The sequence below is a fragment of the Pseudoalteromonas sp. A601 genome, assembly GCF_002165575.1.
In the GTDB taxonomy this organism is placed as follows: Bacteria; Pseudomonadota; Gammaproteobacteria; order Enterobacterales; family Alteromonadaceae; genus Pseudoalteromonas.
The window spans coordinates 115343-230685 of sequence record NZ_MXQF01000005.1; the positions used below are offsets into that span (position 1 = coordinate 115343).

Consider the following 115343-nt stretch of genomic DNA (forward strand, 5'->3'; position numbering starts at 1 on the left):
TTTGCTTGCGCTAGAGCTTTAACTATTGCAAGCCCTAAACCTGCTCCGTCACTGTGTCGTTGCCGCGACTTATCAGGTCGATAAAAGCGGTCAAATAAATAAGGTAAATGCTCAGAAGGTATTCTCTCCCCTGTATTAATCACTGAAATGCATATTTTTTCAGCGGTGGTCATTTCACTGTTTACAGTGATTGATGAGCCTTTTGGAGCGTACCTAATTGCATTGGATAGTAAGTTTGATAATAATTGACGAAAGTGTAATTTGTCACAATAAAAACAAAGGTTTTGACCTTTTTTATTAAATGCAATCAATGAGTCTTCAGCCAAAGCGTCAAAATACTCAAATAACACTTCAATTTCATCATGGCTTTTTAGAGTGTTTTGAACTGGTTTAATTAGCCCGTTTTGAGTTTTGGCGAGCCAAAGCATATCACTAACCATTTTCGTTAATCGCTCGAGTTCTTCTAAGTTAGAAAATAATAATTCTTGATACTCTTCCAACTGCCTTTTTTTAGATAATCCAACCTGTGTTTGAGTAATTATATTCGTTAGTGGAGTTCGTAGTTCATGAGCAATATCACTAGAAAAATTTGATAAGCGAATAAATTCACCCTGGAGCCTGTCGAGCATTGAGTTAAACGACTGCACCATATTAACAAGCTCAATAGGCACTTTATTTTCATCGAGCCTTACATCCATTTTATTAGTTTGGATATCGTGTATTTTCTGACTTAAACCTCGTAAAGGGTTTAATCCTTGATGTACAGCAAACCAAGCCACCAATGAAATGAGTACCGCTGAGCCAAACATAATGGCCCAAAGGCTTTGTTGAAATTGATTGAGAAAGTGTAAATGAAAGCTCATGTCTATCGCTGTAGTAATTTTGTATTGCTGTTGCTCAGTACTTAAATTACTCACCAGAGCTCGGTAGGTGTGGGTATCATTTTGCCATGAGGTAATGTTGTTACGGTTAAAGCCAGTTGAAGCCTTAGCACTCATTACAAAATCACTAAAATCTCGTTCAGAGCTTTGAAAAATGAGATCTCCTTTTGCGGTATTTACCTGATAGTAAACACCGTGATGACCCGCTACAGCGTTAGATAATTCATTTTTAAATTTCAGGTTTGATTTATAGTGTTGTCTTAAAACTAATTCAATAGATTGATTAATAACATGCAGTTCACTACTATCTTGCTGGAAAAAATGATGTTTTATCGAACTATTTATTAAGGTGGCAACTAAAGTTAAGCACGCAATAACGGTTACAGCCACAAACAACACAACACGCATCGTAAGTGATAAAGGCCGTGACTTAATAGCCATCAGTTTCAACCTCTAATTTATAGCCCATACCGCGAACTGTATGAATTAATTTAATAGTAAAGTCATCATCAACTTTTGCTCTTAGCCTACGAATGGCAACATCAATCACATTGGTGTCGCTATCAAAATTCATATCCCATACTTGAGAAGCAATTAACGAACGTGGCAGTACTTCACCTTCGCGCCGTAACAATAGTTCAAGTAAGCTAAACTCTTTATTACTCAATAAAATACGCTTGCCTGCACGTTGTATTTTTCGCTTTGGAATATCCATTTCTAAATCAGCAACGATCAGTATATCGTCAACTGTTTGTACTGCACCACGGCGAATAAGAGTGCGTACTCTTGCTAAAACTTCAGCAAAAGCAAAAGGCTTTATTAAATAGTCATCAGCACCAAGTTCGAGCCCCTTTACTCTATCGTCTATGCTATCGCGAGCAGATAAAAATAGTACTGGGGTTTTGTTATCTGCTTCACGTAGCGACTGTAAAATTTTCCAACCGGATACGTCAGGTAACATGACATCAAGTATTATTACATCAAATAATTCGGTCATTGCTAGGTGATGACCGTCAAGACCATTGCGCGCCAAAGAAACCTGAAAACCAGCTTCACTTAGTCCCTGTTTTAAATAATCTCCCGTTTTTGCTTCATCTTCAACAACTAATAAGCGCATACAATTCCTTCATTAAAGTCCTAACAACTACCTCTGCAAATATTATGCAGTACCTGTCACTACAGCAACATGACACCAAGATTACAACTTTGTAATGTTCGCGTCATGTTGAAGACAGGTCTATTTTCTATACTCAATACATATTCTGCTATGAAGGAGTAAGGAAATGGGGTTTAAAAAGTCATCACAACAGGTTAGCACACCACGAAGACGATTTGTTCAAGGCTTAATTGCAGGAGGTGTACTTGCTGCTTTTCCGAGTGTATTACATGCTGCATCATCTTTAGTAGCAGGAACAATAACAGGCACTGTGCCCGAACTTAGCGGCGAAGTAATTGATCTGGTTATAGATGAATCGCCGGTTAACTTTACTGGCGTAGTACGTATGGCGACAACTATCAATGGATCTATACCCGCTCCTACCTTGCGCCTCAAAGAAGGCGATGACGTTACTATTAGAGTAACAAATAAGTTATCAGTACCGAGTTCAATTCATTGGCATGGCATTATTTTACCGTATCAAATGGATGGCGTACCAGGTATCAGCTTTAAAGGCATTATGCCGGGCGAAACCTTTGTTTATAAATTTAAACTGCAACAAAGCGGTACATATTGGTATCACTCACATAGTGGCTTTCAAGAAATGACAGGCATGTACGGTGCATTAATTATTGAACCGCGAGAAAACGATATTATTAGTGCAGATAACGAGCATGTTATTCAATTATCTGATTGGACTGATGATGACCCAATGGCGCTGTTCCGTAAATTAAAAGTACAGAGTGATGTATTTAATTTCAATCAACCCACTGTCCCAGAGTTTTTCGATGACGTTTCAAGCAGCAGTATTTCAAATGCTCTACAGCGCCGAAAAATGTGGAATCAGATGCGAATGAATCCTACAGATTTAGCTGATTTATCTGCATCAGCAATGACTTTTTTAATGAACGGTAGTACTCCAATGGCAAACTGGCGTGGATTATTTAAAGTCGGTGAAAAGCTTAGGTTAAGGTTTATTAATGGCTCTAGTAATAGCTTTTTTGACGTGCGTATCCCCGAGTTAAAACTAACGGTTGTACAAGCAGATGGGCAAAACGTTGAACCAGTGACAGTTGATGAATTTAGATTCGGCCCTGGTGAAACCTACGACGTAATTGTTGAGCCTAAAAATGATGCCTATACGATTTTTGCTCAAAGTATGGATCGCTCTGGTTACGCAAAAGGAACTTTATCAAGCTCGCCTAATATTGATGCGCCAGTACCTGCACTTGACCCTGTTGAATGGTTAACGATGACCGATATGATGGGCAATATGACCCACGGCGGTGAGCACTCTGCAATGGCTGGTATGGCAGGCATGTCAGGTATGAACTCTAAAGAAATGGATCATAGCGCTATGGGCCACGGTGCAATGGCGATGGATCATAGCAAACATGGTATGTCTGAAAACCCATTAGCGGTTGCCAGCTCTAAAGTGCGTCATGCAAAAACGGAGTATGGAGCTTCAGTTGATATGCGCGTTGATATGCCTAGAACAAATCTTGATGATCCTGGTATTGGTTTACGTAAAAATGGTCGTCGTGTTTTAACACTTGCAGATTTACACTCACTTGAAGGGATCACTAACCAGCAAGAGCCAGAAGCTGAAATTGAGCTGCATTTAACCGGAAACATGGAGCGTTATAGCTGGTCATTTGATGGCTTAGAATTTGGTAAAAGCACGCCAGTGCATATGAAGCATAACCAACGTTTAAGAGTTATTTTACAAAACGATACCATGATGACGCACCCTATGCATTTGCATGGTATGTGGAGTGATTTAGAAAACGAGCAAGGTGATGTGCAAGTGCGACGTCATACGATACCTGTTCAACCCGCACAAAGAATCAGCTTTTTAACCACCCCTCACGATGTAGGTCGCTGGGCTTGGCATTGCCATTTATTATTCCATATGGATGCCGGTATGTTTAGAGAGGTAGTCGTATCATGAAACAATTAAAACTATCTAAATCATTAGGTTTATTAATGTTAACAGGGGCTTCATTAATTAGTTTCCCTTTATTAGCGCAAAGTGAAATGGCACAAATGAATAGCGCTAAGATGCAACCACAAGGAGGAAGTGCACCTAAAGATGCAAGAGACCCCCATGCTTACTCTGCGGGAACAACTTTAACAGAAGGCCCATATGCGCTTGAGGGCAATGAGCGATTAACACTCGCTGATGAGCATCCATTTTACGCATTACTAGGCGATCGTCTTGAATATAACGAGCAAGCAAACGCAGGTGTATTTGACTTACAAGCATGGTACGGCACTACCTTTGATCGATTGGTAATTAAAACCGAGGGTGATTTCAGCGAAGGAAGTATTGAAGAAAACCAAACCGATATTTTATGGGGTCACGCCGTATCAGCATATTGGGATACTCAAGCAGGTGTTCGTCTTGATTACAATAAAGAAGGTGAAAATCGGCAATGGTTGGCTTTTGGCTTACAAGGTTTAGCCCCTTATTGGTTTGAACTTGATATGACAGCATACGTAGGTGAGCGAGGCAATACCGCATTTACGTTAGAGGCAGAGTACGAACTATTACTCACGCAAAAGCTAATTATACAACCGCGAGCCGAAATTACACTTTATGGCAAAAACGATAAACAAAACGAACTTGGAAGTGGCCTATCAAGCAGCGCGATTGGCTTTAGGGTTCGTTATGAATTTACACGCCAGTTTGCGCCCTATATTGGCGTTGAATGGAGCAATAAATTTGGCAATACCGCCGACTATGCCACATCAAGTGGACAAAGTAGCAACAACACCGCATTTGTTACGGGTATTAAATTTTGGTTTTAATCATTTTAAATAAGAGGTAATTATGAAGTTTTTTAATTCTGCAGTAGCTATTTTAGGTTTAGTACTTACATTTTCCGCATCAGCGCATATATCACTCAAGCAATCAACACCTGCGCAAGAAGCCATGTTAATGAAAAGCCCAGAGCAACTTTCGTTAACTTTTGGTGGTGAAGTAAGGCTAGCAAAAGTCATCATCAAAGATGAAAAAAATAAATCAATAAACTTTGATTTCAAACCAAGCTCTACCCCAAGCACAGACTTTAGTTGGTCATTGCCGAGCTTAGTCCAAGGCACTTACACGGTTAAATGGACAGCACTGGGTGGTGATGGACATAAAATGACCGACACGTTTAGATTTATGGTACACAAAAGTGAATCGCATAAGATGATGCAAGTACAATCTAATACCCACAGCAAACATAATCATTAAGTAGCAACATAATGCAATTAAGTGAATGGTCAGTACTCTTACTATTATTAAAACTAGCAAGCTATATCGCAATTTCAGGGCTTGCGGGCACTTTATTAATGCGCTTTATGTGTGGCAACAGCAATGTTGCAGGGCATCACTTAATTAGCTTTTATCAGTTCTTAAAACGTTGGCAAATTACGTGTGTAGTTACAGGTAGTATTGCTGCACTTTTACAAGTACCAATAGAAGCTGGAGCAATGGCTGAATCAGGCTTTATGGGAATGTTTGACCCCTTTATGCTTGAAATTGTTTGGCAATCAGTCATAGGTGACCAAGCAACGTTTAGAATACCAGCGCTTATTATTGCTCTAATTAGCGCATGTATGTGGAGTGTGGAATCAGATGATAACGTAGCAGGTTATAAAAACGTTGCCGTTATACTAATCATGCTTGGGTTTATCGCTTATAGCTTCACTTTTACTGGGCACAGTGCAAATGAAAATGGGTTAGTGAAAAGTATTTTAACCTTTCACCTTATTGCCATTGCGAGCTGGTTAGGGTCATTGTGGCCGCTTTACAAAAGCTGCACTTTACTACCTACCAGTGAAGTAAAGCGGTTAATGCATTACTTTGGTCAACTCGCTATTGTTATTGTATTTGTACTACTTATTTCGGGCTTAACTCTGCTCCTGCAGTACCTAGAGTCATTTTCTGCATTGTTTACATCAAATTATGGGCAACTAATTTTATTAAAGCTGTTACTCGTCAGCGCGATGCTGTTACTAGGTGCATGGCATAAGCTTTTTTTAGTCCCGCAAATCACTCAACAACACCATATAAGTATATTAAAACGCTCGATCACTGTTGAAATATTAATTGCCCTATTTGTACTTATTACAACAAGTGTATTTACAACACTTGTTGGTCCGCCTATTTAACGATTAATAAAAAAGGAAAATGTATGTTAATTAAATCCTCTAATTTAAAAATTTTATTGCTACTAATTTTTAGCGCTGTTAGTTCTTTTGCTGTGAACGCACACACCCATGAAGAGCACACAAAAAAAGGCTGGGTCTTTGTTAATGTTGATAGCGAAGCTGCAAAGGCAGTTAGCTTATTTCATGCATCCCTAAAACAAGGCGATGCCAAAGGTGCCCGTAAATTACTGGCCGACGATGTCGTCATTTTTGAAGGCGGAATTGTTGAGCGTTCTGCAGATGTATACGCGAACCATCATATGATAGCGGATATGAAATTCTTAAGTGCAGTTGATAGTGAACTGCTAGAGCATCAAGTTCACACAAATGGAGACATAGCTTACTCAATTTCAAGAAGTAAAACTCAAGGAAAGTATAAAGGGAAAGATATTAAGTCTACGGGAATGGAATCAATCACATTAAAAAACACCGATAAAGGTTGGAAAATCACTCATATTCACTGGTCTAATTAAGGAGTTAACAATGCGAGTAATCTACATTACCTCAGCGTTTTTTTTATCATTAACTATGTCATTTTCGGCAATGAGTATCGAAAAACAGCATAAAACATCAATAATCTATGAAAATTCAGAAAAACCTGAAATTGAGCTTACCGTTTATAAAAGTAAAAATTGTGGATGTTGTAATAAGTGGATTGCTCATTTGAGTGAAAACAATATTCAAACAAAAGCAATTAACGTTAATGACATGGGGTCGATTAAATCTCAGTATCAAATAAAACCTAATATGCGCTCATGCCATACAGCCGTGTCAGCCGATGGATTTGTATTTGAAGGTCATGTTCCCGTTAAACATATAAAACAGTTTTTATCTGGGCAACACGCTCCGCACATTACAGGCTTAAGTGTACCAGCCATGCCTATTGGCACTCCCGGAATGGAAATGGAGGGTATATTTCACAAATATAATATTGAACTACTCACTGACAACTCAAATGAAGAAACCTACAGATACATAAGTAAATCCAGCGAGCAATTTTAGCCTAACGGCATAATTCTTGAGTTAATTATTAAATACCCATTTTACACAACAGGAAACACTGATTTGTGAGCTTGATAGTGTAAAAATTACTCACATGTAAAAACAAAATACAAAACTTTTAAGGAGCAATACAATGTCACACTATTCAAAATTTTTTTTAATGATAGCAACATCCACAATAACCATGTTTGTATTGATGTATTTGAACACCTACCAACTTAGTCATGTTTATTTTAGTGAAACTCGTACTTATATGGCGCTTTATATGGGAGCCACGATGGCAGTGATAATGCTACTTTTCATGCTCAATATGTATAAAGATAAAAAGAAAAATATAACAGTACTCATTGCTAGTGTTGCCGTATTTGCAGGAAGTTTATTTTTAGTTCGCTCACAAGTGACTGTTGATGATAGCTCATGGATGTCGGCGATGATCCCACATCATTCAATTGCCATACTCACCAGTGACAGGGCAAAAATCAAAGATAAACGCGTTCAAAAGCTTGCTACAAATATAATTGAAGCCCAAGAGCGAGAAATAAAAGAAATGCAATGGCTCCTAAAAGATATAGAGCAAAACGGCATTGCACAAACCAATGCTCAAGCACAATTAAGAGCTGTTCCAGATTTCAATTCAAATAAATAAATAAACCGCATAACATAAGGAGTAAAGCATGAGTAAATCAGCCCAACTTTTTAGAATGGCAACAGATGAGCATATTTGTCCGTTTGGTTTAAAATCAAAAGACCTACTAGAGCGAGAGGGATATACAGTTGATGATCAGCTTTTAACTTCTCGAGAGCAAACAGATGAATTTAAAAAACAACACAGTGTAGAAACTACACCTCAAGCATTTATTGATAATAAACGTATAGGTGGCTACGACGATTTACGTGATTACTTTAATAAGCCACAAGCAGCCCAAGAAGGTACAACTTACACGCCCGTGATTGCGATTTTTTCGGTTAGTTTTTTGCTTAGTGTGGCATTTAGTTTTGCATCGGATAATAGCTTATTATCAATGCAAACCGCTGAACTGTTTGTAGCCCTAACAATGGCAGTGTTAGCAATACAAAAGCTTCAAGACTTATTTAGCTTTACTAATTCATTTATAACCTATGACTTAGTCGCTATGAAAGTAGTCAGGTACGCTTATGTTTACCCATTTTTAGAAGCATTTGTTGGCATTGGAATGATAGCCGGGTTACCAGCCTATATTATTGCCCCTATTTCATTATTCATAGGTGGGGTTGGTGCTGTTTCAGTGATAAAAGCAGTCTATATAGATAAACGAGAGTTAAAATGTGCGTGTGTAGGCGGTGACAGTAACGTACCACTAGGGTTTATCTCTCTAACAGAAAACTTATTTATGATAGCTGCCGGTATTTGGATGTTTGTTAGGTAAATAACAGCTTTAATTTAAAAATATGATGACGAGCTTATTTATAGCACGAACCAGATTCAGTAGTTGAGTCTGGTTCTGCCTGAACTTAAAATGCCATCAATTTGCTCTGGCTTCTCTAAGGTATCTTGAAGTTACAACGAGACTAAAGTTTTTTATCAATTGCATGATTTAAAAAAGCACTAGCCCTCTAATTTTATTAAATAGATCTAATCTAAATTTGATTCCAGAATTCTTTTGGCAATAAATTTTTAATCATCCTAGTGTTTAAGAATTTATAAATTTAATTAATAAATTTTGTGAAATTTTTCTAGTCCGCTTAGAGCGATAAGCGGTCGTTAGCAGTTACTTTTCAATTTCGTCAAAATATATATTGCCTGCATAGTCAAGAAAACGACCGAATCGCTCGTTTTTGTCCTGAAGTAAAAACCAGAACTACTGTATTTTGGTAGTGCTGGCAAATAGTTAAGAAGTTTGTTACAAGTGGGTAATTAAGATAAACGAGCGACGCTGTGGTAGAAGAACGTGCGATTCGCTCGCTATAAACATCCTATATGCTCTAGGAAATTATGAAATATCTAGTCAAACTTTATCTTGTTTTGCTCATGGTGGGCTGCACTTCAACTATTCAGCATGAATTACCTGGAGAAAAAATTTCAACTAGAAAGGCTGCAGATTTTAATGAAAAATCTGATGTTCCAAAGTGGGTCAGTAAGAATAAGAGCCTAATTGAATCACATTTATTTGTTTGCGAAACTTGTTTCGGTCACAAAGTGCAAGTGCATATAAATATTGATGATAATGGTTATCTAAAGTTTTCTAAAATCGTGCGTTCTACGGGCCAAAAAGAGCTAGAAAAAGAAGCGTTAAAAGCCATTAAATCTTCGGAACCGTTTGATATTTCGTACCTAAGTGAAGCAGACAAGAAAGTAGTACAAAATATAATATTTACCTTCGCCCCAGAAAAGAACACTTAACAAGTGACTAAGGTTATGAGTGTCCGCTTATGGCACTCTCCAGCCACTCGATAAAATAATAATTGATAAAGTGTTTTTCTCCGCCTGATGGCTCTTAGCTTATCCGACCTACTCTGGCACTAACTGAAAATACTCTTACTCTAAATTTAAAGTTAAGCTCTAATCAAAAAATATCAATTTTTGTGCCCTACTTTGCTTCAAATTGTAGTTATTATTCTCAATCTGTGACTCAAAATCAGCTTAAGTGATGGTACCCACAAACCCAAACCCGATATCTTATATTTCATAATTTATACGTTGATATTTGTCGAATTAAAATATTTTAACTAGCTTAAAGGCTGGCTGGTCAGTAACTTACATACATATAAAACTAAAAAGCACCCTGATTAACTCAGAGCGCTTTGCGTTTAGGACAAATAAACAAGGGTTATACAAATTTAATAAGGAGATGCTTAAGCATGACCTTCATGCTTGGGGTGTTACTTTTTCGATAATATTCGTAGTTATAGATACCTGTTATCATTCTAGTGCAAAAAAAACTTAGAGCGATAAACCAAGCGAAGTTTTCAGTGGATTGGAACTGTAAACACAATATAGCTGAGCCACTAAATGCGATAATCGAATAGGTAATTTCTATTCGATATTGGCTAAAAGCCTTTAAAATTTTGGACATTAAAAACCGTCATCAAAAGCATCAAAAGAATCATGTTCTATAGAGTCACCTATCGACTCTTCAATTTCATAAACAGTCATTACCCTGTCTGGCTGGCCCACCACATTGCCACCAACATCTACGATATTAGTACTGGCATTTGTGATAGGTAGTCCTGTTGTTGGATTAATAGCAATATCATTAGCGTCGTTTTTCATTTTTAAACCTTAATAATCATTAATTAATGCTTTCAAATTTAATGATTTCGTGATAAAAAACAAACTTGTTTGACTGCGCAGCTCAGCAACAAACAGTTTGAATAAGGCATTCACTTTTCTTCTATTTTCACTTAATTTTTTTAGTAAAAACCCTCTCCTCTTTATCTAAAAAGTTTATTAATAAGTTTAATTTGAAGGCGGCTTTTGTCTGCAAGACAGGTTTTTAGATCGCATTTTTCGGCACGAAAAACTGCAAAATAGCGCCTCAGAATGAGGCCAACAAGCGCGTAATGTGGTGTAGGCGAAGCCGTAGACACATGGAGAAAGCGCGAATGTACAGCTGGTCTGTACTGACCGCGATAGTGTTTCGCATCAGCGAAATTCGATTAAAATTTGGCACAAATTGATATCGAACCATAATTTTCGTCAGAAAATAAAAGCGAAGAAAAATGCGGATAATGGGGCACCCATCGCATTGTCTGAAGCGGCAGTATGGCGGTCAGTACAGAGCGTAGCTCGGTGCATTCGCGCTGGGTATAAAACGCTAGCGCGATAGCGCGTTGAGCCAGCTCGTTGCGGAGCAACACCAGAGCTGACGGGCGTTTTAGACCTATGGTTGAGTAGCGAAGCGACGAGGCCATCCGCTGAAAGCGGCTTTTGTTGCGATAATTATCGCGACAATCATTCCGTACATGCTGCCAGAGCATCTCGGAATGAAAAACGGCAATATAATTATAAAATGATGATAATTTTTGTGTTGCGGTGCTAGTTAATTTTAATAATTAACTCACCAAAAGGATTTTTGAATTGACTCAGCAACCATCAAAAGATTTAGAAACGAAAAACCCGCTTCATACTCACTACCCTCGCTATTTTGATATTAATATGCGGTATTATCTAGGCGAAAATAACCACCAAAAAGGGGTTAACAGAACCAAGGTCTCGGTGCTTATTGCAATTCGGTTTTCTATTGTTACACCAGGCATTGTGCGTTGGCTCTACGGCATTAATCATCGCCTCGCGTTGGAACACCTAAACAGGCTAGAAAAAGATGGTTTACTGCGTGTAGTAAAAACACACCGCAGTCCAGATGGTCGCGTCTATGTGCCTACCTATACTGCTGCCAAATTTGCCGAGGAGTTAATGGGCATCGACGTGTATTTTAGGAGTAATAAAAACCCTGCTCTGCAGTTCAACCAAAATAATGTAGCACACAACCTTATAAACGCATTTGTAATGTTGCGCGGTATACATAATTATCACAGTGATGAAACGTACGCCCCAATGTGGAGTGGATTCATTACCGAGCCTGAATTTAAACGTATTAATAACCTATCTGATGCACGAACTGTGGATGGTGCTGTGCGACTCCTAGATGGCTCTGTTGCAGCAGTTGAAATTGAGCATTCATTTAAAAATAAAACGGCACGACAGGTCATTTTACTAAAATATTTGGCCTCGTTAAAAAAAAACGATTACAGTAAGATTTTTTTATTCTCTCAATCGGTCAAAATTTTTGATGACATTAAACGACTCCACGAACAACTATTTGAGGAAATGCCGCAACGTTTTGACAAGAAGACACGAGCACCACTTCTCAGTGAGAGCGATGCTGAGCTGCTGCGTGCCTCAATAATATACCGAACTAAATTGTGCTCTGAAATTGAAAAAATGTTTTACTCGTAATGCAGTAGTATCAACATTGAGACATCATGATTATTTTATTTATTCAATTGTTTAGAGTAAAAAATCTTAGCTTCATCGTCACCAATGATTTTTGCATACGTTATACAGCGCCTTATATCTGCTTTTGCCAATCTAAAAGCGGGGTTTTCGTTTTGGTTTGATAGCTCATAATTTCCTAATCGATTGAGGTTTCCCCGAGCCCACACACCCTCAGCATGCGACCCCTTATTGACTTTAGGGCGACGAGATAGTCTTGGCCTAGCAAACTCTTCACTTTCACTAGAGCATTGAGTAAAATAGGAAAATTCAATGGCAGTAATACAGTTACCCATTTTTTTAGGCTTAAACGTTACGCGTACATCTGTGTGGGCATTAATTTTTTCAATAGCAGGTAACAGGATGCGGTTTTTAAAATCGCGCCATGCTCCATATGATTCAGATAAAAATAATTTTTGTTTCATCTCTGGCAACTGAAAATTCACAACTACCGCGCCCTGTCGTTTGTAATTTTTATAATTTCGCACCTCGTTTAGGAGTGCATACAACCGAAATGATGCTAGGCTGTTTAATTTTACTGTGTTATGAAAAAATAACCTTGTGAAATTTTTCTCTATATTAAAAATATACGGCTCGATTTCTTCTGAAAACTCAAGTGTAATGAAAGACCCTTGATTTTTCACCTTTTCGTATGAAGCGCTACTCACCCAAGGAATTGAAAGCGACTGCCCGCTATCGTCTAAAATGCTTACAGATTTATCTCTGAGTGACTCTGCGGCAGAACTCAGCTGCTCATAAACGCTGTACTTACTCAGGCCGAAACACTTGGCATATTCCGTTGGATAAATCAGAATTTTTCCTGGGTTAGACTTTTTGGAGTTTACTTTAGACAGCGCGAGATTTATTAATCGCTGCTCATTAATATCGAGCGAATAACCCGCATGTAACAGCTTATTGCCGAAAACAATTCTTGGAGAATTTTTACTACTCATTTCTCTACCTCATTTCTAGTTTATGCTGTTATGCTAACCGCGGCTCAACGAATAAAAGAAATTTCGGTAAGTTTTTTGGTAAAAAAAGTTTTATTTATTTACAGTGAAAATGGCCCCCTAAACCGTATAAATTGCCTACTCATTTCGTATAAAATGCCACAATAAACATATAAATTGCCCACCAAAACAGTAAATATTTTATTTAATTTCAATAAGATAACCCCCTCTAAAAGTATTAAAATAGAAAAAATAAAAATACAGGCACATTTGCAACTTTTATAAATTTATTAATTCATTTCTGACGGTTAAAAAATAAATTAATTATTTTTTTATTTTTTATTTTTTATTTTTTTACCCCGCCACTATCATTTGTAATAAAACTACTGAGTGAACTGACTTACTGAAATACGCAAAAGGGAGATAGACATAAATCTACCTCCCTTGTGCATTTGACCTATGGCCTTGCCAAACATGATTACAATGACCTCGCTTTTGAGGCATCGTAACGAAACCCTGTATTTGCGCAGGACCCCCTCCCAGGTTTGATACTCAGTAACTGAGTAAAATGCCCTATTAAACGCTATTGCAGTTAGGGCAACGAATCAGCAAATAATGATTCAGGCATATTTTGGGAGATATGATTAGGCTGTTATTTTGATTTTGAAAATAACCATTATGACCTCAGTTTCAATCGTTAATTTTTTCAATTAGACCCTAGGGATAAACATCATCCTCGAAGTCACACGGCAGCTCCACACGCTCTACTGGGTGGCTAATTAGGCTGTGCATGAGCTCATAAGCAAGTTTTCGCATAGCAAACTCATTTAGTGTTTTATTCGCTGTAATTTCAGGGCCAATAACCTCCCACAGCTCATCTAAATTCGCATTATCACTGCGTAATTCTAATAAGTTTATCTGGTGGTCATTAGCGGTGATTACTCGGCTAAATGAGTGTAATAAATTTAAAAAATCCAATGTTGATACGTATGTATGTTTCATTTTTTCACTATCCTTGTGTGTTTTGTTATCAAAATCGATAACGTATTAGTAAATAAAATCAGGCATGGGTATTTAAAACGGTTTACGAAAAATATTTTTAAAAAAGCGAACAAATGTTCGCTTAGGGGGTTATGCATTGTCGATAATATCGACCCAATCACTTTCTGTTGCTGCAAAAAATGTAGTTGGCGTTTGCATAAATATTTGCTGGAACTCTTCAGAGAACAGCTCACAAAACTGTGTTATTTGCTCTATGTAGATAAGTAAAAAAAGCGTCATGTCGTGCCCTTCTAAATACCTATTCTCAAAACTTGGATTTTTTTCCAACATACTATTTGAAATACTAATGCCAAGTATTTTTCCAACGCTATCTCTATGTAAATAGATGTAATTATTGAAATTTAACTCTAATGTTTGTTCATTAACTACATCTGCTAACAATAAAATTGTAGAGCAGTCATCCCACGGAGATCTACTGGCTCGAACGTATTGGCGAATAAATTGAGATTTAATATTTTTCATGATTTGTCCTCGTTAATTGTCCTGAAATTAACTAGGGCCATGCAATGGGTAAAAGTGAAGAATTGCGTTTTGTTGGTTTAATTTGCAAAAATAATAAAAATCATTAATGTTGGAATATCACTGTACAACCTTGAGGATGAATAATATGGCGGAATATATTTGGTTATTACCTGCGACCGTATTAACAATAGTTTTAGTCGTGGTTATTAAAAAGTCCAGAAAGTAAACCTATATTTTAAGTGCTTAGACAATTCAGCGTGAAGAGTAACTTGAGCCTACCTATCAGTAATAAGTATTGAACAATTAATAAACCAACTTCAATAATTTCCTGATAAATATACAAAACACATTACTTAATTCTCTATTTATCTAAAAAATTTTTTGTGTTTTTCTCTGAATTTTAATCAAGATGCAATCTAACTCCCCATTTAGCGGAGGGATTCAGAAAAATATCCAAAACATCCCTAAATTTTGAAAAATTTTGAAAATAGTTATCATAGTACTGTTAGTTTGATTAATTAAGCCTTCAAGCTAACCAATTCTTTTATTAATAACTTAAAGGTTTCTATGCAAATTATTTCTTCTAATAATAATGGACTGCAAATGCAAAAAGGATATGCGCTAGCGATAATAACCAATAAAGGTAAGATTATTCAGTCAGGTATGGTTGTTGAGTTAATGGTCTTTGAAGCAATGCTAGATCATATTATTAAAACCTTTTGTGCCAGGTTTACAAGTATTGATCCTAATTATTTTAAAGAACCTAAATAACTAAGCCCTTCAACTAAATAATATTGAATATGGCCTGTTGCAAGGGTAAACTTGCGTCAGGCCACTTCGTAATTACGTCAAAAGTCATAACCACTAACTAGCTCACCAGTATGTTTATGCAGACGCAACAAACGCTTCTTATCATTATGAAATTCCAGTAAAAGCTCAAAGTAGTCAGCATTTGAGGCACCTAATAGGTGCTCAAAAACATTATTGAGGCCACCTTTATCGCCGCTAAATGTATTTAGCTGTAAACTGATGCTTTTAAAAGTATCTTTAACTAGCTGGCGAATAGCTAAACGTTCGTCATTGGAAAGTTTTACAAGGTTTTTAGTAAGCGATAACCAGCGGTCTGTTACTTCATCACGAAAAGAGTGGTCAATTTTAGCAAGCTTGTTTTTACTGGTATCTATTTGGGTTTGAATGTCACGCGCTTGTGTTTCAAGGGCTGATATTTTATTAGCTATCGCCTGTGGTGGCGTGCCCTCAAGTATTAAAAGCGTTTCTGTAAGTGAGTTTATATCGTCATTAATTTTTTCAAGCTGCGCAACCAGTGCTGATTCTTCAGTATTAATTAATTCGCGGTCGCTGCCCCCTAGCAATATACGTTGCAGGTTTACTTTATCCTGGCAAAACTTAACAACAGCACTTTCAACCATTTCAATTTGCACTGTAGAACTCATTGTACAGTTATTATTGCGCCTAGCTTCAACACAACCATAGCGCTTATGGCTACTTTTTACTTCATCAATACACTTTTTACGATAAACAACATGCGAACCGACCGATTTACCACAACAACCACATTTAAATACACCAACGCCCGATAAAATCCCCACAAACTTTTGTGTGTGTTTCGTAGCACCTCGTTTAGATGAATCTGCGACTAAAAAATCAAACTCAACTTTACTCATTAATGGCGGGTAATAACCTTCAAGAACGTAATCAGCATCGCCTACTTTTACATTCAGCTCACCAATTAACGAACGGCGCTTTACCTCTTTATAAACATTAGCCCCAGTGTGGTGAACAGTACCCGCACCAAACTCTGCATTAATAAGCTCAGCTATTTTTATACCGCCGTGCCCTTTTTTAAATAATTCAAGCTTACGCAGCATAATAGCTTTATTGTGCGGATCGAAGTCGAATAACTTTTTATCATCATTCCACACTACCCAGCTAGGCGGCTTACCACACTTAACCCTAAAACCACGTTTGCCGGCTAACCAATCATCACATTGCTTAGTCAACGCAGAACGAACCCGCAGAGATTTAGTTTCACTTTCCTCATTGGCCCGTATCAACACCAGGATAATATAAACCAAATCCATCGGATTCTTTTTAATGGTTTCTTTATTATACTCTTTACGGTCAGCCGCCGTGATCACCGTAATATCAGCATTAATAATTTGTGCAATAATGCCCTGACTTTCAAGCGGCGCAGCACGAGAAATGCGGTCCAAACTTTCAAGCACTAAAATAGAACCCGCCGGTACCTTACCCTGCTCTACCGCCGCTAAAAATATACCCAAAGCGCCCCGGGTAATATTGGTTTTATGAAACGCACTTAACCCCATATCACGCATTGATAATGAGTCATCAAGCTCAAGCCCTTTTTCCTTAGCAACCTCTTTAGCAAAACTAAGCTGCCGATTTAAAGACTGCCCCTTAGCCTGTTCGATTGTAGAAAAGCGTATATAACTATAGAGTAATGGTTTTAAAGTAGTATGCTTATTCATGTTTTTGATTCACCTCTGTTGTTATATACAGTGTAAATCAATACAATATAAGTATCTACTATTATTATCCTTTTGCTGGCCGACAATCGCGGTAGACACCCATATTTTCCGTGTTTCTAACCGTACTAAACTAGCTATGGGCAAAGACGTGGTTGCGGTTGAACAAAAGCTCGAAAAAGTAGTACCTAAGGAATTTAAAGTAGACGTACATCACTGGCTAATATTACATGGGCGTTATACCTGTGTGGCACGAAAACCCAAATGTGGTAGCTGTATTATTGAAGACTTGTGTGAGTTTAAAGATAAAACAGAATAAAACCAATGGATGGGTTATGAAATCAAAACAAAATTATTTATTAATAATATTAATAGCTTTATCCGCACTATTTATTTGGCTAACTAAAAGCTTTATTGTTTTTAACGATGAAGTACAAGGTATTGCCTTTGCCGATTTGATAAGATCATTCACAGAGCTGAATATAATTAAAATTATGAGCTTTCCAGAGTTCTGGGCAACAAATAAGAATTACACTATGTTTGACGCCCTTAACTATATGTTCGAACCTATGACCGCTTTGTCGGGAGTAGCATCTTTTATTTTGATTTTAAGTTTTTCACATTTTGTTTCGCCTCTAAAGCCAGCTTCCATATCACTATCATTACTCTTAATTGGTTTTTTATATATTATAGTCGCATGGTCAGTGCTACTAGACGTACAAGAAACTAAAATGGTCGGTGCGTTCCTAAGTATTGGCGTGCAAGGTTTACTCATACATGCCATTATTATCCGAATCTAGGTTGGTTAAAAATGTCTCTATTAAAAATAATAATAATATTAAGCCTGATATTACTTCCTAGTATTGGCTATTGCAGTGAAATCGATTGGAGAGAAAAAACTATTGAGCATATTCGGCTCAATATAGTTTTATTTACAAATATTACCATTATTTGTCTCACACTTTTAGCCACCATGGTTTATTTTCGTGCGATGAAGACTAAAAATAAACTTATGTCAGCCCAAAGTTTAATGGATCCGCTTACAAATACACTAAATAGACGAGGCCTCCACCAGCGACTCGACTTACTATCAGACAAAGATGGTATATTACTTATCGCTGATATCGACAACTTTAAGTCTATTAATGATCGTTTTGGTCACAATACCGGTGATAAAGTATTGCTAAGAGTAGCTGACACATTGCACAAGCAAGTTCGTAGTCAAGATATCGTTTCACGTTATGGGGGGAGAAGAATTTTTTATTTTCTTTGCCCACCAGCACTGTGAAATAGCTAAAGAGATAACTGACCGATTAATTACGGCTATCGCAAATATGGACGTCAGCGATTTAGATCCTAACTTAAACCACGTCACTATAAGTATTGGGGTTGAGAAAGGAAATGTAGGAAAACATAACTTTGAATTTTTGTCTGAAAGTACTGATAAATATTTGTACCTAGCTAAAACCTCAGGAAAAAACAAAGCAATTTATGGGTTTACTGTAGCTAGCTCCTTTTAAGCTACACTCTCAAACCCTATTATTTGAAGTATATAATGTAAAATCGCTGAGCCATAAGACTAGTACCGAAGTCGTGATTAAAATTATAACTAATACTCTTAAGCCAAACGTGATAACTCATTTTCGGCTATAGAGTATAAGCGACTATTTTTTTCAGTACGTTTAATTTATTCAATGAGAGGACAATACGTCAATGCGTTTATTGCACACCATGTTACGAGTTGCGGATCTAGAAAGGTCAATTGCGTTTTACACGCAAGTATTAGGTATGAAGGAGCTGCGTCGTAATGACAATGAAGAATATCGCTATACTCTGGCTTTCGTTGGCTATGGTGACGAAAAAGATAGCACAGTATTAGAGCTAACTTATAACTGGGATACCAATAGCTATGATTTAGGTAATGCCTATGGTCACATTGCGATTGAATTTGATGATATTTACAAAGCATGCGAAGCAATAAAAGCTGCTGGTGGTAATGTAAGCCGAGAGCCTGGTCCTGTTAAAGGTGGCACAACCGAAATTGCATTTGTCAAAGACCCTGATGGTTATGCTATAGAGCTTATTCAAAAAAAAGATAATTCACTCTTTTAATTTGCTAAATGTAATTTATATTAACCCACATCATTTTATCAAGAAGCTTGCCTTGGCAGCTTCTTGAGTTTTAATTCACTCCATCACCCCACGCCGAGGCCTACACTTTACTGGTGTGAGAATTTAAAGGGTTAGTCAATTGCAAATGCCAACTTATTTAAACAGCAGCTCCCCTTCAACGCTATTAAACGTTAATTTCTTTAGTAATTTAAACCCTTCACTTTCAAAAAAAGTGTTGTGCTGATGACGGGTTACAAACACAGCTAGTCCAGAGGAAGCTGTATTACTTTGTACTAGATCATCTAAGCCTCGTAATAGATACCTTCCTAGCCCTTGTCCTTGAAAGTGAGGATCTACTGCAATAAAGGCTAAAAAGTAGTAGTTTCCTTGCTCTTTGAGCGCATTACGAATAGTTTGTTCTTTTTCTATTAATTGATTCGTTTGTAAATAGCCAGCACTAAGCATTAATTTTAATCGCCAGTGCCAATAACGCTGCGCTTGTAATTGACTATTAGATTCAAACACACATGCTACCGCTTTGAGCCTTTCATTACTGTATAAACCTATTAATGGCTGTTTTTCTTGCCAGAATGTATTTAATTCTTCACGGATCAACGCGCGTAATTTTTTTTCATAAGCGCCAAGGTTCTGTTCAGAGTAATTGAGTACTTGCTGCAATACTGGATCGTCATGATAGGCTTGATATATTAAGCTTGCTGCTACACTTATGTCTTCTGCTGCAATATATTGCACACTATAAGCGTTATTTTGCATTATGGTTGTCATAAGCACTCCTTATTATTGTTGATTGTTTGCGTATTACTATCTATAGGTATATTCCTATCCACAACAAAACGCAAATTCAGCGAGAGTTAAACTCACTCACCTCACCATAGGTTAACACTTCCTTAAAGGAGTATGATATGGATGCCACAAAGCATGATATTACCACCTTATTTAAACAACTTGGTCTACCAAGTCGTGATTCTGAAATAGATGCGTTTATTGAGCAAAATGGTGATTGGAGTGAAGTAATTGACGAGCTAGGCGTAGGACTTCGTCAATAACACCTATTTATTCTTGCGCACACTTTTATTGAGCGTAACTGAGTATATTGATATTATACCCGTACAGTACACTACAGTGCTGTGCATTATTTTTAAGAGTTTATAATTAATGAATTCCATCGTTATTGATGCTATCAAAGCCCTTCTTGAAGAAGGCAAAATCCCTACTGTTGCTTTAACTAAAAATAAATTATCTCAACCTGTACCCATGCCGATTATTATTGCAGCGGTAAGCCAGTATAAAAATAACCCTGATTCAATCCACAGTTTAATCAAACAGCCAAGTGCAGAACAAAGTAGCAACGCTCATGAAAGCCAACTTGATCGTATTGAAGCTAAACTTGATAAACTATTAGCGCTGCTAGATAAAAATTAATTGAGAAAATGTAATGTTTGTTGTTGATTTAACTTTTGACTGTTACCAAGACACCACCCTTGAAAACGCGGAGCAAGCAATTAACCGTTTAGTGAATGCGTTGCGTTTTAACGGTCAAATTATGGGGGAAGAATTCCCTACCGTTTTGAAAGATGGTTACTTTATTACTCGGGTAATGTGCCCGACTGATGACGCAATGCATCCATTAAATCACAGTCCTTTTGTCAAACACAGTATTGATAAATTACATGATGCCGGCTTGCTTGCACCAAAAGTTAAAGTAATAGGCCAAGATATTCACTCTAACGGCGCTGATGCATGCCATGAGCCTTCGTCATATATTTTATATACCACGTATGTTCACACCTGTAGCCCGCTTTATTGTGGAGATGATTTTTTACCTGTACCATTATTTAAAATCCCCGCTATAGCAAACGGCGATTATAAAACGTTAATTAAATGGCAAGAAGACTGGCAAGCATGCGATCAGATTCAAATTAATGGCGCAACGCGCTGTGAATTCCCTGCCTTAGATGAAATATCTAATCTTGATAGTGACCTTTCTCGTCGTGGTAAAGATATTGCTAAACGCATAAGGTTTTTAACCCAAAAGCCCGTTTACTATTATTTATACCGTGTAGGCGGTAAAGATAAAGCATCAGAGCTCGCTAGAAAGTGTCCGAGCTGCAACGGTGACTGGAAGTTGCCAGAGTCGTGGTTTGGCTTATTTGATTTTAGGTGTGAACCATGCGGATTAGTATCAAACATTTCGTGGGATTTTCAATAACATTGATATTGTACGCGGAGTAAACCTTACTTACTCCGCGAAATAATCGGTTACACCTTGAGTGCTTTTATAAACTCTTCAAGGTTAGGTGCAAGTACATGATGAGGTTTTTTACCCACATATTCTAAGCACACCTCACCACTTTCAACTAACACAGTAACCAATAAATCTTCTTGATCTGTCAGACCGATAAATACACTAGGCGGCTGCTTTAGTTTTTGTTTCATCAAAACATGCCCCGTTATATTCTGTTGCAGTAAGTCAAAATCATCCTCACTCCAAGTTTGTAATAACTCAATATTATGTTCATCAATTTTTGCAATAATTGAGCCTGCGTAAAATGCGCCGTAGTAACCATTGAGTGCTTCAGGGAACTCTAGGTTCAATGCAGCGGCTAAATCCTTCAACGACCCAATGGTTTCTCTGCGTGTTGCCTGCCATTGAATAAAACCATCATCATTGGGCGTACCTACTTCTGCTGGGCTTGGCCAGCTTTCGTCATGTTCAATCTGAGGCAAAACACTGGTTTGACTTAATGTATGCTGTGCAAAATTTTTATGGAGTTGTTCTAATTGGGTAACAATAGACATACTGCGAAACTCATTAGCTTTAGGTATAATACCCGTATTGTAACTACAAAAGACGCAACATGACAGATTACAGCAACTCCCCTGAACTAAAAGGTAGTGTACTTGGGCAATCAACTGAGTACGTTGACACTTACACGCCAAGTTTATTATTTCCTATCGCCCGTAAACTAAACCGTGATGATTTAAATATTGACGAAGCAAAGCTGCCTTTTAAAGGGCAAGATATTTGGACTGGTTATGAGTTATCATGGCTCAATAACAAGGGGAAGCCTATGGTTGCTGTGGCTACTTTCGCGTTTCCTTGTCAAACAAGTCATATTATTGAGTCTAAATCATTTAAACTGTATTTAAATAGTTTTAACCAAACTCGATTTGACAGTATCGAACAAGTAAGAACTGCTTTAGAAAATGATTTATCACATGCGGTAGCAATGCCAATTACCGTTACTCTTTACGGCGCAGATGATTTTAATTGCCTTCCTTGCACACCGCTACCTGGTGAGTGTATTGATGATCTAGATATTGAGATTAACGATTATGATCTAGACGCAAATACTCTTGAAAGCGAGTCTAAAGAGGTCGTTAGTGAAACCTTACACAGCCATCTACTTAAATCTAATTGCTTAATTACCTCACAACCTGATTGGGCGAGTATTATTATTCGATATACTGGTGAGAAAATTTGTAAAGAATCCTTATTACGATACTTAATTTCATTTCGTACTCACAATGAATTTCATGAACAGTGTGTTGAACGCATTTACTGTGACTTAACAGGTATTCTTAATATTACGGATCTTGAAGTATATGCGCGTTATACTCGTCGTGGTGGCCTTGATATCAACCCATATCGCTCTACCCACAACGATATTGTGCCATTTAGTGTCAAAATAAACCGCCAATAAAGGCGGTTTTCGACTACGCTTTATTTACTGACTCTCTGCGTTGGTATAGGCATGGCACATACATCTATGTAATTAGGCGTTGCAACAAACCATGCTTCACTGCGGTTCTTTCGTGCTTCAATTAGCGCTTTAAAAGTCGTTGAGTCTGTTCGCATAACTTTAAATTGGCTGCTATCGTGCTCAGCAATATCAGCCAATACTTGTATATCAGTGATTGGGTTAAAAGGTTCTTTATCGTTTGCTTGTCTATTGAGTCGATTAAAGTGCTGCATTCCTTCAAGAACACGACCAAAAACGGTAATGTTCCTATCTAAATAGCGCTGGCTGTTACCAATCGTTACATAGAACTCTGTTCCACCACTGTTAATATCATTACCCCGAGCCATGGCAAAAATACCGTTACAGTGCACTTGCCAAGTTTGGGTCTTGTTTTTATTTTGTGCCACGGCAAAACCATCTAGAAAACCTGTAATTGGAGCATAGCCATCCTGGTTATCAAGCTCGGTGATAGCCACAGGTGCTTTAGTTGTTAAATAAAACTCTGCGGGGAGTGTTTTACTCGCTTTCGTAATTATTTTTTTACCACTGGCATCCCCACCTTGAGCAACAAACCCTTCAACAAAACGATAAACATTGAGCCCTTTATAAAAACCCTGCTGCGCTAACAGTTTTATATTGCTTGTGTGTTTAGGTGCAAGATATGGATTAAGCTCTATATATGCAGAGCCTGTAGCTAGAGTTATTTTCAGTACATTATTCGGATCAACAGCTCGCCACTGAGAGTCGCCTGCGTGCTCTAAAATACTGCTCACTGTAGGCTTTTGAGCATGAGCTAGCGGCGATTGAGTCAATAGCGTTAATAGAATTGGGACTAACGATTTTTTAAACATAAAACAGCTTATTATAGGTAGTTATAGCGACAGATTATTGATTAATAGTTTTTTTATCAAGCCAATAATGTTCACTATTTAATGGCGCACTTAAGGGGAGAAGCGGGTTTTTTAATTCAATAATACGTCTATGCTTTAAATTAGCTTGAGCAATAGCATGCGCAAAATGGTGATAAAAGAGTTCATCGAATGAGCCATCGGCAATGGCAATCTCTAACCCATACTTTATTTTATCATGTAGCTTTATGTCGTCATTTGCGACAAAAAAGTAAACAGCGCTAGGGTAATGAATAGCGATATACTGATCGTTTACTAAATTTTTATCTCGCGGTTGTGTTACCTCAAATATTTCATAAGGTAATGCATCAAAACGCCCTGTTAACAGCATGTGCAATGGGTCTGCACCTTGTCCATAGGTTGTTGTTTTCAACTCGTTACTTTGAAAGATAGCAGCGTCTGGCCAATCTTCTCGTAAACCAAAAATAAAACGCTGTAACTCGCGCGAATGACGCACACCTCTAAATAACTCTTTATTATTAATATGAACTAAAGGAATACGATAGCCAAGTAGTCCTTTAACAATAGGGATCAATATAGCCTTTGCTTTTTTTTCAGATTCAGAATTTGTTACTTTCCATACAACGTCAATCCCCTTTTCAGTGCCCAATAAACGAATTGCCCGAGTTTGACTTGGAATATTATCAACAGGCTGCATATTAATTGTAATATCAGATTTACTGAGTGCTAATTGGAGTAACTCGATAGCATAAGGGTGCCCACCAGCACTATAACGTACTGTAACCTGCTGAGCTATTGCATTTGGTACTAGCATCAACATAAAACCAATTAGCATAAGTAATTGCATGTTTTACTTAATCATCCCAATCAAATTTATATAATATGTCGGCACTTCGAGTTAAGCCACTGGTAATTTCGATATATAACTGGGACAACAATTGATAGCGCACAGCAACTTCGCTGAGCGACTCAAAAACCCCGACACTGTATTTTACTTGGACACCTGGCGCAACATAACCTGAAATTTCCACTTTAGTGTCATCTCCGCTACCTTTAGAGCTGAGACTAACGTCTGATAAACCAAAGCTCTCACCCACTTTTGACACCACACCTTCACTTCGACTTACCCCTTGGGCTAATAATAGCTGCGTTAACATTGCATCGGTCGAGCTGTCGCCTTCGTCAAGCGGCTGACCGTTGAGTAGGTACGCTAGAGATTGGCCCTGATCCATTGCAGGCTCTGAAAAGACTTTTAATGAAGGCTGTTCTACGTTACCTGTTAAAGTAATGCCAGCAACCACATCGTTCGCGGTATTTTCAGGGTTACGAATTGCCTTTATATTTAAATAAGGTTTGTCTATCGGCCCACTAAAACCAACCTGCCCTGTGCTTATAATTAAGTCTTGGCCAAACGCGCGATAAGTACCTTCGCGTAAGTTTAGTTCACCCGTCGCTATCATTGGCGTTTGCTGATCCATCTTAATTGTTAAATCACCCGCAATTTTAGATTCGAGCCCAAACGAATCAATACGTACATCATTCTGCACAATTAATTTTAGGTTTATATCGTAATCAAAGGGAACGGCTGTTGATTGCTCTATTTGTTGATCAATGATGACTTCATCATCACTTACCTGCACAGCCCCCTCTGGTAACTCTTCGATTGTAATACGCCCATAAGGCACTACAACTTGGCCGACTAGTTTGAATACGTTGTCGGCAAGGTTAATGTCTAAATCCGGCGACACCTTAAACAGTACCCCTTGTTGCGCTTTAACATAAAACTGTTCACCATTTATGGCTAAATTAACTGCCGGCTTAGCCCCTCCCCAGTCAATATCACCACTTAGAGTTATATTGCCACCTTCAGTGTCATTGAGCTTTCCATCTAAAGTCGCTTTAGTTTTATCAAAGCCAATATTTATCCTTGAGTCAACGACGGATACCGGGAGCTGTTCACCTTGAAGATCAACTTCATCAATACTGACTTGCCCATTTAATAATGGCTCGGTTAACGAACCATTCAAAGCTATCTGGCCACTAATATCACCTTTAAGTTGCTCTAGCGTACCGATAAATGGTTGCAAATCGGCTAACAAGATTTTATCAATATTTATATTACCAGATAGCGTTTGGCTTGACGGTAAATCTTGCACCGAAATATCAGCATTAATGTCACCTAACAGACTCGAATTTAACGTTGCCTGCAGTTGGCCACTTTGTGAGTTAGCCTCCGCTTTTAGATTTAACGTTTCGATAGGCACTCGATATCTTATTTCTTCATCGATAAATATTGCAGCCAAATCTTGAGACTGCAATGATGCAGTTAACTTTTTCAGATTTGCTGACTGCCAATTGGCTGCAACTTGACCTGTTATGCCGCCTTTGGTGACTAGGTTTTCAGGTAATAAATGCTTAAGCTCTGCTAAATCTAAGTTATCAAGACTAGCAACTAAAGAGCCAATATCATTCGCTTGCGTGAGTTGATCAACACATAGTTTACTGCTTTGAGTCTGCCAACAGTGTTTATCAACAGAGAAGTTGCCATTTTCAGTATTAAATGTTGCTGCCACTTTGGGAGCAGCTGTTAGCTCTAAGGTATTGTCAGTCAATAACACATCGCTTAGCTGGCCTTGCCAGATTTTATTGACCATTGCACCTGCAATTTCAAATTCGGCTTTTCCTTCAAGTGCATCGAGTTCAAATTGCACGAGGTGATCTTTTTTATCCCCTGTAGCATTCACGCTAATACTATTAATTTGTTGCCCTGCAAGTTTTGCATTGCGTACTTTTATATTGGCGTTTGTTTGCCAATCGGCAGCATAATTAAAATCAGACTTTATCGATAACGCTGCAACAGCTATGTCGTCATAAGTTAAATCCTGCAAGGCTAAGTCTAAATTAACTACCGGCTCTAAACGTTCACCGCGAATGGAAAGGTGACCATCACCAGTCCCAGTAAAAGGCAGCTTTTTTTGTTCTGATTTATTTAAATACAACTTGCCATCAATATTCCATTGCTGCTCGATATGGCCCGCTAAAGACAACTTATTTTCGCCACTTGTTAGCTCAAGTGCTTTTATATTTGCATGTAAATTACTGTTTAAATCGAAGTCTGATATAAAGTTAAAGTTAACTTCATCAATAACCCCCGTTAATTGACTATCTTGCATAGATAATTGCCACTTGTTATTCGAAGCATTAAAAGAGCCAGCAAATTGACCTGAAATATCACTGGTGACACTATCTGTTAAATATTGCGCTTTAAGTTGATCTAACTGTCCAGAAAATTGGCTTTTTATACCATTTTCCCAGTTTGCTGATGCTTTTATCGTTGCGCGGCTTTCGTTTGCAGCTAAAGCGAGTCGTTCCACATTTATTTGTGTTAATCCACCATTTAACATTGCATTTAAGTTTACCTCAGGATAAGCGCCCAGTTGACTGTTCCCGGTCAGAGTTAACATATAGTCATCTGCGTTACCTTCGCCATTCAAAGCAACATTTGTCACTTTTACTGGGTTACTTTGAGCATCTAATTGCCATTGTTTTATATAGGCTTCAAGCGTAAAAGGAAAGTTTACAGTCTTCAGATCAGCTTGTAATTTGGCTGATAATGGGTAAAGGCCTTGAGTGCTCACATCGAGCTGTAAATCTGATAAATCACCACTGGCTATTAAAGTTAATTGATGATCAACACTAGCAACGTCAATTTTAGCATCTAAAGGGGTTTGCTCTTTGAGGTTAGCGTTCAGTTCAGTTGATAAATGCCATTGCTGGTAGTCAGCAGTGAGCGTTTCTAAAACCAGTTCACTGCTATCTATTGAAAATGCAGTACGGATGCTTTTTACTTCATGTTGTTGCTCAGCTTGAGTAATTCGAACCAAGTCTATTGCTACCTCTTCAATATTTGCAGCCATAGGTGAAGTAAACTCAATATCAGGTAATGGAGCCAGTGCAGTTAAAGGTTCTGCTGGAGGCTTCTCAACCTCTTTAACTAACACGTCAACCTGCTTAATACTTAAAGACCTGAGTGTAACTAAGGATTCTTCTGCTTTAGCACTTAACTGAAATTGCTGGACAGTCACATCGGCACTAGCATGTGACAAGCTAAAAGTATTAATAGCAACCCGTTTTACTGACAGCGCAATAGGTAGATTAATCTGCGAAGGCTGCTCAAGTACATCTTCATTTGACGCTACATCATCAGTTTCTTCAGTTTGGGCTTGATCCACGTTTTTAATATTTAAAGTAACTTTTTTAGCACTAAAATTTTCAACACACACCCCATCACAGTGCCACCAGTATAAATCAAGTTTTAATTGCTCTGCTGCGAAGTCTAAGCTTGGAGATCTATATGTTATATTGAACGTGTCGTTATATAAGAAGCGACCATTTTTGATATTAATAGAAAGTCCATCGACTAATTTATTCGCAGTGTAAGCGATTAATTGATTACCTGGCGCTGTAAATAGCAAACAAAACAATATCACTAGTAAGGTGCTAATAAAGATAGTTAGTAAAGCTGTAATTTTTTTCATTTTTAACATTAAATTTCAGGCCCTATAGTAATACTTAAACGCGTACTCTTACTTTCTTTTGTCAAACCCCACGCATGGTCAACTCTGACAGGGCCAACAGGTGTTAAATAACGAAAACCGAAGCCAGCACCTACTTCAACCCTATCTGAAAAATCATTCGTCGCTGTACCACTGTCAACAAACAAAGCTAGCCGCCAACTTTGCGCAAACTGATAGTTATACTCAACAGTACCTGAAAGTAAGTATTTTCCCCCGATTAAGCGCCCTTCATCATCCTTTGGAGAAATAGATTCGTAAGCAAAGCCTCGCACACTTTGATCGCCCCCTGCATAAAATCGAAGTGATAAAGGTACGTTATTTATATCATCAACGAGCATTGCACCCACATTTGCTTTTAAAAATACTAAATGCTTGTCCATATATGTACGTAGCCAAGCATTTTGCAGCTGCACGCGTACTATATTTGTTGTTGAAAACGCATCTTCTAAACCAAATTCAGCTGAGACTAGCCATTGCTCACCCCAATAAGGTGTAGTGCCACCTTTAGTGTCTTTTTTAGCATAACTAATGCCCGGCATTAACATTTTAGAACTTTGTTCATCATCCCCTAAACGATACGTTTCATAGTCACGACGGATAAATGCTGTACGCACCCAGTCGTTCTCCGTTAGCCATTGGCGCTGTAATTGTGCTGTAAATATTTTGCTATAAATATCATCAGTTAATTCATCTTCAAGTTTATAACCGACTGAATAACGCCATAAATCATCATTGGGGTCATCCACAGGAATGGTATAACCCAAAGAGATATCCTGCTGACGTTCGGAGACATTTAAGTTACTTTCAAGGTAGTGGCCATTTTCTGTGATCCAGGGCTTAGACCATTTGAACCTTACTTTCGGTCCTAAGTCAGTGTCAAACCCTCCCCCAACTTCAAAACTGTTTTCTGGTTTATGTAGTACATCTATGTTTATTGGTACTTGTTGATTTGCTCGATTGGCGATATCAGCATAAACTCTCACGCTATTAAAATAAGGGGTCGTAGATAATGACAAGTTATATTCAGAAACTGTTGTAGCTTGATATGGTTCGCCTTGTTTGAATTTAGCTAATGAACGAATGTATTTTTCTGCTGGACTTTCATTACCTAAAATTAGTTCACCAAATTGATACCTCGTACCAGTATCAAAGGTTAAAATGACTTCCGCGCTATTTAATTTTAGTGAAATAGCTAATTGATGAGCTTCCCATTTGACATCAAAATAACCTAGCTCCAATAATTGGCTTTCTATTTTCTTTCGCGCCGCATCATAATGACTGTGATTTAGAATATCACCTTGTTTTAAGTTTATTTTGTTAACAACATCCATCAATTGAGTGTCATTTTTTCCTGCTCCATGTACATTCACACGAATATCGGCAATACGAGTGACTGGACCTCGCTCAATAGTTGCAACCAACTCTTGTGACTGTGAAATATAATCTAATTTAATTTCAGGTTTATAATACCCTAATGCCTTTAGACTACTAGCTACTTGTTTTTTAGCATGACTGAGTACTGTACGCGTTACTTTTTCGCCTTCAAGTTGCTTTAAATATAGCTCTACATTTTTTTCAAGGTCACCACTTAGACCATTAATTTCATAACTTTTTACAATATTGGATGCAGCAACTAAATTGCTTGAAATAAAAAAGAATACGACTGCAATAAGCGTAAATATTCGACTAGGCAAGTAATTTCCTTACTAAAAACAAGTTAACTTTAATGAGATTAAATAATACCACAAGCCAGTGCCGTGACACAGCAACTCAAATGTGAAAATTAGTACGCTTAATTGCTTTATTTTGGTTACAATAGCGATAACGAATTTGAGATATTATTATAGAGTTTCTAAATGCAATTTCCTGATGACGACAATGGTCAATTACTAACTGAAATAGCTGATGCTGGTATTGATTTAGCACAAATGCACAAAATTGATTTCTACATTTTATTTGAACAAAAAATAGAAGCTGAAAAGTTTGCTAACATAATTAGTGAAGATGACTTAGCGCCAAGTACTGAGCTTGTACAATGTAAAGATACCGGTATCTGGGAAGTAGTTACACAAGTTCAAATGGTGCCAGATCACACCTTACTGGGTCAAACTGAGCAGTATTTAGAAAGCATCGCAAATGGTCATAATGGCTATGGTGATGGGTGGGGCTTAGAAAGCGAATAAGCTTTATACCCAAATATTTAAACCAGTTAAGTATTTAGCGACTTAACTGGTTAGCTTTTCTAAAATTCCCCTGATAGTCAAATAATTTATCGGCCACTTTCCAGCCATACTTTTTATTTTTTCGCGCAATAACAAAATCAGGTGCAGTTAAATTAAGTTCATCTGCAATTACATCATTGGCCGTTTTATACTCAATAGGTGCTCGCCCTTGTGAAGTACGTATGCCAAACTGTTTATTAAATATATAACGGGCTCCTGGATGAGAAAAATCAAATATTTCATCACAACTAGCGCCATCTTCATCAAAATAGGTTAATTTAATAATATCACTATTAGAATTCAGTGCCTGCACACTCAAACCGCTGCAACGCAATACTAAGGCATCTTTTAAATTTAACGCTGCGCGTAATTTGTCATCAGGATCTGCAAGAGTTGCATCACATGTTTGGCATAGTCTTGCGGCAATATCATTTTGTGCTCCGCACTGGTCACACTCTTTAAACCTAAAACGATAATCACATTGCTCAGAATCGTCATCTGATTCTATTAAACCTTGGCAACGCCGGCCAAAGTGTTCAATCACTTTACCTTGGCTATCCGTTTTACCCCAAAAGATGTTAGCAAATCCGCAGCCGGGGCAAAGTACCTGAACTGGCTCATTATCACTTTGTGACTTTTTATTACCTACTTCTGGGTAAAATAGATCAAAGCCATTTCCTGCATAGTCAATCACTAAACAATCGTCTTTACCTTCACTGAGCCGTAGCCCACGACCGACAATTTGCTGATAGAGGCTGACAGACTCTGTGGGCCTTAAAATAGCAATAAAATCAACATGGGGTGCATCAAATCCAGTAGTTAATACTGATACATTAATTAAAAATTTTAGTTGTTTTCTTTTAAATGCGGCAATAAATCTATCTCTTTGTTCAGCGCTAGTTTCACCTGTAATTAAGGCTCTGTGCTCAGCAGGAAAATAGCTTAAAATTTCCTGCGCATGACGTACAGTTGCAGCGAATATCATCACCCCTTTACGCTTGTTACTTAGAGTTAAAATATCATTACAAATAGACTTCGTCGCTCGTGTATTAGCGCTAAGTAAATTATTTAAATCGTCTTGGTTATAACGCCCAAATGAGTCACTCGTTAACGAAGAAAAATCATAATGACTTAATGCAGCATCCACTTCTTTTGGTGGAGTCAGATACTGATTTTTAATCATATACCTTAACGGTAGTTCAAATATACATGCTTTAAATGGGCTTTCATTATTCCCTCTAACAAACCCATGATAATGCTTATGATATACCCAACCTATACCCAGCCTAAATGGCGTCGCTGTCAAACCTAATACTTTTAACTTTGGATTAAATGACTTCAGTGCAGCTATAACTTTTGCATACTGACTATTATCATCATCGCTAACACGGTGACATTCATCAATAATCACTAATGAATAGTGCTCATTTAATTTATCTAGGTTGCGTGATAAAGACTGAATACTGGCAAACGTCACTTGGTTAGCTAATGATTTTTGTTTCAAGCCTGCTGAAAATATACTCGCCTCAAGACCAAAGCTAGTATATTTTTCAGCATTCTGTTCAACTAGTTCTTTAACATGCGCTAACACCAAAATCTTTTGCTTTGCAATGCGCGCGAGTTCAGCGATAACCAAACTTTTACCTGCACCTGTTGGTAACACAATCAATGCAGCATCGTTGGTCTTTCTGAAGTGGGAAACTGTACGCGTTACAGCCTCTTGTTGATAAGGCCTTAATATATAACTCATCGATACTACTTAAACAAAAAAGCCAATGACTTGATCATTGGCATATTAACGGGCATATCGACTTTTATGCTAGATGCTTTGTGAGCTCTACACCTTGAAATGCTTTAGGGCGTTTACCACGTCCAGTCCACTCGACTATTTTTCCTTCAAACTCGATGCGGTACTTTGGCATAACTTTAGTACGCTTATCACCCGCTATATCTTGTAGATCATCTAACGTTAAGCCCTTTTCTTTTAATAAATCTAACACTTCCTGCTTAGCTTGCTGCTGCTGTGTATATTTAGCAATGGCATTTTCAATTAGAGATTGTGCTTTTTCTAAATCAGTTAAACTTGCACTTTTAATAAATGATCGTATTTCTTTCATTTTTTTCTCACTACGTTGATAAGTTTAAATTAGATAATAGATTCAAGTAAATTATAAGCGCATTTTTAAAATTAATCCAAGCCACTATTATATTATTTAATCAAGCCACACTTTCACTGACCTATTCAACATTAAAAGCTCTTGGATTAATGTAAATACACTATTATTTATTTGTTTCTTATTTGATATACTTTCTTCGCAAGTTTCAATTTTAATACGTAGATGATCAATTTTTACCACCATGATAGAGCCCTTAATTTTATGTAACAACGCTTCACATTTATTTAAGTCTTTATGTTCAGCGGCTATTACAAGGCCTGATAAATCAGCGTTTAGTGTATCGTAAAAAACGTTTGCCACAGAAATAGCATCTTGCTCGCTACCAAAAATCGTAATCCAATAAGATAAACTTGTTTCATCTTCGGTATTTAATGTGTTCTGCGTAGTTTTAGACATGTGCCCTACTCCTAATACTTCAACAACGGGTGTATCTTCAAAACTAACACCACGTTGCTGTAAAAATAATTTTTGTTCTGGATCGGGCTGGTATTCACCTTTCGAGAAATAGGTAGTTACGCCCTAACGCGCTTATGATTCCACATGTAACCTTTAACATTGCGTAAATATAAAAACATAAACCGCCCCCCAAATTTCGCTGACGCTGGCTTAAATCCAATAGCAACGCTGCAACTTCCTCATTTTCATCATACAGTTTTGGCGTATAGGTTCAGAAGCCTTTGCCACTTTTTTGCTATTGCCTCCTGTGTTTACAATAAGTGAAAATTCTACATTTGGCTTCTATTATTTTTTGGGGGATTACCATGGGGCGCGTCGTTCGAACTTCAAGGGATAAATTAAAAAAGGTTTCTTATTAAATCAAAACAAAGTAAATAAAAAAGCCCGCGCTCATTATCAATAAGCGCGGGCTTTTTTAGTTAAGCATAAAGTCTATTCTTGACTAACCGCTTTTCGGCCAGAAAATGCATGCATTAAGGTCATGCCATCTAATAAATCAAGCTCTCCACCGACTGGAATACCATGGGCTATACGTGATGCTTCCACTTTATAGCGATGACAAAGCTGGGCAATATAATGCGCGGTTGTTTCGCCTTCAACTGTTGGGTTGGTGGCTAAAATCACTTCATTAATGCCGCCTTGGCTTAATTTTTTTTCAAGAATATCAAGGCCAATTTCATTCGGGCCAATACCATCAATTGGTGATAAGTGCCCCATTAACACAAAGTATAAACCTTTATATTGCCCAGTCTGCTCAATGGCTAGTACATCAGTGGGTGATTCAACCACACATAAAATGCCGCTATCTTGACGTTTTGGGCTTAAACAGATTTCACATTGTGGTTGCTCAGAAAAAGTACGGCATGACTGACAATGCCCTACAGCACTCATCGCTTTGGTCAGTGCATTACCAAGTTGCGTACCACCCTTACGGTCGCGCTCAAGTAAATGAAACGCGATACGCTGTGCTGATTTTGGGCCTATGCCCGGCTGACAACGCAGTGCTTCAATGAGTTGGCTTAAACTTTGTGAAAGTTGCATCGATTACCTTAAAACGGCATTTTCATACCTGGTGGTAATTGCATACCGCCAGTTACTTTACCCATGCGCTCTTGCGTTTCGTCTGCTACACGGCGAACTGCGTCATTACACGCTGCGGCAAGTAAATCTTCAATCATGTCTTTGTCGTCTTCCATTAAGCTTTCATCAAGCTCAACGCGGCGTACATTGTGATTACCAAGCATGGTTACTTTTACCAGACCTGCGCCGGCTTCACCAACTACTTCCATAGTGGCGATTTCGTCTTGGGCTTTTTGCATGCGCTCTTGCATTTGCTGCGCTTGCTTCATCATGTTACCCATTCCACCTTTAAACATAATTCTCTCTCTTTGTGTAATCTTTAATTGTCATGAAGATAAGGGCTATTGTAACTAATTACAATGCCTGAATACTGTTTTCGTCAATAATTGCTGAAAATAGCTGCTGAAATTGCACTATATTTTCATCTGAGGTAATCACATCAATTGCTTGCTGGTGACGGCCTACATCAATTTTTTGCTGAATTAAATACGGTGAGTCAATAACCCCTTGAGCAAAATTAATACTGAGTGTGACGTTATGCTCATAAATACTTGAAAGTGCTGCATCGAGCTTTTGTCTTAGCATTGGTGTATCAAGGTGCTTTTGTGACTCATCCACGTCGATATGTAAATTGTTACCTTGTTTGGTAAAAATAGAATGCAACGCAAATTGGCGCATTCTACCACCTAGACCCATTCGCTTGATTAAATAAGCCCATTCATCTTGTTGATGAGCAAACCGGATTTCACTAATTGGGCTTTGAAAGTCATCAGGAACTGGAATGCTAGGCTCTTGTGTAACCACTTCAGGCTTTTTTTGTGGGTTAATTTGCTCAAGTAACTCAGGCGCTAAATTTTCAGTAATTGTTTGATGCTTTTCTTTAAAGTCTACTTTTTTTGTTACGACTTGATTATTTGAGCGCGTTTGGCTCCCCGTCTCTGGGAGCGCTGGCTTTTTTACGGTTTGGCCTGGGTCATCATTCGACCAAGGTGGCGCATCGATAGTCGCTGATTGCCGCTGTGCTGCCTGTTGTGGCTGTGACTCAGCCAATGGTGCTTGAGGTTCAGGTTTAGAGCTATTTTGCGCAGCATGCGTAACTGGTTGCTCAGTGGTTTGCGTACTTTTAATATTCGCACCAGACAACTTACCTGCGCCAGATATATTTCTATCACGTAGGATGCGCGCTATGGCTGATTGTGCTTGTGACTCTTGTTGTGCAATAGAGGTGTGCGGTTCACTATTTTGGCTATTAACGTCAGGTTCAACATGTGTTGTATGAGTATGCTCATTAAAGCCTTGATCTACAGCGCTGCTCATAATGTCATCAAACTGTGACGCTAAAGTCTGTTCAGCGTCGCTGTGCTGTTGATAGGCATCATCTTGACTTTGGGGTTGAACGTGTTCATCACTGTGGGTAACTTCAGTGTTTGGTGATGCCTCTGCTGCATCTACTTTTTTTACTGCTGATGCGTGTTCAACACCTTGTTCATTATTGCTGTGCTGCTCTACTTGATTGTCCGCTGTCGTTTTATTATCAGACTGCATTTGATCAGCTGAATTAATATCACGGCTTAATGACTGTACATCACTATTTGTATCGACACTTGGACTTTGCTGCACCGCTTTATTTTTATTAATAATATCGCGAAGTGCACTAGCTCGCCCCGCTTTGTTTTGTATTGGTTGCGTTGTGCTTGGTGGTGCTTGTGTAGACGTCATTCCTGCTGGCTCAAAGGCAAGTAGCCTTAGCATGATCATCTCAAAACCAAGACGTGGCTCAGGCGCCCATTGCAAATCTTTTTTACCGTTAAGTAATAACTGATAGTAAATTTGAATTTGTTGGCTGTCACTTGCTTGCGCTACTTGCTGGATAAACTCTGCATTATGTTCATCTAGCTTAGCTGCATCGGGCACTAACTGAGTTAACTGAATAAGGTGTGTTAAGCCAATTAAATCATCAAGGAGGGCATTATATTGTGGATTTTGACTCGCAATTTGCTCTATTTGGGTCATTAACAAGGCCCCATCTTGAGCTAGTAACGCAGCTAACAAATGTTGACTGTAATGGTTATCCATTAAGCCCAACATGTTTTGCACTGACTGGTATTGTATATTGCCGTTGGTTTGGGCAATAGCTTGATCGGTCAGGCTAAGCGCATCGCGCATACTGCCATCAGCGGCTTTAGCTATAATTTGTAATGCTTGAGTTTCAAAACTCAATTGCTCCTCGCCCAACACGTACTCAAGTTGTTGCAAGATTTCAGATTGCGACAATGCATTTAGGTTGAACTGTAAACAACGCGATAAAATAGTCACCGGTAATTTTTGTGGATCAGTGGTCGCAAGTAAAAACTTTACGTGTTCCGGTGGCTCTTCAAGGGTTTTTAATAACGCATTGAAGCTGTGCTTAGAAAGCATATGCACTTCATCGATAAGGTAAACCTTATAACGGCCGCGAGTTGGTGCGTATTGCACGTTATCAAGGATTTCACGGGTATCTTCGACCTTTGTTCGAGAAGCAGCATCTATTTCTAGCAGATCGATGTAGCGGCCAGATTCGATATCTTTACAGCTACTACACTGGCCACAAGGTTCAGACGAAATACCTTCGTCGCAATTCAAGCTTTTAGCGAATATACGTGCGATGGTGGTTTTACCCACTCCGCGAGTCCCAGTGAATAAATAAGCATGGTGCAGTCGGTTTTGTGTTAACGCATTAACAAGCGCTTGTTTCACATGTGACTGACCGACCAATTCGTGAAAGGTCTGAGGACGCCATTTTCTCGCTAGGACTTGGTAACTCATTTAATTATTCGCCTTCGAATTCAACCAATTTAAGGATGTTAATCCCCATTTTCTCAATGCGTTGCTCACCACCTAGTTCTGGTAACGAGACAACAAAGGCAGCATCAGTTGCATTGCCACCAAGCTTATTGACTAATTTTGCTGTTGCTTCAATCGTACCACCCGTAGCTAATAAGTCATCAACTAAAAGGACTTTATCGCCAGGTACTATCGCGTCTGTATGAAGCTCAAGCACATCTTCGCCATATTCAAGTTGGTAATCTTGAGAAATAACAGCGCGAGGTAATTTACCTGGCTTACGTACTGGAATAAACGGAATGCCTAATGCGTATGAAAGTGGTGCACCAAAAATAAAGCCGCGCGACTCTGTACCAATGATTTTAGTAAAACCTTGGTCTTTATAGGCGTCTATGAATTCGTTGATTGTAGCTTGGAATGCTGCAGGGTCAGCCATTAACGTAGTTACATCGCGAAACATAATGCCCGCTTTCGGGTAATCTGCAATAGTGGTAATGCTGTCTTTAATAATAGAAGGAGTAGTCATAATTTAAGCTGTTTGATTGTTTATATTACAAAGCCAGCAATTATAACACTAGAAATATGGATTGTCGGTAAGAAGTTAACTAATTAAAATATAAGGCCGCAATAGCAGCCCATAACTTATAAACAAATTAAGAAACTGTAGTTATCCAGCCCAAAATTGCGTTCAAGCAGCCAATCCCAACAAAAATTGCTAAAAATGCTAGGAAATACATTGCATTAAACGGGTCTTTAAAATCTTTATCTTCTGACATGGTACTACCTTTATTAAGCGCGACATTTTAAAGCGCACATAATAGTCCATGTAAAATAATCATTAAAGCCTTTAAGCTTGATTTTTTGTCACGATCACACCTTTTTTAGCCATCGCTTGTAATGTTTGATCAGCCCCAATACTAACTTGCTCATAACTAAACTGAGGTGCATGTTGAATAACCTGATGGCAAAGTTGATCAAACAAAATCGCTGGTGACGCTTCTATCAACGATAACAAAAGCGCAGTCATCGGGTTAGTTGTCAAAAAATGTACTTCATCGTCAAGGTCTCTATAAACAACAAAGTAATTTGGTTGGCTGGTTGGTGCTACCGGTTGGTGATCAACACTTATTTGTTGAACCGCAAATTGATAGCTTAAATTACGTGCTGTTTGGCTAAAATACAAAGGCGTTACAGCAAGTGCTGTGTCGATTAAAATCTCACAGTCATCTTGTTGGCAAATAGACACATCAAGCTCCACCCATTCATAATGCGCCAACTCAATCATGAAAACCGGATCTGTCGCTGTTTTTACATACCCATGACTGAGGTAGTTAATAAACTCCCCTGCTATATCTAAAAAGTATGGTGATGAACAATCATGTTCAACAAAAAAACGTCTTATCAACGTATTCCAATCAGACGTTGAATACAATGTTTTTAAAACTGGGAAACCAGATGAAATAAAACCTTCAATATTATTAAAAAATAAATCGCGATAAATAGCCATACGACGGTCTTCAATCCCTTCAGGGGCAGGCTGGTTTGAAGGTTGGCGAATATGCGCCATAAAGGTATTTTGAATGTCTTGAAAACTCATAATGTTAAGCTCGCTTTTGTTTATTTACACCGTGCTTAGCTTGCAACTGGTTTATAATATCAAGCTCTTTGACTAACACATCCATAGCCGGAATATTAAAGTCACGCTCTAATAGCGTAGGAAATACACCATGAATTTCATATGCTTTATCTAAAAGGTGCCAGACAGGATCTATAACATCAGCACCATGTGTATCTACAATCAAATCATCAGCCTCATTGTAATGCCCCGCCACATGACCATAGTCAACTCTCTCACAAGGTAATCCTTGTAAGAATTCAAGTGCGTCATAACCGTGGTTGACTGAGTTTACGTAAATATTATTTACATCAAGCAAAAGTTTGCAATCAGCTTGTTCTAAAACTTCGTTGGTAAACTCAAGTTCAGTTAATTCTTGGCCTGGCGCTGCATAATATGAAACGTTTTCAATCGTAATTTGTTGTTCAAGAATATCCTGTACTTGCTTAATTCTTGATACAACGTGCTTAACTGCCTGTTCAGTAAAGGGGATCGGCATTAAGTCATACATATGACCTGCGCCTGAGCAGTAACTTAGGTGTTCGCTATAACGCTTAATACCATGATCGATAAAAAAGTTTTTCAACGCTTTGACGAAATCAATATCAAGGGGCGCGGGTGAACCAAGCGAGAGTGATAAGCCATGGCATACAAAATGATGGTCGTTGGTTAATGACTTAAATTGCTTTTTAAAACGCCCTCCTAATTTAAGCCAGTTTTCAGGGGCAACTTCCATAAAATCAATTTGCTTTGGAACGTGAACAAGGAGCTCATCCAACATTTCTCGGCGTAAACCAAGCCCTACCATACCAAATTCATCTTTATTAGCTATTGCCATAGATACTCCCTAATTTAAAAAGGCCCGCAAAGGCCTTTTTAATAGAATTAACTTAATGCTATCGCAAAGTGATTAGTGGCTACCGCCACATTTACCTTCACCACATTTACCTTCTTTCTTAGTTTTTTTATCGCTTGATTTAGTATCACCACCGCATTTCCCTTCACCGCACTTACCTTCGGTTTTAGCTTTAGCATTTTTTGTTTTAGCATCGCCACCGCACTTTCCTTCACCACACTTACCTTCAGTTTTAGCTTTGGCGTTTTTTGTCTTTGCATCACCACCACATTTTCCTTCACCACACTTACCTTCCGTGGCATCCACTTGATAACCTGTAACAAGTTCTTGATACTCAAAAGGGTTTGCCTGTGCATCTGTTGATATTAAACTTGCACCAGTGATCACTACTGCACCTAATGTTAATGCGATTGAATTATTTTTTACTGTGTTCATAATCAGACTCTCTATTTTTACTCAACGGGTATACTTAATAGACCCTGCATAAAAGAATAACTTTCACAAAAGACAGAAATAATATTATTTTTATTGTACACATAAAGCTATTAGTGATTTATCAATTTAGGCGGACAAGGTAAACTACGCCACCAGTTTTACAAATAAAGTTACACCCAATGAGATTAGTATTAGCACCAATGGAAGGCGTAGTCGATTTTAAAATGCGCCAATTACTTACCGATATTGGTGGCTTTGATTTGTGCGTAACTGAATTTGTCAGAGTAATTGATGCTTGCTTACCTGATAAAGTATTTAATCGCTACTGCCCTGAATTGCAAAATAATGGCTTTACTCGAGCCGGCACACCTGTACGTATCCAATTATTAGGTCAAGTTGCTGAGGCACTTGCAGAAAATGCAGTTAAGGTCATTGAGCTGGGTTCTCATGGCGTAGACTTAAATTTTGGCTGCCCAGCAAAAACAGTAAACCGCAGCAAAGGCGGCGCAGTGCTTTTGAAAGATCCTGAGCACATGTATGAAATTATTAAAGCTGTACGTGAAGCTGTGCCAAAGGATCACCAAGTTAGTGCCAAGATTCGTTTAGGCTTTGATGATGACAGTAATAGCCAAGAAATTGTCGATGCTGTTGTTAGTGCAGGTGCAAACAGTATAGCTATTCATGCTCGCACCAAACGTGATGGCTACAACCCACCGGCTTATTGGGAAAAAATTCCTCCACTAATTGAAGGTAAAGCAATTGACGTTGTAGCCAATGGCGAAATATGGCAAATATCAGATGCATTGTTATGTCAACAAAGAAGTGGCTGTACTGATCTCATGCTTGGACGAGGTGCACTTTCACATCCTGATTTGGCAAAAAAGATTAAAGCACAGATTAATGGTGAGCAGTACCAAGGTTTACAATGGGAACACATTCTTTATCATATAATTCATTCATCGATGCATCATGACCCAACTAAAGATGAGAAATATTTTGCATCCCGTACCAAGCAGTGGCTCGGTTATTTGAAACGTGAGTATCAACAAGCACATGCTTTATTTGATGAGATTAGACGTTTAAAAACCAAAGAAGATGTCGCAGATGTACTAAAAAAATACGCAATCGCACCCTAAATTGATACATATCATATTTCGCTTCACTGAATTTATGGATAATACTTTCATTATTCAGTGAGGAAGGCCAACCATGTACCAATCTCAGCAAATTTTAGAACGTTTAAATAGTGAGCTTGCTTTAAAGCGTCAATCTCTATTGGCGGCTCTCGCACAATCAAATAACCTAGCCCATCATTCACTTCTACTTACTCTTGAAACAAGCAGTCCTGAACATTGGCTAGAATTAGCAGAGAAACAACTGGGCTCAGAATACAGTGAGCTTATACTTCGTTTAGAAAAATTAGAGGCAGCAATTTGTCAGATTGAGATAGGTCAGTATGGGTATTGCTGTGACTGTGAAGAAAAAATTGATGCACAGCGTCTTTTAGCAGATCCTGCTAATCAACGCTGTAGAAATTGTGAACCAGACTAACGCTAGTTAATCCACTTTCAATAAACTTGCAAAAGAAAAGCTAAACGCAGGATAAAAAACAATATCATGTACTAAATACTGTGCTGATTCTGATGATAAGTTTAACCTTTTTGATAAATTAACCTTTGCTTGTTGCAACGTCCATGCATGATAGTGAATTCCTATATCGGTTTCCATCATTGCCAACCAAAAGTACTTTTCATCATCGGACATACTTTGAAGAGCACGTGATGTAGACACAGGTAAATTATAATAACCTTGTGACCAGTCATACCCCGAGGCCATATCAAGCGGTTTACTCTCAAGCCACTGCTCTAACACTGACTGGCGATGTTCTTGCTGTAATGTCAATGTGAACGGTATATTATCGATGTTTGCTAACTCTTTTTGAATTTTAACCAGCCACTTTAAAGGAGCATCGGTTTTACCCGCAAAGTAATTGAGCTTACTTTGATACCAAGATGAGCCATTTGGTAAGCCATGCAAACCAACACTGCCTCTTGGTGTGTATTGCTGTAAATACGTATTAAAGCTATTTAAAGACTTAGTTAAGCCTTCAGATAAATCATCCCGACTTTTAAGCTCAGTCAAACGTAAGTGAAATTCTGCCAATTCTATTTTATTTAACTTAAGCTTGCTTTGTAAACCCAATGAGAGTTGTTCGGCTGTAAAATCAATCCAATCGGAAATTTGCTGCTGTGGCATACCACTCTTTAGCATATTCTCAACCACATTTACCTGAGACGGCCATGGAAAATAGCGCGCAGGAAAGCGCTCACTGATGCTTAAATAATCAGCTAATTGTTGTGTATTTTCATCCAACGTCAACGCTCTTAATGATTTATAAATAGTATGACGTTGTTCTAAATACTGCTCTGAAAAGGGTAGTTGAGCAAGCTTGATTGCTCTAACAGACATAGGTGTTTTATTCGGCTGTAGTAATACATTCTGTATTTTAATTTGCTGATCTATTTGCTCTATGCTCGAATATTTTAACTCGGGTTCACTACAACCCCAGAGTAATAAAACCAATATGCTAACTGCTAGATTTTTAATCATTTTTTATCCAAATGAAGCTTATAAATTGAGAAACTGTATAATTTTATATGTTTATATTAGGTATAAAAAAAGCCCCATAGGGGCTTTTTAAATTGAAAAGCGTTATAAATTAAATTTTAACACCGTTGCGAGCGGCTTTATCTTTAATATATGTAGACCAACCTTTAGCAAACTTACGTGTGCGTGGGTCATCCATAGCTTTTACAATTGCAGCATAAGCTTGCTTATACTTTTCTTGATAGTAATAGGCTTCTGCTAAATCTGTGTATATAGTTCCTTTTTTATCAGAACCTAATTCCAGAGCTTTGTTCAAACGAACAACGGCAGAACTATAATTTTGCGACTGAAGTAATAATGAACCTGCTTTACGGTAAAGTTCAGCGTCGTCATCAAACTTAGCGGCTTCTTCATAGAACTTAGCTGCTTTTTCAATATCTTTTGAGCGATGATAGTTACTGGCTACTGCGCTGACATTTTGTTTATTGCGCTTCACAATCTTATCATTCATAGACTTTTCAAGGATTTTTGCAGCCTTGAAAGGAATTTCATTCAAAGAATAGAAGTTAGATAAAACTTTATAATCAACTTCAGCTTCAAAATAACCATTTTTGTAAGCTACTTCCATTGTTGAAAGACCTTTTTTATAGTCTTCCGTTTGAAGGTAGTACTTACCTAAGCTTACCCACGCTTTTTTATCGTCAGGCCAGATACGTACAATTTCTTCGCCAACTTTAACCATATTTTTATAGTCTTTAAGTTCAAAATACGAACCTAACTTAAGTTGGTAAGGGCCTTTATTTGGCTCTTTTTGAAGTTTAATTGCTTTATCTGCCGGCTCAAAAACATCACGGAATTGTTCTAACTGGTAATTAGCTTGAGCAATACGGGTATAAACCGTTGCATCTTCTTCACCAGTAAAATCCATCCATCTAACGTAAGCTTCTTTAGCTTTTTTGAACTGCTCAGTACCAGCATACATATCACCTAATGTTTTTAAAGCTTGCTGTTGATCAGCAAAGTTTAGAACATCAGGGGCTACAGCTAATTCTAGGTGCTTAATCGCAGTTTTATACTGCTCTTTTTGACCATACATACTACCTAGGTAGCGATTAACTGTTGCCTTGTCAAAGTCATCTGAAGGGTCAAGCTCTTTAAGCATAGCAATTGCTTCATCAAGCTTATCTTCATTATACAAATCAAATGCTTTAACTACTTTTTTACCAGTGCGCTCACCCATGATTTTAGTTTTTGCTTTCTTACGCTCTTCAATCTTGGCGTAATCTGGCGCGGCTAAAACTGGTGCAGTAATCACCGCACCCGAGAGAGACATAAGTACCGCAAGTGCTGTTACTTTAGATAAATTTCTCATTACTTGCCTCCTTAGTTGCCTTGGTTAAGTTTAAAGTCTAGCTGAACTTGTAAACCAACTTGCTTTTGTGGTTTACCATCAATAATTTTAGGACGGTATTTCCACTTACGCAGTGCACGTTTAGCTTCTCTATCAAAAATACGTTTAGGGTCTGCGTCAATTACTTCAACGTCTGTAACCCCACCCAATTCATCAATTGAGAATGAAAGTTGTACCCAACCTTCTTTACCATCACGTGCCGCTTGTGTTGGATATTTTGGTTCAATTCGAACGATAGGTGTCGCATCACCATCACGTCCGAATGCACCTGGACCACTTAGGCCACCAGCCGAACTTCCCACATCGATACTACCCATATTAAATGACATAGCACCCGGATTAGGGTTGTTGTTTTCCGGCTGAGGCGGCTGCGGTTTAGGCGGCTGCTTTGGCGGTGGTGGAGGCGGAGGCGGAACACGCTTCCTCTCCTGCACCTTAGATTCAGGCGGATTCGTCATAATTTCGACTACGATTTGTTCTTTTTGCTCCGTGTTACGGTCAGCCCCACCAGAGATGAGGAAGGCCATGAAGTAGAACAAGCCGAAAGTAACTGCCCCACCTGCAATCAGTGAAAACAGAAAACGAATCATTACTGATCTCCAGCTATTGAAATTCTCAGGTTGTCACCCGTCGCTTTGATCTGGTCCATAACTTTAACCACAGTGCCATGTTTTGCATCTTTGTCAGCCTGCAAAATTACAACATCTGTAGGTTGTTCTGCTAATAAACTTTCGATCTTTGCTGAAACACGTTCAACATCAACTTGTTGTTTATCAATCCAGATCTCGCCGTTGTCACGAATAGCAATGAAAATGTTAGCATTTTTTTGCTTCGTAGCTTGGGCCGCTTTTGGTTTATTGACCTCGATACCAGCCTCTTTAACGAACGATGTAGTTACGATAAAGAAAATAAGCATGATAAATACGATGTCAAGCATCGGCGTCATATCTACCGCTGCTTCTTCTTCTTCACGAAAACGTTGTTTACGTGCCATATTTAATTCTCTCTCTAGTGATGAGGCATGCTATCTATAAGTTTGGCTTTCACCATTCTCGCTCTTGCCTCAAGGCGTGAGCTAAAGAAAACTCCAGATAGTGCCGCAACCATTCCAGCCATTGTTGGGATTGTTGCCATTGAAATACCAGATGCCATTAAACGTGCGTTACCAGTACCTTGGGTAGCCATGGTTTCGAAAACCGATATCATACCCGTTACTGTACCCAGTAAGCCGATTAAAGGACAAATAGCTACTAATGTTTTAATCAACAACATACGCTGATCTAATTTTTCAGACGCTTCAGAAATCCATGCTTCACGGATTCTGTGTGCGTACCAAGACGTAGTGTCTTGGCGGGCATCCCACTTTCCTACAATTTCCTTCGTCATACGAGGAAACTCAGAAAGTAAGAACCAATAGCGCTCAATCATTAAAACCCACATAAGAAAGAGTGCTATCGCGACCACGTATAATACCTGGCCGCCTGTGCCAACAAAATCCCTGATAGATTCCCAGATCTCCATCAGGACTAGCATTAGGCTTTCTCCTTCTCCGCGTGAGTAGCAACGATACCCGCGCTTTGCTCATCAAGGATGTGTAATACCGACTTACTGCGACCCGCTACAACAGCGTGAAGAAGGATAAGTGGTAATGCAGCAATTAGACCTAGCGCAGTAGTTACAAGTGCTAGAGAGATGTTACCTGCCATGATCTTCGGATCACCTGTACCGAACAATGTGATTGTTTGGAACGTTAAGATCATACCGATTACCGTACCTAGTAGACCAAGTAGTGGCGCGATTGCAGCAAGGATTTTGATGATGTTGATACCAGCTTCAATGCGAGGCGTTTCACGAAGAATCGCTTCATCAAGCTTAAGCTCAAGGTTTTCAACGTCTTGGTTTTTGTTCTCTTGATACACTTTAAGGATACGACCCAGTGGGTTGTTACCGTTTGGTGTAGACACATTTTTAAGTTGGCTCTTAATTTTGCTCGTAGTGATAGTTAAATCAACAAAACGAACTAAGAAGATTAATAGACCAAATGCTAATAAAGCAGTGATGATATAACCAACTACGTCACCTTGATGGTAATATTCCATCAGTGACTTCTTCTGTGTATTGATACGTAAGATAGCACCACGTGTAGGATCCACGTATACGCCTGCATAGCTATCAGCAGATGTAGCAGCTAAATCATCAATACCTGCAAGGATGAAACCGTCTGGTTGCTTACCTAAAGGTTGAATAGACTTAGTCTCAGGTGAATAGATTAGGTAACCGTCGTCTGTAACTAAGTTAAAGTTACCGATACGCGTTACTTTCTTCACAGAAGAGTTACCGTCAAGACCTGCAACTTCAGTTTCAAATGTAGAAACTTTCGCTGACTCAGTCATTTCAGTTTGTAGTGCAATCCAAAGCTCTTCTAGTTCACGAACTGTAGGAAGCTCTTTAGCTGCTGCTAGTGAACGTAAGATTTCAGCACGACCTGGCTTTTCAGCAGATACAAGTGATGCTTCGATAGAACCGATTGCATCTTGAGCTGCACGACGTACAACACCAAACATCTCACCTAACGTACCTTGAGCGTTTTGAAGAGCTTGCTCTTTTTCCGCTAAAGTATTTTCGTTTTGTGCATATTCTTTAGTTAGACGATCGCCACGTGCTTTTTCAGCCGATAACTGGCTTTTCGCTTTATTAAGTAACGCTTGCTTATCAGCACGAGCTGAAAGGAACTCTTGCTCACGTTGCTTATTGATTTTGCCTTCAGAGATACGCTCTTGCTTTACTTGCTCTAGGATTTTATCTAAAGCATCAGTATTTGCATGTGCATTTAACGCGGTACCTGCAGAAACAGACAGTACTGCTGCAACAGCAAAACCTTTAAATAGTTTCTTCATTATTGATTACTCCGCGCCAAAGATAGGTAGTTTAACAAGTTCTAATGTCGCTTGCTTACGCGCCATACGAATAACTTCTTTAACAGGTTTTAGGTACTCTTCACCTAATTCTTTCCACTGTTTAGTGTTGTTATCCCAAACCCACGCATGCTTTAAGTCGAAAGACTGTGCAACATAAGTGATACGACCTAGCTGGCCGAAATCAACATTGATGCTTTTACCATCGATTTCAAGCGTACCTTGAGAAGCCGCAACTAGTGAGCTGTAAGCAGCTTCAATAGTGTATGACTCTAGTACTTGACGGAATTTCTCTGAAGTTGTTACAGAAGAAGAAACCATTGTTTCACGTAATCTCTCAACACGCGCTAAACGAGTGTCAATGTTAAACGGAACGTCCGCTTTGATGAATTGCTCAAGCGTATCGATCATGCGATACATCAAAGGCACAACGTTTTGTTTAGTGTTGTCGATAGTCGCAATCTGGCGATCAAACGATTCGATTTGTGCATTTTGGTCTGCGACCAAACGTGCAACGTGATCGTTGTATACTTTCAAAAGCTCAGTTTCATCAACAATGCCACGGTACTCAGCGATAAGCTCTTGAGTTTGACCGTATACGTTGTCAATTTTAGTTTGAGACTTAACCGCAGCCGTTTGAATTTGTTGACCTGCTTTTTGCACGTCATTCAAAGGATCTGCAATCACATTGCTGCTTGCGAATGCAAAAGCGCCAACCAACGCAGTTGCTACAAGACTCTTTCTGATTTTAACAGACATAGTTCCCAACCAATTAAGTAATGTTACTTTTATAATTTAATTACCTCCCGAAGGAGACAACCCTGATATCTTTTAATAGATATCAACCCTCCAATAATGCTAAATGCAATGCACGCTGTCAACTTGATGTTTCGAATAAAACGTAAATAAATAACAAATAAGAATAGAAACTAAATTCAAAAAAACAGAGGGTTAACACAATAGTAACAATGCTGAATGGCAACTTTATGCAAACCCCACTAGTAGTAACGGTTTTATAAGTGAATTTTAAATAAAAAACATAAATGTAACATTTTGTGATGGGCTAGAAATGATGGAAAAAACTTCAAGAAAAATTTAGTCTAGAGTAATCATTCAGTAAAAAAGCGTATTTATTCAGCTAACATTATAAAAACTGGGATTGTTTCCCGTATAAAATTACACTTTTTACTTAAACGTGAATTGATATTTACAGTTTTTTTGAATGAGGATCGTTATTTACTAATTTAGCAAGTGAAATCACAGAGTCGACTCCAAGCTTTTCGAAAATTTTAGTCTTATACGTGCTGACAGTTTTATTGCTGATAAACAGTTTTTCGCCTATATCCTTATTAGAAAGTCCCTCAACCAGGTAACTCATTACTGTTAGCTCCCTATGCGTTAAAATTTGGTCAATGTCTTTCTCATTAATGAGTAAATCGTCTTGAGGAAAAAACGTAAACCCTCTCAGGATAAGCTCAACCGCAGAAGTTATATCTTCTAAACTCTCAGCTTTATTTATAAAGCCCTGCGCACCTAGTTTAGCTGCGGTTCTAATAATGTGTTTATCTTGTTTTGCAGAAAGAAACAGTACCTTTCCTTTGTATCCCTCGAGTAAAGCACGCTTAAAAAGGCTAAAACCATCAGATTCCTCAAGTTCAATATCAAGAATGAGAAGCTCACAGTGATAATTTTTTATATGATCTAGTGCTGACTTTTGATCTGCTACTGCATAGATGTCATTAACGAAAGGTGATTTGATCAATGCTGTTTTAATTGCAGCACAAACCATTGGGTGATCATCAACAATTAGTAGATCATTTGTTGTATTCATTCAGTAATAAACCTTTACTTAATATATTTTTATTATCTTAGCCTAGTGTAAACCAGATTAAGAATAGTTCCTTGTATTAATGAGCTTATGTTGATTGCTACACACTAAAATTGGATAGTAAATATTAGTACCTAAATAGCAATGAATAATAGTTATGAATTAAATGCTCAATACAACTATTCTAATCTCTTGGCTTATATGAGATTAATAGAATACCTAATTTATTTCGTTTGATACAGAAATAAACAATGTAGTAGAATTTTTTAGAAATAAGGTGTGGTAAAAATGAAAAAGTAGAATAAAAAAGGGGAAATTATGGTGAAACAGGAGCCTGTTTCACCAAGATGAACTTAGGTTCACATAATTAAAATTATGCTACTTCTACGTTCTCAGCTTCAGGGCCTTTTTGACCTTGCTTGATGCCGAAAGACACTTGTTGGCCTTCGCTTAGAGTGCGAAAACCTGAGCCTGTAATAGCGCTGAAATGTACGAATACGTCAGGACCATTTTCTTGTTCAATAAAACCAAAGCCTTTAGCTTCGTTGAAGAACTTAACTTTACCAGTAACCGTGTTTGACATACTAAATTTTCCTGTAAGTCAATAATTAAAATTCAGCCAGATTGGCTATATCCTCCCTGAGTGAATGCCCAAAAATCTTTGGGGTATAGTACAGGAAGAAGCAAAACCATTAACCGGTAACCTTACACGCCGCACAATAACCGTAAATTCTATACGCAAAAACTCAAAGCAAGATAAGGTTAACACAATAAAATCGTTTTAGCTCTATTAATTAAAAAATATTTTATAAGCCGTAAATTAAAAGGTAAAATACGGCTTAACTGATTAATTTTAAGACTAAAAAATGCACCTGTGATTTAAATTACAGTTAATTATTTTACTTGCCAGTCAATAACAGACTCAGCTTTAATTGGCACAACATGATCGCCGCCTAATGGGTAGCTTGCAGGAACTGTCCAAGGCTGTTTAATTAAAGTGACTGTGTCTGTATTTCTTGCTAGGCCATAAAAATCAGGTCCAAAGTGGCTAGCAAACCCTTCAAGTTTATCTAACGCACCCGCGTCCTCAAACGCCTCAGCATAAAGCTCAAGAGCTGCATGAGCTGTATAAGCACCAGCACACCCACATGCAGCCTCTTTTTTATTTTTATAATGCGGCGCAGAGTCTGTGCCTAAAAAGAATTTTTTACTACCACTAGTCGCCGCTTCAATTAATGCTTGTTGATGAGTATTACGCTTTAAAATTGGTAAGCAATAGTAATGAGGGCGAATACCTCCAACTAACATATGATTACGGTTGTATAGTAAATGATGAGCTGTAATGGTCGCAGCCACGTTATCAGACGCATTATTAACAAAATCCACCGCATCCTTTGTGGTGATATGCTCAAGCACAATTTTTAAATCCGGGAAGTCTTTTACAACATCTGTCATTATAGTGTCTAAAAACACTTTTTCCCGATCAAAAATATCAATCGATGAATCAGTTACTTCACCGTGAATAAGCAACAACATACCAACTTCTTGCATTGCCTCAAGTACTGGGTAAATATTCTTCATTGAAGTAACGCCAGAGTCGGAGTTCGTTGTTGCACCTGCTGGGTATACTTTAGCAGCAACTATTTTACCCGTTGCATGCGCTTTTTTTATCTCTTCAGGAGCGGTATTGTCTGTCAAATACAGTACCATTAATGGCTCAAAGTTACCTTGCGGACCTGCTGCCATAATACGATTGCGATACGCTAACGCAGAATCAGTGCACACTGCAGGTGGAACCAGGTTAGGCATGATGATCGCACGTCCCATATAACGGCTAATATCACGTACTGTATCAGGTAGCTGATCACCGTCACGCAAATGTACGTGCCAATCATCTGGACGAGTTAGGGTTAATGTAGGTGTATTTTGAATTTCTTGCTTTGACATTACTTTGTTCCACGGCTGAATTTAGTTGATCATAGGCATATGGCTAACCCGAGTAAAGTATTATCGCGACTAAAAATAGATATTTATAAGCAACTTTAGTGTGTATTAGTTTTTACAGTAACCAAAAGTAATTTTGACTTATTTCTTTGTACCTTGGTTAATATTAAGTTAACGTGGTAAATATGATTATGATGACGAAGCAGTTTCCTGACTAATTTCTATGTCAAATATAGTAGATATTCCCACTGCGCTTGAGCTTAAAACCGAGCAATTGAGTATTATTAACCAATTTTCATCCAGCTTATTACAGCTAGACAAACTTGATGAATTATTTGAATACGTTACAACTCAAGTAGTAAAGCGATTAGGTTTTGTCGATTGCGTTATCTATTTAGCCGACCATAGTCAAAACACTTTAAATGAAGTCGCCGCTATGGGCGTGTCAGCTATCGCCGCCGACTATTACATTGAACGCAATACAATACCGTTTAATCAAGGTATTACTGGCTATGTAGCAACAACTGGCCAAGCAGTTATTATTGGTGATGTCAGTGCTGATGTGCGTTATATTGCTGATGCCCGCCCCGCCATGTCAGAGCTATGCGTGCCACTTATTTATAAAAGCAAAGTACTAGGGGTTATTGACTGCGAACACCCAAAGCGTAATTATTTTACCGATGCACACCTAGAAATACTAACGACTGTCGCACATCTTTTGAGTGCAAAAATCAACCAAGTACGCACAGTAAATAATTTACAAAAAACCGTAAACCAGTTAAATGACGCGCAAAAGCTAGAAACCACCTTGTTACAAATAGCAAATTTAACTTATCAAGCAAGTGATTTGGATGCTTTTTTAGAGTCACTGCATAATATTATGACCAACTTACTGCGCACTGATAACTTTTTGGTCGGCTTATATGATAAACATGTCGATGTACTCGAAATTGTTTATATTATCGAAGAAGGCGTTCGTTCTAATGCGCATAAAAAGATTTCAAAGCAGCAATTAAAACATACGGCTTCTTATTACTTGCTCACGGCAGAACAATCTTTACTACTAAATAAAAAAGAATACCAACAATATATTGATGCTGGGCATTTTCAAATGGTGGGTAGGCCGTCTGAGTCTTGGTTAGGTGTGCCTTTTACTGTTAATGATCACACCACTGGAGTTATTGTGGTACAGAGCTACCAAGAGCAATATCATTACAGCGAACATGATAGAGATATATTAACCTATGTTAGTCGCCAAATTAGTATGGCAATAGACAGACAACTGTCGCGGCAAACGCTGGAATATAGAGCGCAACATGATGAACTTACCGGCTTGGCTAATCGCTCATTACTCATCGAAAAAATGCAACATGCCATTTTGCAACTCGCGCAAACGACAAAAAAAATCAGCCATTGTTTGCTTTATTTAGACTTTGATCGCTTTAAAAGTATTAATGACTCATTGGGTCATGAAGTGGGTGACCATTTCCTTGTTACTATTTGCAAGGCTATTCAAAAGACGATGCGTAGTACAGATACATTTGCTCGATTAGGAGGCGATGAGTTTGCTATATTTATGGAAAATATAAGTCATAAAAATCAAGTAAACGAAGCATTGAAAAGGATTGCGACAGCGCTTGATGTACCACTCAATATCGACGGTCATTTGTTACAAGCATCCACTAGTATTGGCGTTGCATTTACCCATAGCGATAAAGACAAGGCCTATAAATTATTGCAACATGCCGACGCAGCGATGTATGAGGCTAAATCATCTGGCCGAGGACAAGTTAAATTTTTCAATGGCACTATGCGTAAAAAGTTAAAAGCCCATGCTGATATTGAAAATGACTTGCAGCACGGTATCGAGCACGATGACTTTGAGCTTTACTACCAACCCATATTTTCAATACAAACAAGTAAAGTTATCGGTTTTGAGGCGCTTGTGCGTTGGCATCATCCTAACAAAGGGTTTGTGTCACCGAACGACTTTATTCCTGTAGCTGAGCATACAGGGCAAATAATAAACCTAGATCTACACTTGCTCAATCTTGCAGCGAAACAAATTGCCGCTTGGACTAAGCAAGGCAAACGCTTTTTACGCATCACCGTTAATGTTTCATCCAGGCACTTTGCCAGCCTTGATTTTGTATCGCAAATCCACAGTCTTTACAATAAATACCAGCTTCCATTAGGCTCCTTATGCCTCGAAATCACAGAGTCCGGTTTGATTGAAAACCTTGAGCTGGCTACTGAAATTATTGAAGGCCTAGCGCCTTTGAAAGTGAAATTATGTTTGGATGATTTTGGCACTGGCTATTCTGCTTTAGGTTATCTACACCAACTACCTATCCACGTCCTTAAAATAGACAAAAGCTTCATAGATAATTTACAAGATAGCGCCAACCCTTTAGTCGAGGCTATTTTATCGCTTGCAGGTTCCCTTGAACTGGATGTTGTTGCAGAAGGAATTGAAACTCAAGCACAGCTTTCAATTTTACAAAATACGAAATGTAATTTTGGCCAAGGCTTTTTAAAGTCAAAGCCGTTACCAGCAAATGAAGCTATCAGACTTATTGACGCGCCGCTTTAAACTATACTCCCCGCGCTAAGATATAAAAAAGCCCTGAAAAATCAGGGCTTTTTATTTACATTAAACTGCTAGCCAACTAACCAATGCGCCATCAAGGCAATTACCGGTAAAGTCACTAAAGTACGTAATATAAATACAATAAATAATTCCACGATATTTACTGGTATTTTACTGCCTAATAATAGCGCTCCGACTTCTGACATATATATCAATTGCGTTACACTCATAGCCGCAATAATAAATCGCGTCACATCACTCTCTATTGAGCCTGCGGCTAAAATAGAAGGAATAAACATGTCAGCAAAACCAACCATTATTGTTTGTGCTGCGGCTTCTGCTTCAGGAACTTGAAGAAGCTCTAAAAATGGCACGAATGGCATACCAAGATACTGAAATATAGGTGTATACTCAGCGATTATGAGTGCAAAGGTACCCACTGCCATAACCACAGGCAGCACAGCAAACACCATATCCAAGGCATTATGAACTCCCTCTTGCAATGTACCTTTAAAACCTGGCGCTTTTTTAGCTTTTTCAAGTGCAACATCAAGTGAGTGTTTAAACAGAGTTTTACCTTCTGGGACTAGCTCTGCATTACCATCAGGCTCAGAACCATCAATGTAGATATCTTTTTTAAACCTTAATGGGGGTAAACGCGGCACAATAATCGCGGCAACAACGCCAGCCAAACAGACGGTTAAATAAAAGGGTGCAAATAAATACTCAAGCTTAACTTGGCCAATCACCACCAAACAGAACGTGATAGACACAGCTGAGAACGTCGTACCGATGATTGCAGCTTCACGTTGAGTGTAATATTTATCTTCATATTGGCGTGCCGTCATCAAAATACCTACGCTTCCGTCACCTAACCAGGAGGCCACACAATTTACAGCACTTCGTCCTGGTACACCAAATACAGGCCTCATTATCTTTGTCAATAAAGTACCTGCAAGTTCAAGCAGACCAAAGTTTAGTAATAGAGGTAATAATAAACCCGCTAAGATGAAAACTGAGAACAGTACTGGCAATAGATCTTTTAATACTAATAAACCGGTATTCTCCGAGCTAATTGCATGCGGCCCTACTTGAAAGTAAGTTAGCAGCACAAACGCCATACCAAATAAACGAGTAACTAACCAAATCCAACTGACATTAAATAAATGATTAAGTAGATGATACTTCGTTAAACTTTTTGGTTTAAATAAACTAAAAATCAGGGACATAACACCTGTTATGCAAATAATAACTGCGATTACCTCTAATGCAATTTCACTAAATAAAGCCTGTATAGCTTTTGCCATAACAGCGATAGGAATTGTCATAATTTCCCCTGAAGGTACAGGAGTCATAAACAAAAACACACCAATTAACGAAGGAATTAAAAAGGTTAACCACACCTTTAAATCATAGTTTGGCGCGACTGATTTAGGTGCTGGCGAATTAAACTGAGACATATTTTCAACCTGTAGAAACCACAAAAAGAGCCAAAGCTCTTTTTGTGGTGATATTTTTATTGTTTACTTAAATTTTTATACCGCGTTGACGCAACGCATTTTCTAATGCTTGTTGTAAGTCATTCATAGTGCCCGGCTCTAAGGTTGTCCCCTCATCATCCATCCAAGTTAAACTTGTGCCACCCTCTTTTGTTCGGCTCACAAGGATTTGATACTGACCATCTTCAATTGGTAATTCAGCTAAATCTTCACCCCAAATTGAATCCCAAACACTTGATTCAGGTTTATTATAATCAGCAGTGATCAAACCACGTTCTTGATCAATTTCAACAATCGTAAATGATAAACGCTCTAAAAAGCCTGAGAAACGGTCAAACACTGCAAAGTAATCTTGTTCGGTAACTAATGCCGCATTACCTTTATTATCAAAGCCCATTTCAAGTGAGATAATGCCTTGATTTTTACGCATTTCAACTTCAAGCTGGCGGTAGCGATAATCAAACTCACCAATAATCTGGTTTAAAGCTCGCACTTCTAACTGCTGTTGTAATAACGGCGTTAATTCTTCGCTCTTGCTTTTATAATCCACTAGCTTAGAGGTTAAAGATGCCGTGCGCTGATGTGATTTTTCTTCAATACTAAATATAAAGCGCTGCTGTGAAACTTCAGTTTCACTATCCCATAGCCAACCTTCCTCAGGTTGTATTATTGCGTACCAATCAGTTTCAACGCTGCCTAATAGCTTATCTTGCTTTACCGGTTTTGTTTGATGTTCAGCCAAAACAGCCTGAATCGAATCCCAAATAAACTCATCTAAATCGACAATTCCATCATTTTTATCAAAATACACACGTGCTTGCTTATCTCCTTCTTCAACCCAGCTACCTTTAGCAATCGTCAACACCTGCGCTGGCGGACGGTAATTTGTTGAGTCAGGATTATTACTGTACTCCGCCACTTCCATTTTATAAGTGGGATCTTGCGCTGGTTGCGCTAATTGGCCTGGTACCTGTACAGGCTCACCGGCTTTATAGTTACGCTTATGATGCGCCTCGTCAGTAAAAACGCCACACCCTGATAAACTAACCAATACGCTTACAGTCAGCGCTTTTGGGATCCAATACTGCACAGATAATTCTCCTTAGCATACCCTTAATTGTTTTAACAAATATATGAGTGGGTTATGCCGATTTGGTTCAGTGTAAAATCAAGATTAACTTTACATTTCTTATTTTTATGCAAACCCTATAAGAGTGGCAGCTTTTATTAAACTACCAGTGGTTATGCAAAATTTTAACTATGGTACTTTCCCATGCCATTAAAAACAAGAAACACTGTGCTTTAAATAGTAGCTTAATGCAGATGTAGTGTAGTTTAGCGCTAAATTTGTGCTAAACTTCCGCGCCGTGCATGTGTATTTGCCGGCATAGCTCACTCTGGCTGTTATTACTAATATAACCTAGGTACTTGAATTCATGACTGCTTTTTCAAATCATCAAATCGTTTTAACTGCTATTGGCGAAGATCGCCCTGGTATCGTCAGCGAATTAACTCAATTAGTGAGTGACTGCCACTGCAATATTATTGACAGCCGTATCGCTATTTTAGGCAGTGAATTTACATTTATTATGCTGTTAGCTGGCGATATGTCTGCAATAAGCCGTATTGAACATACATTACCAGTTAAAGGGATGGAGCTTGGTTTGCTTACCATGATGAAGCGTACAGCCAGTCATACACAAAGTGAGTTTTGTGCAGGTTACACCCTAGAATACACAGGAATCGACACACCAGGCACACTCAGTAAAGTAACGCGCTTTTTTGCCGACAATCAAATAAGCATTTGCTCATTAAAATCAGATACGTATGATGAGCAAGAACAAACTAAAATGCGTTGCGAACTGGAGTTTAATATTCCTGTTGATGTAAATATCGATGAATTTAAGATCGATTTTGAAGCCCTTTCTCGTACACTTGACGTAGATTATATTTTTAGACGTATTCGCTAAGGAGCAAAATATGAACGTGATTAGCCCATTACAAGCAGGTGATACCGCACCTGCTTTTAGCTTACAAAACCAAGATGGTGAAATAATCCAACTTGCTGAGCTACTTAAAGAGCAACAAGTATTAGTGTATTTTTACCCTAAAGCATCCACTCCAGGGTGCACCGTTCAAGCTGAAAACTTACGTGATGAAAAAGCAGAACTTGCTAAATTAAATACTCGAGTGGTAGGAATTAGCCCTGATCCTCTTAAGCGTTTAAAAAACTTTGAAACCAAAAAAGAATTAAATTTTGATCTGTTATCAGATGAAGATCACGCCATTGCAGAAGCATTTGGTGTGTGGGGTTACAAGAAGTTTATGGGAAAAGAATACGAAGGTATCCATCGTTTAAGTTTTTTGATTGGCCAAGATGGCAAAATCAAACACTTGTTTGATAAGTTTAAAACCAAAGACCATCATCAAGTTGTATTAGATTTTCTAAAAGACTAGACTAAAAACCCCGAGTTTATCGGGGTTTTTACACTAAATACTTAGAGTCCTAACTCCGCCATAAAGTCATCGTCAGCATCACCTGCTGCCTCTGCTTTGGCTGCTTGCTCTTTTGCCGCTTTTTGTTTTGCTTCATTTTCAATGATGTCATCAGGGTCTACAGCTTCACTAATATCAAAATCATGCAATTTAATGAACTCAGTTTTATCCATTGCTAATTCTAGATAGAATATATTTTGCTTACTTGTGGTGAAGGTTACACGTCGTGCCTGTGGCCTATCCATCGTGGTATCAACAGAAATTTGCACTTGTTTATTGATTGCCATCATTTTCGGTTGATTTTGTGTAATCGACGTATGTAACTGCTCGCGCACTTTTGAAGTAAAGTCGCCCACTATTTGATTCATTAACTCACCAAGTACATTTGATACATCGTCTGACAAATGGCTGTGTGCAATTTCTTCTTCCGGCATACCCATACTACGCATATAGTCATGGTAAATTTCCATTGCTGCTTGCGAAGTGAAGTTAGTGATTACCAACCCTGTAAACCCACCATCAAATAAAACAAAGCAACCAATATCAGGTCGCATACATGTGCGGGTTATTTTTTGTACCATCGCTGAATAGCTTATGCTGTTACCACTAGCCGATGACAGTACCCCGGTAACTGAATGACAAAGAGTAGATAAAATATCCTCAGTGCTAATCACTTTACTTTTGCTCATTAAAACGTCTCATTTTATACTTGTTATTGATTATTCTAGCCAAGCTACTGAAATTATCACTGACTATCCAGTATAAAATGCTAAAATAGCCTTATTATTTTTCAAAGAGACTGTTTGTGTGACTGTAAAAGACAGTATTTATGCCACAGAGCAAGCGGTCAAAGATTTTAGCTTTGACCAAAACGTAGTAGAAGTTTTCCCAGATATGATCCAGCGCTCGGTGCCAGGATACGCAACGATCGTCAGTACAATGGGTAAACTCGCTGGAGAATATGCCCAAAGTAACTCTAACTTATATGATTTAGGTTGCTCATTGGGTGCCGTTACCTTAAGTATGCGCCGTAATATCCGTACTGATAACTGCCATATCATTGCAGTTGATAACTCCGAAGCCATGGTTGAACGTTGTAAGCTACATTTACAAGGTTTTCGCTCTGAAGTACCCGTCACTGTAACCCTTGGCGATATTAACGAGCTTAATATTGAAAATGCGTCGGTCGTTGCGATGAACTTTACTCTTCAGTTTATACCACCCGCACAACGTCACGCCGTACTTGAAAAAATTTACGCTAACTTAAAACCTGGTGGTGTATTGCTACTAAGTGAAAAAGTAAAAGGCGAAAACGAGCAATGCGATAATTTACTAATTGATTTACATCATGATTTTAAACGTCACAACGGCTATTCAGAACTAGAAATAAGCCAAAAACGTACAGCTATCGAAAATGTAATGCGACCAGATACATTAAGCGAGCATTACTCTCGCCTAAAAGAGATTGGCTTTAGTCAAACTCAAGTGTGGTACCAATGTTTTAACTTTTGCTCATTAGTTGCAATAAAGTAATTTAGGAAATATTTAATGTCTTCATGGTTTAACCAGTTTTACGCTGCAATTGCACAAACACCTTTTAGCCACTGGCTCGAAACACTGCCGAGTCAATTAAAGCATTGGCAGAATGAAGCCAGCCATGGTGACTTACCTAAATGGCAAAAAGTGTTAAAAAACTTACCGCAAGTTCACACTAAGCACGTAAATATCACTGACAAAGTTGAAATTGGTGCTGCGGGTGAAATGAGCGAAGGTGAACAAAAACAAACAACACACCTGCTCAAGCGTATGATGCCATGGCGTAAAGGCCCCTTCAACGTTCATGGCATTGAGATTGATACCGAATGGCGCAGCGATTGGAAGTGGGACAGGTTATTACCCCATATTGAGCCCCTTAAAGGGCGCACAGTATTAGATATTGGCTGTGGCTCAGGCTATCACCTATGGCGAATGCGCGGAGAAGGTGCTGAATTTGTTGTTGGTATCGACCCATCTGATTTGTTTTTGTGCCAGTTTCAAGCCATTAAACATTTCAATCCAGATGAAAACGTGCATTTACTTCCACTCGGAGTTGAAGCACTGCCAGAATTAAAAGCATTTGATACAGTTTTTTCGATGGGCGTGCTTTATCACCGTCGTTCACCAATTGATTTTTTAGCACAATTAAAAGCGCAGCTTCGCCCTGGTGGTGAGTTAGTTCTTGAGACACTCGTCATCGAAGGTGATGAGAATACCGTGTTAGTGCCAACTGACCGTTACGCAAAAATGCGAAATGTATGGTTTATTCCAAGTACCGCTGCACTCAAGCTGTGGATGGAACGCGTCGGTTTTAAAGATGTGCAAGTTAAAGACTGTGCAATCACCACACTTGAAGAACAACGTAAATCAGATTGGATGGAAAACGAATCGCTGATCGACTTTTTAGACCCTGACGATATTAGTAAAACAATTGAAGGTTACCCTGCACCACTGCGGGCAATATTAACGGCTAAAGCCTAACAACAGTTTAAAAATACGAGGCAAATGGTGAAAGTGTATAGACTCATAACTTTCACCTTGCCACTTGAAACTTTACTTATGCGGACAACTGTCCTTGTCAATGTAGCTAAACTTATATTTGAACTAGCCGCGCACCGGCAATTGTTGTAAAATACGCGCGTTTCTAAGCATACCACATGCAAAACCATGCAACTTATTTGAGGAAATCCTGTGAGCGAACAAAAACAGTCTCTAAGTTATAAAGACGCGGGCGTAGATATCGATGCCGGTAACGCACTTGTTGAGCGTATTAAAGGCGTAGTTAAAAAAACCCGTCGTACTGAAGTTATGGGCGGAATTGGTGGTTTTGGCGCACTGTGCGAAATCCCAGAGGGTTACAAGCAACCAGTCTTAGTAGCAGGCACTGACGGTGTGGGTACTAAATTACGTTTGGCTATCGACCTGAAAAAACACGATACCGTGGGTATCGACTTAGTTGCTATGTGTGTGAATGACCTTATCGTTCAAGGTGCTGAACCATTATTCTTCTTAGATTACTACGCAACAGGTAAGCTTGATGTTGATACAGCTGCAGATGTTGTAACGGGTATTGGCAAAGGCTGTGAGCTTTCTGGTTGTGCTTTAATCGGTGGTGAAACTGCTGAAATGCCTGGCATGTACGAAGGTGAAGATTACGACATGGCTGGTTTTTGTACTGGCGTGGTAGAAAAAGCCAACATTATTGATGGCACAAAAGTAGCTGCTGGCGACCAACTAATCGCACTTGCTTCAAGCGGCCCTCATTCAAACGGCTTTTCGTTAATTCGTAAAGTACTTGAAGTATCAAACGCTGATACTAACGCTGAGTTTGAAGGTAAAACACTGGGCGAAACACTGCTTGAACCTACACGTATCTACGTTAAACAGTTGCTTGAATTGTTTAAGCAAGTAGATGTGCATGCCCTTTCCCACATCACCGGTGGTGGTTTTTGGGAAAATATCCCACGTGTATTACCTGAATCTGCAAAAGCAGTTGTAAAAGGTGATAGCTGGCAATGGCCTGGTATCTTCAACTGGTTACAAGAAAACGGTAACATCACAACTCATGAAATGTACCGCACATTTAACTGTGGTGTAGGTATGGTTTTAGTGGTTCCTGCTGATAAACTTGAGCAAAGCTTAAGCATCTTAAAAGATCTTGGCGAAAATGCATGGCACCTTGGCGAAATCCAAGATGCTAAAGCAGGCGAAGAACAAGTAGAAATCCTAGGCGGCCGTGATTAATGGCCCCTTCTCGTCTAGTAGTCTTAATTTCAGGTAGTGGCTCTAATTTACAAGCCATTATTGATGCCTGTAATAATGGCGAGATAAACGCAAACATAGCGGCTGTCATTAGTAATAAAGCAGGCGCTTATGGCCTTGAGCGAGCAAAACAAGCTGGCATTGCAACCGCGGTGCTCAGCCATAAGGATTTTGACTCGCGCGAAGCCTATGATGCAAAATTAATGGACGTTATTGACTCTTTTACACCAAATCTAGTTGTATTAGCTGGTTTTATGCGTATTCTTACTCCTAGCTTAGTGCAAAAATTTAAAGGAAAAATGTTGAACATTCATCCTTCTTTGTTGCCTAAGTATCAGGGTCTGAATACCCACCAAAGAGCAATAGATGCAAAAGACGACGTTCATGGCGTGAGTGTGCACTTTGTCACTGAAGAATTAGACGGCGGTCCCGTTATTCTTCAAGCCAAAGTTCCGGTGTTAGCTGATGATACTGCTGACACATTAGCAAAACGTGTGCATGCGCAAGAACATATAATCTATCCTTTGGTGGTCAAATGGTTCAGTGAACAACGACTTACGATGGAAGCAGATTATGCAGTTCTTGATGAAAACAAACTCCCAGTACACGGCGCAGACTACCCACAATAAAAAATTAAGTGCCCTAATTTTGTGTGCGGGCACTTTACTTCCTACCAGTTTATTCGCGGGCGAACTTACTCAATTCGAAGCCAACTATGACATTTTGCGCAAAGGTGAAAATCATGGTCAGGGTATACGAACTTTAAAAAAACTCGCTAATAACAATTACCAAGTAAGTTACCAAAGTGATATTGAGTGGATGATATTTTCCGACTCTCGTAAAGAGACCTCCAATTTCACTTTTAGCAACAACAAAGTATCGCCAGTGGATTACAGCATGATCCGTAAAGGCACCGGTCCTGATAAAGAATATACTTTATCGTTTAACAACACAGACAAGCTCGTCAATAGCAGTGAAAGTAAATACCCTATAAAATGTGAATGGAGTGAACATTTCCAAGACTCAATTTCATACCAAGTACAAGTTCGAGAAGATCTTAAAAAGGGTAAAACCAATTTATCGTACCCGCTCGTTGATAAAAAAGGTAATTGCCGTGACTACAACTTCGAAGTAGTTGGCACTGAAATGATTTCACTGCCTATAGGCAATATTGAAGCGATAAAAGTAAAACGCCTGTACGACAATGACAAACGCCAAGCATTAGCCTGGTTTGCGCCAGAAATGGACTATATGTTAGTTAGAATGTGGAAAGGCGAAAAAGGTGTAGAACAATTTGAAGTACAAATGAAATCTTTCACCGTGACCAGCCCTGTGGCAATACCAAAAGACATAAATAACGAAATAGCACCAGAGTAAATTGGGGTTGGTATATCGAGCTAATGTTCAACATCCACTGATAATTTAGTAAGGTGGTTTTCTATGGCTTCTATGCAAATTTTAATACTTAATGGAAGGTGCCTCTCATAGGTATGTAATGCATATACTTTGTTTATTGGCAGTTTCAACTTTGGAAAAACTTCGCACAAAGCAGGTTTTATCATATTGAACTGAAAATCAGGGATCAAGCCAATACCAGCACCTTCTTTTATCAAGGCTAAACAAGAATAAAATGAATTAGCTCGACAATGAGCTGTCGCTTCATAAAGTACTCGATTTCCATCAATATCACTAAACTGGTGACGAATCTGTTTACCCTGCCATTTATTCGCTATATACACAGCGTTATCAATTCCATTTTTTAATAGCAAAGCGCGACTTCCACAAAGAATATCTCTGAATTCTCCAACTCTGCGTTGTTTAATATTACTATTTTTAGAAGGACCTACTCTAATTGCTAAATCTATATTATCTGACATCAAGTCTAATTGGCTATCACCACTAATTAACTCAGGCTCAAGTAGTGGATATTGTTTTAGTAATTTCCCTATTGCTGGTGCAATCACTACATCCATGAGTGCATTGGGCGCTGTAATTTTTATAACCCCCTTTGGGACTTCTGTTGATTCTTGCGCTTGCTGCCAAGCGAATTCTGTAATTTTATTTATTTCCTTGCAGGATTCATAAAAATCGTTTCCTGCAGTAGTCAGAGCATGCTTTCTAGTGCTTCGTTTAATTAATAAAACACCTAGCTCCTTTTCTAGTACCTTAAGATGTTGGCTCACAACCGATTTTGACAATTGAAGTGACTCTGCCGCCGCCGTAATTGAGCCAGCTTCGACAATATGAGCAAACACTGACATATAACGCAATTTTTTCATTTTTGATTGTCCTACAAAACAGAACATTAAATTCTATTATCTTTGTTTTTACACTCAATGAAAAGCTATATTATTCACCTATTCCGATAACTGATGAGAAAATCATGACTGATAAAAATATTTTAGACCTATGTAAAGAAGGGATTAGTGCTTGGAAAACAGCATTTAATAATCAAGATGCTGCTGGGTGTGCTGCTCAGTACACCGAAGACTGTATCATGGAAGCAAAACCACTAGGCGTGTTCAAAGGCCGAGAAGAGATTTTAGGGTGTTGGCAAAACATCATAGATCAAGGATTTACTAATGTTGAGTATTCGAATGTTAAGTGGGAAGCCGCTGAAGGTGAAGGGTTTATTCTTACTTCAAACTGGGAAATGAATAAAGCCTTTGGTGTAGTACATCATGAGCATTGGATAGTTGAAGCAGACGGTAAAGCTCGTTTAAAAAGCGATTCATTTGAAATCTTAGGTGAAAAATAAATTGAGGGTCTAATGATGAGCATAACTAACCATCGTTTACAAATTTCAGAGCCGAAAGCTTCACTTGATTTTTATTTAAACAAGCTAGGTATGCTCCTCATTTCACAGTATGAGATAGATAATAAACATCACTATTTTTTATCTTTTTCAGATAATCAAGATGCTTGTTTAGAGCTTGTTTTTGCTCATGACACTGTGTTTTCTGTTCAATCACAGCCAAGCTTAACAGAGGGATATTGGAAATACTCAATTGCAGTACCGAACCTAAGGTTAGCTAGAGAACATCTTATATCCCAAGGGATAAATATTGGCTCTCCATTTGAAGTAAAAAATATTGCTTATCTTTGTCACTTTACTGATCCTGATGGATATTGTATTGAATTAATTCAGCATTACTTCACAAACAATAGCCGTAAAAGACTATCAAGCAGTAGCTCGTTCCAAGAGTGCTTGCCCACACTTAACCTCTCAACACTTAGAGTTAAACAAATAGACGAAAGCTTAGCGTTTTATACAAAACTCGGTATGAGGCTTGTTTCACGCCAAAAAGTAGAAAGCAGAAATATGCATCTGTACTTTTTATCTTTTAACATGGAATCACCACCGTCTTCGGACATTGACTCATTGAGGGTTAGGGAATGGCTTTGGCAACGACCATATACTTTATTAGAGCTTCAGCATACCGATGGTATAGAATCAGAAATTGGCTTTAAGTATAGAACATCAACAAGTTCTGGATTCTTAGGCTTAGATATGAATATTTTGAAAAATTTACCAAGCAATGTTGTAGGAAAAGAAACGGAATTTTTAGTTAGCTCAGGAAAGGTTACTGGAGTTGCTCTCAATGACCCTGATGGCTATCAACTTAGATGTTTTTAAGTGCCTCGTCGCCATCAAGCTAAAGTACAGGGTATACTCGTTCGAGTGTTTGATTATAACTTGGCGGTAAATAAGCACTAAAGCTAAGTTGATCATCTAAAATAGCAGGTTCAAGCTGATGAGCTTTTGCTAACATAATGTTTTCTGACACCTACGAAACTGAAATAAAAACAGCTAACTAAACACGGCTAAAACAGTTAACTTTTTACCGCCTCTTCTACCGTTTACGTATTTACAACTTGCTTCAGACTCCCTTTTATAACAACTGTTGCTGATATTTTATCTTGAATGGCTTGACGGTTTGGGTCCCAATAGACTTGTAAGAACCCTAGTAAACCAGTTGCAAAGCCAGCGCCATAACCACCGTAACGGCCAAAGCAATCAAGTAAACCTAACGGCTCCCCATTCAAAGCCACAACACGAATATTACAGACCTTTTTACCCGGCGTTTGCCCTTTCCATAAAAGAGAAAATAAAGTGAAATAAATCGCAGCCCAGCCAAAGCCTAGACCTAAATCTTCAATAATACCTATACCCCACTTTAAAATACTATGAGATGTTGGTGAATTTGGCTGGGGCTCTATAGATTCAATTTCCTCTAATCGTTGTTCATCATATGATTGTTGTTCTGCTGTCATCAGCTGCAACAGGCTTCTTACCACATAAACGTTAGCATCTTCATTGAGTTCGGCTAGCTTTGGTATCTGAGATACTAAGTTGGTTAACTCATTTTTCTGGCATACTTGACCGCACTTTTCATTATCCGATGTTAGTTGTAAGTATGTGTTTACTGCCTGCACTTCTTCTGAGCTTAATACAATATCTTGTTGAGTGGTCGCACTTTCAGCCACAGTGTCACCATCAAAGTAATCAATTGCTACTGACAATAAATAAAGCGAGCTGAAAAATAACAAACTAGCAGCCGTTAATTTTAATACTCGCCGCCATAGCGAGTTCATTTTAGGTAAGTGTTTTTGCGCTGTCCCTTTATAAAAAGCCACTGCAGCCACAAATGCAATTAAAGCAGCGCTGAGCTTTGCCGCAAGAAAGATTAACATAACATCGATAATCATCGCTGCCGCTCGTCTTGTTGGCGATGCCAGCGATAATCCTAATAATGCTTCATCTATTTTAAATGCATAAGGTGTAATGACTTCCTTGGTTTCAGAGCGTGTTAAATTTAACTCTTCTATCTGTTCAGCCTTCATAACGTTCTTATCCTTGAGTAATTATTAGCAGCTAAACCATTAGCGCAAGTTTATCAATAAACGGTTTATTCTGTTCATCAATAATTTGAATTATTTCTTTATGTAAACGCTTTTTATGCTCTGCAAAAATAGCTCGTTTTTTGTCAAATGCAGCAGCAAATTCCATCGCATCTGTAAGTAAAGTGTCGTTATCTTTTGAAGCCTTTTCAATTACGTGATCGACAGCCAGCTCTGCACCTGGGACGCGTCGGCCGGTTAATTTCATTTCATTAAAACGGTAATAAGGTATCGCTTTTTTTACAAAGGCTATCATTCCCGGTAAAAATGGAATTGATAAATCAACTTCTGGGAAGCAAAAGAACCCACGATCTGCTCGCATAAACCTAAAATCACAGGCGCATGATAAAATCGCCCCATTACCAAAAGCATGACCATTAATCGCCGCAATCACTGGCATCGGGAACAGTAATAAAGTTTTAAAAACCTCGTCCATATCGTACATAAAGCCACGTATTTCATCCGCTTTATTCGCTTTCATGGCAGGCATGAGCCAATCTGTATCGATACCTAAACTCCAGCTCTTTTCATCATTTGACGTAATAACTAGGGCTTTATGATTTTCGTTTTCAAGCACTTCACTTAATAGCGTCTTCAAAGTAGCGGCAAAAGTGGGGTTTTGGCGATTTTCGCCGTTGGTAAATGTAATCACTGCCACGCTCTCGTGCGTAGATAATGTCATAATACTCATAGTCATACCTTTTAATTTTTATTGTGTGATTAGATTGCCCCTTTAATATTACAGGCGCTTATTATTAATAATGCCATGGTTAATGTTTAAGTTGCTAGGGTTAAAGCTGTCGAATTGATTGTCTAAAGCATAAATATTGATCACAATGCTCACTCTATAGTTTAACGCAGTGGTAATTACATATGAATAAAACGGCAATTGTTATTGGTGCCACAGGCTTAATAGGTGGCCATTTAGTTGAGCAGTTAATTGGCGCAGCCCATATCACTCAAGTAATTACGCTTACTCGCCGCCTTGTTAGTTATAACAGTGATAAAGTCATTAATTATGTGGTGGACTTTGCACAATTAGAGCAACACTCAAATTTATTTAAAGCTGATATTTTATTTTCATGCTTAGGCACGACTAAAAAAGCCGCAGGCTCAATTGACGCGCAACGAAAAGTAGACTTTAACTACCAACTCCATGCTGCTCAACTTGCTGCAAAGAGTGGTGTTGAACACTATTTAGTGGTGTCGTCCAGCGGTGCGAATGCTAACAGTCGCAGTGCGTATTTAAAAATGAAAGGTGAGCTTGAGCAAGCGGTAACCCAGCTTAACTTTAAACAGATTAGCATTATTCAACCATCGTTATTACTTGGCGAGAGAGGTGATGACTTTAGGCTTGGCGAAAAACTGGGAAGTATATTGTTACCTGTTTTATGTAGGCTTCCAGGCCTTAAAAAATTTAGACCAATAAGCGGTAAACAAGTCGCTATAAAAATGTGCAACATAAGTGCCCAACCAGCTCAGGGGCTAAAATATTATAAACTGAATGAGTTATTTTAAAACCGTTTGACCAAACCAATGTCAACTGACCATTATGATCACACTGCAAACTTGTGCTCTAAATCTATTGCTTAGGCCTTTATGTAATGGGTTGTAATGTTTAATCGACATTTTATCAACTATAACGTTTGTTGAGTAAGGAATGCCTCCTTATTTGTACTTTGCTTCACAAACCTTAAATGGAGATTTATTATGTCAAATACACTTACCATACTACCAAACCCAAAAACTCTCGCTGTAGCGAGCACATCCCCTTCTAACACAGCATCACTTGCTGCGGGTGATGCAGAAACATGGCAAATTTCAGAAAAAAAAGGGACTATTTCAGGTGTTGGCGTTACTGTATCAGGCGCGGGAGCCTGGGCTAAAATGTCTGGCTCTTTCGATTTTTCGATTGTAAATCTAGAAAGCTCTAGCACATATCAAAAAATGGTTTCTGAATATAGTATATCAGGTGGTGTTAGTGGCTTTTGGGGATGGCTTGGATTCGGTGCAAATGCAGAAACGCACAAACAAGACATCAAAGAAACAATGCAAGAACTTAGTCAGCAGCAAAAAGTAAATGGCTCTGTGGATGTTGATCTTATGGTCACGGGTTTGATCCCAGGCTTTGAAGTAAGTGCCACGGCGTATATTCTGGTACTTCAAATCCAAAGCTCATCTGGTGCCACCTATAATATTGCTTCATCAACAAGCCCATCTACGGATGTTGGGGCACAAGATCAAAACCAGCAAAACCTACCTACATCTGATAATAATTCAACTATTAGCCTATAAAAATCAATTTAAGATCACCACTACAACTTTGCATTGGTGATCTTTTAATTATAACTATCCAATTATAGTTAAAGGAAATACCATGAGGCCTATTACCATCGCACTTCTTTTATTGCTTACTTCTGCTGTTAGAGCTGACTCATCTGTAATATCTGCAATAAATGATAATTTAAGCTCAACAGTATGGACGGATAATTTTAAAATAAGTGTAGCTTTCACTGACACCAGCTATGAAATACAAGAGACGAGTGTTACCCCCTCCCCTTTTGTGATCAATAGAAAAAACGATCTCATATTCTCTACTTTTACTCGTTTGAAAAAACAAAAAGAAGTTGTCATAAAAGATATTACTGGCGACGGTTTACCAGACATACGTATAACTAATATGCTAGATAAAAATGGGGAAGTTTTATCTTCATCTACTGAAAAAATTGTAATTACCTATGAAAAATAATTTAACTCAGTTTCATAGGTAATCGTTCAGAAAAAGTCTCATTAGTTAATGAGACTAATTACATAACCTTGTGCTACGGCGTCACTGCCGGGTAAACATAGCTGGCATCTAAACCCAGTGGAATACCAAGTGCCCAGTAGCCGAGTAAAAACAAACTCCAACCAATCATAAAGGCAATTGAGTACGGTAGCATCATCGCAATTAAGGTACCGATACCCGTGCCTTTAACATACTTTTGACAGTACACCACTACGAGTGGAAAGTAAGGCATTAACGGGGTAATAATGTTTGAGCTTGAATCCCCTACACGATACGCAGCTTGGGTTAAATCAGGCGAAATACCTAACTGCATCAACATAGGCACAAATACAGGCCCAAGTAATGCCCACTTAGCAGAACTTGAACCAACAAATAAGTTAACAAAGCCTGTTAAGAAGATTATTCCTACGACAGTTACAGCACTAGGTAGTTCCATCGCCTTTAACAGCTGCGCACCTTCAATAGCTAATAGTGCCCCTAAATTTGATTTACTAAATGCAGCAATAAACAGCGAGCAGAAGAATGCCATAACAATATAATACGACATACCATTCATCGCTTTGCTCATTGCATCAATCATGTCTTTAGAGCTTTTAAAAGTACCAACCGTGAAGCCATATACTGCACCGGGTATCCAAAACAATAAGAAAATTAGCGGCACAATTGACTGCATTAAAGGCGATCTAAAGTTTGTAAGTGAACCATCAGCGCTACGCATTGCTGAATCGGCTGGTGCAGATACAAACGCTAATAACGTAAGACCTGCAATCATCACGCTACTTGCGATAAAAAACGCACGCTTTTCGTCACTACGAGCATCCTCAAACGCCGGTAAATCTTCGGTCTCACCATCAACGGCAGTATTTTTTAGTCGAGGTTCAATAATTTTATCAGTGATATACCAACCTAATAAAACGATAAATAAGCTCGATGCAGACGTAAATGCCCAGTTATTTAATGGGTTAATCGACATCGTCGGGTTAATTATTTGCGCCGCACTTTGGGTAAAGCTTTGCAATAACGGGTCGATGCCAGATGGAATAAAGTTAGCACCAAAGCCGCCACTTACACCAGCAAATGCCGCAGCAATACCCGCAAGCGGATGACGCCCTGCCGCATAAAAAATCACACCAGCGAGCGGTATAACTAACACGTACCCAGCATCGGTTGCTGTATGGCTAACAATAGCAACCAAGATAATAGATGGTGTAAGCAGCTGTTTAGGCGTTACTTTTAACATGAGCTTTAAGCCCGTGTTAATAAAACCAGAATGCTCAGCAACCCCTACACCTAACATAGCAACTAAAACCACGCCCAATGGTGCAAAACCAGTGAATGTTTTTACCATAGACGATAAGAAGGTGGCGAGTGAATCACTGGCCAACATGTTATTGATTATAATAGCTTCGCCAGTACGCGGGTCGATGGCGTCAAAGTTAACGCCTGAAAACCACCACGACAAAACCCAAATTAGTAGCATGGCAAATAGAAAGATAATTGCTGGGTCTGGAAGTTTATTCCCGACCCTTTCTACAAAGTTTAAAAATCGTGCAACTAGCCCGGTCGGCATCGTCGCATCATTATTATTATTCATTTCGCTTGTTCCTTAGGATTTTAACCAGCATACATTACCGTAAATGCTGCGTTAGGTAAATTTTAAGTAACCAGAAAATACAGCTTTTAGGAACTAAAGTCACAAGTACATCGAGTAGGGTGAAGTTTTTCCTCATCCCTTTCACAGAACCGTACGTACGAGCCTCACATAGTGCTCCTTCATTCTTCTACGACTCCATCAACTTACTTTCTAAACGCTGATTTGATTCTTAGCAGAGTTCAACTTCACGTTTTCTTAAGATCCAACCTATGAAATGTTATTAACACTCAACAATAGAAACGTTTATAGCTAACCCTCCATGAGATGTTTCTTTATATTTGCTTCCCATATCTTTACCTGTTTGATACATTGTTTTTATAACTGTATCGAGTGATACTTTGCTTTCATTAGGGTTATAGACAGCCATTCTAGCAGCATTGACCGCCTTAACTGCTGCTATGGCATTTCTTTCGATGCAGGGGGCTTGAACTAATCCACCAATTGGATCACAAGTCATACCTAAATTGTGTTCCATCGCTATTTCTGCTGCATTTTCTATTGCCTTAATATCACCACCTAATATATGCGCTAACGCGCCAGCAGCCATAGAGCAAGCTACACCGACTTCTCCTTGGCAACCAACTTCCGCCCCTGAAATAGATGCATTTTTTTTGTATAAGCTGCCGATAGCTGTAGCTACAGCAAAAAACTCTGTAGAAACTTTCCGTGTTATTGGTAAGTGAAATTGATTAATGTAACTTAATACCGAGGGGATGATACCCGCGGCACCATTCGTTGGGGCTGTAACAATGCGATTTCCCCGAGCATTCTCCTCACTAACAGCAAGAGCAAACATATTTAACCAGTCTATTTGATTGAGTGAATCTATATTCTTATGATGAGTTAATCGTTTAAAAAATTCTGGTGCTCGACGGTTAAGATTTAAACCGCCAGGTAATATTTTTTCCTGAGAGTGTAATCCTCTATTGACACTTTCATTCATAACAAGCCATATATCATGGCATTTTTCATAAATTTTATCTTCATTAGTTAAGGTGGCTTCATTGGCTAATACAACTTCTACGATGTTCATTTTAGAACAACTACAAATCTTGGCTAATTCATCAAAAGAATTAAACGGGTATGGCTGCACTGAAGTTGTTATTTTTGGTGTTGTATCATCAGCGGTGCAGATAAAACCACCCCCAGTTGAGTAAAAAGTCTCTGCTTGTAAAAGAGTATTACCTGTGTCAAATGCTTGAAATCTGATACCGTTTGGGTGAAATTTTAAATATTCTTGACCACTAAACTCAATATGAGAGTCTGGATTAAAGACAATTCTATGATACTTTTCTATCGCTAAAGTGTTTGTGTTAATTAATTCTGTTAGAGCAAGTCTTGCTTTTGCTATGTCAATTGATTCGGGCTTATAGCCTAATAAACCATATATCACAGCTTGATCGGTTCCATGCCCTTTACCCGTATTTGCTAACGAGCCATATAAAGTAACTTCAATACGATTAACATTGCTTAGGTTCCCTTTCGTTTTCAACTCTTTCATAAAAGCATTCGCTGCTTTCATCGGACCTACAGTATGAGAACTGGATGGGCCAATACCGATCGAAAATAAATCAAAAATACTATCCATTTGATATTCCTTAACATTACCCCTTAATTATTCATATAAGAGATAATGCTTAATAAAGCTGAAATTATGACTAATTTTTAGTCTGTTACTAAAGAAGTGTATTCAAAGTTTTAATTTGACGGATTATGGGGTGTTTTCTAAAGGAATCATTTCTCCGCTTAATGTACCTCGCCACTTATTGTTACCATCAATTAATAATACTTCACCATACTTGCCATTTTTAATACTTGAATCAATAGCAATCACTTTTCCTTCATGTCGTGTCTCTATTTGTTTTTGAGATGTGTGACCAACTATTATATTTTTAACGTTAAAGTGGTGTAGTAATAGTTCAATTTCTTCATTACTAGCTCCTTCGTCTTTTACTTTAAAGTAACCTCGATACCATATTGGTCCATTTTTTTTATGTAAATACTTTCCCCACCCCTCACGTTTAGTGCTTAGTTCACTTTTGACTAAATTTGCCTTAAATACAGTATTAATTTCAGATAACGTCCGTTTTTCTTTAGCTAAGCTAGGATGGAAACCACCATGTGTGAATAACATATTATTTATTTTTACTAATACAGGTTTACTTCTTATCCAATTACCTAAAATACTCTCTTTAGAAAATAGCTCATCATAAGGTATATTTAGCGTGTTCGCGGTATACTCATATTTAGGGTTTAAGTAACGTAAGTCGCCATTGAGTGTCATGACTTCATGATTGCCTAATAATAAGTGTACTTGCCCACCGACACGTAACGCTTGTTTTTCCAATTTATATAAAAACCATAAAATTTCTGTAACCTGATCTCCACGATCAAAGACATCTCCTGTTATGACAAGATGGCCATTATCAAAAGACCAATTTCCTTGTGTATCGATAATGTTATTATTTTGAAGTAATTGCATCATGAGCTTGTATTGCCCATGAAAATCACTAGTTGCGGCAATTTTAAAGTCGCCACTATATTCGAGAATATTATCTTCTTTTACCAAACCTGAAGTAACTTCGGCAGATAAACCACATGAATTAAACTTATGAGGGTAATTATCGATCAATGTTATTTCTTGTTTACGCTCACCATCGCAAACCCAAAAACTAGTAAATGAAGATTTGCTCTTATTTTTAAAAACATAAGGACCATCACTTATTTCAATATTTAGGTGAGATGTTTGATTATCGACTTGAGTGATTAGTTTAGATGCATCTTCTTTTGCCAGAGTCGAGAAAGATAGTGTGAACAATATAAGAGATAAAGTTTTAAATTTTTTCATGATATTCCTTAAAATAACGCCTTAGGATATAGTTGTAGGATAATTATTATTGTCTGTATTTGAATTGGCACAAGGGTTTAAGTAAGCGATTCTCACACTAGGATGAATCGCTTAATAATCAGTAAAATACCCACATCCTTGTGGAAGTGCTGTTATTTAGAAGGATAAAGTTACTCCAGCAGTATAAAGACGGCCAACGCCACCACCAAATGCACTGTAGTAGTGTCGACTATCAGGTCTGAAGTCACCATTATTATCAAAAAGATTTCTAATGCCTGCTTTGAAATTTATTTCAGTATTATTAGATAGCTCCATTTTATATTTCACTGATAAGTTATGTTTCGTATAAGAGCTAACTTCGTAATAAGCTAATGATTCTGGGTTTTCCACACAAGCTGCATTTAGTGCTGCGCAATTTGTATTGTTTTTCTCCATATATCCTAACCATTCTGTATATCGATTTTTGTCGTTAATTGACGAGCTTTTATAGCTGGTACTCCAGCGCACTCGCCAATTGCTTTTTGACCAAGATATTGAAGCCGATGCTTTGTCTTTGAAAATACTTTCATTATCAATATCACCGATATAATCGGTTGTGATCAACTCTCCCGCCGTATCGGCAGTTTCTGACCATTCAATTATATGGTTCATATCTAACTTAAACTTTAAAGAACCGTATTCGCTTAAATCATAGCGATATGCCATTGCAACATCATATCCCCGTGTACGTCTTTCATTTAGGTTGTAGTTACGTTGTATTACTTCCGTAATTTGACCATCATTAGCGCGGGTAATATCATTACAAAACGTGTTACCTGCTCCCCAAGCCATTGATGAGTTGTAGCAAGCGTTAACAATTGCTTGGTTTTCATAACTTGAAATTACATCTGATATCTTAATATCATAATAATCAAGAGCTACTTTAAACCCATCAATAAATTCAGGGGCCATTGTGATACCAAAAGTATAGGTATCAGCTGTTTCTTCAAATAACTTGTTATTGCCTTCTGCGGGAGAATAACCTCCGTTTTCATCTTCAAATTCAAAGTTAGGATTTTCGGCTAGTTGTTTGGCAAATACCTGTTCTAAACGACAGTTATCGTGTCCAGGGCCATTTGATGTTGCAGTTAAACCGTCACATGTATCATCATAACTGTCATAATCGCCGCGAGGTGGTGAATCTAATTCTGTAATATTTGGCGCGCGTTGAGCGCGTGAGTAGTTGGCACGAAAAGCATACCCATCAGTTAGCTCCCACATCAAGCCCACACGGTAACTTGAGATCAAATCAACATTTTCCGAGCTATAATCAGCAAAACGAGCAGAAACCTCTAAATCAACACTTTTAGCTGCGGTAACATTTTTTAATAATGGTAAAGACATTTCCGCAAAAATTTCAGCAACGTTAATTTTTCCTGAAAAAGAAGGAACGTAGTTAAATGTGATCCCACCTTCTGGCACATTGGTGCTGAGCTCTTGTGAATCTTCTCTATATTCAAAACCAAAAACTGATGCAACAGGACCATAAGGCATGGTGAATAAATCACCTGCGATATAACCTAAAACTGTTACTTGTTCTATATCTGAATTAATTGTTGGGTTTGCTCTAATATAATTAGCCGCTTCAGGAGTAATTGAACCTTCGCCGAACATATTCAATGGTACACAACCATTAGCACGTGCTTCAGCGCTTTTACATTGTATAGAACCATCATCTAATATTTCAGCATCGACAGCGTTACGCCAGTTTTGTACATAAAGTTCATTATATCGCGTTTGTCTTTGACTAGATTTTCCATAACCAAGTGATAAATCCCACTCCCATTCGCCATCAAATGCAATCCCTTGAACACCGCCCCAAACACGAATAGTATCTCGGGTGTTATCTGTGATAATTTCACCAACCTCATTAAACCTACGATCCCAATAAATACGATCTTTGTATAAACCCGAATCTAAAATCTCTTGTGGAACGTAAGGGTTGTCAATTGGAATGTAGCCGAGATTGATTTCGTCAAAAATTCCTGTTGTAGGGTCATATGTAACACGATTGGAACTTTCATTACCATCTTCTGGTGATTTATAATTTACTGAGCCATTAGTGCTATATTGCACTTGGAAATAGGCTTCAAGTTCGTCAGATAGCTCATAATCCATCTTTAACGCAAAAGAAGATGAGTCTTCTGGTACTTTTAGTTGTACAAATTGATTTGAATTGATGCCATATTTTTCTTCATTGTCGCGCCAGTCATTATGAAGGCCATTTTCATCGTACCAGAACTGTTGATCATTCTTACTGTTTTCGCCAAATACACCACCAGCTAAACCATCACTACGGTTACGCCATTGATCTTGTGTGGTGCTATTAAGACAAACTTCATCTCCACTCTCAATTATAACGGTGTTACACATCAAGGTATCATTATAATCAAGATCCATTTCTTGTTGGGCTCGATTACGATCCCAGAAGCTTAATCCGTATTCTTTAGCGTAATCGCCAGCCATGAATAGATAACCTCGGCCGCTATCAAAATCAGTTCCATAACTCATTGATAATGAGAACTCTTTGGCTCCACCTTCAGCGCTTTCACTGCCCTTAGCTTCAAATTCAAATCCTTCTTTATATTGTTGAGTAATGATATTAACAACACCGGCTATTGCATCTGAACCATAAGCAGCAGAAGCTCCACCAGTGATAACTTCAACTTTCTCAACCATCCCCGTTGGTATAGTTGATAAACTTACTTTATTGGAACTATAACTATTAGAAACGGTTCGACGCCCATCAATTAAGGTTAATGTTCTACTTGACCCTAAATTACGTAAATCAATGGTGGATAATCCCGTTCCGTTAACATCCGATTGGCTTGTAGTATTACTCGTTCCCATGCCTATCATAGGCATCTCTTCTATTAAAATATTAGATAATGAGCCGATTCCAGCGTCTTCAATTGCGTCTCTATCCATAGTTGCCAAAGGGGTTGCAACACTAAAACTATCGCGACGGAGTCGTGAACCTGTGACTGTAATTTTTTCTACATTAGCTTCTTCTTTTTGCACTATGGCTTTGGCTTGTTTGATTGTTTGTTTTTCTACAGTCTCTTCCTGAGCTGCAATAGCCTGCCCTATTGTTGCAGACATGCCCCCGATAAGAGCAAGCTGTAAAGCATGGGTGATTAGATTTTTTTTCATTATTTTCCCCTAAATATATTTTATTTTATGGTGATAGAGTGTGAGCTCTTTCATGGGTTGAGCAACACTAAGCTTGATGATTTCATCGCCCAATTATTTGCTCTTCCCTTATTCGTTATCTATCAATTTTTTGTTATGTCATTTTGTCGGGTAATAGTGAATTCAATCAACCTTTTATACCTCATTTTAATGTCTTTTTTAGGTCTTTAAGCACATGAAAATATTAAATTAATTTATTCTTATATTTTTTAGTTGCAAGACGACTTTTAAAAGCATTACAACTGTAAATATAATATTAATTATTGTTTTAAAAAGGTATTAAGGATATTCTTTTTGTTAAAGTGAAAATTAATTTTTCATCTAATTATTAAAATGGACGATGTAAGAACAACAAAGATTTATATCTCATTATTGAGTAGTTGAAAGTGTTAGTGTAGGTAATTAAATGAAAATTGAACAAACTTATAAACTTGGCAAATACATTGTTTACCCCCATGAATTTGCTATTCAGTTTGAGAATAATGAAAAACAGTCTTTACAACCTAAATGGGTTGAAGTACTAAATTATCTTGTTGAACACCATCCTAGGATTATTCCTCGAGAGGAGTTAATAGAAAAGATCTGGAAAGGTAATAGCTATGTAGGAGAAAAATCGTTAACTAACGTTATTTGGAATCTAAGAAATAGCTTTAAGCATGACGGTGAAAGTCAGCAAATAATTGAGACAATTAGAAAGGCCGGTTATAGGTTATTAGTAGAACCTGTAACAGTAGAGCACGAAAGAAGTGATTTCACAGAATGCGCATTGCCTAAAAAGAATAAACCAAGTGCGTATGCTTTTTTAATAAAACTTTCAAGTTTACTCATGTTTATATTTTCCATTTGTTGGTTATACATAGCAAATAATAAGCAAGTTAAACACGCGAGCGTGGAAACAATAACCTCTGATCCAGGTGAGGAATTATATGTTTCGGTATCACCAAATGGAAGGTTTATTGTTTATCGTATGACAGATCAAAATGATATTGCAAATTTATATTTGAAAGATCTGCAGCAGCCCGATGTTCAGCCTCGTCAATTGACATTTGATAAAGCAAAAGAACGACATTCAGTATGGAGTAATGATGGAAATTATTTATTTTATGCTCGTCAGGATTCTAGAAAAAAATTTTGTGATTATATTCAATTAGATATTAAAAGTATGTTTGAGAAGATAGTTGCTACATGTCCTTTGAAAAGCAGACATAATTACCTTGATATTTCCCCAGATGATAAAACTCTAGCCTTTCATAGTGAGGATATTGATTCTGAAGAAAGTGGAATTTATTTGCTAGATTTAACGAGTAGTAATGCTAAACCAGTACGCTTTTCTTGTGCTACTGGTTGCAAGTTTAAAGATAGAGATATGGCTTTTTCACCAGACGGAAAATCCTTAGCTGTTACAAGAAGGTTTAATAAATACAGTGAGGATATTTATATTATTGACATAGCTACAAAAGAAACTCAACGTATTACTGAAGGAATAGAGGATGTACGTGGCTTAAGTTGGCATTCAGATAATGTGCATTTAGTTTACGGTGACCGTAAATCAGGTATCCGAACCGGATATTGGCTTAATACCAAAACTAAAGAAAAAAAATTATTAAATGTGGATGGTTTTAGTTTCCCTGTTTTTAATCGAGTGGATAATTCACTTTTTTATCAGAAAAGGTTAAGAAAATATCAAATAAAATCGTTAAGTTTGGATCAAGCTATCGCTTCCAGCCCTGAACCAATATTATTATCAAACTTTAGCCAACGACAGCCTGACTATTCGAGCATTTCTAAACAAATAGCTTATGTTTCAAACGAAACAGGCGTGTATGAAATTTGGCTTTCTAATAAGCATGGTAAAGAGCGAATACAATTAACGGACTTTGGAGTAAATATAAGTTTTCCTCGCTGGTCTCACAATGGCAAAAAATTGGTTTTTCTTGCACCTTTTGAAGATGAGGAGGGTTTAAAAGTTTATACGATTGACGTTGCAACTAAGCAGATCATGAAAGTAAACAGTCCTTTTAACGATCATAATCGTCCAACATGGAGTATTAATGATGATGCTATTATTTCAGCGGTATCCACTGAAAATGAAACTGATTTACACCTAATATCGATAGATACTGGCGAAGTTAAGCGATTGACCTTTAATGGCGGTCGATTTGGCGTCATGACGGATAAAAATAAATTAATATATAGCCGAAAGAAGGGGGGCTTGTGGCAGCAAATACTATCCAGTTCCCAAACAGAGTCGCCTGCAAGAGCTCTTATTTCAAGAAAAAATATGAAAGAGAAGTATTTTTGGGGAACAACGGATAAAGGAATTTATTATCGAGCAGCGGTTTCTAATGGACAACAAATCAATTTTTTTGACTATGCATCAGAAAAATCTCGACCATTAGCAAAGTTTCCTAGTAAGACTTTTTCGTATACCAGTCCACTCATTGTTGTTCCTGAAGATAATAAATTATTATTTGCTGTGACTGACTATGAGCAATCTGATATAAAAAAACTACAACACCCTTTATTTAATTAATGAATATTTTCAGGTGCTTGGTATGAAAGATGCCTTCTTTTAAAAGTATACAAAAGCATTAACCAGAGAATTGGTAAATGCTTTTTAGTTTAACAAGTTAACTAACTATTTATTGATAAAGAAATTTATTAATTGAGGAATTGCGCTGAAAATATCAGCGCGGTAGTGTTAGTTTGAATAAGTTATGGTTAAAACAGCTTCACCACCTTCAGTACCTTCGTAAGATTCAGCTTCTCTTTCTCCTTCACCTGAAATAATAAAAGTAACAGCACTGTCAGTATCCCAAGTTGACTTATTCACAAGTTCTTGAACGATACTTTTAAGATCAGGTGTTTTTTCATTATTGCTCTTACGACCTATTACATCCCACACTTCAGGAGTCCAATTAACAGAGGCAGAAGTTAGTGGTCGATCAGAGATATCATCATCACTTGAGCTAAAAGTGTCAGAATTACCACTATAATGCCCATATATTGTTAAGTTGGTGTTTCCTGTATTTGTTGCATCTACTGTAAACTGAATTGTCGCACTTTCAATCGTTGCATCTGCTGGTATATTTGCATTATCGAATCGTAAGCCGACTAATTGCTCTTTAGCGCTTGAGCCACTCTCTTCAACAAGCTCTAAATCAGAACTAGAAAGGTTTACTTCACCAGAGCTAACCATTTCTTCAGCATCATCACTACCACTTTGAATAGCTATAGATATTGTTTGGCTTCCATTTCCTCCAGTATCGCCACTGGCAGAAAATTTGATATCATCGACCGATATATCGCCCTTGCCACCACCTTTAACCTTTCCAGTTAAACGTAGTTGTACATCTTTACCAAGGTAGTGATCAAGAGATATTGTTGCAGTACTCCAACTACTGTTTCCTGAACTATGTTGTTCTCCACTTTTGGACCATAGTTCATTCCAATTTAAACCGTTATCTTCAGTTATCTCTAAGGTAAGTTCACCGATATCACTACCATACATATGATATCTAAATCTAACCTCAGCGAAGTCTTTATTGGTAATATCATAACAAGGACTAAGCATTGCTATTTCGTCATTATCACTTAGAAATTCATGGCTGGAATCAATATGTGCAAAACTTTGGCCTTCATATGGTTCATTTGCACCTGTACTTGAAGAGCTGGTATCAAAATCTAATTTCCAAGAAAACTCATCATCGTTAAAAGCATCTTGTACCCAAGGAGTATCACTAACCTCATCTTCATAATTAAATTGCTCTCTGCTCGGATAACTTGTTACTTTAGGTGAATTAGAGCAATTTGGATTTTGATTCGAACCATATTTATCAAATAAATGAAATTTATGAGTTTGAACGATACGTTTCATGCGTTTATTTTGTGCATTACTAAATTTATCTCGGCACTCGTTTTGACCTTTGCCCATGATGTTAAATCCATCAGGGTCATATTCTTCACCATTACTGTCTTCATCACTACCTATCCATTCACAGTCATCAAAGTTTGCTCTCTCTCCAGGATCAACAGGAGTATCAATGATATTATCACCGTATTTATAGCCGCTTGAACCTTCCATTACCGCTATTGTTTCATCATCCCAACCTGAATAAGTATGTTTCAAGCTTAAACTATGGCCAACTTCATGTGCAATTGTAGAGGTGTCTAGTTTATTTGGCTCTATCTCTATTACATCTCTTCCTTCATAGTTCCAATATGCATGACCATTTAAACCGTCAAGACTAGCAACGATAATATTCATTTTTCCATATGAAAACCATGGTTTTACATCTTCTTCATTATCGGTATTCCAATCATCATCATTAATGCCATCAACATCATCGTTTGTAATATAAATAATTTCATCTCGATAAAATTCTACGTCAATATCACTATAAAAAGTATTTAACTGATTGATACCATCATCTAAATCTGAAGTTGACGCTCGTTTTCCTGACCCGCTGTGACTATCAGCAGCTACAATAAAACGAACAGGGATTCTATCCATTGCTGCGACTGTCATACTTAATGTTATTGCGGTAACACCTAAAAGTAGACCTATTTTATTTTTCTTAAATATACTCATCTCTCAACACCCTTTTTATTACTCGTTATAATTAATTTAATGTGTCATATTTTTTTAGCTAAGGTTCCTGAAACCTATAATCAAGCTAGCAGCAGATTATTAGGCTGTATATGGGATAATAAAGAACGGATATTTAAATGATGTATTAGAGATATTTTATTTTTCTGTATTTGATGTGATAAATGATTTTAATGATGTTTTAGCCTAACTTTTAATTTTTTAATCGTTTTTCATAACTTAGTGCTTAAGGAGCAGCGGTCATGTGGCTGCCAAGTAAAAAGGCTCGCTCAATTTCAACATCAGAGCGGAAGTCCATTTCACAATGGTTGTTCTTTAAATAGGTAACATGCAACTCGATGGCGGCAGGACTAATGACTGTAAAGCGACCTACAAAAGCCTGAGCTAATTGAGCAAATGAAGAGCCATCTTGCAGGTAAGATAAGCTTTTGAATACAGCTTTGAGCAGAGAAAAGATGAGTAGGCAACGGTGTCGAACTTGAAATCCAGAGGTTTTTGCAAGCTTAATAAGGTGCTTATCTCAGATAAGGGCTTTTAATTGATTTGAAACTTGGTTAACCTCCATGTGAACTCTGTTTCATTAAACGATTATTGGTATAATTATTTGATTATTAACAGAGTTCAACTTCAAGTCTTCTTACATTTCAACCTATAAGCCGTTTTTAAGTATCGCGATTAACTGTTGTACATTATGCGAGTGCTTTTACTTCTTCCCATAATCTAACCACTAAAGCTTTATCTTCTTCATTTAGCTCGCCATTGCGATACGCTTTAACTAGACTTTTTTCAACGGTTTCATTGAGCTCTGACACTTCTAAATTAAGTTCTTCAACTTGCGCATACCCAACAGCTAAATCGAAATGGCCGCGTAAATAACCACCGGCAAACAATTCATCGTCAGTAGCTTTTATTACTAAATCGTCAAAATACTGCTGTGCTGCCTCAATGTAACTTACTAAACTCATTTATTTCTCCTGTACTTGCAGGGTGTCTTGGTGACCCACAGCATACATAACATGGTCGTTAAACCCGGTTGTTACCCGAATATAACCGCTTAATTCATCATCTAATTCGCTATCGCCAGTATCAGCAATGAGCGGCCGGCCACCTAAGGCCTGTAATTTTTTTTTGGTTGCCACAACGATAATATTGTCTTTACCGATTGCACGGATGAGCACTGGACTTAATTGTTGATTACCTCGGCCAAATATATGCCCTTGCCCGCCGATCAACGTGATCACCAACTTTGTTGGTACACCTTTCGTTAAATCAATTAATTGTTGAGCGGTTAAATCTTGTTCTATAAGGGTTTGATCTTGTACTAAATCAACACCTAATAAAGTGTTATTCAGACCCATTTCTTCCATTATGGCCTCAACGGTTGAGCCACTGCCCATAATGTACTGAGTATCTTCTTCCATTTCTGACACCACGTAAGCTGCAATATCAGCAAGTACTAATTCATCAGTTTCTTTACCGCCATTTTTAACGGCTTGTACATAACGTACTTCACTCGGTACTTGCATTTCACCATAGCGTTTTGCTTTTACTGTTCCTTGGCGAAAGGCATCTTCGTCGATATCCATAACATCTGCATCAGCTAACGTTACGAGCTCACCTTTTACCAACATCTCAACAACACGCCCCGCCGCTTTAGGAGTAATGGCATAAACACCAGAATGAATTTTACAGCCAGCAGGAATGCCAAGCACTGGTACGCTGTCGTCCACCGCATGACAAATATTGCGTGCGGTACCATCGCCACCAGCAAACAATATTAAATCTACACCTACCTTTTGCAAGGCTTTAGCTGCATTTTCAGTATCATCAGCGCAGGTTTCATCTTCATATTGATAAACAACTTCGGTATTAAAACCAAGCTCTTTCGCTGTATGCTCACCCATTAGGTCACTAACAGTATAAATTGTTATTTTGTCTTGATAAGGCAGCAATACCTCAAGCGCCGCTTTAGTGCGTAAATTGGCTTTCGGCTCTGCGCCAAGCTCTATTGCTTTAGCCACAACATCATCACTACCTTTAAGTGCGACACTGCCACCTAATCCTGCGACCGGATTAACGATTAAACCTAATTTAAATTGCATCACTAAACTCCTGAGGCTGTTGCCATACAAACTGCGCTGCAGTTAAAGGCCATGGCGTGTTATAAAAATCACTTAACGCTTTTAAAAGTGCAGTTGTGCGAAAATTAAAGCCATTCTTTATTAGTTGTTGAAGCTGTTGATGTACACGCTTTTGGAAATCAAATCGACAGGTTTGCTCACCATTTAAATTATCAACCGAGACATTAAAATCAAACCCTGCAGCAACACTGAGTGCCCATTCAATAGCTTGCGGCTTTACTTCAACCGCCTCAAACTCAGCCTGCTGCGCTTTATCACGGCCATCAGGACAATACCAATAACCATAGTCTTCTACTAGACGACGCTCTTCTCCGGCCACCAGCCAGTGAGCAATCTCGTGCAATGCACTAGCGTAGAAACCATGAGCAAACACGATTTGATGAAACGAAGTATTAGCATTAGCGGGAATATAAATAGGCTCATGCTCACCTTTAACTAAGCGCGTATTATGGCTTTGATAAAAAGTTGACTCAAAAATAGATATTAGATCGGCTATTTGGTGCATAAGGTTTAATAATTCGCCTCAGTAAACAGGAATAAGTACTCGCTAAAATCGAGGCGAATTGTACGGGCTTTTAACAGGAAAGTAAAAAGCCTTGCGTTATACTACTTAGATATATTTAGTGAGAAATTTAGGTTTCTGCCATATTACTACGCTCATGAAGATAACGCTTTAACAGCTGAGTATTTCGCGTATTAGCTTTAAAGTAAGCATCAAAAATATCGCCAAAAAATGGAATTAATCCACCTACAAAATCAATTAGCATATTTAAAATGATACGAGACTTTATTCGCCATCCAACTCCAAGGCGCTGAGCCTCAATTAGTACATAACTTGAAAGTATTAGTCCGGCAGCATCTCCAACGCCGGGAATAACTCCAATCAGCGCCTCAACTCCAAATTTAAATCGAGTAAAAGGAATACCTATACTGCTGTCGGTAAACCGGCTAAACCTTTCTAAGCGTTTTAAAGTTGCTTGGTGCTGCGTATTTGTCTTCATAACCACCTCACTTTAAATCATAAATTAACGCTTGATCACTTATCGAAACTGTTAATTTAAGCGCACTAAGGTACGTGTTCTTTTCGGCTCTGTTAAATAAAGAAACTGCTGAAAATCATGGGATGCATTTATTAGCATTTTCCCATCATCTTTGCCGGTGAATATGGCTCTATTACTACCTGTTTTAAGATCTATTTCGTTCATCACATAACCGTCTCTATCTGCAAGTGTGACTGTCATCGTCGACACTTCTGCGCTCAGGCCGATGATCTCTTTTATAGGTGATTGCCAAACAGTTTCAAGCTCATTGTTTTTGTTTAATCTAAAAACTTGTTTTTCATTGGAAAAGTAAACCTGATCCTGCTCATCAATATCCATATAGATTTATTGCCAGTGATCCAAGCACACAGTGCTTACTTTGATAAAGCATTAATCAAGTTTAAGCATAGTGCAAACAAGTTAACGGCACTGGGCTCTGAATGGGTTGTATTAACAAACAGCCAACTGTTTTTAGATGCCATAGAAATCAGTGAATTATCGCCAATAAAACCCTATCCAAACACTCAGTTAGTGCACTGGACAGATCAAAAAAACAGCTCATTACCACTAATCAAATTTTAAACTAAACACGGGGGCTCAGCCCCCGAAATATTTTAATAAACATTCATTTTTAACTAACATCAATGCCAGCTTCATCCGCTGGTACAATACCCGTTTCAGTTATAGGTTCAGCGTTCCAACGTTGCAGCACAGAAATTGCATTTATTTTCCTTCTACAAAGCGAAAAAAACGCGATAAAAATCGCGTTTTAAAAAGTAAAACTGACTTTCAGCAAAGTCTAATCATTTAAACCGAGCCGTTAATGGGCCCATGCTCATGACTCACATGTGGGTTTTGCCCACGCTGGCGCAATAAATGGTCCATTAACGTAATCGCCATCATGGCTTCGGCTATTGGAATAGCACGAATACCAACACACGGGTCATGACGACCTTTGGTGATCATCTCAACCGCTTCATTTTCTGTATTAATGCTGTTGCCAGGTATTGTAATACTTGATGTTGGTTTGAGCGCAATAGAGGCAATAATATCTTGCCCTGTGGAAATACCGGCCAAAACGCCACCAGCATGATTTGAAGTAAAACCATCAGGTGTTAGTTCATCACGGTGCTCTGAGCCTTTTTGCTCAACCACATCAAAACCATCACCAATTTCAACGCCTTTTACTGCGTTAATGCTCATCAGTGAATGTGCTAGTTCTGCATCAAGTCTATCAAAAACCGGCTCACCTAGGCCAACGGGTACGTTTTTAGCGACTACTTTGACCTTGGCGCCTACTGAGTCACCCTGCTTTTTTAAATCTCGCATGTACTCGTCTAATGCTTCAATTTTACTGGCGTCAGGAAAGAAAAACAGGTTGTTTTCTACTTCATCCCAATCATAGTTCTCAGCTTTTATTGGCCCTAGTTGGCTTAAACATGCACGTACTTCAATACCATGAAATTGTTTTAGGTATTTTTTAGCAATGCTGCCTGCAGCTACGCGTATTGCGGTTTCACGGGCAGATGATCGTCCACCGCCGCGATAATCGCGCAAGCCGTATTTATGCCAATAGGTATAATCGCCGTGACCTGGGCGAAATACATCTTTAATTTTGCCGTAATCTTTTGAGCGTTGATCGGTGTTTTCAATTAGTAAACCAATGCTAGTTCCGGTGGTTTTACCTTCAAATACGCCTGAAAGAATTTTTATTTGATCGTCTTCACGGCGCTGCGTTGTATAGCGGCTTTGCCCTGGTTTACGACGGTCTAAATCTATTTGTAAGTCGGCCTCTGTGATTTCAAGGCCTGCGGGCGTGCCATCCACAACGCCGCCTAATGCGACGCCATGGCTCTCGCCAAAGGTGGACACTTTAAACAACTGCCCTATGCTATTACCTGCCATTGTTTTCCTCATTCCTAATGACTACTGAGTACCGAGCCTAGGGCTCGGCTTTAATTTTTAACTTTTTTAGTCAGCAAAATAAGCGATTAATTGCTTTTTGCTGATCACAAACACACCTAAGCCGCCTTGTTCAAATTCAATCCATTCAAACGGCGCGCCAGGGTAAAGTGCATCCATGTGTACCATAGAGTTGCCCACTTCGACAAATAACAAACCGTTATCAGTTAGATGTTCTGCCGCTTCACTTAAAATTGTGCGGGTAACATCTAGGCCATCGTGACCAGATGCAAGGCCAAGTTCTGGTTCATGGTGGAACTCACGCGGTAAATCTGCCATATCCTCAGCGTCAACATACGGTGGATTAGCGACGATCAGATCGTATTTTTGTCCTGGCACACCACTAAATACATCAGATTGTATTGGCAATACGCGATCATTTAATTGGTAATCAGTAATATTGATATCAGCCACTTCAAGCGCTTCATAAGAAATATCAACCGCATCAACTTGTGCATCGTCAAATGCTTGTGCAAGCGCAATCGCAATACAGCCAGAGCCAGTGCATAAGTCTAAAATACGGTTCACCGATTCAGGCTGCTCTAACCACGGTGTAAAACGATTATTAATAAGCTCAGCAAACGGCGAGCGTGGAATTAGTACGCGCTCATCAACGTAAAATGGCATATTTGCAAACCATGCGATGTTTGTTAAATAAGGAACTGGTGTAAAATCGTTAATTCGCTCTGCGATTAAACCGGCTAAACGGTTCTTTTCCGTACTGGTTAACCGTGCATGCATTAACTCTTTTGGCGCATCAACTGGTAAACTCAATGCAGGAAGTAATAAGCTAACCGCTTCATCCCATGCATTGTCGGTCCCGTGGCCAAAGAAGATACCACTGCTGGCAAACTGGCTAGTCGTCCAACGTAACCAGTCATGCAATGTTGAAAGTTCTGCAACAGCTTCATCTAAGGTTGCTTCTTCTATTAGTAATTCGCTCATGTGTGTTATCTGCCTGCTTACTTTCAAAAAATGTATATTCAATCGAGGTGGATTAACCTCTTGATTGCCCTATTGTAACTCGTTTCAACATCGGTTTTTACTCGATTTTTAGCATTTTTTTGTTTAGACTGCCGCTATGAAAAAAGATCCTCACTCAAACAGCCAAATCAGCACTGACGACATTGACTTGTTTCGTCAAAGTATTAACGGTGCCCGTGTATTTAAACAAGACACCCATCGTTTTGCTAATAAACCTAAAGTGTCACAAGCGAAGCAATTTGCCCAGCAAAAAAAGCAACAACAGTCAGAATTTTTCTTTTCTGATGAATATGTGCCAGACATAGACACTAACGGTACAGTTAATTATGTGCAAGATGGTCAAGACCGCTTTTTAGCTAAGCAATTGCGTCGTGGGGATTTTATTCCCGATCTAACCTTGGATTTACACGGTTTAAATAAAGAAATTGCCAAAGACGAGTTAGCAGGCTTAATTCATGAATGCAAAAAAAAGCATTATTACTGTGCTTGCGTCGTTCATGGTATTGGTGGACACATCCTCAGACATAAAGTCCCGCAATACCTTGTACAACACCCCGATGTAATCGCGATTCACCAAGCCCCCCTTGAATATGGTGGAAAAGGAGCTGTGCTCATTTTGATCAATCTACCGCAAAATGATGAGTTCAGGCGATAAACACCATTTTTGATTTTCCAACCACTTTAAATTTAGGGCAATAAAGCAGTGCATATTTTTTCAATTATTTTTCCACTGATCTTTATTGTTGCCCTTGGTTACAGCTGCTGTAAGTTAAAGTTTTTTCAACAACAGCACATCGCAGGACTAAGCAAGTTTACTTTTTATGTTAGTTTACCTGCCTTCTTGTTATTAAATATGTCCCGTATCGACTTACAGCAAAGTATTAGTCTATCTGCTTTTTTGAGCTTCTACATTCCTGTCTTGTTGGTATTTACCAGCGGCATTATTATCGACCGTTTTTATCTGGCTAAACAAAAAAACTATCAAGAACATGGCGTATTTGGCTTAGCGTCAAGTTATTCAAACATGGTACTTGTGGGCATACCTATCGTCATAGCCTCATTAGGCAAAGACATGATAGCCATAGCGTTTATGATTATTACTTTTCATAGCGCATTATTATTCGCATTGACGTATTTGATAGGCGCAAAAGGCAGTGAACACGCATTTTCATGGCCAACCTTTATCAAGAGTATGGTGCTAAATCCTATTGTATTGAGCATAGGTTGTGGGCTTTTGCTCAACATAAGTGGTATACACTTGTTTGATAATTTAGCCAATAGTTTAGAGTTGCTCGCAACGCCTGCCATAGCCTGTGCGCTGTTTGTATTAGGCGCTAACTTAGCATTTTACAAAATCGCGGCTAATTGGCAACCGGCGTTAATAGCGTCATTAATGAAAATCTTTGTACTGCCTGCAGGGGTGTTTTTAATAGGCAGCTATGCATTTTCACTCGATAGAGAAATTTTAAATGTGTTGGTACTGTTAAGCGCCTCTCCTGTTGGGGTAAACGCCTACCTCATTGCTAGCCAAATTGGTAAACACCAAGTTACGCTTGCAGGTGCCGTGGTACTTTCAACTGTATTAAGTGTAGTTAGCTTTAGTTTTTGGTTATCGGTGCTTTTGTAGCCATAGTGTGCATTAATTAATTCCCAAACAACCTCTGTTCAATTGCTGTTGTTTCTTTAACGGCGAAATAAAGTTTTCTTCGCGTTCTTTATTTGTTAGACAATGACGTTTATAAGGAAGTGCATTGATTGCTGCTTGTGCGATACCCTCGCTAATTGCTGGCAATGTATATACTTTATTCGTATTTGAAAGCAGCAATAGACGGTCATTTTGTTCATCAAACGCCAACGATTGATTTTGATAATCCTCACTTTGATAAAATAGTTTTCCAGTTGCAACTTCATATATGCTCGGCTTGCTGCCATTTAAAATAACGTACTTATTCGACACAGTGGCCGTTAAGTTATTAGGTTCAGTTAAGGTATTGAAGCGATGCTGTTCCTGTGCGTTTTGGCTATCATACACGATTAATTCTTGATCTTTTAAACCAACAATAAATTGTTGTTGATGTGATTTGTACGATTTAATGTCAGAATCAAATTCCAATTGTTTCAGCAACTCCCCAGTGTTGAGATCATACATAAGCAAACTACGTTTTGACTTTTGCACTATCAACCGCTGCGTCGCTTCAATAAAAAATCCACTATCAATGTTGCTCAACTTATCTATTGTGGCAATCTGCATGGCTGTATTTAAGTTATATACTTGCCCACCCGCATTATAGCTTGTGGTAAGTGCAAACAGGCCTGTCTCACTAACTATAAGTTTATCAACCGTAATATCATCCGCTAATTTAAACTCAGCCAATAAAGCTTTACTTTCTATATCAAATTTTGACAGAGTGTTACTTTTCCAATCACTTTTCAAAAGGACAAGCTGAGCTTCGTTAGCTGTGAGTGCAATATTAGCAATATTAATATCATCGCTGTCTTGACCAAACTTAAGGTAGTCAGCTTTTTTAATATCAAACACCTTGGTACTGTTAAACTGACAATTAACAGTTAAGTAGCGGCCACTTTTTGACCAAGCATTAGCTGCTAGTCTAGCTGAATTGCATAATGTAAGTGTTTGCTGGATATCACCTTGCCCGGTACCGATTAGGTAATAACGCTGTTCATTTTCATGACTTGGTGTTAAAAGTTGCTTACCATCAGCACTAAATTGGCTGCCCCATACTTTACTATCAGGTGATAATGCAAAGTGGGGTTGAGTTTTATCTAGTTGCCACAACGCAATTGATTTTTCTTTACTGGACACCCCGAGTAATAAATTATTTTTCAACTGTAACTTAGGTGCGCCCTGCAATTTAAAAGTCGTCATTTCTGTGCCTGTTTTTACATCCCATACCCTCACTGTGCTATAAGATATGGTCAATAACATAGTACCATCACTGGTAAAGGCTGCATCAGTTACATCACCAAAGTGGCTCAATGGGCCGCCTGTATTTGTTTTAATATTCCAAAGGACTGGCGCTTTTTGTAAACCTCGAATAAATTCAGCATTAGTAGCATTATTTACAATAGGCTGAAAATTCGACATAACAAACATATATTCGCCTGAATTATCGGTCAGCGCGTGCATTCCTGAGCTTTCCCCTTGGATTTCTCCTGCTACTATTGTTTCAACTCGAGTACCCTTATTATCATAAATCAATAGACCTTGACTATCTGATGTAAAGCGCAATTGTCTTGCCAAGCTACTCGTCGTCCCATAGCTGATATCTAATTCGATATGTCTGATCAGGGCTCCTGTAAACGCATCAAATATACTGGCCTTACCAAATGCAACAGGAGAGATCACGAGATATTTACCATCTGGACTTAGAAGTAATTTATCATTAGTAAAATTGTTGGATATTGTGTGATCAAAAATAACTTTCTGCTCTGACACTGACCAGGCAATGATACGATTCATAGCAGACAAGGTGTAAACTATACTGCCGTCTGGACTTAGCAATACCTGCACTATATCTACATTGAGCTTCGTTGTTGCTAGCTGCGTTAATGATTTACTATCCCACAAAGTGACTTGGCCTTTATTTGATGCCGTGACTAATTTTGTTGCATCTTCACTTTGCGCAAAAGCAACAATCGCCTGCTCTGCGGCAATCTCTTGATCTTGAGCCATTTGATGATATGACAAATACTGTAACTTGCCATCACTCAAAGCAAACAAACCTTGCTCTGCATTAAATTCAACCTGTGAAAAATTTTCGGCACCTTGATAGTGAAAGCGCTTATTAGTGGCATAAATTGCTGTTCTTATTTGACCAATATCATCAGGCATTGGCCGCTCTCCGCCATAACGGCCTGGTAACGCATTCAAACCTAATAACAAAGCAAGGTCGTGCTCGCCATTGCTATTCGCTTGGCGCGCTCGATCCATTAAAAAACGACTTTGATTTAACAGTGATGCATCACGTTGCTCGGTCGCTAATTGTTCATTCTTTACTGCTCGTTGTTGAGCAAAAAAAGCCATGAACCCTGCCGCAATTGCAACAATAGCTAAGATAGCAACGCCACTTAACCATTGTCGTAAGCGCTTGGTTTTTTGCTGAGCAAGCTCTAATTGGTAAGCTTGATCGCGCTTTGTTAATGCGCCCAGCGGTACTGCGATAATGCCAGCAATAATTTTTAACAGCATTAGCTGCTGCTGAGCTTGATAACGAGTTACTCGTTCGTTTATTACTTTAGCCGACACAGAACCTAAAGCTTTTAAATACTGTCGATAAGCTTCTACCGATGCCCACCCCTGCTCAAGTACCCCATCATGGTTAACCCTAAAATCTGCTGCCAACGGTTCAGCAAGTTGTGATGTAGGCTGACCGTTAGCATCATATGCATATTGTAAGGGCTTCGGAAAGCATTCATCAGTGGCGGTAAAACCCTGCTCTTGTTTACTGGTATCCCAACTTGCGTTTGGTTCGCCATCTATCATTGCTGCAATAATTTGATCCGAACGACCTAGTTTTTTAAAGTAATCAATTTCGTCAGCTACATAAGTTGAAGCAACCGCATTAGGTGAACACAACACGATTAACAAGCCGGTATTATCAAGTGCTCGAGTAATCGCATTGGCTAAATCGGCATCTGCGGGGAGCTCTTCCTCGTCACGAAAAATAGGAAAGATCCGTTCTGGGATGACATCCCCTCGAGCATTCTTTTGACCAACTAAATCTTTAGGTATTTCATAGGTTTCAATTGCTTGGTGTAACCAGGTTGCCCATTGACGCCCTGTTTGTTTATTGTCTGCGTGACGATACGAAATAAATGCTAAATATTGATGAGTTAACTGTGACTCACTCATATTTAACTACCTCTTACAAAATCAACAATATACAAATCACCTTTCGCAGTTTGCGGTTTTAACGGGTAGCTCACTGCAAACTCTTCTGGAACTTTATTTTTCCACCAATCAACAACATCTGCGGTGCCACCTAAACCTCGCCCAGCGTTACCATCCCATACTGCAATTAAATCATCCGCAATAGCCACTAAATGTGCGCCTAATGCAGCATATTGATTAGCGCGAGCAGGATTAGTTACCTCTTCCATATCAGCAACATGCTGATACACAGGTGGGATCTCGCTATACCAAAGTGATTTCGCAATGAATTGTTCAAATTCATTATTATCATTATCAAAATCCATTTTATAGAGCTCATAAGCCATTGGCAGTAACGCTATATATGGGGCACCCAAAATAATTTTGGCGCGCTCAACAACTAACCGATCAGCTCCTTGAGCCAAGCCACTAACAAATTGAAAATGATCATTTGGGTATCGTTGTTTAATTTGCAATAAGGTAGTATCAATCGAGGCTACCAACTCGCTGTATTTTGAGTCCGCTAAATCATTAAAACGATGCCCTGTTACTGCAATTGTTCTGACTCGTTGCAAGCCAAACTCAAATTCACTGCTATTAGCCATGGTTTGTAGGTCGGTCACAGTACTTGTAAAAAAATCATTGTTACCTTGCTGTTGCAGAGTGTTGAGTTCACCCCACGGTTTTAATAATGGGTGCTGCTTGGTTAAGTTAGACCGCACATCATTAAATTGCCAACCATCAATGCTGCGCTCAGCACACCAACGCGTGTGCTCCATAGCCGACATAAGAGTAAGCTCACTGGCACTGATTTCAATTCCCTGAGCAGTTGTGCAAAATCGTGCGCCAATTGCTGCCAGCTTGTTATCCCAACTCATAGCAAACGCACGGTTTGCTTCTTTTAAGCTATATGGCAATGCTTGCCATGAGGTAGGCTGGCTGTCGTCATTGTTGCTGGCCAAGTAACTGTGCTCATGAGTGCGTTTTGCTATTAAACTGCCAAGCGGTTGGGTAATAGCACTGATATTGATGTCTTTACTATTGTTATTGAAAGCATATAAATTATCTGGAATCTTTTGATTTTGCCGCGCGGGACTATCACCAATTTCAGCATGATCAGTGGCATAAATAATCGGTGCCATAAACAAGCAATGGTTAAACATTGCGTTTCGTAGCGCCAATGCCACTTCAAAGCTATTTAAGCTTTCACTTTCAAATACATATACTTGTGTTACATCATTTAGTAGCATTGCAAGACGTTGCTGCTCAGCAACTAACTGAGCAACATCTTCTTCAATGACCTTCAACTGTGTTGCTGCAACAATAGCAGCAAACTCAGCTTTTAAGCTGCCATTCGGCTTATCAGTAATGAACGTAATCGTTGGCGTTTGTAAACTCTTATAAATTGCATTTTTGGCTATCGTTCGTGCTAAATCTAGCGCATTATCATTACAGCCAAATATAATAATATGCGCCCGCGATACACCTTGAATATTGGCATAAGGCTGTATTGGATAACGCTGTAATAAGTGCTCCGCTAAAATTTGGCTTTTTCGCCAAAATCGCAATTCAGTTTGAGTGTTACTCATAAAGCGCGGTAATTGATTTAATTTATCAGCCAATACTCGGCTATGTAAATGTACAAAAACCTGAGGAGAGTTTTCGCCTTCAACAGTATTTAAATAAGGGAGTACTTGCTCTGCTATGGCGATATTTTTATTGTCATCACCGCAGCAAAAAAATATATTTTTCGCATGCCGTACATTTAACTTTTTAACCACCTTTAGATTGATTTCACCATTGAAAACAATCGCACCTCGGCGTTTTAACAGTGCAATATTACTATTTTGACTTTGATGCTCTATCGCTATTACTTTTTTACCTTGCTCAAGCGCCGACACGGCAATAGCAGAGCCTTTATTACCAAGACCTATCACTAACTCAAAACCAGTACGCGGACGTAATAAAAATGCCAATAATTGTTTTGCACCATCAAAAATCAGTACAAAGAAAATTAAAGCCGTGGTTAGCGGGGCTGCAAAACGTGCAAACTCAATAAAAATATTCATATGCTGAGTTTTATGAAGATCTTGTGTCCAATCTCCACTAAAGGCGAATAACCCAGCTATAGCGTATATATTATTTGCTAACGGTTCATTCCATTTGGGGGTAAGTGATAGCCCGAGTAAGCCAACCAACATAATGAAAATAAATAACCCAAATAGAAACAAACTCGATTTTTTTTCAGTATCCATAACACCTAAATTATTATTATTTATAAATTCACACTTAATAATAACGGCACATCTTAGTTACTGCCAGCTATTCCGAGTAAAGTATTAACAATTATATTGCATAAGTAATCGATTGTTACAACAAAGTAAGGTCCATGATTAGGTAAGTTTTCTATTATCAGCAGCTTTCTTTAAGGTCATGCATTGGGGATATAAGCAACGACGAGTATACTTTTGTTTTAATTACTCTTTTCTAAGTTATAAACCCCCTGCAACATCAATAAAACTTCCGGTAGTAAAAGAGGCTTGCTCAGACGCTAAAAAGTAAATTGCAGCGGCCACTTCTTCGCTCTGTCCACCACGTCCTAAAGGGAGCTTTTTCTTGAGCCTATCGACTCGATTAGCTTCCCCACCATCACGATGCATATCAGTGTAAATAAGCCCAGGTCTAACGCCGTTCACGCGAATTTTTTGCTGTGCTACTTCTTTGGCAAGACCAATAGTTAAAGTATCTATTGCTCCCTTAGACGCTGCATAATCGATATATTCGTTTGGCGATCCGGTTTTTGCTGCACCTGATGACACATTGACAATACTGCCACCATTTACCATTCGCTTTATCGCCTCGCGGCTACATAAAAAAGCGCTGGTGATATTGGTAGTCAGTATTTCATTAATACGTTTTGCGTCCATATCAAGTAGCGTCATCTGTGGTTTTAAAATACCGGCGTTGTTGACCAAAACATCAAGCTTGCCAAATATCTTATCAATACTTTCGAACATGGCTATTACATCTACTTCACTAGAAACATCAGCTTGCAGCATTAGCACCTTCACTCCTAAGGCTTGAACTTGCTGTGCTACTTTTTTTGCTTCAACGTCATTGGTTTTGTAATTAAGACAGATATCGTAACCATGGCGAGCGAAATGAATGGCAGTCGCAGCCCCTATTCCACGACTAGCGCCGGTTATTAGCACTATTGGATTTGAGCTCATTGTCTATCCTGAGAGTTAAGTTTTTAAACGGCCTATTGAGTTTGTGCTTTTCTATCAGGCCGCTTAAAGGGATTATTTAATTGCAGCGACAACTGATATCTCTACTAATAATGCATCTCGCGCCATTTTAGCTTCCACACACGCACGAGCCGGTGCGTGCCCTGCTGGTACCCACGCATCCCACACCGCATTCATATCAGCAAAGAAGTCCATACTTTTTACATAAATAGTGGCACTAAGCATATGCTCTTTTGAGCTTCCTGCTTCATCTAAGAGTGCTTCTACCTTATCAAGCATGGTTTGGGTTTGCTCTTTAATACCTTGCTCTGCATCTGCACACACTTGGCCGCATAAGTACACGGTGCCGTTATGTTTAACAATGCGGCTCATACGCGCACCTGTTTGAAGACGTTCGATACTCATGTTCATTCTCTCGTTAATTTATTTGGCGCTAATTTAACAAAGTAAGATCAATAAGGTTAACAGTTTAAGATGAAATAATTTCTAGACATCAACACTAACTGGTGAGTGTATACTCAAATATTGGCTTTTTTGCTCAATATAATCATAACTGATCACTGCAACAGCCCCCGTGTTAAATATAGGCATATTGCCATTACTCAGCTGATCAACCAAATAGCTAACAATTGGCATGTGTGCCACCACCAGCCAAGTATCGCACTCTGGATGTAATGCAATTAAAGTTTCAAGGTAGTCAGCCGCAACTTGCGGGTTTCCTTCAGGTATAATGTCTGTACAGGTTTCTTCAAATAAAAATGCGTTATTCTTTTTAACGCCTTGCGCTGTTTGTTGAGCTCTTGTGAAAGGGCTCACTAATAACGCTGTTGGAGTATAGTTCGTGTGTAACCACTTACCCATTTTTTCTGCTTGCTGTTGGCCAACTAGGGTCAAATTTCTACTTGCATCGTCTGCTTGCATCGGTGTTGCTTCGCCGTGACGCATAATTAGGATTGTTTTCATAAAAAATCAACCGATTAAAGAATATAAAACAGTAGCCAGTTTGCCCGTTTGTCCGCTATATTAAAGCAATATAACCTATCGCTTATGATATTCAGGTATTAGGCATCGCAGTTAAATACTGTCCTGAAGATATCATGTGTTGTAAACAAGTAAACGTAAGTTTCAGGAGCATCATTTGAATATCAGCCGTAATGATAACAGAACATACCACTCCCTAACACTGGACAATGGTCTAAAAGTGTTAATAGTGCAAGATAAAGATTCAACTAAAGCTGCCGCATCCATGGCTATTAATGCCGGACACTTTGATGATCCCGATGATAGGCAAGGCTTAGCACACTTTTTAGAGCACATGCTGTTTTTAGGCACTGATCAATTTCCTGAATCAAATAGCTTTAGTAACTTTGTGTCCCAATCTGGTGGCAACACGAATGCGTGGACAGGAACAGAACACACCTGTTACTTCTTTGATATTAATAATCAAGAGTTTGAACATGCTCTCACACAGTTTAGTCGCTTTTTTATCGCGCCACTTTTGAGCCCAGCTGAAACAGAAAAAGAACGTAATGCCATAGAAGCTGAATTTAAATTAAAAATTAAAGATGATGGACGCCGTATATATCAAGCACATAAAGAAACCGTTAACCCGGCTCACCCTTTTGCTAAATTTTCTGTCGGTAATTTACAAACCTTAGCGGATCGTGAACTCTGTATTAGTGATGAATTAAGAGCTTTTTTTGACACCCATTATCAAGCACAGTGGATGACTCTCGTTGTTTGTGCAAATGCTGAAATAGCACAAATGCAACACTGGGTAACGGCGCTGTTTAGTGATATCAAAGGCGCTAATGCTACAAAGCCTCCGATTGAAGCACAGCTCTACCGCGAGCAAGATTTATGTAAAGTGTTACATATTGAGCCTCATAAACACATGCAAAAACTCATTGTTAGCTTTGCAATGCCCAATATCGATGAGTTTTATCGTCATAAAACCGTCAGCTTTATTGCACACCTATTAGGCTATGAGGGGCAAGGCTCTTTATACTCCATTTTAAAAGAGCAAGGCTGGATCAACGCTCTCTCCGCAGGTGGTGGAATAAATGGCAGTAACTTTAAAGATTTTAATATCAGCATGGCGCTGACTGATGAAGGCATAGAGTATTATGAAGACATTGTTGAAATGATGTTTGAATACATTTGCTTAATTAATCAAAATACCGACAAACTACCACGACTTTATCAAGATAAGAAAAACCTATTAAAAATAGCGTTTGATAACCAAGAAAAAGCACGGCTTATAGATTGGGTGAGTAATTTAAGCGTCAATATGCAGCATTACGACGAAGCTAACTATGTCCAAGGTGACTATTTGATGGAGGGGTTTAATCAGCATGCCCACGAAATAGCTATGCAGTGGTTAGTACCGCACAATATGCGTTTGGTGCTCATTCATCCCGATGTTGAACCTGAGCACAAAACTCAGTGGTATCACACACCCTACCGCGTCGAAGGGTTATCTAGCTGTTGGCTTGAGGCGCTTAGCGAAATAAACACGCCACTACCTGAAATGTTATTACCAACTGCAAACCCCTATTTAACTAAAGAAGTGGCTTTATTTGATGTAGAACAACCGCAAACTAAACCCACGTTACTAGTAAAAGAACCCGGTTTTGATTTCTGGTTCAAACAAGACAACACTTTTCGGGTCGCTAAAGGACACTTTTATTTAGCAATGGACTCTGACTACGCGGTTAAAGATATTAAACACATGGCACTAACACGGCTATTTGCTGATTTATTTATGGATAGCGTGGCCGAACAATTTTACCCAGCTGAATTAGCAGGTTTAAGCTACCATTTAACCTCGCACCAGGGCGGACTAACACTGCATACTGCGGGTTTATCATCAAGCCAATTGGAGCTTGTAGATGAGCTACTAGATGCCCTGTTTAACGTTGATATCTGTGCCAAACGCTTCGCTGAATATAAAAAGCAGTTGGTGCGCCATTGGCGTAATAGCAACCAAAATAAACCTGTTGGCGAGTTATTTAGTGTGCTTGGCGCGAAAGTCATGCCATGGAACCCTGAACCTGAAGAACTTGCAACGGCTTTAAAAGACACCAGTTTTCATCAATTTAATTGTTTTCGGCGAGAGTTCTTTAAAGCGTTACACGTTGAGTCTTTCTTACACGGGAACTGGCGAGAAAGTGATGCAATAGAGTTTCAAAAAGAGGTCGCAAATCATTTAGCCAAATCTGCAACAATTGCTGATTTGCAACGCCCATTGTACGAAATTGATAAAATTACCCGTGCCCAGCTTGAGTTAAATTGCAGTGACAATGCCATGGTAATTTACTATCAAGCGTTAACCAGCGACGTTAACGAAAAAATAAAAATGATGGCGTTAAATCATTTAATTAACCATGATTACTTTAATGAGCTACGCACCAAGCAACAACTAGGTTACCTAGTAGGTGCTGGGTATGCCCCCTTTAATACTCGCGCAGGCATCGCTTTTTATGTCCAGTCACCAAATTATAGCGCAACAACATTGCTAGAACGCCATAATGAATTTTTAGCTAGTTTTGTTAGTAACCTGGATGCCATTGATGAGCAACAGTGGCAAATGCAAAAACATGGTCTTAAAACCCATATAGCCGAAAAAGATAAAAACTTACGTTTACGCTCGCAAAGGCTTTGGCTGGCTATCGGTAATCAAGACCACGAATTTCATATGCAGAAAAAGCTTTTAAATGCATTAAAAGAGCTCACGCTGTCTCAAATGAAACGTTATATACTCGACACCTTCAGTGATGATAGAGCAAGATATGAGCTATTGAGCGTTGCAAAATTAAAGAAACAAACAAAACAGAGTGTTTACTCGCATTCTCTTTGACACAACCTGACGCTTCTATTAGATTATCTAGTGAAGATTAAAGAAGTGCACAATGATAATAGAAAAAATAACAATAAAACTAACTGTATTTGTATTTTTACTGCTCAGTTTTAATCCACTAGCTTATAGCGAGCAGTTAGTAGATAAACAAACCTTAATGGTTTATATACCCAGCGTATTTATTGCGCTGGTTTTACCATTTCTGTTATTTACCATCCACAGACTGCGCCGCTCACGTAAACAGTTACGTGTCTCAGAGCACCGTTTAAAAAGCACTGTTGAAGGCAGTGGCGATACCTTGTGGGATTGGAATATCGGATCCGGTGAAGTATTGCGTATAAACGACAAATACATGATGGATCGAAACACTCAAACAGACTTCCCCCCTAACAGGTCGCTGATCCACCCTAATGACATATCCAGTGTTGAGCTTTTACTCAAACAACATTTTGCCGAACAAACCGCCTTTTTTGAAGCAAGTTACCGTATTAAAGATAGTTTCGACCGCTGGCGTTGGGTACTTGATCGCGGCAAAATCATCGAAAAAGATGCAAGTCTTAATCCATTGCGAATGACCGGCACAGTCCGTGATATTACCTTATTAAAATCAACTGAAGCCCGCCTAAACCTATTTGCAAAGTGTGTTGAATCGCTTACTGATGCTTTGGCTATTTACGATAAAAACTTTAATCTGGTTGATTTAAATCCAAGTTTTTTAAGTCAATTTGGCGGCAACCGTGAAAACTACCTTAATAAGCCTTTCACCTTGCAGGGCTATGAAGAAAGCTACATAGAAGAGATAAAAAATACCGTGCGTCGCACGGAGCATTGGCAACAAGAAGTAAAACTACGTAATAGTGACCGCAAAGTATTACCTATTGAAATTTCTATCGACGAAATAAAAAATGAGTACAATCAAATCTGTAACTACGTGGTGGTATTTTCAGATTTAACAGAGCGTAAGAAAGCCGAGTCGCAATTACATAATTTATCCAACCGAGATAGAACCACCGGCTTGCCTAATCGGAACTTGTTTTTTACTGATCTAAAAAAACTAGCAAAGCAAGATGACCACCATGCGCTATTGGTTTTTGATTTAGATAACTTCAAAAAAATCAATGACTCACTAGGCCATCAACTCGGCGATAGCTTATTAGCAAAATTAGCCATGCGGCTAAATAAGCTCACCCGTGAAAAAGACGTGTTTTACCGCTTAGGTGGTGATGAGTTCGCTCTTGTAATGTCTGGTACAAACGATATTCACACCATCACTCGAATGGCGAAACAGTTTTTAGCCGCTATCGCGACACCATTTAAAATGGCGGGTCATGAATTGGTGATCACTTCTAGTTTAGGTATTGTGCTATTCCCTGAAGACGGTAATACGCCAGAGCTGTTACTTAAAAATGCCGACACAGCTATGTATCACGCAAAAAAGAAAGGCAATAGTTACCTATTTTTTAACGATACAATGAATCGTCAAGCTGTTAAACGTTTACAAATCGAAAACTTAATGAGATTTGGTTTAAAAGAAGATCATTTTGAGGTGTATTACCAACCGAAAATGAACATTCGTACTGGCAAGTTCACAGGTATGGAAGCTCTGGTTCGGTTTATTACACCGAAAAAAGGCATTATTAGCCCAGGCGTGTTTATTCCTATTGCTGAAGAGACTGGTCAAATTATTGAAATAGGTGAAGTGGTATTAAACAAAGCTTGTCGTGATGTAAAAGAGTGGCTCGATGCTGGTTTATTTAACGGCCGAGTAGCGGTAAATTTGTCAGCAAAGCAATTTAGCTTGCCAGATTTAACCACGCGGATTGATGTGATTTTACAAAAAAATGCACTACCGTCTTACTTTTTAGAGCTTGAGATCACTGAAGGTACTGTAATGGATGACCCTCAAGACGCTATATCGATTATGCGTTCACTCAGTGCACGCGGTATTCACTTAGCTATGGATGACTTTGGCACAGGCTATTCATCACTTGCATACTTAAAGCAATTTCCACTTAATACATTAAAAGTTGATAAAGCATTTATTGATGATATGGAAAACGAACGGGGCCGCAATATGGTCGATTCGATTGTTACCATTGCCCACAACCTAGATTTACATGTTGTTGCAGAAGGTGTTGAAGAAGCGCAGCAAATAGCAATTTTAGAGCAACTTAATTGCGAAACCATGCAAGGTTATTATTACTCTAAGCCATTATCAAAAACCGAATTTACCGCATTTTTGCAAAAACAACTTAATGAATCAGCGCCAAGTTTAATCCATCAAGCTTAAGGGCGCCAAATGCACGCATTGACCCCAACACCCTGTAATAAAGCTCTACGGTAATGTAAGTTAAATAAACACCATGCTATGGGCCCTAGCACCCCTGCAAGCATCACCCAACGCTTAACCGGCATGCCTTTTTTGATTACTTCTAAATACATTATTGCTATGAAAATTGCGCTAATCAAAAAATACAAAATAGACCTTATAAAACTGGTTAAAAATAAAGCGTGCAGTGTAACTTATGTGCAATGTTGTTTAAACTCTAATATATGAATAATGGGTATTCGTGTCATTCATAATAGATACAAAAAAAGCCGATGATGTATCGGCTTTTAATCGCTATCTAATGAGCTAAAGGTTACTTTTCAGCACGGCCCATAAATTTATGTTCAGCTGTATTAATACGAATGCGATCGCCCGTAGAAATATGCTCAGGTACTTGAATAGTTAAACCAGTTGATAATTTTGCAGGCTTTGAGCGAGCACTGGCTGACGCCCCTTTAATAGATGGGTCTGTTTCTTCAACTACCAGCTCAACGCTTGAAGGTAAATCTAAGCCTACTGGTGCACCATCAATAACAATGACGTGTACGCCTTGTGTTTCTTCATTAACGAAAAGAATTTCTTCGCTAATAGCATCTTTATTTAGGTTATATGGCGTGTAATCTTCGTTGTCCATGAACACGTATTCATCACCATCGATATAAGAAAACATTGACTCACGGCGAATTAAGTCAGCAAGCTTTAGCATATCACTGTCTTTAAACGTTTCGTCAACTTTAGCACCTGTTACTACATCATACAGACGCATGCGGTATAAACTACCACCAGCGCGGCCTTGTGGCACAGAACGAACAATATCTTTAACCACTAAAGCGCGGTTATTGAACTCAATGGCATTACCTTTTTTAACTTCACTTGCCTTAGGCATAGGTGTATTCCTATAATTTATTAATCATCAGAAACATACCATGAAGTTATTTTTCTGCAACAAGAAAATCTCAGCAAGTAACGTTATGATTGATAATTCTAATAAATTATACCTATTGGACATTTTTTCATGACTAAACTACGAAAAAGCTGCTATGGTTAAGGTACCGTAAATGACTTCAAGGACTGGATCATGGATCAACACACAGCACATGAGTATTTAACAACTAAACCTCTGGTTATGGTTACCAAACCTTTTGGCCAAGAAGTTGATGTATATAAAGTAAATCATAAAATGTTTGCTACATTATCGGTCGGTAATGAAGGTGAAACAGATGAAGATGGCAACCTAATTTGGTGGATGAACTTAAAATGTGACCCTGACGAAGCACAAGCTTTACGGGATCTTTTTCCTTCAGTGATACCTGGCTATCATATGAATAAACGGTTATGGAATACTGTTATTCTTGATGGCTCTATCCCTCAAGGCGAAATTGAGCGCATGATTGATAATTCATTTAGTTTAGTTGTAGCAAACATGCCTGAAAAAGATCGCAAAGCGATCGAGATTCACATGTGATGCATCTATTGCACTGGGCTTCACGCTTAGTGCAATACTTTCCCAACAAGTTTTCTTCTTAAATACACACCTCGACTGTGGATAAAACAGTCTTTATGCAATGTAATTTTATGCGTTAGTGATTTTATGTAGGCATAAAAAAACGCACCTCAAGGGTGCGCTGTTATCAGGTTTAAATCTTAAGACTTTTTATCGTCTTGTTGTTGTTCATCTGTGTTTTCATCTTCACTGTCAGACTCAGTAGCTTGCGTGATAATAACCTCATCCGTTGCAACTTCAACTGGCGATTCTTCAACAACACTTTGTTGCTCAGCAGGTTGAACTTCACTCTTAGTTGCAGCTACTGGCTCAACTTGGTAAAAACTCGCGCCTTTATCTGCCATATCTAGCAATGTATCACACGGGGTAAATACTGGGTTGTAGTTAGCAAAAGTCGCCATTTCTGAGCTCACTTTACTTGCGCCAAGTTTATCCATATAGCTGAATGGGCCACCCAAGAATGGTGGGAAGCCAATACCAAATATCGCACCAATGTCACCGTCACGAGGGCTTGCTATAATGCCATCATCTAAACAACGCACGGCTTCGTTCAGCATTTGGGCTACACAACGCTTAGCAATTTCACTTTTGTTTAAACGTGGAGACGGGCTTACACCAAGTAACTCATAGATTGACTCATCCACTTTTTTGGCTTTTTTATCATAGATATAAAAACCACGACCTGTTTTACGGCCTAAGCGTTTTGCGTCAATTAAACGACTAAATGCATCAGGAGCTTTAAAGCGCTCACCCAGTTCTTTTTCAAGAATTGGGGCTATTTTAGAGCCGATGTCGATACCTACTTCATCTAATAATGCCAACGGTCCAACAGGGAAACCAAACTCAACAAGTGCCGCATCAATTTTATCAATCGGCTCACCGGCAAGGAGTAAGTTAGCTGCTTCATTTACATAAGGCGCTAAAATACGGTTTACGTAAAACCCTGCCATGTCTTTAACAACAATCGGTGTTTTACCTTGTTTACGGGCAAAGTTTACTACGCGAGCAATAGTTTCTTGAGACGTACCTTCATGTGGAATAATCTCAACCAATGGCATTTTTTCAACTGGTGAAAAGTAATGTAAGCCAATTACATTTTCAGGGCGCGTAGCCTCAGCCGCTATTTGCGAAATAGGTAACGATGAGGTATTGCTGGCAAAAATAGTATTGTCTTGGCATTGCTGTTCTACATCAGCAACCATACCTTGTTTAAGACTTAGATCTTCAAATACCGCTTCAATAACAATATCAATATGCTTAAAGCCACTGTAATTTGTTGTGCCGGTTATTTTACTCATGGTTTTCTGTAAATCGGCTTTAGATAAAATACGACGCTTTTGCTTTTTATCTAAAATTTTGTAGCTGTAATTCATGGCATTACTAATACCCTGCTCTGCTACATCTTTAATACGAACAGGTACACCTGCTTTAACCGCGCTAACATGAGTAATACCTGCGCCCATTAGACCACCGCCTAATACAGCTGCTTTTTCTATAGCAGGGGAATCATCGTTGCGCCACTCTTTTTTCATCTCAGTAGTTGCAAAAAAGATCCCACGCAGTGATTTTGATTCATCACTCATCACCAAGGTTGCAAAACCTTCGGCTTCTGTTTTGTAGGCTTTTAATTCATCAAGCTCAACACTAGCACGCACCGCTTTAATAATTGCCAATGGTGCAGGATAATGACCACCGGTTTTCTTCAATACGTTTTCTTGGGCTTTTTTAAAGATAATATTGCGGCCAAATGGGTTTGACTCAAGCAATTGACTAATACGGTCAAGCTTTGGTTTCGGCGCTTTTGCTTTACCTTTTAAGGCAAACTCTTTCGCTACACGTAGTAAAACAGTGTGCGGTACGCAGTCATCAACTAAACCCGCTTTTTTAGCTTGTTTAGCACGAACTTGCTTACCTGTTAGCATCCACTCTAGGGCTTTTTGTAGGCCAACTAATTTTGGTAAACGTTGTGTGCCACCGCCACCAGGTAATAAGCCAAGTTGTACTTCTGGCAGGCCTAATTTAGTTATATCGCTGTTTGAACACACACGATAATCGCACGCTAGTGCAAACTCTAAACCACCACCGAGAGCAGCACCATGAATAGCACTGACCGTAGGGAATGGTAGCTTTTTCATATCAAAAAACGCACGGTGGCACAGCTCGCTGATTGCCAATGCATCTTCGCGTTTTTCAACGTTATCAAGCATTTTGACATCAGCACCAGCAATAAAGTTATCGCTCTTACCGCTAATAAATACCATACCTTGTACAGCTTGTTGTTTTGCATTATCAAGCAGTGCTTTTAAATCATCGGCAAAGGTATCGCGCAGGGTGTTCATTTTCTCACCCGGCACATCAATAGTTACAACGGCTAAACCGTCTTCAATTTCTAAACTAAATACTGAATCTGTCATTACGCACTCTCCAATACAAAGGCTGCACCTAAACCACCTGCCGCACAGGCGGTAGTCAGGGCTAAACCACCGCCACGGCGGTTAAGTTCGTGTAAGCTTTGAGTGATAAGTCGTGCGCCAGTTGCTGCAAATGGGTGCCCATATGCAAGCGATCCGCCCATCACGTTAAACTTATCCATGTTAATTTCACCAATGGCCTTACTACGGCCAAGTTTTTCTTGGGCAAACTTATCTGAGGCAAACATTTTCATGTTAGCAAGTGTTTGCGCTGCAAATGCTTCATGCATTTCAATTAAATCAAGGTCAGCTAGAGTAATGCCCGCTCTATCAAGGGCGATAGGTGTGGAATGGGCTGGTCCCATTAGCATGTCTTCATGCACACCGATTGCTGAAAAGGCAAAGCTGCGCACATAACCTAAAATGTTATAGCCCAATGCTTTTGCTCTACTTTCACTCATCATCAGTACAGCTGCCGCACCATCGGTTAATGGCGTTGAGTTTGCAGCGGTAACTGAACCATGTTGACGGTCAAATGCTGGCTTTAATTTAGCATAACCTTCTACAGTTGAGTTATGGCGAATATTGTTATCTTGTTCGATAAAGCTCTTATAAGGTGGTAAATGCGCTGTCATTACTTCTTCAGCTAATTTGCCATCAGCCCATGATTGGCTAGCAAGCGAATGTGAACGATGTGCTAACGCATCTTGATCTGCACGGCTAATATTATGCGTTTTAGCCATTTGCTCAGCGGTTTGGCCCATTGATAAGCCTGTTGAATACTCGGCCACTGCTGGCGGTACTGGCATTAAATCTTTTAAACGCAGCTTTGAAAATATTTTTAAACGCTGGCTAAAAGTACGCGCTTTGTTTAAGTCAACCAAGCTACCCGCCAGTTTTTTGCTTACACCGATAGGTAACACTGAAGAAGAATCTGCGCCACCGGCAACACCTACTTGGACAGAACCGGCCATTATTGACTCAGCAACATTCGCAATGGCCTGAAAGCTAGTCGCGCATGCACGAGACACTGAATAAGCATCAACCGATACCGGCATACCTGTGCCTAACACAATTTCGCGAGCAATATTTGGCGCTTCAGGCATTTGTACCACTTGGCCAAATACCAATTGATCAATTTCTGACTTATCAAAATTTAAGCGCTCTAGCATTTCATTAACCACTAGTTTACCCATATCAAGGGCTGGTACATGATGGAATGCAGTTGCTTGTTTTGCGAACGGTGTACGTAAACCACTAACGATGGCGATACGATCGCCTTTTGCTGTTTTAAGTATGTTTTGCTCAGACATTTATGCTCTCCCGCTGACAGGTCTGACCTGTTTGTTTTCCTCGATTCTAAACAACCCGTGTACTAAAGCCAATAGCGAAATTGAAAATAGTGTAATTAGTTAGCAACAATAGGCTTTTTTTTAACTATTTACAAAATTATCGGTTCTTTATATGTTAGGGTAAAAATCGTTAAAAAATAACGAACTATTTTGTAAAATTAGGTCTAACACTTGTGTTTTACCCTATTTACCCATATTACAAGTTAAGCTTTTTTAAACCCGTGCTAACGAGGATACTCTTTTTACTATGGCCGCTAACGCTTTTTCACAACTAAAAACTTACTTAGATAGCCAAATTATTGGCCAGCCAGAATTAACTCAAGCATTGCTGATCGCCATTTTAGCCGATGGCCACTTATTAGTAGAAGGCCCGCCAGGGCTTGCAAAGACTCGTGCTGTAAATGCATTAGCCAAAGGTGTTGAGGGCTCATTTCAACGCGTACAGTTTACGCCTGACTTGTTACCTGCGGATGTAACCGGTACTGACATCTACCGCCAGCAAACCAGTGAATTTGTATTTGAAAAAGGCCCTCTATTTCATAACCTAATTTTAGCCGATGAAATAAACCGTGCCCCAGCCAAAGTTCAATCTGCATTATTAGAAGCGATGGCTGAACGCCAAGTTACTGTAGGGAAAAATACCTACCCACTGTCTGATTTGTTTATGGTAATGGCAACACAAAATCCGCTAGAGCAAGAAGGTACTTATCCATTACCAGAAGCCCAACTTGATCGCTTTTTATTACACTTAAGCATTAATTACCCAGGGGCTGAGCATGAGCGTGATATTTTACGTCTTACCCGCGGTGAAGCATTAAGTGAACATCAAGTACCAGAACAACAAATAAGCCAAGCAGATTTATTTGCCGCCCGTAAAGATATTTTAGGTTTATATCTTGCCGAGCCACTTGAACAGTATTTAGTACAACTGATTATTGCCACCCGAGAAGGTGCACAATTTGACGAACAACTAGGCAGCTGGATTGAATATGGCGCAAGCCCACGAGCGACAATCGCTCTTGATAAATGCGCGCGCGCACACGCTTGGCTACATGGTCGCGACTTTGTTGCACCTGATGATATTCAAGCCGTGCTGCATAATGTATTACGTCACCGTATTATATTAAGTTATGAAGCCCAAGCAGATGGCGTAACAAAAGATCAAGTAATCAGCCGTATTTTAGAACTTGTTGCCGTACCCTAAATTATGCAAAGCGAATTAGATAATCAAAGCTGGCTTAAAACCAGCCACAGTCATGGCGTAAACTTAGCGTTAAAAGAGCTTATGTATTATAAAGCTAAGGCTCGGCTGTTAGAGCTTGCACCTAAAGCAAAAATTAAAAACAGTTTAACAGGACAATACCTCGCACCGCATAAAGGGCGTGGTATGGAGTTTGCCGAAGTACGTCATTATCAGCAAGGTGATGATATTCGCTCTATTGATTGGCGCGTTACCGCACGCACAGGCGAAACCCACACTAAGCTGTTTCAAGAAGAAAAAGAGCGACCAGTATTTGTTTTTACTGATTTTTCTAATTCGATGTTGTTTGGCTCAAAGTTATTATTAAAATCAATACAAGCCGCGCACATTAGTGCGTTAGTTGCGTGGTCAGCCTGCCAACGAGGCGACCGTATTGGCGGTATCGTATTTAATCAGCACGAACATTTAGAGCTCAAACCCAGTGCCCGAGAAAAAGCCGTATTAAAACTTTGTCATAATCTATGTGATAGCCACCAGCAAGCGCTTGCGAAGATTGACCAACCCGCAGCACATAATTTTAGTGATAATTTAAAACGCCTCAACCATTTAGCAAAGCCTGGTAGCCTGGTTTATTTGGTCTCAGATTTTAACGCGCTAGACGATGCTAGCTTTAAGCAACTCGAAATATTGAGCCGTCACTGTGAGTTGATTGGTTGTCATATTAGCGACCCATTTGAGCACCAGCTACCTGCTTTTAAGCAAACCGTGACCGTCAACGCAAATGGAAGTGACTTTGCATTGCCGTTAATGGATAAAGGCTTTCGCGATACCTTTGCTAAAACGGCAGCTCAAGCATTTAGCACGCGAATGGACAGGTTAACTAAGTCAGGCCTTAATTTAATATCATTCAATGCAGCCTCTCCTTTAGAACTGCAGTTAGTGAGAAAGTAAATATGCAAGCATCCCCTTTAGATGGCCTTAATGATGTCATTGTGCCAGAGCAAGTAGCATGGTGGCCGCTGGCGCCAATTTGGTGGTTCATTATCGCTGCTATTGCTGTAGCCGCTATTTTATTAGCTTTAAAACTATACCGTGATAACCAATTTAAAAAAGCAAAGCGTTACGCCATTGCACAAAGCGAGGCCGTAGCAAACGACAGCGCACAGCTACATATACTGATAAAACGTTTAGTTTTGCATTACTACAGCCCTGAACACGCCAGTGCTGGAACAAAAGAATGGTGTATCACTTTAAATAAACTCACTGAGCAACATTTTAGTGAACAAGAACTCATGAGCCTTTATCAAGCAAATACAGCACAACCAGAGTTGGCTACCAAGCTAAAAGCTGGTATTAAACAATTTAAGCTTAAGGAGTCGCTAAATGTTTGAATTTAGTTGGCCTTGGCTATTTATTTTATTACCTTTACCACTACTATTACGCCTATTTAAACCCGCGACCAGTGACACACAAACGCAATTACGTATTCCTGGCTTTGCTAGGCATAATTTAGCAAGTCAGGTAGCAAAACAGCATCCACGTAACATTAATGTATTAGAATGGCTTATTTGGCTGTTACTAGTATGTGCAATTGCAAACCCTACATGGCTTGATGAACCAATTACTCTGCCTAATGAAGGCCGCGACATTATGCTTGCAGTTGATTTGTCTGGCTCAATGACAGAGCAAGACATGGCTTATCAAGGGCAATATGTTGACCGCTTAACCATGGTCAAAGCCGTACTGAGTGACTTTATAGAGCAACGCCAGGGCGACCGCCTAGGCCTCATTTTGTTTGGCGATACCGCCTTTTTACAAACCCCACTCACACGAGATGTTAAAACGGTCAGCCAAATGCTTTCAGAAGCACAAATTGGTTTAGTAGGCCGCGCGACAGCAATCGGTGACGCGTTAGGGTTATCTGTAAAACGGTTTGCAAATAGAGATGAAAGTAATCGAATTGTAGTACTGCTTACTGACGGTCAAAACACCGCTGGTAACTTAGACCCAGAAGAAGCCCTACTTTTGGCACGTGAAGAAGGCATAAAAGTGTATACCATAGGTGTTGGCTCAGATAACCCACGCGGCTTTAGCTTATTTAATATGGGTGGAGCCAGTGGTGGCAGCTTAGATGAAAGTCTATTAAAACGCATTGCAGAACAAACCGGTGGTTTGTATTTTCGTGCTAAAGACGTGGCTGGATTACAACAAATTTACCAAGAGTTAGATAAACTCGAGCCAATCAGTGCTGATGAACAAATATTTAGGCCTCAGAGCTCACTGTTTTATATCCCTTTATTAATATCACTCGCCATTGTCACCCTGCGAGTAATATTGATCACTGCCCGCACTTTTAAACAGGAGGCCTAATGGACTTTGAATTTATACGCCCAACTGTTTTATGGTTACTTATTCCCGTGGCCGCATTATTTATTATTGCGTTAATTAAGCATAAAAAAACCAACCAAGGTGAATTAATAGCCCCGCATTTGGCACAATTTGTTATGAGCTCTGAAAATAAAACGACCGGGCAACCCATGTGGTTAGTGGCATTATTTTGCGTATTAGCAGTGCTATTTAGTGCAGGTCCTAGCTTTGAAGAAAAACAAGTGCCTGTATTTCAGAGTAAAAATGCCCGCGTGATTGTAATGGATATGTCATTGTCAATGTATAGCACAGATATAGCCCCGAGCAGACTTGTCCAAGCTCGCTTTAAAGCACTTGATATGGTTGATCTGTTTAAAGAAGGCGACACAGCACTTGTCGCTTATGCAGGCACTGCTTACACAATTTCACCACTAACAAATGACGCAGCGACTCTTGAAAACTTAATTCCTAGTCTTAGCCCTGAGATCATGCCAGATAAAGGTTCTAACGTACTGGCAGGCTTAGATGAAGCAAAAGAGTTACTAACCCAAGCTGGTTATTTAGACGGCGATATTATTTTGATCACCGATGGCATTGAGCAAAATGAGCAATCCGATATCAACCAATTTACTGCGACTAATCGTTACCGGCTCAATGTATATGGTGTAGGCACAGAGCAAGGCGCCCCGATAAAGTTACCTGAAGGCGGCTTTTTAAAAGACAGCTACGGCCAAATAGTTGTGCCCACTATTAACACTTCTCGCTTATCGAGTATTGCTAATAACAGCGGCGGAAAGTTTGCACTATATCAACCAAGCGCCCGTGATATTTCCGTATTTGCGCCCAGTGCCAATACTGAAACCCTCAAAGATGAAAAGCAAAGCCAAGCGTTATGGCGGATTGATGCGGGTATTTACGGTTTGTTTATTTTACTGCCCTTAATGATGTGGTTTTTTAGAAAGAGTGCACTACTCGGCGCATTTATGATTATATGTTTTGTGCCTCAACAAAATGCCTATGCAGTAGAGTTACCCAGTATTTTTAAAAACCAAGACCAACGCGCATTAGAGGCCTATCAGCAAGGCGAATATGAACAAGCCGCAAGCGCTGCCGATTCAAGCCAACTTAAAGGGGCTGCACTTTATCAGCAAGGTGATTTTGAAGGTGCATTAAACGCATTTAGCCAAGATAGCAGTGCGACAAGTTTATATAATTATGGTAATGCCTTAGCCAAAGCCGGCAAATTAGATGAAGCGATTAACGCTTATAAACAAGCGCAAGCATTGCAACCAAATTTTGACCAAGCCAAAGAAAACCAAGCCTTAGTGGAGCAGTTAAAAAACCAACAGCAACAAAACCAAGATTCACAGGATGGTGATCAAGGCGATAATCAAGAGCAACAGAACGACGAGCAAGGCCAAGATCAAAAAAATCAGGATGAATCACAGCAAGGTGAGCAATCAAAGCAAGACTCTCAATCGCAGCAAAACGATCAACAGGGCGAGCAATCTGACGAGCAAGATAAGTCGCAAGACGGCGAGCCTTCTGCTGAGCAAAGTGATGAGCAAAATAAGCCCGAGATGGAAGCAGAGCCTGATCAAGCACAACAAAGTGAATCAAACGATTCACAACAAACACCTAATGAAGATCAGCCTGAACCAAGTGAGCAAACTCAGCCGCAAATGAGCCCTGAGCAACAAAAGCAGGCAGAAGAAGCGGCAAAGCAACAAGCGATGCAAGCACAAGCTGCCCAGCTGACTAATGAAGAAAAAGAAAAAGCGCAGCAACTAAATCAATTACTGCGCAAAGTACCTGATGATCCTGCTATTTTGTTACGTAACAAAATGCAATTAGAAGCACAAAAACGAAACTATCAACGTCGTCCACAAGGAGTCGAAAAATCATGGTAATGCGATTATTTTGCTGTTTATTGCTTATCAGCGCTATGCCCCTGTGGGCTATGACACAACTGCAAGCCAGTGTTGACAAAAACCCTGTGTTAGCCGGTGAATTTTTTATGCTAACAATCAGCGCTGATGACACAATAAAGAACGATCAGCCCGACACATCAGTGCTATTAAAAGATTTTGTGGTTGGCCCGACGAGTGTAAGCACCCGCACCAATATCGTTAATGGCAGTATTTCTAAACAAACAAACTGGTCAATTAAATTGATGACCCGAAATGCCGGCGATTACACAATTCCGGCCTTTAATGTTGCAGGTATCAGCTCACAACCAATCGCATTAAAGGTGTCCGAGCGCAGCAAAGCAACGGAACAAAATAACGACATTTTTATAAAGTCATCCATGTCATCTGACTCTTTATTTGTCCAAGAAGCCGGTTTATACACAGTTAAACTCTACCTTGCAAAGGAATTACTCGATGGTAATTTAACCGCGCCAAGCATGCCTGATGCGCAACTAAGTCAAATCGGAAAACAGCAAGAAGAATACGAGCTAGTTGATGGTAAACGCTATTTAGTGATCACGCGTGAATATTTAGTGCAACCGCAAAAAAGTGGTGTTTATACCATTGAAGCCCCTGTTTTTCAGGGTCGAGTTAGACAAAACTACCGCCAGTTAGAAGTATCAGCTATGGGTGAAAGTACCGATGTTGAGATCAAGCCAATACCGAATGATTATCAAGGTGCATGGTTACCCAGTGAGTTGGTTAATTTAGACGAGCAATGGCAACCTGACAGCGATACTGTAGAGGTCGGCACCCCCATTACCCGTACACTAACGCTTACCGCCTTGGGCATAACCAAAGAGCAGTTACCTGATATTGAACTCCCTGAAATCAACGGTATACGGAGTTACCCTGACGAAAAAGAAAATAACCACCTTGTGCGTGATGGCCGCGTTATTTCGCAACAAACTGCCTCATATGCACTATTACCACAAACGCCTGGTACATATACCCTACCTGAAGTCAGTGTACCTTGGTACAACACTAAAATTAAGCGTATTAGTTATGCCACTTTACCTGCACGCACAATTACTGTTACAGCAAGTAGCCATTCACCTGCCACAGTCCCTGCGATACCACAACAAACTGAAGGCATGACACAGCTAAATGAAAACCCAACCAATGTCAGCACAGTTACAGTGAAAACGACTCCACTGTGGCTTATCATTGTTTGTGTTATTGGTTACTTGCTATGGCTAATCACCTTGTTACTTTGGTGGCGTAGTAAAACAACCCACAAGCCAGATACACAACCGCAGCATGTATCAACAATGGCAGCTCCTTCACTTAATGAGTTAAAAGCCAAGAGCAAAAGCAACGATCTGTCTGCATTTCATCACGCACTTAATCGATACGCAATAAAGGTGACTAAGCAATCAAATAACGCGATTGATGCTTTAATCGAACAAATAAATGATCAGCAACTTAGCGAACAAATTGCTAAACTGAGGGCTGCACTCTATAGTTCAAATAGTGAAACGGTTGATTTAAGTGTGATAATTAAAGCATTAGAGCTACACACTCACTCAGCACAAAAAAATCAGAAAAATGTTTTAAAAGGACTTTATTAGTATACTCAACAGCTTGCATAGTAAATATGCAAGCAAACTATCCCTTAATATAAAAAAGTAATTATGCCGGGAAATAATAATTCTAAAAGTCAGGTCTTAGTTGATGTGGCAGAGAAAAAAGTACGTTATGAAAAACTCGTTCATGTTTATCATAGCGAATTATATCGCTTTGCCTATTGGTTATGCCGTGACCCTAATATAGCCGAAGATCTCGTTCAAGAAACTTTCTTGCGAGCTTGGCGTTCGCTTGATTCGCTATTGGATCAAAAAGCAGCTAAACCATGGTTATTGACGATTGTACGCCGTGAAAATGCACGGCGTTTTGAACGCAAACAATTTGATTACAGCGATGTAGAAAACGATACGATCGTCGATGAGAAAAGCGTAACGTTAGATGACGAAATGGAACAAACGGTGATCCAACGTCAAATCGCTAAATTATCTGATGAATACAAAGAGCCCTTATTACTACAAGTAGTTATGGGCTGCTCTGGAGATGAGATTGCTGATATTTTAGATTTAAACAAAAACACGGTAATGACCCGACTCTTCCGTGCCAGAAACCAGTTAAAAGAGGCGTTAAGCCGTGATGATGAACAACTTAAAGGGGCATCAAAGTAATGGATGATCTCGAGTTTCGTCGCCGAGTAATCGCACAGCCAAACAGTGAAGACCAGGATATTCTGGATTTTGCTGGGCAAGATCCTGAGCGACAAGAACTAATTGATCAAATGCAAGAGTTTGACAATGCATTGAACCAAGCACTGGATATTCCTGTGCCTGAAGGCTTAGCTGAGCGTATTTTAGCAAACACTGAACTGTACGCCGATGAGCATACTTCTCAGCCAAGCACTGTAAGTAATGAGCCCGTTGCTGATAAGGCTGCGCAAAGTAATGTAATCGAAGCTGGCTCGCGTTTTAAGCTAGATAAACTTCCTCTTGCTATGGCAGCTTCATTGTTGGTGGCAGTGGGTGCGTTTTTCTTTAGTAGCGAACAAAATGTTAATTATGGTGCAGGAGAACATGCACTTGCACATGTATATCATGAACTTGGCTCGTTAGAAAAAACAAACGAGATCAGCTTAGAGCGCGTAAATGAACAGTTTGCAAAGCTTGGTGGTGAACTAAAAGAGCTACCAGGTAAAGTAACGTACTTAATGTTTTGTGACTTCAAAGGACAACGTGGACTACACCTAGTATTTGAGTCCGAGCACG

111 protein-coding genes and 2 pseudogenes (2 of these 113 running past the window's edge) are annotated in these 115343 nt (G+C 38.9%); 51 read left to right on the forward strand and 62 right to left on the reverse strand.

Annotation, left to right across the window (positions count from 1 at the left end; genetic code table 11):
* Both B5G52_RS05575 and B5G52_RS05580 read right to left on the reverse strand, forming a co-directional pair.
* Positions 1–1322: the 5' portion of a heavy metal sensor histidine kinase gene (locus tag B5G52_RS05575; protein ID WP_010388405.1), read on the reverse strand. Its footprint begins 76 nt before the window's first position; the window shows 1322 of its 1398 coding nt (coding positions 1–1322); it begins with the start codon at positions 1320–1322; the stop codon falls past the left edge of the window.
* Positions 1312–1998 carry a heavy metal response regulator transcription factor gene (locus tag B5G52_RS05580; RefSeq protein ID WP_010388408.1) on the reverse strand — a complete coding sequence of 229 codons (687 nt, stop codon included), beginning with the start codon at positions 1996–1998 and terminating at the stop codon, positions 1312–1314. The genes B5G52_RS05575 and B5G52_RS05580 overlap by 11 nt, the downstream gene beginning before the upstream one ends.
* A 166-nt stretch (positions 1999–2164) precedes the next feature.
* On the opposite strand from B5G52_RS05580, the gene B5G52_RS05585 reads away from it, so the two are divergent.
* From B5G52_RS05585 to B5G52_RS05625, 9 genes are all read left to right on the forward strand, one after another.
* Positions 2165–3988 (forward strand): copper resistance system multicopper oxidase, encoded by a 1824-nt coding sequence (locus tag B5G52_RS05585; RefSeq protein WP_010388409.1) that lies wholly within the window; start codon positions 2165–2167, stop codon positions 3986–3988.
* The gene (locus tag B5G52_RS05590) at positions 3985–4848 is read left to right on the forward strand and encodes a copper resistance protein B (protein WP_002963237.1); all 864 of its coding nucleotides are present in this window, start codon (positions 3985–3987) and stop codon (positions 4846–4848) included. Before B5G52_RS05585 ends, B5G52_RS05590 begins: the two co-directional genes overlap by 4 nt.
* A gap of 22 nt (positions 4849–4870) precedes the next feature.
* On the forward strand, positions 4871–5278 hold the full coding sequence (locus B5G52_RS05595) for a copper resistance CopC family protein (protein ID WP_010388411.1): 408 nt from the start codon (positions 4871–4873) through the stop codon (positions 5276–5278).
* 11 nt (positions 5279–5289) lie between these two features.
* A complete protein-coding gene (locus tag B5G52_RS05600) occupies positions 5290–6198 on the forward strand; it encodes a copper resistance D family protein (RefSeq protein WP_010388414.1) in 909 nt (302 codons plus the stop codon).
* Between the two features lie 23 nt (positions 6199–6221).
* A complete protein-coding gene (locus B5G52_RS05605; protein ID WP_002963057.1) occupies positions 6222–6710 on the forward strand; it encodes a DUF4440 domain-containing protein in 489 nt (162 codons plus the stop codon).
* Positions 6711–6720: 10 nt separating this feature from the next.
* The gene (locus B5G52_RS05610) at positions 6721–7239 is read left to right on the forward strand and encodes a DUF411 domain-containing protein (protein WP_002963058.1); all 519 of its coding nucleotides are present in this window, start codon (positions 6721–6723) and stop codon (positions 7237–7239) included.
* A 133-nt stretch (positions 7240–7372) separates the two neighbouring features.
* On the forward strand, positions 7373–7885 hold the full coding sequence (locus tag B5G52_RS05615; protein WP_010388415.1) for a DUF305 domain-containing protein: 513 nt from the start codon (positions 7373–7375) through the stop codon (positions 7883–7885).
* 28 nt (positions 7886–7913) lie between these two features.
* Positions 7914–8645 (forward strand): MauE/DoxX family redox-associated membrane protein, encoded by a 732-nt coding sequence (locus B5G52_RS05620; RefSeq protein ID WP_002963060.1) that lies wholly within the window; start codon positions 7914–7916, stop codon positions 8643–8645.
* A 566-nt stretch (positions 8646–9211) separates the two neighbouring features.
* Positions 9212–9619 carry an energy transducer TonB gene (locus B5G52_RS05625; protein WP_024598543.1) on the forward strand — a complete coding sequence of 136 codons (408 nt, stop codon included), beginning with the start codon at positions 9212–9214 and terminating at the stop codon, positions 9617–9619.
* 672 nt (positions 9620–10291) lie between these two features.
* Here the strand turns inward: B5G52_RS05625 and B5G52_RS05635 are convergent.
* A complete protein-coding gene (locus B5G52_RS05635) occupies positions 10292–10489 on the reverse strand; it encodes a hypothetical protein (RefSeq protein ID WP_002963063.1) in 198 nt (65 codons plus the stop codon).
* Between the two features lie 807 nt (positions 10490–11296).
* On the opposite strand from B5G52_RS05635, the gene B5G52_RS05640 reads away from it, so the two are divergent.
* Positions 11297–12175, forward strand: coding sequence for a hypothetical protein (locus B5G52_RS05640; protein ID WP_002962291.1), 879 nt, complete (start codon positions 11297–11299; stop codon positions 12173–12175).
* Between the two features lie 35 nt (positions 12176–12210).
* On the opposite strand, the gene B5G52_RS05645 is transcribed toward B5G52_RS05640, so the two are convergent.
* The 3 genes from B5G52_RS05645 to B5G52_RS05655 form a co-directional block, all read right to left on the reverse strand.
* Positions 12211–13164, reverse strand: a complete 954-nt coding sequence (locus tag B5G52_RS05645; RefSeq protein WP_002962290.1) for a replication initiation protein — start codon at positions 13162–13164, stop codon at positions 12211–12213.
* 714 nt (positions 13165–13878) lie between these two features.
* Complete coding sequence (locus tag B5G52_RS05650) at positions 13879–14163, reverse strand: hypothetical protein (RefSeq protein ID WP_002962289.1); 285 nt, start codon at positions 14161–14163, stop codon at positions 13879–13881.
* 129 nt (positions 14164–14292) lie between these two features.
* On the reverse strand, positions 14293–14685 hold the full coding sequence (locus tag B5G52_RS05655) for a hypothetical protein (RefSeq protein WP_010558040.1): 393 nt from the start codon (positions 14683–14685) through the stop codon (positions 14293–14295).
* Between the two features lie 567 nt (positions 14686–15252).
* Here B5G52_RS05655 and B5G52_RS05660 point away from each other — a divergent pair.
* Positions 15253–15456 (forward strand): hypothetical protein, encoded by a 204-nt coding sequence (locus B5G52_RS05660; protein WP_002962287.1) that lies wholly within the window; start codon positions 15253–15255, stop codon positions 15454–15456.
* Between the two features lie 77 nt (positions 15457–15533).
* Here the strand turns inward: B5G52_RS05660 and B5G52_RS05665 are convergent, their stop codons facing one another.
* The gene (locus B5G52_RS05665) at positions 15534–17195 is read right to left on the reverse strand and encodes a recombinase family protein (protein ID WP_002962286.1); all 1662 of its coding nucleotides are present in this window, start codon (positions 17193–17195) and stop codon (positions 15534–15536) included.
* A 67-nt stretch (positions 17196–17262) separates the two neighbouring features.
* Between B5G52_RS05665 and B5G52_RS05670 the strand changes: the two are divergent.
* The 5 genes and pseudogenes from B5G52_RS05670 to gloA all read left to right on the forward strand — a co-directional run.
* A pseudogene (locus B5G52_RS05670) lies at positions 17263–17511 on the forward strand (endonuclease III); the annotation flags it as partial.
* Positions 17512–17527: 16 nt separating this feature from the next.
* Entirely contained in the window at positions 17528–17992 is a 465-nt protein-coding gene (locus tag B5G52_RS05675) for a hypothetical protein (RefSeq protein ID WP_087531701.1), read from the forward strand.
* A 212-nt stretch (positions 17993–18204) separates the two neighbouring features.
* Positions 18205–18480: a GGDEF domain-containing protein gene (locus tag B5G52_RS22020; protein WP_176372510.1), complete on the forward strand. Its 276-nt coding sequence runs from the start codon at positions 18205–18207 to the stop codon at positions 18478–18480.
* Entirely contained in the window at positions 18434–18712 is a 279-nt protein-coding gene (locus B5G52_RS05685) for a diguanylate cyclase (RefSeq protein ID WP_087531703.1), read from the forward strand. The genes B5G52_RS22020 and B5G52_RS05685 overlap by 47 nt, the downstream gene beginning before the upstream one ends.
* Positions 18713–18905: 193 nt before the next feature.
* Positions 18906–19304, forward strand: a complete 399-nt coding sequence (gloA, locus tag B5G52_RS05690; protein ID WP_087531704.1) for a lactoylglutathione lyase — start codon at positions 18906–18908, stop codon at positions 19302–19304.
* 153 nt (positions 19305–19457) lie between these two features.
* Here the strand turns inward: gloA and B5G52_RS05695 are convergent, their stop codons facing one another.
* The gene (locus B5G52_RS05695) at positions 19458–20090 is read right to left on the reverse strand and encodes a GNAT family N-acetyltransferase (RefSeq protein WP_087531705.1); all 633 of its coding nucleotides are present in this window, start codon (positions 20088–20090) and stop codon (positions 19458–19460) included.
* A 137-nt stretch (positions 20091–20227) separates the two neighbouring features.
* Here B5G52_RS05695 and B5G52_RS05700 point away from each other — a divergent pair, with 137 nt between their 5' ends.
* From B5G52_RS05700 to B5G52_RS05710, 3 genes are all read left to right on the forward strand, one after another.
* Complete coding sequence (locus B5G52_RS05700) at positions 20228–20371, forward strand: DUF2789 family protein (protein WP_087531706.1); 144 nt, start codon at positions 20228–20230, stop codon at positions 20369–20371.
* Positions 20372–20480: 109 nt separating this feature from the next.
* Complete coding sequence (locus tag B5G52_RS05705; RefSeq protein ID WP_087531707.1) at positions 20481–20747, forward strand: hypothetical protein; 267 nt, start codon at positions 20481–20483, stop codon at positions 20745–20747.
* Positions 20748–20760: 13 nt separating this feature from the next.
* The gene (locus B5G52_RS05710) at positions 20761–21534 is read left to right on the forward strand and encodes a Zn-ribbon-containing protein (protein ID WP_087531708.1); all 774 of its coding nucleotides are present in this window, start codon (positions 20761–20763) and stop codon (positions 21532–21534) included.
* A gap of 50 nt (positions 21535–21584) precedes the next feature.
* On the opposite strand, the gene syd is transcribed toward B5G52_RS05710, so the two are convergent.
* The gene (syd, locus tag B5G52_RS05715; RefSeq protein WP_087531709.1) at positions 21585–22124 is read right to left on the reverse strand and encodes a SecY-interacting protein; all 540 of its coding nucleotides are present in this window, start codon (positions 22122–22124) and stop codon (positions 21585–21587) included.
* A gap of 59 nt (positions 22125–22183) precedes the next feature.
* On the opposite strand from syd, the gene queF reads away from it, so the two are divergent.
* A complete protein-coding gene (queF, locus tag B5G52_RS05720; protein ID WP_087531710.1) occupies positions 22184–23029 on the forward strand; it encodes an NADPH-dependent 7-cyano-7-deazaguanine reductase QueF in 846 nt (281 codons plus the stop codon).
* Positions 23030–23049: 20 nt separating this feature from the next.
* On the opposite strand, the gene B5G52_RS05725 is transcribed toward queF, so the two are convergent.
* From B5G52_RS05725 to B5G52_RS05740, 4 genes are read right to left on the reverse strand one after another with little or no spacing between them, the layout of a single operon-like run.
* Positions 23050–23919 (reverse strand): peptidylprolyl isomerase, encoded by an 870-nt coding sequence (locus tag B5G52_RS05725; protein WP_087531711.1) that lies wholly within the window; start codon positions 23917–23919, stop codon positions 23050–23052.
* Between the two features lie 34 nt (positions 23920–23953).
* Positions 23954–24784 (reverse strand): hypothetical protein, encoded by an 831-nt coding sequence (locus B5G52_RS05730; RefSeq protein WP_087531712.1) that lies wholly within the window; start codon positions 24782–24784, stop codon positions 23954–23956.
* A 7-nt stretch (positions 24785–24791) separates the two neighbouring features.
* On the reverse strand, positions 24792–28484 hold the full coding sequence (locus B5G52_RS05735; RefSeq protein WP_087531713.1) for a translocation/assembly module TamB domain-containing protein: 3693 nt from the start codon (positions 28482–28484) through the stop codon (positions 24792–24794).
* On the reverse strand, positions 28484–30208 hold the full coding sequence (locus B5G52_RS05740; protein ID WP_087531714.1) for an autotransporter assembly complex family protein: 1725 nt from the start codon (positions 30206–30208) through the stop codon (positions 28484–28486). Before B5G52_RS05740 ends, B5G52_RS05735 begins: the two co-directional genes overlap by 1 nt.
* Before the next feature lie 162 nt (positions 30209–30370).
* On the opposite strand from B5G52_RS05740, the gene B5G52_RS05745 reads away from it, so the two are divergent.
* The gene (locus tag B5G52_RS05745; protein ID WP_087531715.1) at positions 30371–30697 is read left to right on the forward strand and encodes a ribonuclease E inhibitor RraB; all 327 of its coding nucleotides are present in this window, start codon (positions 30371–30373) and stop codon (positions 30695–30697) included.
* A 34-nt stretch (positions 30698–30731) separates the two neighbouring features.
* Here the strand turns inward: B5G52_RS05745 and B5G52_RS05750 are convergent, their stop codons facing one another.
* From B5G52_RS05750 to B5G52_RS05795, 12 genes and pseudogenes are all read right to left on the reverse strand, one after another.
* On the reverse strand, positions 30732–32486 hold the full coding sequence (locus B5G52_RS05750; protein WP_087531716.1) for a DEAD/DEAH box helicase: 1755 nt from the start codon (positions 32484–32486) through the stop codon (positions 30732–30734).
* A gap of 64 nt (positions 32487–32550) precedes the next feature.
* Positions 32551–32853: an H-NS family nucleoid-associated regulatory protein gene (locus B5G52_RS05755; RefSeq protein WP_087531717.1), complete on the reverse strand. Its 303-nt coding sequence runs from the start codon at positions 32851–32853 to the stop codon at positions 32551–32553.
* Between the two features lie 96 nt (positions 32854–32949).
* On the reverse strand, positions 32950–33309 hold the full coding sequence (locus B5G52_RS05760) for an Hpt domain-containing protein (RefSeq protein WP_087531718.1): 360 nt from the start codon (positions 33307–33309) through the stop codon (positions 32950–32952).
* A 125-nt stretch (positions 33310–33434) separates the two neighbouring features.
* Positions 33435–33577 (reverse strand): annotated as a pseudogene (locus tag B5G52_RS22300) (IS3 family transposase); the annotation flags it as partial.
* 224 nt (positions 33578–33801) lie between these two features.
* Complete coding sequence (recR, locus tag B5G52_RS05765) at positions 33802–34410, reverse strand: recombination mediator RecR (RefSeq protein WP_087531719.1); 609 nt, start codon at positions 34408–34410, stop codon at positions 33802–33804.
* A gap of 8 nt (positions 34411–34418) precedes the next feature.
* Entirely contained in the window at positions 34419–34745 is a 327-nt protein-coding gene (locus B5G52_RS05770; protein WP_004588122.1) for a YbaB/EbfC family nucleoid-associated protein, read from the reverse strand.
* A gap of 58 nt (positions 34746–34803) precedes the next feature.
* The gene (gene dnaX, locus B5G52_RS05775; protein ID WP_087531720.1) at positions 34804–37254 is read right to left on the reverse strand and encodes a DNA polymerase III subunit gamma/tau; all 2451 of its coding nucleotides are present in this window, start codon (positions 37252–37254) and stop codon (positions 34804–34806) included.
* A 4-nt stretch (positions 37255–37258) separates the two neighbouring features.
* Positions 37259–37798 carry an adenine phosphoribosyltransferase gene (gene apt / locus B5G52_RS05780; RefSeq protein WP_087531721.1) on the reverse strand — a complete coding sequence of 180 codons (540 nt, stop codon included), beginning with the start codon at positions 37796–37798 and terminating at the stop codon, positions 37259–37261.
* Between the two features lie 127 nt (positions 37799–37925).
* Entirely contained in the window at positions 37926–38048 is a 123-nt protein-coding gene (locus B5G52_RS22305) for a hypothetical protein (RefSeq protein WP_254911145.1), read from the reverse strand.
* Between the two features lie 71 nt (positions 38049–38119).
* The gene (locus tag B5G52_RS05785; protein WP_087531722.1) at positions 38120–38869 is read right to left on the reverse strand and encodes a DUF2063 domain-containing protein; all 750 of its coding nucleotides are present in this window, start codon (positions 38867–38869) and stop codon (positions 38120–38122) included.
* 4 nt (positions 38870–38873) lie between these two features.
* Positions 38874–39695 (reverse strand): DUF692 domain-containing protein, encoded by an 822-nt coding sequence (locus B5G52_RS05790; RefSeq protein WP_087531787.1) that lies wholly within the window; start codon positions 39693–39695, stop codon positions 38874–38876.
* Positions 39696–39797: 102 nt separating this feature from the next.
* Positions 39798–40178: a hypothetical protein gene (locus tag B5G52_RS05795; RefSeq protein WP_087531723.1), complete on the reverse strand. Its 381-nt coding sequence runs from the start codon at positions 40176–40178 to the stop codon at positions 39798–39800.
* Positions 40179–40357: 179 nt separating this feature from the next.
* On the opposite strand from B5G52_RS05795, the gene B5G52_RS05800 reads away from it, so the two are divergent.
* The gene (locus B5G52_RS05800) at positions 40358–41314 is read left to right on the forward strand and encodes a tRNA-dihydrouridine synthase (protein WP_087531724.1); all 957 of its coding nucleotides are present in this window, start codon (positions 40358–40360) and stop codon (positions 41312–41314) included.
* Between the two features lie 73 nt (positions 41315–41387).
* Positions 41388–41729 carry a TraR/DksA C4-type zinc finger protein gene (locus tag B5G52_RS05805; protein ID WP_087531725.1) on the forward strand — a complete coding sequence of 114 codons (342 nt, stop codon included), beginning with the start codon at positions 41388–41390 and terminating at the stop codon, positions 41727–41729.
* A gap of 6 nt (positions 41730–41735) precedes the next feature.
* Here the strand turns inward: B5G52_RS05805 and B5G52_RS05810 are convergent, their stop codons facing one another.
* The 10 genes from B5G52_RS05810 to pyrC all read right to left on the reverse strand — a co-directional run bounded on the left by B5G52_RS05810 (position 41736) and on the right by pyrC (position 50886).
* The gene (locus tag B5G52_RS05810; protein WP_087531726.1) at positions 41736–42788 is read right to left on the reverse strand and encodes a hypothetical protein; all 1053 of its coding nucleotides are present in this window, start codon (positions 42786–42788) and stop codon (positions 41736–41738) included.
* A 109-nt stretch (positions 42789–42897) separates the two neighbouring features.
* Entirely contained in the window at positions 42898–44157 is a 1260-nt protein-coding gene (locus tag B5G52_RS05815; protein WP_087531727.1) for a lipopolysaccharide assembly protein LapB, read from the reverse strand.
* 11 nt (positions 44158–44168) lie between these two features.
* Positions 44169–44786 carry an energy transducer TonB gene (locus tag B5G52_RS05820; protein WP_087531728.1) on the reverse strand — a complete coding sequence of 206 codons (618 nt, stop codon included), beginning with the start codon at positions 44784–44786 and terminating at the stop codon, positions 44169–44171.
* Entirely contained in the window at positions 44786–45190 is a 405-nt protein-coding gene (locus B5G52_RS05825; protein ID WP_087531729.1) for a biopolymer transporter ExbD, read from the reverse strand. Before B5G52_RS05825 ends, B5G52_RS05820 begins: the two co-directional genes overlap by 1 nt.
* Before the next feature lie 14 nt (positions 45191–45204).
* On the reverse strand, positions 45205–45729 hold the full coding sequence (locus tag B5G52_RS05830) for a MotA/TolQ/ExbB proton channel family protein (RefSeq protein ID WP_087531730.1): 525 nt from the start codon (positions 45727–45729) through the stop codon (positions 45205–45207).
* Positions 45729–47093, reverse strand: a complete 1365-nt coding sequence (locus B5G52_RS05835; RefSeq protein WP_087531731.1) for a MotA/TolQ/ExbB proton channel family protein — start codon at positions 47091–47093, stop codon at positions 45729–45731. The genes B5G52_RS05830 and B5G52_RS05835 overlap by 1 nt, the downstream gene beginning before the upstream one ends.
* 6 nt (positions 47094–47099) lie before the next feature.
* Positions 47100–47870, reverse strand: a complete 771-nt coding sequence (locus B5G52_RS05840) for a DUF3450 domain-containing protein (protein ID WP_087531732.1) — start codon at positions 47868–47870, stop codon at positions 47100–47102.
* A gap of 448 nt (positions 47871–48318) precedes the next feature.
* On the reverse strand, positions 48319–48942 hold the full coding sequence (locus B5G52_RS05845; RefSeq protein ID WP_087531733.1) for a response regulator transcription factor: 624 nt from the start codon (positions 48940–48942) through the stop codon (positions 48319–48321).
* A gap of 370 nt (positions 48943–49312) precedes the next feature.
* Entirely contained in the window at positions 49313–49522 is a 210-nt protein-coding gene (locus tag B5G52_RS05850; RefSeq protein ID WP_016707789.1) for a cold-shock protein, read from the reverse strand.
* A 311-nt stretch (positions 49523–49833) separates the two neighbouring features.
* Positions 49834–50886 carry a dihydroorotase gene (gene pyrC / locus B5G52_RS05855; RefSeq protein WP_087531734.1) on the reverse strand — a complete coding sequence of 351 codons (1053 nt, stop codon included), beginning with the start codon at positions 50884–50886 and terminating at the stop codon, positions 49834–49836.
* Positions 50887–51106: 220 nt separating this feature from the next.
* Here pyrC and B5G52_RS05860 point away from each other — a divergent pair, with 220 nt between their 5' ends.
* Entirely contained in the window at positions 51107–53476 is a 2370-nt protein-coding gene (locus tag B5G52_RS05860) for a GGDEF domain-containing protein (RefSeq protein WP_087531735.1), read from the forward strand.
* 68 nt (positions 53477–53544) lie between these two features.
* On the opposite strand, the gene B5G52_RS05865 is transcribed toward B5G52_RS05860, so the two are convergent.
* Positions 53545–54933 (reverse strand): YjiH family protein, encoded by a 1389-nt coding sequence (locus B5G52_RS05865; protein WP_087531736.1) that lies wholly within the window; start codon positions 54931–54933, stop codon positions 53545–53547.
* A 67-nt stretch (positions 54934–55000) separates the two neighbouring features.
* Positions 55001–56062, reverse strand: coding sequence for an outer membrane protein assembly factor BamC (gene bamC / locus B5G52_RS05870; RefSeq protein ID WP_087531737.1), 1062 nt, complete (start codon positions 56060–56062; stop codon positions 55001–55003).
* Between the two features lie 346 nt (positions 56063–56408).
* Here bamC and B5G52_RS05875 point away from each other — a divergent pair, with 346 nt between their 5' ends.
* On the forward strand, positions 56409–56942 hold the full coding sequence (locus B5G52_RS05875) for a glycine cleavage system protein R (protein WP_087531738.1): 534 nt from the start codon (positions 56409–56411) through the stop codon (positions 56940–56942).
* Between the two features lie 10 nt (positions 56943–56952).
* On the forward strand, positions 56953–57429 hold the full coding sequence (gene bcp, locus B5G52_RS05880; RefSeq protein ID WP_087531739.1) for a thioredoxin-dependent thiol peroxidase: 477 nt from the start codon (positions 56953–56955) through the stop codon (positions 57427–57429).
* Positions 57430–57470: 41 nt separating this feature from the next.
* Here bcp and B5G52_RS05885 read toward each other — a convergent pair whose 3' ends face one another.
* Positions 57471–58157 carry a DUF3334 family protein gene (locus B5G52_RS05885; RefSeq protein ID WP_087531740.1) on the reverse strand — a complete coding sequence of 229 codons (687 nt, stop codon included), beginning with the start codon at positions 58155–58157 and terminating at the stop codon, positions 57471–57473.
* A gap of 118 nt (positions 58158–58275) precedes the next feature.
* On the opposite strand from B5G52_RS05885, the gene cmoA reads away from it, so the two are divergent.
* The 5 genes from cmoA to B5G52_RS05910 all read left to right on the forward strand — a co-directional run bounded on the left by cmoA (position 58276) and on the right by B5G52_RS05910 (position 62643).
* On the forward strand, positions 58276–59001 hold the full coding sequence (gene cmoA, locus B5G52_RS05890; RefSeq protein WP_087531741.1) for a carboxy-S-adenosyl-L-methionine synthase CmoA: 726 nt from the start codon (positions 58276–58278) through the stop codon (positions 58999–59001).
* Between the two features lie 15 nt (positions 59002–59016).
* Positions 59017–59985: a tRNA 5-methoxyuridine(34)/uridine 5-oxyacetic acid(34) synthase CmoB gene (cmoB, locus tag B5G52_RS05895; RefSeq protein WP_087531742.1), complete on the forward strand. Its 969-nt coding sequence runs from the start codon at positions 59017–59019 to the stop codon at positions 59983–59985.
* Between the two features lie 210 nt (positions 59986–60195).
* Entirely contained in the window at positions 60196–61248 is a 1053-nt protein-coding gene (gene purM / locus B5G52_RS05900; protein ID WP_087531743.1) for a phosphoribosylformylglycinamidine cyclo-ligase, read from the forward strand.
* Complete coding sequence (gene purN / locus B5G52_RS05905) at positions 61248–61895, forward strand: phosphoribosylglycinamide formyltransferase (protein WP_087531744.1); 648 nt, start codon at positions 61248–61250, stop codon at positions 61893–61895. The genes purM and purN overlap by 1 nt, the downstream gene beginning before the upstream one ends.
* A gap of 16 nt (positions 61896–61911) precedes the next feature.
* Entirely contained in the window at positions 61912–62643 is a 732-nt protein-coding gene (locus tag B5G52_RS05910) for a DUF3108 domain-containing protein (RefSeq protein WP_087531788.1), read from the forward strand.
* Positions 62644–62663: 20 nt separating this feature from the next.
* On the opposite strand, the gene B5G52_RS05915 is transcribed toward B5G52_RS05910, so the two are convergent.
* The gene (locus B5G52_RS05915; protein WP_087531745.1) at positions 62664–63545 is read right to left on the reverse strand and encodes a LysR family transcriptional regulator; all 882 of its coding nucleotides are present in this window, start codon (positions 63543–63545) and stop codon (positions 62664–62666) included.
* Between the two features lie 104 nt (positions 63546–63649).
* Here B5G52_RS05915 and B5G52_RS05920 point away from each other — a divergent pair, with 104 nt between their 5' ends.
* Together B5G52_RS05920 and B5G52_RS05925 are read left to right on the forward strand one after the other, a co-directional pair.
* Entirely contained in the window at positions 63650–64024 is a 375-nt protein-coding gene (locus B5G52_RS05920; RefSeq protein ID WP_087531789.1) for a nuclear transport factor 2 family protein, read from the forward strand.
* 12 nt (positions 64025–64036) lie between these two features.
* Entirely contained in the window at positions 64037–64903 is an 867-nt protein-coding gene (locus B5G52_RS05925; protein ID WP_140394303.1) for a VOC family protein, read from the forward strand.
* Positions 64904–65127: 224 nt separating this feature from the next.
* Here B5G52_RS05925 and B5G52_RS05930 read toward each other — a convergent pair whose 3' ends face one another.
* Positions 65128–66111 (reverse strand): RDD family protein, encoded by a 984-nt coding sequence (locus B5G52_RS05930; RefSeq protein ID WP_087531747.1) that lies wholly within the window; start codon positions 66109–66111, stop codon positions 65128–65130.
* A gap of 31 nt (positions 66112–66142) precedes the next feature.
* Complete coding sequence (locus B5G52_RS05935) at positions 66143–66859, reverse strand: enoyl-CoA hydratase/isomerase family protein (protein ID WP_087531748.1); 717 nt, start codon at positions 66857–66859, stop codon at positions 66143–66145.
* Positions 66860–67041: 182 nt separating this feature from the next.
* Here B5G52_RS05935 and B5G52_RS05940 point away from each other — a divergent pair, with 182 nt between their 5' ends.
* The 3 genes from B5G52_RS05940 to B5G52_RS05950 all read left to right on the forward strand — a co-directional run bounded on the left by B5G52_RS05940 (position 67042) and on the right by B5G52_RS05950 (position 68917).
* The gene (locus B5G52_RS05940; protein WP_087531749.1) at positions 67042–67686 is read left to right on the forward strand and encodes an NAD(P)H-binding protein; all 645 of its coding nucleotides are present in this window, start codon (positions 67042–67044) and stop codon (positions 67684–67686) included.
* Between the two features lie 192 nt (positions 67687–67878).
* Positions 67879–68463: a hypothetical protein gene (locus B5G52_RS05945; RefSeq protein WP_087531750.1), complete on the forward strand. Its 585-nt coding sequence runs from the start codon at positions 67879–67881 to the stop codon at positions 68461–68463.
* An 82-nt stretch (positions 68464–68545) separates the two neighbouring features.
* Positions 68546–68917, forward strand: coding sequence for a hypothetical protein (locus B5G52_RS05950; RefSeq protein ID WP_087531751.1), 372 nt, complete (start codon positions 68546–68548; stop codon positions 68915–68917).
* A 73-nt stretch (positions 68918–68990) separates the two neighbouring features.
* Here B5G52_RS05950 and B5G52_RS05955 read toward each other — a convergent pair whose 3' ends face one another.
* The 4 genes from B5G52_RS05955 to B5G52_RS05970 form a co-directional block, all read right to left on the reverse strand.
* On the reverse strand, positions 68991–70550 hold the full coding sequence (locus B5G52_RS05955; protein WP_087531752.1) for an AbgT family transporter: 1560 nt from the start codon (positions 70548–70550) through the stop codon (positions 68991–68993).
* 280 nt (positions 70551–70830) lie between these two features.
* Positions 70831–72198 (reverse strand): L-serine ammonia-lyase, encoded by a 1368-nt coding sequence (locus B5G52_RS05960; protein WP_087531753.1) that lies wholly within the window; start codon positions 72196–72198, stop codon positions 70831–70833.
* A 123-nt stretch (positions 72199–72321) separates the two neighbouring features.
* A complete protein-coding gene (locus tag B5G52_RS05965) occupies positions 72322–73458 on the reverse strand; it encodes a metallophosphoesterase (protein WP_087531754.1) in 1137 nt (378 codons plus the stop codon).
* Between the two features lie 156 nt (positions 73459–73614).
* Positions 73615–76599: a TonB-dependent siderophore receptor gene (locus B5G52_RS05970; RefSeq protein WP_254911147.1), complete on the reverse strand. Its 2985-nt coding sequence runs from the start codon at positions 76597–76599 to the stop codon at positions 73615–73617.
* Positions 76600–77095: 496 nt separating this feature from the next.
* Between B5G52_RS05970 and B5G52_RS05975 the strand changes: the two genes are divergently transcribed.
* On the forward strand, positions 77096–79222 hold the full coding sequence (locus B5G52_RS05975; protein ID WP_087531756.1) for a winged helix-turn-helix domain-containing protein: 2127 nt from the start codon (positions 77096–77098) through the stop codon (positions 79220–79222).
* 168 nt (positions 79223–79390) lie between these two features.
* Here B5G52_RS05975 and B5G52_RS05980 read toward each other — a convergent pair whose 3' ends face one another.
* From B5G52_RS05980 to B5G52_RS06005, 6 genes are all read right to left on the reverse strand, one after another.
* On the reverse strand, positions 79391–81280 hold the full coding sequence (locus B5G52_RS05980) for a M43 family zinc metalloprotease (protein WP_087531757.1): 1890 nt from the start codon (positions 81278–81280) through the stop codon (positions 79391–79393).
* A 707-nt stretch (positions 81281–81987) separates the two neighbouring features.
* Positions 81988–82263, reverse strand: coding sequence for a YfcL family protein (locus tag B5G52_RS05985; RefSeq protein ID WP_087531758.1), 276 nt, complete (start codon positions 82261–82263; stop codon positions 81988–81990).
* A complete protein-coding gene (locus B5G52_RS05990; protein ID WP_087531759.1) occupies positions 82264–83400 on the reverse strand; it encodes an ATP-NAD kinase family protein in 1137 nt (378 codons plus the stop codon).
* Positions 83390–83944, reverse strand: coding sequence for an elongation factor P hydroxylase (locus B5G52_RS05995; RefSeq protein ID WP_087531760.1), 555 nt, complete (start codon positions 83942–83944; stop codon positions 83390–83392). The genes B5G52_RS05990 and B5G52_RS05995 overlap by 11 nt, the downstream gene beginning before the upstream one ends.
* Before the next feature lie 127 nt (positions 83945–84071).
* Positions 84072–84440, reverse strand: a complete 369-nt coding sequence (locus B5G52_RS06000) for a DUF4112 domain-containing protein (protein WP_087531761.1) — start codon at positions 84438–84440, stop codon at positions 84072–84074.
* A 51-nt stretch (positions 84441–84491) separates the two neighbouring features.
* Entirely contained in the window at positions 84492–84818 is a 327-nt protein-coding gene (locus B5G52_RS06005; RefSeq protein ID WP_176372511.1) for a hypothetical protein, read from the reverse strand.
* A 15-nt stretch (positions 84819–84833) separates the two neighbouring features.
* Between B5G52_RS06005 and B5G52_RS06010 the strand changes: the two genes are divergently transcribed.
* On the forward strand, positions 84834–85061 hold the full coding sequence (locus B5G52_RS06010; RefSeq protein ID WP_176372512.1) for a hypothetical protein: 228 nt from the start codon (positions 84834–84836) through the stop codon (positions 85059–85061).
* A gap of 225 nt (positions 85062–85286) precedes the next feature.
* Here B5G52_RS06010 and aroC read toward each other — a convergent pair whose 3' ends face one another.
* Both aroC and prmB read right to left on the reverse strand, forming a co-directional pair.
* Positions 85287–86384: a chorismate synthase gene (gene aroC / locus B5G52_RS06015; protein WP_087531762.1), complete on the reverse strand. Its 1098-nt coding sequence runs from the start codon at positions 86382–86384 to the stop codon at positions 85287–85289.
* Positions 86385–86450: 66 nt separating this feature from the next.
* Positions 86451–87386 (reverse strand): 50S ribosomal protein L3 N(5)-glutamine methyltransferase, encoded by a 936-nt coding sequence (gene prmB / locus B5G52_RS06020; RefSeq protein WP_087531763.1) that lies wholly within the window; start codon positions 87384–87386, stop codon positions 86451–86453.
* A 136-nt stretch (positions 87387–87522) separates the two neighbouring features.
* On the opposite strand from prmB, the gene smrB reads away from it, so the two are divergent.
* Together smrB and B5G52_RS06030 are read left to right on the forward strand one after the other, a co-directional pair.
* Positions 87523–88080, forward strand: a complete 558-nt coding sequence (smrB, locus tag B5G52_RS06025) for an endonuclease SmrB (protein ID WP_087531764.1) — start codon at positions 87523–87525, stop codon at positions 88078–88080.
* Positions 88081–88128: 48 nt separating this feature from the next.
* Positions 88129–89052 carry an AEC family transporter gene (locus B5G52_RS06030; protein WP_087531765.1) on the forward strand — a complete coding sequence of 308 codons (924 nt, stop codon included), beginning with the start codon at positions 88129–88131 and terminating at the stop codon, positions 89050–89052.
* Between the two features lie 12 nt (positions 89053–89064).
* Here the strand turns inward: B5G52_RS06030 and B5G52_RS06035 are convergent, their stop codons facing one another.
* From B5G52_RS06035 to sixA, 5 genes are all read right to left on the reverse strand, one after another.
* Positions 89065–92298 (reverse strand): toll/interleukin-1 receptor domain-containing protein, encoded by a 3234-nt coding sequence (locus B5G52_RS06035; RefSeq protein ID WP_087531766.1) that lies wholly within the window; start codon positions 92296–92298, stop codon positions 89065–89067.
* Positions 92299–92300: 2 nt separating this feature from the next.
* The gene (locus B5G52_RS06040) at positions 92301–94571 is read right to left on the reverse strand and encodes an NAD-binding protein (protein ID WP_087531767.1); all 2271 of its coding nucleotides are present in this window, start codon (positions 94569–94571) and stop codon (positions 92301–92303) included.
* 237 nt (positions 94572–94808) lie between these two features.
* Positions 94809–95546, reverse strand: a complete 738-nt coding sequence (locus B5G52_RS06045) for an SDR family oxidoreductase (RefSeq protein WP_087531768.1) — start codon at positions 95544–95546, stop codon at positions 94809–94811.
* Positions 95547–95618: 72 nt separating this feature from the next.
* A complete protein-coding gene (locus B5G52_RS06050) occupies positions 95619–95969 on the reverse strand; it encodes a RidA family protein (RefSeq protein ID WP_087531769.1) in 351 nt (116 codons plus the stop codon).
* Positions 95970–96050: 81 nt separating this feature from the next.
* On the reverse strand, positions 96051–96527 hold the full coding sequence (sixA, locus tag B5G52_RS06055) for a phosphohistidine phosphatase SixA (RefSeq protein ID WP_176372513.1): 477 nt from the start codon (positions 96525–96527) through the stop codon (positions 96051–96053).
* Between the two features lie 175 nt (positions 96528–96702).
* Here sixA and B5G52_RS06060 point away from each other — a divergent pair, with 175 nt between their 5' ends.
* Both B5G52_RS06060 and B5G52_RS06065 read left to right on the forward strand, forming a co-directional pair.
* On the forward strand, positions 96703–99423 hold the full coding sequence (locus B5G52_RS06060) for an insulinase family protein (protein ID WP_087531770.1): 2721 nt from the start codon (positions 96703–96705) through the stop codon (positions 99421–99423).
* Between the two features lie 52 nt (positions 99424–99475).
* Positions 99476–101713 carry a bifunctional diguanylate cyclase/phosphodiesterase gene (locus tag B5G52_RS06065; RefSeq protein ID WP_087531771.1) on the forward strand — a complete coding sequence of 746 codons (2238 nt, stop codon included), beginning with the start codon at positions 99476–99478 and terminating at the stop codon, positions 101711–101713.
* Here B5G52_RS06065 and B5G52_RS22310 read toward each other — a convergent pair.
* The gene (locus tag B5G52_RS22310; RefSeq protein WP_254911150.1) at positions 101710–101904 is read right to left on the reverse strand and encodes a hypothetical protein; all 195 of its coding nucleotides are present in this window, start codon (positions 101902–101904) and stop codon (positions 101710–101712) included. The genes B5G52_RS06065 and B5G52_RS22310 overlap by 4 nt on opposite strands.
* Before the next feature lie 161 nt (positions 101905–102065).
* On the reverse strand, positions 102066–102638 hold the full coding sequence (gene yeiP, locus B5G52_RS06070; protein ID WP_087531772.1) for an elongation factor P-like protein YeiP: 573 nt from the start codon (positions 102636–102638) through the stop codon (positions 102066–102068).
* A gap of 192 nt (positions 102639–102830) precedes the next feature.
* Between yeiP and B5G52_RS06075 the strand changes: the two genes are divergently transcribed.
* Positions 102831–103217, forward strand: a complete 387-nt coding sequence (locus B5G52_RS06075; protein WP_087531773.1) for an MmcQ/YjbR family DNA-binding protein — start codon at positions 102831–102833, stop codon at positions 103215–103217.
* Positions 103218–103396: 179 nt separating this feature from the next.
* Here B5G52_RS06075 and fadJ read toward each other — a convergent pair whose 3' ends face one another.
* Positions 103397–105670: a fatty acid oxidation complex subunit alpha FadJ gene (fadJ, locus tag B5G52_RS06080; protein WP_254911148.1), complete on the reverse strand. Its 2274-nt coding sequence runs from the start codon at positions 105668–105670 to the stop codon at positions 103397–103399.
* Positions 105670–106980, reverse strand: a complete 1311-nt coding sequence (gene fadI / locus B5G52_RS06085; RefSeq protein WP_087531774.1) for an acetyl-CoA C-acyltransferase FadI — start codon at positions 106978–106980, stop codon at positions 105670–105672. Before fadI ends, fadJ begins: the two co-directional genes overlap by 1 nt.
* A gap of 286 nt (positions 106981–107266) precedes the next feature.
* Between fadI and B5G52_RS06090 the strand changes: the two genes are divergently transcribed.
* The 8 genes from B5G52_RS06090 to B5G52_RS06125 form a co-directional block, all read left to right on the forward strand.
* Positions 107267–108223, forward strand: coding sequence for a MoxR family ATPase (locus tag B5G52_RS06090; RefSeq protein ID WP_087531775.1), 957 nt, complete (start codon positions 107267–107269; stop codon positions 108221–108223).
* Between the two features lie 3 nt (positions 108224–108226).
* Entirely contained in the window at positions 108227–109171 is a 945-nt protein-coding gene (locus B5G52_RS06095; RefSeq protein WP_087531776.1) for a DUF58 domain-containing protein, read from the forward strand.
* A gap of 2 nt (positions 109172–109173) precedes the next feature.
* Positions 109174–109611 carry a DUF4381 domain-containing protein gene (locus tag B5G52_RS06100; protein ID WP_087531777.1) on the forward strand — a complete coding sequence of 146 codons (438 nt, stop codon included), beginning with the start codon at positions 109174–109176 and terminating at the stop codon, positions 109609–109611.
* Complete coding sequence (locus tag B5G52_RS06105) at positions 109604–110590, forward strand: VWA domain-containing protein (protein WP_087531778.1); 987 nt, start codon at positions 109604–109606, stop codon at positions 110588–110590. The genes B5G52_RS06100 and B5G52_RS06105 overlap by 8 nt, the downstream gene beginning before the upstream one ends.
* Positions 110590–112497 (forward strand): VWA domain-containing protein, encoded by a 1908-nt coding sequence (locus B5G52_RS06110; RefSeq protein ID WP_087531779.1) that lies wholly within the window; start codon positions 110590–110592, stop codon positions 112495–112497. Before B5G52_RS06105 ends, B5G52_RS06110 begins: the two co-directional genes overlap by 1 nt.
* The gene (locus B5G52_RS06115; RefSeq protein ID WP_087531780.1) at positions 112491–114128 is read left to right on the forward strand and encodes a BatD family protein; all 1638 of its coding nucleotides are present in this window, start codon (positions 112491–112493) and stop codon (positions 114126–114128) included. The genes B5G52_RS06110 and B5G52_RS06115 overlap by 7 nt, the downstream gene beginning before the upstream one ends.
* A 63-nt stretch (positions 114129–114191) precedes the next feature.
* Positions 114192–114749, forward strand: coding sequence for a sigma-70 family RNA polymerase sigma factor (locus tag B5G52_RS06120; protein WP_087531781.1), 558 nt, complete (start codon positions 114192–114194; stop codon positions 114747–114749).
* A protein-coding gene (locus tag B5G52_RS06125) for a DUF3379 family protein (protein WP_087531782.1) crosses the window boundary here: on the forward strand, positions 114749–115343 show its 5' portion. Its footprint extends 194 nt past the window's final position; 595 of the gene's 789 nt are visible here — the first part of the coding sequence; its start codon is at positions 114749–114751; its stop codon lies beyond the right edge, outside the window. Before B5G52_RS06120 ends, B5G52_RS06125 begins: the two co-directional genes overlap by 1 nt.

Excerpts from the sequence above, each read along its gene's own strand:
- B5G52_RS05580 (WP_010388408.1), bottom strand. The coding sequence starts at position 1,998 with ATGCGCTTATTAGTTGTTGAAGATGAAGCAAAAACGGGAGATTATTTA.
- B5G52_RS05585 (WP_010388409.1), top strand. The coding sequence starts at position 2,165 with ATGGGGTTTAAAAAGTCATCACAACAGGTTAGCACACCACGAAGACGA.
- B5G52_RS05590 (WP_002963237.1), top strand. The coding sequence starts at position 3,985 with ATGAAACAATTAAAACTATCTAAATCATTAGGTTTATTAATGTTAACA.
- B5G52_RS05595 (WP_010388411.1), top strand. The coding sequence starts at position 4,871 with ATGAAGTTTTTTAATTCTGCAGTAGCTATTTTAGGTTTAGTACTTACA.
- B5G52_RS05600 (WP_010388414.1), top strand. The coding sequence starts at position 5,290 with ATGCAATTAAGTGAATGGTCAGTACTCTTACTATTATTAAAACTAGCA.
- B5G52_RS05605 (WP_002963057.1), top strand. The coding sequence starts at position 6,222 with ATGTTAATTAAATCCTCTAATTTAAAAATTTTATTGCTACTAATTTTT.
- B5G52_RS05610 (WP_002963058.1), top strand. The coding sequence starts at position 6,721 with ATGCGAGTAATCTACATTACCTCAGCGTTTTTTTTATCATTAACTATG.
- B5G52_RS05615 (WP_010388415.1), top strand. The coding sequence starts at position 7,373 with ATGTCACACTATTCAAAATTTTTTTTAATGATAGCAACATCCACAATA.
- B5G52_RS05620 (WP_002963060.1), top strand. The coding sequence starts at position 7,914 with ATGAGTAAATCAGCCCAACTTTTTAGAATGGCAACAGATGAGCATATT.
- B5G52_RS05625 (WP_024598543.1), top strand. The coding sequence starts at position 9,212 with ATGAAATATCTAGTCAAACTTTATCTTGTTTTGCTCATGGTGGGCTGC.
- B5G52_RS05635 (WP_002963063.1), bottom strand. The coding sequence starts at position 10,489 with ATGAAAAACGACGCTAATGATATTGCTATTAATCCAACAACAGGACTA.
- B5G52_RS05645 (WP_002962290.1), bottom strand. The coding sequence starts at position 13,164 with ATGAGTAGTAAAAATTCTCCAAGAATTGTTTTCGGCAATAAGCTGTTA.
- B5G52_RS05650 (WP_002962289.1), bottom strand. The coding sequence starts at position 14,163 with ATGAAACATACATACGTATCAACATTGGATTTTTTAAATTTATTACAC.
- B5G52_RS05655 (WP_010558040.1), bottom strand. The coding sequence starts at position 14,685 with ATGAAAAATATTAAATCTCAATTTATTCGCCAATACGTTCGAGCCAGT.
- B5G52_RS05660 (WP_002962287.1), top strand. The coding sequence starts at position 15,253 with ATGCAAATTATTTCTTCTAATAATAATGGACTGCAAATGCAAAAAGGA.
- B5G52_RS05665 (WP_002962286.1), bottom strand. The coding sequence starts at position 17,195 with ATGAATAAGCATACTACTTTAAAACCATTACTCTATAGTTATATACGC.
- B5G52_RS05675 (WP_087531701.1), top strand. The coding sequence starts at position 17,528 with ATGAAATCAAAACAAAATTATTTATTAATAATATTAATAGCTTTATCC.
- B5G52_RS22020 (WP_176372510.1), top strand. The coding sequence starts at position 18,205 with ATGTCAGCCCAAAGTTTAATGGATCCGCTTACAAATACACTAAATAGA.
- B5G52_RS05685 (WP_087531703.1), top strand. The coding sequence starts at position 18,434 with ATGGGGGGAGAAGAATTTTTTATTTTCTTTGCCCACCAGCACTGTGAA.
- gloA (WP_087531704.1), top strand. The coding sequence starts at position 18,906 with ATGCGTTTATTGCACACCATGTTACGAGTTGCGGATCTAGAAAGGTCA.
- B5G52_RS05695 (WP_087531705.1), bottom strand. The coding sequence starts at position 20,090 with ATGACAACCATAATGCAAAATAACGCTTATAGTGTGCAATATATTGCA.
- B5G52_RS05700 (WP_087531706.1), top strand. The coding sequence starts at position 20,228 with ATGGATGCCACAAAGCATGATATTACCACCTTATTTAAACAACTTGGT.
- B5G52_RS05705 (WP_087531707.1), top strand. The coding sequence starts at position 20,481 with ATGAATTCCATCGTTATTGATGCTATCAAAGCCCTTCTTGAAGAAGGC.
- B5G52_RS05710 (WP_087531708.1), top strand. The coding sequence starts at position 20,761 with ATGTTTGTTGTTGATTTAACTTTTGACTGTTACCAAGACACCACCCTT.
- syd (WP_087531709.1), bottom strand. The coding sequence starts at position 22,124 with ATGTCTATTGTTACCCAATTAGAACAACTCCATAAAAATTTTGCACAG.
- queF (WP_087531710.1), top strand. The coding sequence starts at position 22,184 with ATGACAGATTACAGCAACTCCCCTGAACTAAAAGGTAGTGTACTTGGG.
- B5G52_RS05725 (WP_087531711.1), bottom strand. The coding sequence starts at position 23,919 with ATGTTTAAAAAATCGTTAGTCCCAATTCTATTAACGCTATTGACTCAA.
- B5G52_RS05730 (WP_087531712.1), bottom strand. The coding sequence starts at position 24,784 with ATGCAATTACTTATGCTAATTGGTTTTATGTTGATGCTAGTACCAAAT.
- B5G52_RS05735 (WP_087531713.1), bottom strand. The coding sequence starts at position 28,484 with ATGTTAAAAATGAAAAAAATTACAGCTTTACTAACTATCTTTATTAGC.
- B5G52_RS05745 (WP_087531715.1), top strand. The coding sequence starts at position 30,371 with ATGCAATTTCCTGATGACGACAATGGTCAATTACTAACTGAAATAGCT.
- B5G52_RS05750 (WP_087531716.1), bottom strand. The coding sequence starts at position 32,486 with ATGAGTTATATATTAAGGCCTTATCAACAAGAGGCTGTAACGCGTACA.
- B5G52_RS05755 (WP_087531717.1), bottom strand. The coding sequence starts at position 32,853 with ATGAAAGAAATACGATCATTTATTAAAAGTGCAAGTTTAACTGATTTA.
- B5G52_RS05760 (WP_087531718.1), bottom strand. The coding sequence starts at position 33,309 with ATGTCTAAAACTACGCAGAACACATTAAATACCGAAGATGAAACAAGT.
- recR (WP_087531719.1), bottom strand. The coding sequence starts at position 34,410 with ATGCAACTTTCACAAAGTTTAAGCCAACTCATTGAAGCACTGCGTTGT.
- B5G52_RS05770 (WP_004588122.1), bottom strand. The coding sequence starts at position 34,745 with ATGTTTAAAGGTGGAATGGGTAACATGATGAAGCAAGCGCAGCAAATG.
- dnaX (WP_087531720.1), bottom strand. The coding sequence starts at position 37,254 with ATGAGTTACCAAGTCCTAGCGAGAAAATGGCGTCCTCAGACCTTTCAC.
- apt (WP_087531721.1), bottom strand. The coding sequence starts at position 37,798 with ATGACTACTCCTTCTATTATTAAAGACAGCATTACCACTATTGCAGAT.
- B5G52_RS22305 (WP_254911145.1), bottom strand. The coding sequence starts at position 38,048 with ATGTCAGAAGATAAAGATTTTAAAGACCCGTTTAATGCAATGTATTTC.
- B5G52_RS05785 (WP_087531722.1), bottom strand. The coding sequence starts at position 38,869 with ATGAGTTTTCAAGACATTCAAAATACCTTTATGGCGCATATTCGCCAA.
- B5G52_RS05790 (WP_087531787.1), bottom strand. The coding sequence starts at position 39,695 with ATGGTAGGGCTTGGTTTACGCCGAGAAATGTTGGATGAGCTCCTTGTT.
- B5G52_RS05795 (WP_087531723.1), bottom strand. The coding sequence starts at position 40,178 with ATGAACACAGTAAAAAATAATTCAATCGCATTAACATTAGGTGCAGTA.
- B5G52_RS05800 (WP_087531724.1), top strand. The coding sequence starts at position 40,358 with ATGAGATTAGTATTAGCACCAATGGAAGGCGTAGTCGATTTTAAAATG.
- B5G52_RS05805 (WP_087531725.1), top strand. The coding sequence starts at position 41,388 with ATGTACCAATCTCAGCAAATTTTAGAACGTTTAAATAGTGAGCTTGCT.
- B5G52_RS05810 (WP_087531726.1), bottom strand. The coding sequence starts at position 42,788 with ATGATTAAAAATCTAGCAGTTAGCATATTGGTTTTATTACTCTGGGGT.
- B5G52_RS05815 (WP_087531727.1), bottom strand. The coding sequence starts at position 44,157 with ATGAGAAATTTATCTAAAGTAACAGCACTTGCGGTACTTATGTCTCTC.
- B5G52_RS05820 (WP_087531728.1), bottom strand. The coding sequence starts at position 44,786 with ATGATTCGTTTTCTGTTTTCACTGATTGCAGGTGGGGCAGTTACTTTC.
- B5G52_RS05825 (WP_087531729.1), bottom strand. The coding sequence starts at position 45,190 with ATGGCACGTAAACAACGTTTTCGTGAAGAAGAAGAAGCAGCGGTAGAT.
- B5G52_RS05830 (WP_087531730.1), bottom strand. The coding sequence starts at position 45,729 with ATGCTAGTCCTGATGGAGATCTGGGAATCTATCAGGGATTTTGTTGGC.
- B5G52_RS05835 (WP_087531731.1), bottom strand. The coding sequence starts at position 47,093 with ATGAAGAAACTATTTAAAGGTTTTGCTGTTGCAGCAGTACTGTCTGTT.
- B5G52_RS05840 (WP_087531732.1), bottom strand. The coding sequence starts at position 47,870 with ATGTCTGTTAAAATCAGAAAGAGTCTTGTAGCAACTGCGTTGGTTGGC.
- B5G52_RS05845 (WP_087531733.1), bottom strand. The coding sequence starts at position 48,942 with ATGAATACAACAAATGATCTACTAATTGTTGATGATCACCCAATGGTT.
- B5G52_RS05850 (WP_016707789.1), bottom strand. The coding sequence starts at position 49,522 with ATGTCAAACACGGTTACTGGTAAAGTTAAGTTCTTCAACGAAGCTAAA.
- pyrC (WP_087531734.1), bottom strand. The coding sequence starts at position 50,886 with ATGTCAAAGCAAGAAATTCAAAATACACCTACATTAACCCTAACTCGT.
- B5G52_RS05860 (WP_087531735.1), top strand. The coding sequence starts at position 51,107 with ATGTCAAATATAGTAGATATTCCCACTGCGCTTGAGCTTAAAACCGAG.
- B5G52_RS05865 (WP_087531736.1), bottom strand. The coding sequence starts at position 54,933 with ATGTCTCAGTTTAATTCGCCAGCACCTAAATCAGTCGCGCCAAACTAT.
- B5G52_RS05875 (WP_087531738.1), top strand. The coding sequence starts at position 56,409 with ATGACTGCTTTTTCAAATCATCAAATCGTTTTAACTGCTATTGGCGAA.
- bcp (WP_087531739.1), top strand. The coding sequence starts at position 56,953 with ATGAACGTGATTAGCCCATTACAAGCAGGTGATACCGCACCTGCTTTT.
- B5G52_RS05885 (WP_087531740.1), bottom strand. The coding sequence starts at position 58,157 with ATGAGCAAAAGTAAAGTGATTAGCACTGAGGATATTTTATCTACTCTT.
- cmoB (WP_087531742.1), top strand. The coding sequence starts at position 59,017 with ATGTCTTCATGGTTTAACCAGTTTTACGCTGCAATTGCACAAACACCT.
- purN (WP_087531744.1), top strand. The coding sequence starts at position 61,248 with ATGGCCCCTTCTCGTCTAGTAGTCTTAATTTCAGGTAGTGGCTCTAAT.
- B5G52_RS05915 (WP_087531745.1), bottom strand. The coding sequence starts at position 63,545 with ATGAAAAAATTGCGTTATATGTCAGTGTTTGCTCATATTGTCGAAGCT.
- B5G52_RS05920 (WP_087531789.1), top strand. The coding sequence starts at position 63,650 with ATGACTGATAAAAATATTTTAGACCTATGTAAAGAAGGGATTAGTGCT.
- B5G52_RS05925 (WP_140394303.1), top strand. The coding sequence starts at position 64,037 with ATGATGAGCATAACTAACCATCGTTTACAAATTTCAGAGCCGAAAGCT.
- B5G52_RS05930 (WP_087531747.1), bottom strand. The coding sequence starts at position 66,111 with ATGAAGGCTGAACAGATAGAAGAGTTAAATTTAACACGCTCTGAAACC.
- B5G52_RS05935 (WP_087531748.1), bottom strand. The coding sequence starts at position 66,859 with ATGAGTATTATGACATTATCTACGCACGAGAGCGTGGCAGTGATTACA.
- B5G52_RS05940 (WP_087531749.1), top strand. The coding sequence starts at position 67,042 with ATGAATAAAACGGCAATTGTTATTGGTGCCACAGGCTTAATAGGTGGC.
- B5G52_RS05945 (WP_087531750.1), top strand. The coding sequence starts at position 67,879 with ATGTCAAATACACTTACCATACTACCAAACCCAAAAACTCTCGCTGTA.
- B5G52_RS05950 (WP_087531751.1), top strand. The coding sequence starts at position 68,546 with ATGAGGCCTATTACCATCGCACTTCTTTTATTGCTTACTTCTGCTGTT.
- B5G52_RS05955 (WP_087531752.1), bottom strand. The coding sequence starts at position 70,550 with ATGAATAATAATAATGATGCGACGATGCCGACCGGGCTAGTTGCACGA.
- B5G52_RS05960 (WP_087531753.1), bottom strand. The coding sequence starts at position 72,198 with ATGGATAGTATTTTTGATTTATTTTCGATCGGTATTGGCCCATCCAGT.
- B5G52_RS05965 (WP_087531754.1), bottom strand. The coding sequence starts at position 73,458 with ATGAAAAAATTTAAAACTTTATCTCTTATATTGTTCACACTATCTTTC.
- B5G52_RS05970 (WP_254911147.1), bottom strand. The coding sequence starts at position 76,599 with ATGTCTGCAACAATAGGGCAGGCTATTGCAGCTCAGGAAGAGACTGTA.
- B5G52_RS05975 (WP_087531756.1), top strand. The coding sequence starts at position 77,096 with ATGAAAATTGAACAAACTTATAAACTTGGCAAATACATTGTTTACCCC.
- B5G52_RS05980 (WP_087531757.1), bottom strand. The coding sequence starts at position 81,280 with ATGAGTATATTTAAGAAAAATAAAATAGGTCTACTTTTAGGTGTTACC.
- B5G52_RS05985 (WP_087531758.1), bottom strand. The coding sequence starts at position 82,263 with ATGAGTTTAGTAAGTTACATTGAGGCAGCACAGCAGTATTTTGACGAT.
- B5G52_RS05990 (WP_087531759.1), bottom strand. The coding sequence starts at position 83,400 with ATGCAATTTAAATTAGGTTTAATCGTTAATCCGGTCGCAGGATTAGGT.
- B5G52_RS05995 (WP_087531760.1), bottom strand. The coding sequence starts at position 83,944 with ATGCACCAAATAGCCGATCTAATATCTATTTTTGAGTCAACTTTTTAT.
- B5G52_RS06000 (WP_087531761.1), bottom strand. The coding sequence starts at position 84,440 with ATGAAGACAAATACGCAGCACCAAGCAACTTTAAAACGCTTAGAAAGG.
- B5G52_RS06005 (WP_176372511.1), bottom strand. The coding sequence starts at position 84,818 with ATGGATATTGATGAGCAGGATCAGGTTTACTTTTCCAATGAAAAACAA.
- aroC (WP_087531762.1), bottom strand. The coding sequence starts at position 86,384 with ATGGCAGGTAATAGCATAGGGCAGTTGTTTAAAGTGTCCACCTTTGGC.
- prmB (WP_087531763.1), bottom strand. The coding sequence starts at position 87,386 with ATGAGCGAATTACTAATAGAAGAAGCAACCTTAGATGAAGCTGTTGCA.
- smrB (WP_087531764.1), top strand. The coding sequence starts at position 87,523 with ATGAAAAAAGATCCTCACTCAAACAGCCAAATCAGCACTGACGACATT.
- B5G52_RS06035 (WP_087531766.1), bottom strand. The coding sequence starts at position 92,298 with ATGAGTGAGTCACAGTTAACTCATCAATATTTAGCATTTATTTCGTAT.
- B5G52_RS06040 (WP_087531767.1), bottom strand. The coding sequence starts at position 94,571 with ATGGATACTGAAAAAAAATCGAGTTTGTTTCTATTTGGGTTATTTATT.
- B5G52_RS06045 (WP_087531768.1), bottom strand. The coding sequence starts at position 95,546 with ATGAGCTCAAATCCAATAGTGCTAATAACCGGCGCTAGTCGTGGAATA.
- B5G52_RS06050 (WP_087531769.1), bottom strand. The coding sequence starts at position 95,969 with ATGAGTATCGAACGTCTTCAAACAGGTGCGCGTATGAGCCGCATTGTT.
- sixA (WP_176372513.1), bottom strand. The coding sequence starts at position 96,527 with ATGAAAACAATCCTAATTATGCGTCACGGCGAAGCAACACCGATGCAA.
- B5G52_RS06065 (WP_087531771.1), top strand. The coding sequence starts at position 99,476 with ATGATAATAGAAAAAATAACAATAAAACTAACTGTATTTGTATTTTTA.
- yeiP (WP_087531772.1), bottom strand. The coding sequence starts at position 102,638 with ATGCCTAAGGCAAGTGAAGTTAAAAAAGGTAATGCCATTGAGTTCAAT.
- B5G52_RS06075 (WP_087531773.1), top strand. The coding sequence starts at position 102,831 with ATGGATCAACACACAGCACATGAGTATTTAACAACTAAACCTCTGGTT.
- fadJ (WP_254911148.1), bottom strand. The coding sequence starts at position 105,670 with ATGACAGATTCAGTATTTAGTTTAGAAATTGAAGACGGTTTAGCCGTT.
- fadI (WP_087531774.1), bottom strand. The coding sequence starts at position 106,980 with ATGTCTGAGCAAAACATACTTAAAACAGCAAAAGGCGATCGTATCGCC.
- B5G52_RS06090 (WP_087531775.1), top strand. The coding sequence starts at position 107,267 with ATGGCCGCTAACGCTTTTTCACAACTAAAAACTTACTTAGATAGCCAA.
- B5G52_RS06095 (WP_087531776.1), top strand. The coding sequence starts at position 108,227 with ATGCAAAGCGAATTAGATAATCAAAGCTGGCTTAAAACCAGCCACAGT.
- B5G52_RS06100 (WP_087531777.1), top strand. The coding sequence starts at position 109,174 with ATGCAAGCATCCCCTTTAGATGGCCTTAATGATGTCATTGTGCCAGAG.
- B5G52_RS06105 (WP_087531778.1), top strand. The coding sequence starts at position 109,604 with ATGTTTGAATTTAGTTGGCCTTGGCTATTTATTTTATTACCTTTACCA.
- B5G52_RS06110 (WP_087531779.1), top strand. The coding sequence starts at position 110,590 with ATGGACTTTGAATTTATACGCCCAACTGTTTTATGGTTACTTATTCCC.
- B5G52_RS06115 (WP_087531780.1), top strand. The coding sequence starts at position 112,491 with ATGGTAATGCGATTATTTTGCTGTTTATTGCTTATCAGCGCTATGCCC.
- B5G52_RS06120 (WP_087531781.1), top strand. The coding sequence starts at position 114,192 with ATGCCGGGAAATAATAATTCTAAAAGTCAGGTCTTAGTTGATGTGGCA.